The 112,587-nt window shown below is 72.1% G+C and carries 105 protein-coding genes and 6 pseudogenes (1 of these 111 only partly in view); 69 read left to right on the top strand and 42 right to left on the bottom strand.

Going from position 1 to position 112,587, the window contains the following annotated elements; genetic code table 11:
* Together AQJ11_RS35125 and AQJ11_RS35120 are read left to right on the top strand one after the other, a co-directional pair.
* On the top strand, positions 1–255 hold the 3' portion of the coding sequence (locus AQJ11_RS35125) for an NADP-dependent oxidoreductase (RefSeq protein ID WP_058084991.1). 675 nt of this gene lie to the left of the window's left edge; 255 of the gene's 930 nt are visible here — the last part of the coding sequence; its start codon lies beyond the left edge, outside the window; the stop codon is at positions 253–255.
* A 32-nt stretch (positions 256–287) separates the two neighbouring features.
* Entirely contained in the window at positions 288–656 is a 369-nt protein-coding gene (locus AQJ11_RS35120; protein WP_058084990.1) for a nuclear transport factor 2 family protein, read from the top strand.
* Positions 657–960: 304 nt separating this feature from the next.
* Here AQJ11_RS35120 and AQJ11_RS35115 read toward each other — a convergent pair whose 3' ends face one another.
* On the bottom strand, positions 961–1,425 hold the full coding sequence (locus tag AQJ11_RS35115; RefSeq protein WP_014669486.1) for a nuclear transport factor 2-like protein: 465 nt from the start codon (positions 1,423–1,425) through the stop codon (positions 961–963).
* 177 nt (positions 1,426–1,602) lie between these two features.
* Here AQJ11_RS35115 and AQJ11_RS35110 point away from each other — a divergent pair, with 177 nt between their 5' ends.
* The 4 genes from AQJ11_RS35110 to AQJ11_RS35095 all read left to right on the top strand — a co-directional run bounded on the left by AQJ11_RS35110 (position 1,603) and on the right by AQJ11_RS35095 (position 4,863).
* Positions 1,603–2,448: an MBL fold metallo-hydrolase gene (locus AQJ11_RS35110; RefSeq protein ID WP_014669485.1), complete on the top strand. Its 846-nt coding sequence runs from the start codon at positions 1,603–1,605 to the stop codon at positions 2,446–2,448.
* A gap of 18 nt (positions 2,449–2,466) precedes the next feature.
* Positions 2,467–3,177 carry a flavin reductase family protein gene (locus tag AQJ11_RS35105; protein WP_058084988.1) on the top strand — a complete coding sequence of 237 codons (711 nt, stop codon included), beginning with the start codon at positions 2,467–2,469 and terminating at the stop codon, positions 3,175–3,177.
* Between the two features lie 41 nt (positions 3,178–3,218).
* Positions 3,219–4,121 carry an alpha/beta hydrolase gene (locus tag AQJ11_RS35100; RefSeq protein ID WP_059266007.1) on the top strand — a complete coding sequence of 301 codons (903 nt, stop codon included), beginning with the start codon at positions 3,219–3,221 and terminating at the stop codon, positions 4,119–4,121.
* Between the two features lie 121 nt (positions 4,122–4,242).
* Entirely contained in the window at positions 4,243–4,863 is a 621-nt protein-coding gene (locus AQJ11_RS35095) for a CGNR zinc finger domain-containing protein (protein WP_014669482.1), read from the top strand.
* A gap of 86 nt (positions 4,864–4,949) precedes the next feature.
* Here the strand turns inward: AQJ11_RS35095 and AQJ11_RS35090 are convergent, their stop codons facing one another.
* From AQJ11_RS35090 to AQJ11_RS35080, 4 genes and pseudogenes are all read right to left on the bottom strand, one after another.
* Positions 4,950–7,673 (bottom strand): AAA family ATPase, encoded by a 2,724-nt coding sequence (locus AQJ11_RS35090; protein WP_059266006.1) that lies wholly within the window; start codon positions 7,671–7,673, stop codon positions 4,950–4,952.
* Between the two features lie 130 nt (positions 7,674–7,803).
* Complete coding sequence (locus AQJ11_RS35085) at positions 7,804–8,637, bottom strand: alpha/beta fold hydrolase (protein ID WP_014669480.1); 834 nt, start codon at positions 8,635–8,637, stop codon at positions 7,804–7,806.
* Positions 8,638–8,863: 226 nt separating this feature from the next.
* A pseudogene (locus AQJ11_RS48640) lies at positions 8,864–8,977 on the bottom strand (leucine zipper domain-containing protein); the annotation flags it as partial.
* Between the two features lie 116 nt (positions 8,978–9,093).
* On the bottom strand, positions 9,094–9,450 hold the full coding sequence (locus AQJ11_RS35080) for a winged helix-turn-helix transcriptional regulator (protein WP_014669479.1): 357 nt from the start codon (positions 9,448–9,450) through the stop codon (positions 9,094–9,096).
* A gap of 138 nt (positions 9,451–9,588) precedes the next feature.
* Here AQJ11_RS35080 and AQJ11_RS35075 point away from each other — a divergent pair, with 138 nt between their 5' ends.
* The 4 genes from AQJ11_RS35075 (at position 9,589) to AQJ11_RS35060 (ending at position 14,461) form a co-directional block, all read left to right on the top strand.
* A complete protein-coding gene (locus AQJ11_RS35075; protein ID WP_014669478.1) occupies positions 9,589–10,620 on the top strand; it encodes a zinc-binding alcohol dehydrogenase family protein in 1,032 nt (343 codons plus the stop codon).
* Positions 10,621–11,445: 825 nt separating this feature from the next.
* A complete protein-coding gene (locus AQJ11_RS35070) occupies positions 11,446–12,315 on the top strand; it encodes an aldo/keto reductase (RefSeq protein WP_058084984.1) in 870 nt (289 codons plus the stop codon).
* 176 nt (positions 12,316–12,491) lie between these two features.
* On the top strand, positions 12,492–13,103 hold the full coding sequence (locus AQJ11_RS35065; RefSeq protein ID WP_059265941.1) for a flavodoxin family protein: 612 nt from the start codon (positions 12,492–12,494) through the stop codon (positions 13,101–13,103).
* A gap of 68 nt (positions 13,104–13,171) precedes the next feature.
* Entirely contained in the window at positions 13,172–14,461 is a 1,290-nt protein-coding gene (locus AQJ11_RS35060) for an MFS transporter (RefSeq protein ID WP_244218510.1), read from the top strand.
* A gap of 429 nt (positions 14,462–14,890) precedes the next feature.
* Here the strand turns inward: AQJ11_RS35060 and AQJ11_RS35055 are convergent, their stop codons facing one another.
* Positions 14,891–15,418 carry a YbhB/YbcL family Raf kinase inhibitor-like protein gene (locus AQJ11_RS35055; RefSeq protein WP_059265940.1) on the bottom strand — a complete coding sequence of 176 codons (528 nt, stop codon included), beginning with the start codon at positions 15,416–15,418 and terminating at the stop codon, positions 14,891–14,893.
* Between the two features lie 223 nt (positions 15,419–15,641).
* The gene (locus AQJ11_RS35050; protein ID WP_059265939.1) at positions 15,642–17,081 is read right to left on the bottom strand and encodes an aldehyde dehydrogenase; all 1,440 of its coding nucleotides are present in this window, start codon (positions 17,079–17,081) and stop codon (positions 15,642–15,644) included.
* 218 nt (positions 17,082–17,299) lie between these two features.
* Here AQJ11_RS35050 and AQJ11_RS35045 point away from each other — a divergent pair, with 218 nt between their 5' ends.
* A complete protein-coding gene (locus AQJ11_RS35045) occupies positions 17,300–20,020 on the top strand; it encodes a helix-turn-helix transcriptional regulator (RefSeq protein ID WP_244218509.1) in 2,721 nt (906 codons plus the stop codon).
* Positions 20,021–20,092: 72 nt separating this feature from the next.
* Here AQJ11_RS35045 and AQJ11_RS35040 read toward each other — a convergent pair whose 3' ends face one another.
* Both AQJ11_RS35040 and AQJ11_RS35035 read right to left on the bottom strand, forming a co-directional pair.
* The gene (locus tag AQJ11_RS35040) at positions 20,093–20,815 is read right to left on the bottom strand and encodes an SDR family oxidoreductase (RefSeq protein WP_014669471.1); all 723 of its coding nucleotides are present in this window, start codon (positions 20,813–20,815) and stop codon (positions 20,093–20,095) included.
* Positions 20,816–21,002: 187 nt separating this feature from the next.
* The gene (locus AQJ11_RS35035; RefSeq protein WP_059265937.1) at positions 21,003–21,929 is read right to left on the bottom strand and encodes a LysR family transcriptional regulator; all 927 of its coding nucleotides are present in this window, start codon (positions 21,927–21,929) and stop codon (positions 21,003–21,005) included.
* Positions 21,930–22,103: 174 nt separating this feature from the next.
* On the opposite strand from AQJ11_RS35035, the gene AQJ11_RS35030 reads away from it, so the two are divergent.
* The 5 genes from AQJ11_RS35030 (at position 22,104) to AQJ11_RS35010 (ending at position 25,880) form a co-directional block, all read left to right on the top strand.
* A complete protein-coding gene (locus tag AQJ11_RS35030) occupies positions 22,104–22,907 on the top strand; it encodes a glycine betaine ABC transporter substrate-binding protein (RefSeq protein WP_059265936.1) in 804 nt (267 codons plus the stop codon).
* 82 nt (positions 22,908–22,989) lie between these two features.
* Complete coding sequence (locus AQJ11_RS35025; RefSeq protein WP_058084976.1) at positions 22,990–24,015, top strand: zinc-binding alcohol dehydrogenase family protein; 1,026 nt, start codon at positions 22,990–22,992, stop codon at positions 24,013–24,015.
* Between the two features lie 202 nt (positions 24,016–24,217).
* On the top strand, positions 24,218–24,529 hold the full coding sequence (locus tag AQJ11_RS35020) for a putative quinol monooxygenase (RefSeq protein WP_059265935.1): 312 nt from the start codon (positions 24,218–24,220) through the stop codon (positions 24,527–24,529).
* 110 nt (positions 24,530–24,639) lie between these two features.
* Complete coding sequence (locus tag AQJ11_RS35015; protein ID WP_014669466.1) at positions 24,640–25,110, top strand: hypothetical protein; 471 nt, start codon at positions 24,640–24,642, stop codon at positions 25,108–25,110.
* 140 nt (positions 25,111–25,250) lie between these two features.
* Complete coding sequence (locus AQJ11_RS35010) at positions 25,251–25,880, top strand: cysteine hydrolase family protein (RefSeq protein ID WP_059265934.1); 630 nt, start codon at positions 25,251–25,253, stop codon at positions 25,878–25,880.
* A 39-nt stretch (positions 25,881–25,919) separates the two neighbouring features.
* Here the strand turns inward: AQJ11_RS35010 and AQJ11_RS35005 are convergent, their stop codons facing one another.
* A complete protein-coding gene (locus AQJ11_RS35005) occupies positions 25,920–26,375 on the bottom strand; it encodes an ATP-binding protein (RefSeq protein ID WP_244218508.1) in 456 nt (151 codons plus the stop codon).
* Positions 26,376–26,656: 281 nt separating this feature from the next.
* Here AQJ11_RS35005 and AQJ11_RS35000 point away from each other — a divergent pair, with 281 nt between their 5' ends.
* Positions 26,657–27,508 carry an MBL fold metallo-hydrolase gene (locus AQJ11_RS35000; protein ID WP_059265932.1) on the top strand — a complete coding sequence of 284 codons (852 nt, stop codon included), beginning with the start codon at positions 26,657–26,659 and terminating at the stop codon, positions 27,506–27,508.
* A gap of 123 nt (positions 27,509–27,631) precedes the next feature.
* Here AQJ11_RS35000 and AQJ11_RS34995 read toward each other — a convergent pair whose 3' ends face one another.
* The 3 genes from AQJ11_RS34995 to AQJ11_RS34985 all read right to left on the bottom strand — a co-directional run bounded on the left by AQJ11_RS34995 (position 27,632) and on the right by AQJ11_RS34985 (position 30,261).
* Complete coding sequence (locus AQJ11_RS34995) at positions 27,632–28,018, bottom strand: nuclear transport factor 2 family protein (RefSeq protein ID WP_059265931.1); 387 nt, start codon at positions 28,016–28,018, stop codon at positions 27,632–27,634.
* A gap of 22 nt (positions 28,019–28,040) precedes the next feature.
* Positions 28,041–29,459 carry an FAD-dependent oxidoreductase gene (locus AQJ11_RS34990; RefSeq protein ID WP_059265930.1) on the bottom strand — a complete coding sequence of 473 codons (1,419 nt, stop codon included), beginning with the start codon at positions 29,457–29,459 and terminating at the stop codon, positions 28,041–28,043.
* Positions 29,460–29,541: 82 nt separating this feature from the next.
* Complete coding sequence (locus AQJ11_RS34985) at positions 29,542–30,261, bottom strand: hypothetical protein (protein ID WP_059265929.1); 720 nt, start codon at positions 30,259–30,261, stop codon at positions 29,542–29,544.
* Between the two features lie 407 nt (positions 30,262–30,668).
* Between AQJ11_RS34985 and AQJ11_RS34980 the strand changes: the two genes are divergently transcribed.
* From AQJ11_RS34980 to AQJ11_RS34930, 11 genes are all read left to right on the top strand, one after another.
* Positions 30,669–32,165: an FAD-dependent monooxygenase gene (locus AQJ11_RS34980; RefSeq protein ID WP_059265928.1), complete on the top strand. Its 1,497-nt coding sequence runs from the start codon at positions 30,669–30,671 to the stop codon at positions 32,163–32,165.
* Between the two features lie 124 nt (positions 32,166–32,289).
* Complete coding sequence (gene rpmG / locus AQJ11_RS34975) at positions 32,290–32,454, top strand: 50S ribosomal protein L33 (protein ID WP_014669330.1); 165 nt, start codon at positions 32,290–32,292, stop codon at positions 32,452–32,454.
* A gap of 54 nt (positions 32,455–32,508) precedes the next feature.
* Entirely contained in the window at positions 32,509–32,769 is a 261-nt protein-coding gene (locus tag AQJ11_RS34970; RefSeq protein WP_014669331.1) for a type B 50S ribosomal protein L31, read from the top strand.
* Positions 32,770–32,990: 221 nt separating this feature from the next.
* Positions 32,991–33,326 carry an SH3-like domain-containing protein gene (locus tag AQJ11_RS52225; RefSeq protein ID WP_059265927.1) on the top strand — a complete coding sequence of 112 codons (336 nt, stop codon included), beginning with the start codon at positions 32,991–32,993 and terminating at the stop codon, positions 33,324–33,326.
* Entirely contained in the window at positions 33,323–33,631 is a 309-nt protein-coding gene (locus AQJ11_RS52220; protein WP_058084966.1) for an SH3-like domain-containing protein, read from the top strand. Before AQJ11_RS52225 ends, AQJ11_RS52220 begins: the two co-directional genes overlap by 4 nt.
* Before the next feature lie 4 nt (positions 33,632–33,635).
* A complete protein-coding gene (nthA, locus tag AQJ11_RS34955) occupies positions 33,636–34,316 on the top strand; it encodes a nitrile hydratase subunit alpha (protein ID WP_059265926.1) in 681 nt (226 codons plus the stop codon).
* Positions 34,313–35,230: an MIP/aquaporin family protein gene (locus AQJ11_RS34950; RefSeq protein ID WP_059265925.1), complete on the top strand. Its 918-nt coding sequence runs from the start codon at positions 34,313–34,315 to the stop codon at positions 35,228–35,230. The genes nthA and AQJ11_RS34950 overlap by 4 nt, the downstream gene beginning before the upstream one ends.
* Before the next feature lie 4 nt (positions 35,231–35,234).
* Complete coding sequence (locus tag AQJ11_RS34945; protein ID WP_059265924.1) at positions 35,235–35,624, top strand: hypothetical protein; 390 nt, start codon at positions 35,235–35,237, stop codon at positions 35,622–35,624.
* Positions 35,611–36,729: a HoxN/HupN/NixA family nickel/cobalt transporter gene (locus AQJ11_RS34940; RefSeq protein WP_059265923.1), complete on the top strand. Its 1,119-nt coding sequence runs from the start codon at positions 35,611–35,613 to the stop codon at positions 36,727–36,729. Before AQJ11_RS34945 ends, AQJ11_RS34940 begins: the two co-directional genes overlap by 14 nt.
* A 388-nt stretch (positions 36,730–37,117) precedes the next feature.
* On the top strand, positions 37,118–37,363 hold the full coding sequence (locus AQJ11_RS51650; RefSeq protein WP_244218507.1) for a hypothetical protein: 246 nt from the start codon (positions 37,118–37,120) through the stop codon (positions 37,361–37,363).
* Positions 37,364–37,592: 229 nt separating this feature from the next.
* Positions 37,593–38,315: a dienelactone hydrolase family protein gene (locus tag AQJ11_RS34930; protein WP_059265922.1), complete on the top strand. Its 723-nt coding sequence runs from the start codon at positions 37,593–37,595 to the stop codon at positions 38,313–38,315.
* A 117-nt stretch (positions 38,316–38,432) separates the two neighbouring features.
* Here AQJ11_RS34930 and AQJ11_RS52520 read toward each other — a convergent pair whose 3' ends face one another.
* Together AQJ11_RS52520 and AQJ11_RS52515 are read right to left on the bottom strand one after the other, a co-directional pair.
* Positions 38,433–38,729, bottom strand: a complete 297-nt coding sequence (locus tag AQJ11_RS52520) for an AMP-binding enzyme (protein ID WP_341846310.1) — start codon at positions 38,727–38,729, stop codon at positions 38,433–38,435.
* Positions 38,730–38,900: 171 nt separating this feature from the next.
* A pseudogene (locus tag AQJ11_RS52515) lies at positions 38,901–39,841 on the bottom strand (AMP-binding protein); the annotation flags it as partial.
* Between the two features lie 491 nt (positions 39,842–40,332).
* Between AQJ11_RS52515 and hpnD the strand changes: the two are divergent.
* Positions 40,333–41,169, top strand: coding sequence for a presqualene diphosphate synthase HpnD (hpnD, locus tag AQJ11_RS34920; protein ID WP_107120920.1), 837 nt, complete (start codon positions 40,333–40,335; stop codon positions 41,167–41,169).
* 41 nt (positions 41,170–41,210) lie between these two features.
* Here hpnD and AQJ11_RS34915 read toward each other — a convergent pair.
* A pseudogene (locus tag AQJ11_RS34915) lies at positions 41,211–41,468 on the bottom strand (DUF885 family protein); the annotation flags it as partial.
* Between AQJ11_RS34915 and AQJ11_RS52215 the strand changes: the two are divergent.
* The gene (locus AQJ11_RS52215) at positions 41,428–41,559 is read left to right on the top strand and encodes a hypothetical protein (protein ID WP_279616967.1); all 132 of its coding nucleotides are present in this window, start codon (positions 41,428–41,430) and stop codon (positions 41,557–41,559) included. The pseudogene AQJ11_RS34915 and the gene AQJ11_RS52215 sit on opposite strands and share 41 nt — an antisense overlap.
* Positions 41,556–42,413 carry a GNAT family N-acetyltransferase gene (locus tag AQJ11_RS34910; protein ID WP_059265920.1) on the top strand — a complete coding sequence of 286 codons (858 nt, stop codon included), beginning with the start codon at positions 41,556–41,558 and terminating at the stop codon, positions 42,411–42,413. Before AQJ11_RS52215 ends, AQJ11_RS34910 begins: the two co-directional genes overlap by 4 nt.
* A gap of 57 nt (positions 42,414–42,470) precedes the next feature.
* On the opposite strand, the gene AQJ11_RS34905 is transcribed toward AQJ11_RS34910, so the two are convergent.
* The 3 genes from AQJ11_RS34905 to AQJ11_RS34895 all read right to left on the bottom strand — a co-directional run bounded on the left by AQJ11_RS34905 (position 42,471) and on the right by AQJ11_RS34895 (position 44,811).
* Positions 42,471–43,115: a TetR/AcrR family transcriptional regulator gene (locus AQJ11_RS34905; protein WP_059265919.1), complete on the bottom strand. Its 645-nt coding sequence runs from the start codon at positions 43,113–43,115 to the stop codon at positions 42,471–42,473.
* 58 nt (positions 43,116–43,173) lie between these two features.
* Positions 43,174–43,491, bottom strand: a complete 318-nt coding sequence (locus AQJ11_RS34900; RefSeq protein WP_059265918.1) for a MoaF-related domain-containing protein — start codon at positions 43,489–43,491, stop codon at positions 43,174–43,176.
* A 69-nt stretch (positions 43,492–43,560) separates the two neighbouring features.
* A complete protein-coding gene (locus AQJ11_RS34895; RefSeq protein WP_059265917.1) occupies positions 43,561–44,811 on the bottom strand; it encodes a cytochrome P450 family protein in 1,251 nt (416 codons plus the stop codon).
* Between the two features lie 1,017 nt (positions 44,812–45,828).
* Here AQJ11_RS34895 and AQJ11_RS34890 point away from each other — a divergent pair.
* The 7 genes from AQJ11_RS34890 (at position 45,829) to AQJ11_RS34860 (ending at position 56,985) form a co-directional block, all read left to right on the top strand.
* On the top strand, positions 45,829–48,753 hold the full coding sequence (locus AQJ11_RS34890; protein ID WP_059265916.1) for an AfsR/SARP family transcriptional regulator: 2,925 nt from the start codon (positions 45,829–45,831) through the stop codon (positions 48,751–48,753).
* Positions 48,754–49,027: 274 nt separating this feature from the next.
* Entirely contained in the window at positions 49,028–49,864 is an 837-nt protein-coding gene (locus AQJ11_RS34885) for an alpha/beta fold hydrolase (RefSeq protein ID WP_058084954.1), read from the top strand.
* Between the two features lie 458 nt (positions 49,865–50,322).
* Positions 50,323–53,139, top strand: a complete 2,817-nt coding sequence (locus AQJ11_RS34880; protein ID WP_244218506.1) for a LuxR family transcriptional regulator — start codon at positions 50,323–50,325, stop codon at positions 53,137–53,139.
* On the top strand, positions 53,136–53,876 hold the full coding sequence (locus tag AQJ11_RS34875) for a helix-turn-helix transcriptional regulator (protein ID WP_058084953.1): 741 nt from the start codon (positions 53,136–53,138) through the stop codon (positions 53,874–53,876). Before AQJ11_RS34880 ends, AQJ11_RS34875 begins: the two co-directional genes overlap by 4 nt.
* Positions 53,873–54,238, top strand: a complete 366-nt coding sequence (locus AQJ11_RS34870; protein ID WP_059265915.1) for a helix-turn-helix transcriptional regulator — start codon at positions 53,873–53,875, stop codon at positions 54,236–54,238. The genes AQJ11_RS34875 and AQJ11_RS34870 overlap by 4 nt, the downstream gene beginning before the upstream one ends.
* Before the next feature lie 155 nt (positions 54,239–54,393).
* Positions 54,394–56,700, top strand: coding sequence for a molybdopterin-dependent oxidoreductase (locus AQJ11_RS34865; protein WP_059265914.1), 2,307 nt, complete (start codon positions 54,394–54,396; stop codon positions 56,698–56,700).
* 27 nt (positions 56,701–56,727) lie between these two features.
* Entirely contained in the window at positions 56,728–56,985 is a 258-nt protein-coding gene (locus tag AQJ11_RS34860) for an alpha/beta fold hydrolase (RefSeq protein WP_279616966.1), read from the top strand.
* Positions 56,986–57,141: 156 nt separating this feature from the next.
* Here the strand turns inward: AQJ11_RS34860 and AQJ11_RS52210 are convergent, their stop codons facing one another.
* Both AQJ11_RS52210 and AQJ11_RS34855 read right to left on the bottom strand, forming a co-directional pair.
* A complete protein-coding gene (locus AQJ11_RS52210; RefSeq protein ID WP_014669435.1) occupies positions 57,142–57,276 on the bottom strand; it encodes a hypothetical protein in 135 nt (44 codons plus the stop codon).
* A gap of 173 nt (positions 57,277–57,449) precedes the next feature.
* A complete protein-coding gene (locus AQJ11_RS34855) occupies positions 57,450–57,926 on the bottom strand; it encodes a VOC family protein (RefSeq protein WP_059265912.1) in 477 nt (158 codons plus the stop codon).
* Positions 57,927–58,096: 170 nt separating this feature from the next.
* Here AQJ11_RS34855 and AQJ11_RS34850 point away from each other — a divergent pair, with 170 nt between their 5' ends.
* Together AQJ11_RS34850 and AQJ11_RS50085 are read left to right on the top strand one after the other, a co-directional pair.
* A complete protein-coding gene (locus AQJ11_RS34850; RefSeq protein ID WP_059265911.1) occupies positions 58,097–59,779 on the top strand; it encodes an FAD-dependent oxidoreductase in 1,683 nt (560 codons plus the stop codon).
* 13 nt (positions 59,780–59,792) lie between these two features.
* Positions 59,793–59,963: a hypothetical protein gene (locus AQJ11_RS50085; RefSeq protein ID WP_167360894.1), complete on the top strand. Its 171-nt coding sequence runs from the start codon at positions 59,793–59,795 to the stop codon at positions 59,961–59,963.
* Between the two features lie 51 nt (positions 59,964–60,014).
* Here the strand turns inward: AQJ11_RS50085 and AQJ11_RS34845 are convergent, their stop codons facing one another.
* The 4 genes and pseudogenes from AQJ11_RS34845 to AQJ11_RS34830 all read right to left on the bottom strand — a co-directional run.
* Positions 60,015–62,735 carry an ATP-binding protein gene (locus AQJ11_RS34845; RefSeq protein WP_244218505.1) on the bottom strand — a complete coding sequence of 907 codons (2,721 nt, stop codon included), beginning with the start codon at positions 62,733–62,735 and terminating at the stop codon, positions 60,015–60,017.
* 111 nt (positions 62,736–62,846) lie between these two features.
* On the bottom strand, positions 62,847–63,692 hold the full coding sequence (locus AQJ11_RS34840; RefSeq protein WP_014669429.1) for an alpha/beta fold hydrolase: 846 nt from the start codon (positions 63,690–63,692) through the stop codon (positions 62,847–62,849).
* Positions 63,693–63,827: 135 nt separating this feature from the next.
* Positions 63,828–64,286 (bottom strand): SsgA family sporulation/cell division regulator, encoded by a 459-nt coding sequence (locus AQJ11_RS34835; RefSeq protein ID WP_014669428.1) that lies wholly within the window; start codon positions 64,284–64,286, stop codon positions 63,828–63,830.
* Positions 64,287–64,290: 4 nt separating this feature from the next.
* A pseudogene (locus AQJ11_RS34830) lies at positions 64,291–64,587 on the bottom strand (WhiB family transcriptional regulator); the annotation flags it as partial.
* Between the two features lie 467 nt (positions 64,588–65,054).
* Here AQJ11_RS34830 and AQJ11_RS34825 point away from each other — a divergent pair.
* The 4 genes from AQJ11_RS34825 to AQJ11_RS34810 all read left to right on the top strand — a co-directional run bounded on the left by AQJ11_RS34825 (position 65,055) and on the right by AQJ11_RS34810 (position 71,018).
* Positions 65,055–66,041 (top strand): LysR family transcriptional regulator, encoded by a 987-nt coding sequence (locus AQJ11_RS34825; RefSeq protein ID WP_059265909.1) that lies wholly within the window; start codon positions 65,055–65,057, stop codon positions 66,039–66,041.
* Positions 66,042–66,286: 245 nt separating this feature from the next.
* On the top strand, positions 66,287–69,184 hold the full coding sequence (locus tag AQJ11_RS34820) for an ATP-binding protein (protein ID WP_059265908.1): 2,898 nt from the start codon (positions 66,287–66,289) through the stop codon (positions 69,182–69,184).
* A gap of 157 nt (positions 69,185–69,341) precedes the next feature.
* A complete protein-coding gene (locus tag AQJ11_RS34815) occupies positions 69,342–70,607 on the top strand; it encodes a flavin-dependent oxidoreductase (RefSeq protein ID WP_208616693.1) in 1,266 nt (421 codons plus the stop codon).
* A gap of 162 nt (positions 70,608–70,769) precedes the next feature.
* Positions 70,770–71,018, top strand: coding sequence for a DUF2630 family protein (locus tag AQJ11_RS34810; protein ID WP_059265906.1), 249 nt, complete (start codon positions 70,770–70,772; stop codon positions 71,016–71,018).
* A gap of 189 nt (positions 71,019–71,207) precedes the next feature.
* Here the strand turns inward: AQJ11_RS34810 and AQJ11_RS34805 are convergent, their stop codons facing one another.
* Positions 71,208–72,596 (bottom strand): dihydrolipoyl dehydrogenase family protein, encoded by a 1,389-nt coding sequence (locus AQJ11_RS34805; RefSeq protein ID WP_059265905.1) that lies wholly within the window; start codon positions 72,594–72,596, stop codon positions 71,208–71,210.
* Positions 72,597–73,047: 451 nt separating this feature from the next.
* Here AQJ11_RS34805 and AQJ11_RS34800 point away from each other — a divergent pair, with 451 nt between their 5' ends.
* The 6 genes from AQJ11_RS34800 (at position 73,048) to AQJ11_RS34775 (ending at position 80,293) form a co-directional block, all read left to right on the top strand.
* Positions 73,048–75,057 carry an AfsR/SARP family transcriptional regulator gene (locus tag AQJ11_RS34800; protein WP_059265904.1) on the top strand — a complete coding sequence of 670 codons (2,010 nt, stop codon included), beginning with the start codon at positions 73,048–73,050 and terminating at the stop codon, positions 75,055–75,057.
* Positions 75,058–75,670: 613 nt separating this feature from the next.
* On the top strand, positions 75,671–76,681 hold the full coding sequence (locus AQJ11_RS34795) for a LysR family transcriptional regulator (RefSeq protein WP_059265903.1): 1,011 nt from the start codon (positions 75,671–75,673) through the stop codon (positions 76,679–76,681).
* A 359-nt stretch (positions 76,682–77,040) separates the two neighbouring features.
* Entirely contained in the window at positions 77,041–77,883 is an 843-nt protein-coding gene (locus tag AQJ11_RS34790; RefSeq protein ID WP_059265902.1) for an alpha/beta fold hydrolase, read from the top strand.
* Between the two features lie 27 nt (positions 77,884–77,910).
* On the top strand, positions 77,911–78,630 hold the full coding sequence (locus AQJ11_RS34785) for a hypothetical protein (RefSeq protein ID WP_059265901.1): 720 nt from the start codon (positions 77,911–77,913) through the stop codon (positions 78,628–78,630).
* Positions 78,631–78,799: 169 nt separating this feature from the next.
* Positions 78,800–79,822, top strand: a complete 1,023-nt coding sequence (locus tag AQJ11_RS34780; RefSeq protein ID WP_059265900.1) for a zinc-binding alcohol dehydrogenase family protein — start codon at positions 78,800–78,802, stop codon at positions 79,820–79,822.
* Positions 79,823–80,008: 186 nt separating this feature from the next.
* Positions 80,009–80,293, top strand: coding sequence for a hypothetical protein (locus AQJ11_RS34775; protein WP_014669416.1), 285 nt, complete (start codon positions 80,009–80,011; stop codon positions 80,291–80,293).
* Between the two features lie 62 nt (positions 80,294–80,355).
* Here the strand turns inward: AQJ11_RS34775 and AQJ11_RS34770 are convergent, their stop codons facing one another.
* Positions 80,356–81,027, bottom strand: coding sequence for an enoyl-CoA hydratase/isomerase family protein (locus tag AQJ11_RS34770; protein ID WP_059265899.1), 672 nt, complete (start codon positions 81,025–81,027; stop codon positions 80,356–80,358).
* Between the two features lie 140 nt (positions 81,028–81,167).
* On the opposite strand from AQJ11_RS34770, the gene AQJ11_RS34765 reads away from it, so the two are divergent.
* Positions 81,168–81,908: an enoyl-CoA hydratase/isomerase family protein gene (locus AQJ11_RS34765; protein WP_059265898.1), complete on the top strand. Its 741-nt coding sequence runs from the start codon at positions 81,168–81,170 to the stop codon at positions 81,906–81,908.
* A 7-nt stretch (positions 81,909–81,915) separates the two neighbouring features.
* Here AQJ11_RS34765 and AQJ11_RS34760 read toward each other — a convergent pair whose 3' ends face one another.
* Positions 81,916–82,866, bottom strand: a complete 951-nt coding sequence (locus tag AQJ11_RS34760; protein ID WP_059265897.1) for a beta-ketoacyl-ACP synthase III — start codon at positions 82,864–82,866, stop codon at positions 81,916–81,918.
* Positions 82,867–82,971: 105 nt separating this feature from the next.
* On the opposite strand from AQJ11_RS34760, the gene AQJ11_RS34755 reads away from it, so the two are divergent.
* Both AQJ11_RS34755 and AQJ11_RS34750 read left to right on the top strand, forming a co-directional pair.
* Positions 82,972–83,571 carry a TetR/AcrR family transcriptional regulator gene (locus tag AQJ11_RS34755; RefSeq protein WP_244218504.1) on the top strand — a complete coding sequence of 200 codons (600 nt, stop codon included), beginning with the start codon at positions 82,972–82,974 and terminating at the stop codon, positions 83,569–83,571.
* 169 nt (positions 83,572–83,740) lie between these two features.
* Positions 83,741–84,586 carry a phosphotransferase enzyme family protein gene (locus AQJ11_RS34750; RefSeq protein ID WP_059266003.1) on the top strand — a complete coding sequence of 282 codons (846 nt, stop codon included), beginning with the start codon at positions 83,741–83,743 and terminating at the stop codon, positions 84,584–84,586.
* 7 nt (positions 84,587–84,593) lie between these two features.
* Here the strand turns inward: AQJ11_RS34750 and AQJ11_RS53100 are convergent.
* A pseudogene (locus AQJ11_RS53100) lies at positions 84,594–84,821 on the bottom strand (transposase); the annotation flags it as partial.
* 252 nt (positions 84,822–85,073) lie between these two features.
* Between AQJ11_RS53100 and AQJ11_RS34745 the strand changes: the two are divergent.
* From AQJ11_RS34745 to AQJ11_RS34735, 3 genes are all read left to right on the top strand, one after another.
* The gene (locus AQJ11_RS34745) at positions 85,074–85,550 is read left to right on the top strand and encodes a hypothetical protein (RefSeq protein ID WP_244218503.1); all 477 of its coding nucleotides are present in this window, start codon (positions 85,074–85,076) and stop codon (positions 85,548–85,550) included.
* 29 nt (positions 85,551–85,579) lie between these two features.
* Positions 85,580–86,662 (top strand): LLM class flavin-dependent oxidoreductase, encoded by a 1,083-nt coding sequence (locus tag AQJ11_RS34740; RefSeq protein WP_059265895.1) that lies wholly within the window; start codon positions 85,580–85,582, stop codon positions 86,660–86,662.
* A gap of 70 nt (positions 86,663–86,732) precedes the next feature.
* Positions 86,733–87,401, top strand: a complete 669-nt coding sequence (locus AQJ11_RS34735) for a TetR/AcrR family transcriptional regulator (RefSeq protein ID WP_014669408.1) — start codon at positions 86,733–86,735, stop codon at positions 87,399–87,401.
* A 130-nt stretch (positions 87,402–87,531) separates the two neighbouring features.
* Here the strand turns inward: AQJ11_RS34735 and AQJ11_RS34730 are convergent, their stop codons facing one another.
* Positions 87,532–88,164: an isochorismatase family protein gene (locus AQJ11_RS34730; protein WP_059265894.1), complete on the bottom strand. Its 633-nt coding sequence runs from the start codon at positions 88,162–88,164 to the stop codon at positions 87,532–87,534.
* A 180-nt stretch (positions 88,165–88,344) separates the two neighbouring features.
* On the opposite strand from AQJ11_RS34730, the gene AQJ11_RS34725 reads away from it, so the two are divergent.
* On the top strand, positions 88,345–88,836 hold the full coding sequence (locus AQJ11_RS34725) for a MarR family winged helix-turn-helix transcriptional regulator (protein WP_059265893.1): 492 nt from the start codon (positions 88,345–88,347) through the stop codon (positions 88,834–88,836).
* A gap of 34 nt (positions 88,837–88,870) precedes the next feature.
* Here the strand turns inward: AQJ11_RS34725 and lpdA are convergent, their stop codons facing one another.
* The 3 genes from lpdA to AQJ11_RS34710 form a co-directional block, all read right to left on the bottom strand.
* Positions 88,871–90,271, bottom strand: coding sequence for a dihydrolipoyl dehydrogenase (gene lpdA / locus AQJ11_RS34720; protein WP_059265892.1), 1,401 nt, complete (start codon positions 90,269–90,271; stop codon positions 88,871–88,873).
* A gap of 220 nt (positions 90,272–90,491) precedes the next feature.
* Positions 90,492–91,358, bottom strand: a complete 867-nt coding sequence (locus AQJ11_RS34715) for an alpha/beta fold hydrolase (RefSeq protein WP_059265891.1) — start codon at positions 91,356–91,358, stop codon at positions 90,492–90,494.
* Between the two features lie 186 nt (positions 91,359–91,544).
* Positions 91,545–92,372, bottom strand: coding sequence for an enoyl-CoA hydratase/isomerase family protein (locus tag AQJ11_RS34710; protein WP_078611578.1), 828 nt, complete (start codon positions 92,370–92,372; stop codon positions 91,545–91,547).
* Between the two features lie 308 nt (positions 92,373–92,680).
* On the opposite strand from AQJ11_RS34710, the gene AQJ11_RS34705 reads away from it, so the two are divergent.
* Positions 92,681–93,304, top strand: coding sequence for a GNAT family N-acetyltransferase (locus AQJ11_RS34705; protein WP_244218502.1), 624 nt, complete (start codon positions 92,681–92,683; stop codon positions 93,302–93,304).
* A 107-nt stretch (positions 93,305–93,411) separates the two neighbouring features.
* Here the strand turns inward: AQJ11_RS34705 and AQJ11_RS34700 are convergent, their stop codons facing one another.
* On the bottom strand, positions 93,412–93,651 hold the full coding sequence (locus tag AQJ11_RS34700; protein WP_059265889.1) for a hypothetical protein: 240 nt from the start codon (positions 93,649–93,651) through the stop codon (positions 93,412–93,414).
* Positions 93,652–93,934: 283 nt separating this feature from the next.
* Between AQJ11_RS34700 and AQJ11_RS34695 the strand changes: the two genes are divergently transcribed.
* Positions 93,935–94,519 (top strand): RNA polymerase sigma factor, encoded by a 585-nt coding sequence (locus tag AQJ11_RS34695; RefSeq protein WP_244218501.1) that lies wholly within the window; start codon positions 93,935–93,937, stop codon positions 94,517–94,519.
* Between the two features lie 7 nt (positions 94,520–94,526).
* Here the strand turns inward: AQJ11_RS34695 and AQJ11_RS51645 are convergent, their stop codons facing one another.
* From AQJ11_RS51645 to AQJ11_RS34680, 4 genes and pseudogenes are all read right to left on the bottom strand, one after another.
* Entirely contained in the window at positions 94,527–94,733 is a 207-nt protein-coding gene (locus AQJ11_RS51645) for a hypothetical protein (protein WP_059265888.1), read from the bottom strand.
* A 120-nt stretch (positions 94,734–94,853) separates the two neighbouring features.
* Positions 94,854–95,048, bottom strand: a pseudogene (locus AQJ11_RS52865) (LysR substrate-binding domain-containing protein); the annotation flags it as partial.
* Between the two features lie 240 nt (positions 95,049–95,288).
* Positions 95,289–96,125, bottom strand: coding sequence for an alpha/beta fold hydrolase (locus AQJ11_RS34685; protein ID WP_059265887.1), 837 nt, complete (start codon positions 96,123–96,125; stop codon positions 95,289–95,291).
* 83 nt (positions 96,126–96,208) lie between these two features.
* The gene (locus tag AQJ11_RS34680; RefSeq protein ID WP_244218500.1) at positions 96,209–97,228 is read right to left on the bottom strand and encodes an alcohol dehydrogenase catalytic domain-containing protein; all 1,020 of its coding nucleotides are present in this window, start codon (positions 97,226–97,228) and stop codon (positions 96,209–96,211) included.
* Between the two features lie 639 nt (positions 97,229–97,867).
* On the opposite strand from AQJ11_RS34680, the gene AQJ11_RS34675 reads away from it, so the two are divergent.
* Positions 97,868–98,437, top strand: coding sequence for a TetR/AcrR family transcriptional regulator (locus tag AQJ11_RS34675; protein ID WP_014669395.1), 570 nt, complete (start codon positions 97,868–97,870; stop codon positions 98,435–98,437).
* Positions 98,438–98,576: 139 nt separating this feature from the next.
* Here the strand turns inward: AQJ11_RS34675 and AQJ11_RS34670 are convergent, their stop codons facing one another.
* Positions 98,577–99,149, bottom strand: coding sequence for a TetR/AcrR family transcriptional regulator (locus AQJ11_RS34670; RefSeq protein ID WP_041664795.1), 573 nt, complete (start codon positions 99,147–99,149; stop codon positions 98,577–98,579).
* A gap of 165 nt (positions 99,150–99,314) precedes the next feature.
* On the opposite strand from AQJ11_RS34670, the gene AQJ11_RS34665 reads away from it, so the two are divergent.
* The 7 genes from AQJ11_RS34665 (at position 99,315) to AQJ11_RS34635 (ending at position 105,275) form a co-directional block, all read left to right on the top strand.
* Complete coding sequence (locus tag AQJ11_RS34665) at positions 99,315–99,815, top strand: cupin domain-containing protein (protein WP_059265886.1); 501 nt, start codon at positions 99,315–99,317, stop codon at positions 99,813–99,815.
* 144 nt (positions 99,816–99,959) lie between these two features.
* Positions 99,960–100,394: a universal stress protein gene (locus AQJ11_RS34660; RefSeq protein WP_059265885.1), complete on the top strand. Its 435-nt coding sequence runs from the start codon at positions 99,960–99,962 to the stop codon at positions 100,392–100,394.
* Between the two features lie 272 nt (positions 100,395–100,666).
* A complete protein-coding gene (locus tag AQJ11_RS34655; protein ID WP_041664794.1) occupies positions 100,667–101,368 on the top strand; it encodes an SDR family oxidoreductase in 702 nt (233 codons plus the stop codon).
* A gap of 133 nt (positions 101,369–101,501) precedes the next feature.
* Positions 101,502–102,791 carry an FAD-binding oxidoreductase gene (locus tag AQJ11_RS34650; protein WP_059265884.1) on the top strand — a complete coding sequence of 430 codons (1,290 nt, stop codon included), beginning with the start codon at positions 101,502–101,504 and terminating at the stop codon, positions 102,789–102,791.
* A gap of 251 nt (positions 102,792–103,042) precedes the next feature.
* A complete protein-coding gene (locus AQJ11_RS34645; protein WP_244218499.1) occupies positions 103,043–104,383 on the top strand; it encodes an MFS transporter in 1,341 nt (446 codons plus the stop codon).
* Positions 104,384–104,432: 49 nt separating this feature from the next.
* Positions 104,433–105,014, top strand: a complete 582-nt coding sequence (locus tag AQJ11_RS34640) for a TetR/AcrR family transcriptional regulator (RefSeq protein WP_244218498.1) — start codon at positions 104,433–104,435, stop codon at positions 105,012–105,014.
* A 33-nt stretch (positions 105,015–105,047) separates the two neighbouring features.
* The gene (locus AQJ11_RS34635; RefSeq protein WP_059265882.1) at positions 105,048–105,275 is read left to right on the top strand and encodes a hypothetical protein; all 228 of its coding nucleotides are present in this window, start codon (positions 105,048–105,050) and stop codon (positions 105,273–105,275) included.
* A gap of 46 nt (positions 105,276–105,321) precedes the next feature.
* On the opposite strand, the gene AQJ11_RS34630 is transcribed toward AQJ11_RS34635, so the two are convergent.
* Together AQJ11_RS34630 and AQJ11_RS34625 are read right to left on the bottom strand one after the other, a co-directional pair.
* Positions 105,322–107,988, bottom strand: a complete 2,667-nt coding sequence (locus AQJ11_RS34630; RefSeq protein ID WP_059265881.1) for a WD40/YVTN/BNR-like repeat-containing protein — start codon at positions 107,986–107,988, stop codon at positions 105,322–105,324.
* 590 nt (positions 107,989–108,578) lie between these two features.
* Positions 108,579–110,042: a DHA2 family efflux MFS transporter permease subunit gene (locus AQJ11_RS34625; protein WP_059265998.1), complete on the bottom strand. Its 1,464-nt coding sequence runs from the start codon at positions 110,040–110,042 to the stop codon at positions 108,579–108,581.
* Between the two features lie 91 nt (positions 110,043–110,133).
* On the opposite strand from AQJ11_RS34625, the gene AQJ11_RS34620 reads away from it, so the two are divergent.
* Entirely contained in the window at positions 110,134–110,565 is a 432-nt protein-coding gene (locus tag AQJ11_RS34620; protein WP_014669384.1) for a MarR family winged helix-turn-helix transcriptional regulator, read from the top strand.
* 294 nt (positions 110,566–110,859) lie between these two features.
* Here the strand turns inward: AQJ11_RS34620 and AQJ11_RS34615 are convergent, their stop codons facing one another.
* Positions 110,860–111,615 (bottom strand): helix-turn-helix domain-containing protein, encoded by a 756-nt coding sequence (locus tag AQJ11_RS34615; RefSeq protein ID WP_059265880.1) that lies wholly within the window; start codon positions 111,613–111,615, stop codon positions 110,860–110,862.
* Between the two features lie 235 nt (positions 111,616–111,850).
* Between AQJ11_RS34615 and AQJ11_RS34610 the strand changes: the two genes are divergently transcribed.
* Positions 111,851–112,516 (top strand): DUF4097 family beta strand repeat-containing protein, encoded by a 666-nt coding sequence (locus AQJ11_RS34610; RefSeq protein WP_014669382.1) that lies wholly within the window; start codon positions 111,851–111,853, stop codon positions 112,514–112,516.
* Positions 112,517–112,587 lie beyond the last annotated feature (71 nt).

Raw genomic sequence — 112,587 nt, 5'->3', positions numbered from 1 at the left:
TCGCTCGACCTGCTCGACGACCCCGGACGGCTGGCCTCCGTCGTCGACCCGGAAGCCGCCGCCAAGGGCGGGCACTACGTATGGGTGCGGCCGGACCGGGCCGATCTCACCGCCCTGGCCGCCCTGGCCGACGACGGCCGGCTGACCGTCCATCTCGACCGCGTACTGCCCCTCCACGAGGCCGCGGAAGCGTGGCGCATCAGCCAGGGCGGTCACACCAGGGGAAAGCTCGTCCTGTCGGTCCCCGGGCGCTGAACGGCCCCGGCCCCTGTGCGAAGGAGCACGTCATGACCACACCCACCCCATCGGATCACCGTCGTCCGCAGGAGGTGTTCGCCGACCACGGTGCGCGTCTGGGGTCGGGAGATCTCGACCGCGTCGCCGCCAATTACGCCGAGGACGCCGTGTTCATCACACCGTCCGGCACCCTGCACGGCCGCGAAGGGGTCAAAGAGGCGATCGGCAAGCTGCTGGCCGATCTCCCGGATGCCGACTGGGACCTGAAGCCGCAGTTCGCGGGCGACGTACTGTTCCTCGAATGGTCCGCGGCCAGCCCGGCCGGGCGCCGCGTGGAAGACGGCGTCGACACCTTCGTCTTCCGCGACGGGCTCATCCAGGCGCAGACCGTCCGCTACACGCTGCTCGCTGATCGCTGAACGGCCCGGGAGCCGGTTACTGACCAGCGGTCCGGCGGCACCACGGACGGGCCGTACGGACATGGTGATGCCGTCAGCGAAAGAGCCGGCCGGCCGGTGGATGCCGGGGAACCGTCGGTCACGTGGTCCCCGGCGCGGTCGCCGCTCTCGTCCGTGCCGCACACCTCAGTCCACGGCCCGCCTACCTCTGCGCCGGCGTCACGGGAGAACCGGCCGCCGACGGCGCCGGGCCACGGGGCGACCGCGCAGGAGATGAAGGTCCCCGGACTCGGCATCAGCTCCCGGGCGGCCCTGCGCGACGCGCTCACCTCCCCGCGTCAGGCACGGGCTGGTGGAACACACCATCCTCGATCCTGCCCTTCAGCAGGCGTCCGAGCTCGGCGGAGAAGGTCAGCAGCCCGGTCAGCGGCCGGTGCTGGATGACGGCGCGGGTGATCCTGCCCGCGCCGTCGCGCACGAGGATGGTGGAGCCCAGCAGCTCGGTGCCGCCGAAGGCCGTTGCCTCCCACTCCAGGTAGGTGCGGTCGCCGTCGCGTGTCTCGTGGGTGAAGACGAGGGACTCGTACACCTTGCTCGCGGTCGCCATGACCAGAGCGACCTTCTCCCGTCCCCGGACCGGCCGGCGCAGTACGGACGCTTCCAGCAGGACGTCGGCGGCGAAGGCCTCGGCGAAGCCGTCCTCCTCCTGGGCGGCGAACGCCCGTGTCCACGAGCCGCCCTCCACTCCGGGTGCCGTGATCGCGTTCCGCGCCCCAGCCGTGCCACTCATCTCCCAGCCTCCTGACCTCGGGCTTGCCCACCCCTGTCGACGGACAGAGCCGAACCCGTTTCTCGTCTGGTGATCCTGCCAGTTGTCATGGCCGAAGGCGATAGCGAGAAAGAGTCAAAGGGTCTACGGTTATTACGACCGAGTTCTTCCGCGGTCCGACGAGAGGACGTACGCGCCATGAGTTCACGTCTGCACTACGAGGTGCTGGTCACGCCGGGCGCACCGCGGGCCGGGGCGAAGACCCTGCCGACGGGGGAGCCGATCGTGTCCTCCCCGGTGTCCACCGTCCTCGTGTACGGCGAGGAGGAGGCCGTGCTGATCGATCCGCCGTTCCTGGACTTCCAGATCGCGCAGGTGCGCGACTGGGTGGCCGCCTCGGGCAAGCGCGTGCGGTACGTCTTCTCCACCCACGGCCACGGCGATCACTGGTTCGGCACCGCGGCGCTGCTCCCCGGCTTCCCCGGGGCGCGGGTCCACGCGACGCCGGGAACGATCGAGGTCATGCACCAGCAGGCCGTCCAGGGGCGGGCGCGGATGTGGGACCTCGACTTCCCCGGCATGATCCCGCCGTCGCCGGTGCTGGCCGAGCCCGTCCCCGAGGAGGGGTTGCTGCTGGAGGGGGAGGAGCTGCGCGTCATCGACGTGGGTCACACGGACACGGACGCGACGTCCGTGCTGCACGTGCCCTCGATCGGCCTGGTGGTGGCGGGCGACGCCGTGTACAACGGCGTGCACCAGTACGTCCTCGAAGGCGCGGACGGCGGACTGCGGTCCTGGCTGTCGGCACTGGACACCATCGAAGGGCTCGCGCCCGCACATGTGGTCGCCGGCCACAAGAACGCGGAACTGCCCGACGACCCGGCCGCGATCGCGAGCACCCGGTCGTACCTGCGCGATGTCGTCCGGCTCCTGGAGCAGAAGCCGGACGCCCGTGACTTCTACGAGGAGATGCTGCGGCTGCACCCGGACCGCCTCAACCCAGGCCCGGTCTGGTACGGAGCCCTGGGACTGCTCGGTTCCTGAGCCGGAGAGGACGCATCCATGGACATCGACTCCCGCACGCTGGACGCGAAGTCGGCGTACAAGCTGCTGATCGGCAGCATCATTCCCCGGCCCATCGCATGGATCAGCACGCTGTCGGCGGATGGGGTGGGCAACCTGGCGCCCGTCTCGTTCTTCACCTGCGTCGGCCGCAAGCCGCCCAAGGTCTCCCTGTCCCTGCAGTCCAAGTCCGACGGCGTGACGCTCAAGGACAGCTTCCGCAACATCCGTGACACGGGGGAATTCGTCACGAACCTCGCGACACTGCCGCAGGTCCTGCCCATGCACCGCAGCGCTGCCGAGTTCGAGCCGGACGTGGACGAGTTCGACGCGGTGGACGTGGAGAAGGAGCCGTCCGCGCTCGTCGCTCCGCCACGTGTCAAGGGCGCGCCCATCGCCCTCGAATGCACGGTCGACCGGATCTTCTCCTCGCCCGACGGCCTCGACCACGTGGTGTGGGGCGAGGTGGTGAACTTCCACGTGCGTGACGACATCCACGTCAACGGACGCATCGACTTCGGCGCCCTCGCGCCCGTCGGGCGTCTGGCGGCCGAGTACACCGTGGTGGACAACGCCTTCGTCCCCCCGCTGGCCGAGGAGGTCCTGAGGGAGCGGTCGGGGCGCCGGATGAGGCGGATCGACGGCAGGGGCGAAGAGTACTCGGCCGTGGAGAGCGCCGGCTGGTCGCCTTCGGGAGCGGTTGCCGAATGAGTGCGGTGTCGCCGGCGGAAGACGAACGGAACGGAGACGACATGCCCCGGCAGCGGACCGTGTCCGTCCCCGCCGAGGGCGGGATCTCGCTGGACGGCGTCCTGTACGTGCCCGAGGGCGAGGGGCCGCACCCGGCGGTCACGATGGCGCACGGCTTCGGGGGCACCTTCGAACAGGGCCTGCGCCCCTTCGCCGAGCTCTTCGCGGCCCGCGGGTTCGCCGTCCTGCTCCACGACCACCGCGGCTTCGGCCGGAGCGGCGGAGAGCCGCGGCACGACGTCGACCCGTGGCGGCAGATCGCCGACTGGCGCCGGGTCATCAGCTTCCTGGAGGCCCAGCCCGAAGTGGACGGCGAGCGCATCGGCCTGTGGGGGACCAGTTACGCCGGCGGCCACGCGCTGGTGCTCGGCGCCACCGACCGGAGGCTCAGGGCGGTGGTGGCGCAGGTTCCGACCATCAGCGGTTACGAGCAGGGACTGCGCCGCGTCCCTCCTGACGAGGTCGCGGCCGTGGAGGAGGTCTTCGCCGAGGACGAGCGCGCGCAGGCGAGGGGGGACGCGCCGCGGCGGCAGAAGATCGTGAGCGACGACCCGGACGAGCCCGCCTCGTACCACATGCCGGACGCCGTCGGCTTCTACCTGGCGGAACGGCCCGGGAACGTGTGGCGCAACGAGATCACCGTGCGCTCCAACCGGGCGGCGCGCATGTACGAACCCGGTGTCTGGGCGCCCCGGGTGTCGCCCACGCCCCTCCTCATGGTCGTGGCCGGGAAGGACACCGTGACGCTCACCGACCAGGCGCTCGCGGCCTACGAACGCGCGCTGGAACCCAAGCGGCTCGTCCTCGTCCCGGGTGGTCACTTCGACGCCTACACCAGAGGGTTCGACCTCGCGGGCGGCGCCGCCGCGGACTGGTTCGAGACACATCTCAAGCACGTCCCGTGAGGACCGGGAAGCCGGCTGCGACGGCTGTCGGCGAGCCGGTACAGTCTGGGCGGATTTCCCGGAAGAGGGGTGCGGGTGACGGCCGGCCGTCACCCGCGGTGCGAGGAGACGGTTGATTCCCATGGAAGCCATCTGGCAGGCGACCGAGCGGTACGGCCTCGCGTCGGCTCCCGGTGCCCTGGCCCTGGTCCAGGACCTGCTGAACACCGTGTCCGCCGGCCGCCCGCGCGAGGCCGACCTGCTGGCGGACGTGTCCCTCGCCCAGGGCTGGCTGGACGCGGCCCGGGACGCCTGGACGGCCACCACGGGCCGAGCGGTCCCCGAGGTGCGCCTGGAGGAAGAGGACGTCGTCCGGCTGCGCGATGTGCGGCGGGCGGTGCGCGACAGCATGACGCCGCCGGGCGGGAGCACGGAGCGGCCCGGTGAGGACTCCCCTGTCCCGGTGCTGGAGACGGCGACTGTCGCGCTGGAGTTCGCCGCCGACGGAACGGTCACCGCCGCACCGCGCGGCGGAGGCTCCGGATATCTCGTCGCGATGCTGCTCCTGGCCCTGTGGCAGGCCCAGTCGGACGGGGAGCGACGGCGCCTGAAGCTGTGCCGCAACCCGCGGTGCTCCGTCGCCTTCTACGACCGTTCCCGCAACAACAGCGGGGTCTGGCACGACGTGCGCACCTGCGGCAACGCGGCGAACCTGCGCGCCTTCCGGGCACGGGCGAGCACCACCGGCGCCGACCGGACCTGACGCCGTCGGACCGCCCGGCGCGCCCGGTCCCGCCGCCCGGAGCCGAACCGGGCCCGGCCTCCTGCGCGCCGCCCGTCGCCGGGCGGTCACCGCGCTTGCCGTTGGTCGAGTGCGGCCAGGGCGTCACGCAGCGCCGCGCGGGAGGTGATGCCGAGTTTCGGGAAGACCCGGTACAGGTGGGCCCCGGCCGTGCGCGGGGAGATGTTGAGCCTGCGTCCGATCTCCTTGTTCGACAGCCCGCCGGCCGCCAGTTCGGCGATCCGGCGTTCCTGCGCGCTCATCGGCACGGCCGCCCCGCCCTCCGGTACCGGGACACCGACGCCGGCGGCGCGCAGCTCTTCGCGCGCCCGCTTCGCCCACAACGGCGCCTTGAGACGGTGCTCGAACAGGTCCAGGGCCACGCCGAGGTGGACGCGGGAAGCGGTGTAGTCCCGGCGCCGGCGCAACCATTCGCCGTAGAGGAGACGGAGCCGTGCGTACTCATAGGCCCACAGGGACGCGTCCGGTACGGCGAGCGCGGCCTCGTAGAGCTCTCCGGCGTCCTCGTCCGCCGCGGCGACCGCGGCGGCCACCGCGAGGATGATCTCGTGGTGCGGCGATATGGCACCGAGACGGGCTTGCCGGCCTGCCTCGACGTGGGCCCGCGCGTCGGCGGTCCGCCCGGTGCGCACCGCCGACTCCACCAGGTCGAGGAAGACCCGCTGCACGTGCGGGTAGTAGGCGGGGAGCTGACCGGGCGGGGTCAGCGACACCGCCTGCTGGTAGGCCTCTTCGAAGTCGCCGCGGCCCATGGCGGTGGTGACGCGGGTTTCGGCGACCGCCGCCAGCAGCAGCCGGACCCTTCTCGGCCCCGCCCACGCGGTGATGGCGTCGCCGTGCCTGCGCAGCGCCTCCTCGTCACCCCGTCCGGCGGCCACGGAGGCCAGTCCGTAGGTGAACATCATGTGGGTGAAGTTGTATTCGTGCTCCGCGGCATCGCCGGTTCCCTCGGTGGCGATGACCAGGGTGGTGTCCCAGTCACCCCTCATGAACGCGTCGTGGGCGCGGGCGAGCAGCACGAACCGCTGGCTGTCGTAGGCCGCCTGGCCCACGAAGTCCCGCCACACGTTGTCGTAGTAGCTGAAGGCGTCGAGGTACAGAGCGGTGTAGATCAGCCAGTTGACCCGCCAGAACGGTGTGTGCGGTGACAGCGCGGCCGTCGCACGGTCGAGCCGTTCCCGCACGTCATGCGCCGTGCGTGCCGGATCGGCGACGCAGTCGAAACACATGCGCGCGATGTCTGACACCCGGTCAAGCACCCGCTCCACGGGGGGCCACAGGTCCGGACGGTTCGCCCACACGGCCGAGTTGAGCAGTACGTAGAAGGCGTCGTCGTAGGCGGCCAGATCGTCGGGACGGGTGCTGTAGGGCGCCTCGTTCAGCGCGGGCAGCAACGTGTGGAACACCGCGTCGACGTCGCCGTCCCGGTGGAACAGCACGTAGGCGGCGGCAGCCGCGCCTCGCAGGGTTTCCGCCGACCCGGCGGTGACCAGTTCGCTGGCCGTCGCCAGCTGACCGCTGACGCCGGCGGCGAACGCCGCTTCGTCCAGCCGCCGGGCCCGAGCCTTCCCGTCGGGGCTGAGCTCGGCCGCCCGGCGGAAGGCCGCCGCGGCCTCGGTGGCACCGCCGCGGGCCAGAGCCCGCTGGGCGGCCCGGGTGAGCTCCAGCGCGACCGCTTCGTCGGGGCCCTCCGCGGCGTGGGCCAGGTGCCAGGCACGACGTTCGGACGTGTCGTCCATGACCGCGGCCAGGGCCCGGTGCGCGGCCTTGCGCCGCCCGCTCGGCGACATGTGCACCAGGCAGGACCGTGCCATGGGGTGGCGGAAGGACACACGGTCCTCCATGTGGTCGATCCGCAGCAGTCCGCTGCGCTCGCCGTCCTCAAGGAGGGTGTCGTCCCACGGTTCGCCGGCGGCGCGCAGCGCCGCCCGGATCTGCCGCACATTGCCCCTGCGCTGCCCGTCCAGCGCGACCAGCAGCAGGAAGAAGCGCGTGGCCGGGGTGAGGAGCAGCACCCGGTCGGCGAACACGCTCTCCAGGCGTGAGCTGAGCGGAAGGTTGGCCGGGAGCGGCTCACGGCCCTGGCGTTGTGCCGGCTTGAGTTGTTCCGGCAGCTCTATCAGCGCCAGCGGGTTTCCCTCGGCCTCGTCGAGGATCCGCTGCCGGGCGGACTCCGCGAGGCCGGGATGGCTCCGTTCGAGCAACATCCGCGCGTCCTGGGGCTTGAGCGGGGGCACGGCGAGCACAGGCAGCCCGGTGGGGTCGACGAAGCCGCTCCACCCACTGCGGGCCGCCATGACGAACGCGACCCGGCAGCCGCCCAGTCGGCGGGCCACGAACATCAGGACCTCGGCGCTGGACCGGTCGATCCAGTGGACGTCGTCCACCACGACGCACAGGGGCTCTCTTCCGGCCGCCGCCTGCAACAGAGCCAGGGCCGCCGCGGAGATCGCGAAGCGGCCGGGTGCGGAGCCCTGGCGGATGGACAGCGCCTGTTCCAGCACTCCGGCCTGGAAGGCGGGGATGCCGGGCAACTGGTCCAGCAGCGGGTACAGGAGCTGGTGCAGGGCGGAGAAGGCGAGGTCCTCTTCCGCCTCCACACCGACCACCCGCAGCACGTGCGCTCCGTTGGCCCGTGCGGCGGTCGCCACGGCGTCCAGCAGCACGGTCTTCCCGACCCCCGGGTCGCCCAGCAGCAGCAGCGCCTCGCCCTCGGCCTTCCCCGCGTCCAGGACCGCTTCGAGAGCACGCAGTTCGGACGTGCGACCCACCAGCGACACAACTCCTCCAACGCCGGCGCGCCACGTGCGCTCCGCCGGCAGGGGAATCCTCGCAAACCGGGGGCCGCGCACGCATCGGTCACCTGACTGGTTTCGAGCACGGAGCCCGGTGACGGAGCGCTCAGCGCAGGAACGCCAGCACGTCCCGCGCGAACTCGGTGTGGTGCTGGAAGAGGAAACCGTGACCCGAGTCCGGGTAGGTCTTCAGCCGGGCGTCCGGCAGCAGCCCCGCCAGCAGGCGGGACGTCGCCGGCGGCACCACCAGGTCGCTGTCGCCCCCGGCCACGAACACGGGGTTGCCGATGGCCACGAGCCGTGGGAGGGCCGCGTGGTCGGGGACGCCCCACTCGACCACGGCCTCGTACTGTGCCGCTCGGGCCGCCGCGGTGACCGGGAGGTCCCTGCCTCGCTCGCGTTCCATGTAACGGCCGACGAACTCCAGGCCGCCGCGCTGGCTCGTCGCGGTGTGGTGGAAGAAGACGTAGAGGTAGTCCTGGATGCCGAGCCGCTCGGAACTGACGTGGTCCAGTACGTCGTCCGGGTAACCGTGGATGCCGGGGCCGCCCCTGGGGGCGGTGGCGGCGAGCACCAGGCGGCGGACCGTGCGAGGGCGGAGCAGGGCCAGCTCCTGTGCGGTGAAGCCGCCCATCGAATACCCCAGCACGTCCGCCTGCGGCAGCCCGAGCGCCGTCAGGAAGGCGAGCGTGTCCACGGCCAGGTCCCGGACGGTGCGGCACGCCTGACCGGTGCTGAGGCCCACTCCCGCGTTGTCGAAGGTGATGACGTCGCGTTCGGCGGCCAGGGCATCGACGAGCGCCGGGTCCCAGCTGTCCAGCGTGCCCCGGAAGTGCTGGAGCAGCAGGAGCGGCGGGGAGCCGGTGGGGCCGCAGCGGCGGTACGCGTACCGCACGCCGTTGGCCGCATCGACCACCTGGTTGGGGGCGTCGACGTACATGGGGTTCCTCATCATGGGGTGCGAAGACCACGGACGCCGTCGAGTCTGCCGCCCTGAGCCGTCGTCGCCATAGGGCATTTGACCGTAGGCCGCCCGGCGCCGGCATCGGCATCGGCATCGGCGGGGAGGGCCCCGCGTGCCGCACCGAAGGCGCGGGGACCGCCGGACGGGCCCGCCCCCTATGCCCTGTCGTCGAACTCCCGTCTGCCGCGCGACGCCATGCGCGGCGGACGGGAGTCTGGCGGGGGCTGTGGTGGGGGCGGCTGGAGCGATCACGCATCCCGGTCGCGCCCAGTTGCCGGTAGCGGCTCGCCCAGCGGGTGGCGGTGGTGTGGCTGACAGACACGAGGGCCTCCTGGCGGTCGGTGCAGACTTCGCAATCCACACCGAACCCAGAAGGCCCTCACCTCTTCAAGCACCCAGCACGCATGTCACCAACGTCCCGGGACAGCACGCCTAGGCGATCTCGTCGACGTGGTCCTCCACCCAGGTCCGCAGCTGGGCGAGCGGCTGGGCCACGCTGCGGCCCAGGTCCGTGAGCGCGTATTCCACGTGCAGGGGCACCGCGGGGTAGATGGTCCGGTCCACGAACCCCTTCTCCTCCAGGCGGCGGAGCGTGGAGGTGAGCACCTTGGGGCTGACGCCCTCCAGGCGCCGCTGTAGCGCCCCGAAGCGCTGCGGTCCCTCCTCCATCGCCCCGATCGCCAGCGCCGACCACTTGTTGGCCAGCAGGTCCAGCACCTCGCGGCAGGGGCACTGGGCCGCGTAGACGTCGTGGTGGTCGTGTCGTTCGGATGCGCATGTCGTCGCCAACGGTCGCGTCCCTCCGCTCGTGGATCGGCCTCTACCAGGTCACTTCCCAAAGGGAAGTAGGTTCCGTTGAAAGTTACTACCTCCCCCGGGCTACGTTATCGCCGCAGCCAGCCCCTACGGCACCAACAGGAGCGAGAGATGAGTGAGATCCCCACCACCATGCCGGCGGTCGCCTACCGCAAGAGCCTTCCCGTGGACGACACGGAGAGCCTGGTCGACGTCACGCTGCCGGTGCCGCGGCCCGGCTCCCGCGACCTGCTCGTACGGGTGGAGGCCGTCGCGGTCAACCCGGTGGACTACAAGGTGCGGCAGAACAACGACCCGGGCGGCGAGCCCAAGGTCCTCGGGTGGGACGCCGCGGGTACGGTCGTCGCCGTCGGCGACGAGGTGGAGGCGTTCGAGGTCGGCGACGAGGTCTTCTACGCCGGAGCCATCGACCGGCCCGGTGCCAACGCCCTCTTCCACACCGTGGACGAGCGCATCGTCGGCCACAAGCCGGCCACCCTCTCCTTCGCCGAGGCGGCGGCCCTGCCGCTGACGTCGCTCACCGCGTGGGAGGGCCTCTTCGAGCACCTCGGCCTGCGCGAGGGCGCCCTGGAGAAGACCGGCACCCTGCTGGTCACCGCCGCCGCGGGCGGTGTCGGTGCCATGGTGGCCCAGCTGGCGCGCGCCCTGACCAGCCTGACGGTGATCGGTACCGCCTCCCGCCCGGAGACCGCCGAGTTCGCCCGCCGCATGGGGGTGTCCCATGTCGTCGATCACCGCAGGCCCCTGCCCCCGCAGGTGGCCGAGGTGGCACCGGGCGGGGTGGACTTCGTCTTCAGCACCGCCGGCACGGACCGGAACCTCGCCGCCTACGCGGACATCCTCAAGCCGCTCGGACGGCTCGTCGCCATCGACGACTTCGGCCCCGTCGAGATCGGCGTGCTCAAGTCCAAGAGCATTTCGTTCCACTGGGAGTTCATGTTCACCCGCTCGCTCCACCAGACGCCCGACCAGGCGGTGCAGCGGCACATCCTCGACCAGGTCGCCCGCCTGGTCGACGCGGGAATCCTCACCACCACCGCCACCACCGACCTCGGCACGATCAACGCCGAGCACCTGCGCGAGGCGCACCGCGTCCTGGAATCGGGCAAGGCCATCGGCAAGATCACGATGACCGGCTTCTGAGCACGATCCCGCACGGCCGGCCCACCGGGCTCCGTCTGGGCGGAACGGCAACGGGGTCGTCCGGCAGAGCGGCCGGCGGGCGCCGTCCCCAGCGGCACAGCGGCCGGGCGTCGTCCCGGCGCCGCAGCGGTCGGGCGTCGTCCCGGCGCCGCAGCGGTCGGGCGTCGTCCCGGCGCAGTGGGCGTGTGGCGGTAGCCGACCGGTGCGCAGGCGCCGCCAGACGGCGGTGCGACGCGCCCGGCCCACGACGGGGGACGGGCGCCGCGGCCGGCACGCACGGCCGGGCAGCGGGGTCCGAACGGACCCCACTAAGTCTCCACAAACGGCGGCCATGCTGGTCGGGCCGGCAGCGAGAGGCCCGACCACCGGGTCGGCCACGCGACCGGCGGACCGCTCGGACGAGCCCGTGACCCGTCGGCGCACCCATCCAGTCCCCGCCACCGTCACGGTCCGCCAAGGAGACGTGATGGCCCCAGTGACGTACCGGACCGCCCCCACCCGGGTCACCGACGCGGACGGCGGTGACCGTCACACCGAGGTACGCACCGAGGACAGCGGGACGGCGACGCGTTCCGCCGACCGGACGGCACTTCCACGGCAGCGTCGCCACCCCCGGCGCCGACCGGACGCCGCGCGTGGACCGCTCCGGGCTGCTCCGCAGGCGCGACCCGGCGTCGTGATCGCCGGTGGGACGCCGGCCGCGCACGCGCCGCCGCGGGTTCCGTCGCCGGCGCGGTGACGCCACACATACAGACAACGCGGCGCCTCCAGGGTGCCGGGGGCCGCCCCGATCGCGGGCGGCCCGGACGAGAAAGGCAGCGGGACATGGACACCATCTCAGCGGAGTCATCCGGGTCGTTCGCCCTCGGCGGTGAGTTCGTGGTCAACCGACTCGGTTACGGGACCATGCAGTTGACGGGTCCCGGAGTGTGGGGCCCCTTCCCCGACCCGGACAGGGGTGTGCGTGTCCTGCGCCGCGCCGTGGAGCTGGGCGTGACCCTGTTCGACACCGCCGACTCCTACGGACCCGAGACGGCCGAGGAGCTCCTGCGCGAGGCGCTGCACCCGTACCCGGAGAACCTGGTCATCGCCACCAAGGCCGGGTTCACCCGGCCCGGCCCCGGCGAGTGGCGGATGAACGGCCGGCCCGACCACCTGCGCCGGCAGGCGGAGTCCAGCCTGCGCAGGCTGGGTCTGGAGCGCATTCCGCTGTTCCAGCTTCACCGCGTCGACCCCTCGGTGCCCTTCGAGGACCAGATCGGGACCCTGAGGGAACTGCGCGACGAGGGCAAGATCGCCCATGTCGGGCTCTCCGAGGTCGGCGTCGAGGAACTGGAGCGGGCCCGCGCCATCGTGCCCGTCGCCTCCGTGCAGAACCTGTACAACCTCGCCCAGCGCGACTCCGAGGCCGTCCTGGAGTACGCCGAGGCGAACGGCATCGCGTTCCTGCCGTGGTTCCCGCTGGCCACCGGGCAGCTCGCCCGGCCGGGCGGTCCGCTCGCCCGTGTCGCCGCCCGGCTGGGTGCCTCACCCTCCCAGGTGGCGCTGGCCTGGCTGCTGCACCGCTCGCCCGTCGTCCTGCCGATCCCCGGCACGTCGTCGGTCGAGCACCTGGAGGAGAACGTGGCGGCTGCCGCGCTGAAGCTGACGCAGGCCGACTACGAGGCCCTGGGCAACCCGTTCGCCCGGGGCTGAGAGCCCCCACCCGAAGCCGGCGCCCGCGGAACCGCGCCGCGCGGCTTCGCCATGCGAACAGGCCGACCGGCCGGTTCCTCACGACGCGTCACCGTCGAACGACGTGACGCCCTTCCCAGGGGTGGGAGGCACGCGGCCTCCCTCTCCCCCGAGCACTCACTTGCACAGGAGCTTCCATGTCCGAATCGTCCTCCGCCCGCCCGTCCGTCGCCGTCGCCTACCACTCCGGCTACGGACACACGGCCGTGCTCGCCGAAGCGGTCCGCCGCGGGGCCGAGCAGGCCGGCGCCGACGTGGTCTTCGTGGACGTGACCGCCGTGTCCGACGAACAGTGGCAGGGGCTGGACCACGCCGACGCGATCGTCTTCGGATCGCCCACCTACATGGGCGGCGCCTCGGCCGGCTTCCACGCCTTCGCCGAAGCGACCAGTGGCCGCTGGGCCGAGGGGCGGTGGGCGGACAAGCTGGCGGCGGGATTCACCAACTCGGCCTCCAAGAGCGGCGACAAGAACAACACCCTCGCGTTCTTCGCCGCCTTCGCCGCCCAGCACCGGATGCTCTGGGTCAGCCTGGGCCTTGCTCCGGGCTGGAACTCCACCAGCGCCTCCGAACACGACCTGAACCGCCTCGGCTTCTGGAGCGGAGCGGGCGCGCAGACGCCGATGGACGGCGGGACGGACACCGTCCACGGCGCGGACATCGCCACGGCCGAGCACCTGGGCGCGCGCGTGGCCCGGCAGGCGGCTGTGATCAGCGCCGGACGCCGGGCGCTCGCCGCCGCGGTCTGAGCGCCGGTGTGACCTCGCGGGTCGGCACCCGCCCGACCCGTCCGGAACGAGCGGCCCGAGGAGACGCCGTGAAGCTGTCTTCAGTCCCTTCCTCACACCAGACCCCGGCGTCCTCCTCGGACCCGGCTCCGCCCTCCGGGCGCGGCCGGCCGCTGGCCACCGCCGGCGTGGTGATCGCCTCGATCGCCGTCGCCTTCGGAGCCGGCGCCGGCAGCCCGCTCTTCGTGCTCTACCAGCGCGAGTGGGGCTTTCCCGCCTGGCAGCTCACCACGGCGTTCACCGTGTACGCGGTGACGCTGCTGGCCACCCTGCTCGTGGCCGGTTCCGTATCGGACCACATCGGCCGCCGGCCGGTGCTGGTCGGCGCCATGCTCCTGTTGCTGGTCACCAGCGCGCTGTTCCTGGCCGCCGACGGCATCGGCTGGATCATCGCCGCGCGGGCCGTGCAGGGCATGGCCACGGGAGCGGCCACCAGTACGTTCACGGCGGCGATCATCGAGCTCGCCGCCCCGCGGCACCGGCCGGTCATGACGGTGCTGACCAGCGCCGCGCCGGTGGGCGGACTGGCCCTCGGAGCCCTCTTCGCGGGCGTCGCCGTCCAGTACAGCACCCACCCGACGGCCGTCGTGTTCCTCGGCCTGACGGTGGTCCTCCTCTACGGCATCGCCTCCGTGCTGGCCGCCCCGGAGACGGCGGACCGGCACCCCGGTGTGCTGGCCTCGCTGCGCCCGAGGCTGAGCGTCGCCCGGACGGCCCGCGGATGGTTCTGGTCCCTGGCCCCCCTGGTCGCCGCCGGCTGGATGTTCTCCGGCCTCTTCCTCGGCCTGGCGCCGTCCTTCGACGCGTCGGTCTTCGGCATCCGCGACGCGGCGGTGAACGGTGCGATCGTCGCCGTCCAGCCGATGGCGGCGGCGGTGGCGGGCATCGGCTTCGGCCGGCTGTCCGCCGGGCGGGCCACTCGCATCGGCGCGCTCCTGGTGTTCGCCGGCGCCGTCCTGACGGTCACCGGCGTCGTGACCGCCAGGCTGCCGCTCGTCGTGGTCGGCGCGCTGCTGGGCGGCTCCGGGCAGGGTGCGGCGTTCGGCTCCTCGCTGCGCATACTGGGCCCGCTCGCGGACAACGCGAGCCGGGGCGGCCTCTTCGCCGCGGTCTACCTCGTCGCCTACACGGCGTACGGCGCGCCGGTCCTCGTAGCGGGCATCGCCAGCGACTTCGTACCGCTGACCGCCACCGTCGCCGTCTACGGCCTGGTCGTGGCCCTTCTCGCCGCGAGCGCGATGCTCTCGCTGGCCCTGCGGTCACGCCGACGACCGCGCGCGGCTCGCCCAGGGGGTCTGACAGGCCGCGGGCACGTGTGAGCGTGTCCGACACGTGCGCGGGCGGCGGGCGTACGCAGGGCCGCCGGCAAGGGCTCCGACCGCCACCGGGCCCACGGTCGAGGGAACGCACGACGGGCCGGAGCACGGCTGACCGGCTCACCGGCCGGCGTGGCCATCGTCCCGCTCGACCTGCTGGAGGGCGCCACCCGACGCGCCGCGCCGACGACCGCCGACGGCTCCGGCCACCAAGCACCGTGACGCGCTGGGCGCGCCGGATGCCCCCTCCCGTGGCGCCCGTTCACCGACCGGGCCGGGCGGGTGGGGCGCGCCGAAGGGCGGACCCGGGCCACGGGGTCCGCGTCATGGTGCCTCGGCGGCGGTCACGGGCTCGGCGGACACCTCACCGGCCGCGACGGGAAGCGTCGCGGCCGGTGAGGTGTCGGTGCTCCCGTCGGCCTGGGAGGGACTTCAGTCGACGGAGAAGCGGGCGGTGACGACCGCCCGGGCCAGCGTGTGGCCCGAGAGGTTGAAGCCGAGGAACGCCGGCGGAACGCCGTGGTCGAGGCCCAGGGTCTCCACGTCCACGGCGTGTACGGCGATGTAGTAGGTGTGTTCGCCGCTGCCGGCGGGCGGGGCGGCTCCCACGTACCGCTTCAGGCCGGCGTCGTTGGCGAGCTGCCAGGCCTTCTCCGGCAGCCCGGCGCCCGACTCGTCGCCGGCCCCGGCGGGCAGTTCGCCGACCGTGGCCGGGATGTCGGCGACGGCCCAGTGCCAGAAACCGCTGCCGGTCGGGGCGCTGGGGTCGTAGACGGTGACGGCGAAACTCCGGGTCTCCTCGGGGAAGCCCGACCAGCTCAGCTGGGGCGAGGTGTCGGTGCCGCCGGCGCCGAAGACACCGCTCGCCTGAGGAAGCGCGAGCCTTCCGCCGTCGGTGAAGTCGGTACTGGTGAGCGTGAAGGAGGGAACTTCCGCGATGAGGTCGTACGGGGTGGACATGCGATTCCTCTCGGTGTGCGCGGTGACCCGGAGGGTGGGCACGCGCTCCGGCCCGGCCGGCCGGCGTCGGACGTGTGTCGCGGTCGCCGCGACTGACCTCCATCGTCGTGAGCGGACCGGGAGCGGTGATCCGTCGATTGACTGACGCGGACGGAGAGGTGACGTATGCGGCCTTCGCAGGCGTTCGCACGCCGGAGGAGGTGGGGGTCGCGGTGGGAGGGGATCAGACCGCGACCGTCTTGTACTCGACGTACTGGGTCAGGCCGGTCGCGCCGAACTCCCTGCCGATGCCGCTGCTCTTGAACCCTCCGAAGGGGGCGTCGAAGGAGAACGGCGCGCCGTTGACGGAGAAGGTGCCGGTGCGGATGCGCCGGGCGATCTCCAGGGCGCGGCCCTCGTCGGCCGTCCACACGCCGCCGCCGAGGCCGTACGGGGAGTCGTTGGCGATGCGGACCGCGTGGTCGTCGTCGTCGAACGGGATGACCACGAGCACCGGGCCGAAGATCTCCTCCTGTGCGATGCGCATGGAGTTGTCGACGTCGGCGAAGAGGGTGGGGGTGACGTAGTAGCCGTCCTCCAGACCGGCGGGGACCTCGGGGCCGCCGGTGACGAGCCGGGCGCCCTCGCGGATTCCCGTCTCGATGTACGACCGCACGCGCTCCTGCTGGTCCGCCCTGACCATCGGCCCGATGAAGGTGGCGGGGTCGGAGGGATCGCCGACGGTCAGCGACTCGACGAGGTCCTTCAGCCTGGCCACGGCCTCGTCGTAGCGGCTGCGGTGCACGAGGATCCGAGTGTGCGCGACGCAGGCTTCGGCGTTGTTGGCGAAGGAGAGGAACTTCAGGCCCTCCGCCATGGCGTCGAGGTCGGCGTCCTCCAGCACGACGGCGGCGGACTTGCCGCCGAGCTCCAGGCTCACCCGCTTGAGCTGCCGGCCGGCGATGGCCGCGATGGTGCGTCCGGCGCCCGTCGAACCGGTGAACGCGATCTTGTCGATGCCGGGGTGGGAGATGAGGTACTCGCTGGTGGCGCGGTCGGCCGGCAGGATGCTGACCACGCCCTCCGGCACGCCCGCTGCGGTGAGGATCTCCCCCAGCAGCAGCGTGACGAGGGCGTTCTCGGGCGATGTCTTGAGCACGACGGTGCAGCCCGCCAGGAGGGCGGGGACGATCTTGACGAGCGCGGACTGGTGCGGGGCGTTCCAGGGGATGACGGCCGCTACGACACCGACCGGTTCGCGGCGTACCAGGACGCGGCCCGGGGTGCCGTCGGTCCGCGGCAGTTCCTCCTCCCACGGCAGGACGGCCGCGGCACGCAGGAAGGCGTCGGTCTGCTGGGGCAGGGCGGCGGCGGTCCAGCCGGTGAACCAGCGCGCGCTGCCGTTCTCGGCGGTGGTGAGGTCCGCGATCTCCTCGGTGCGCTTGGCGTAGAGGTCGTTGAAGCGGGCGATGACGTTCTGGCGTTCGGCCGGGGACAGGCGCGGCCAGGGACCTTCGTCGAAGGCCTTGCGGGCGGCGTCGACGGCGAGGTCCACATCGGGCTTCGTGGCCTCGGCGGCCAGCCCGACCAGGGACCGGTCGTGCGGGGAGCGGACCTCCAGCAGGTCCTTCTTGGCGGGCTCGGTCCAGCGTCCGCCGATGTACAGCTTGTCGTAAGTGATCACTGAGAGTCCTTCTCGCGAGACTGTCGCCGGTAGGCGGGAACATTAAGAGAACAGCGTTCTCTTAGTCAAGAGAACGGTGTTTCGTTAAGTTTGATTCCCGCGGCGGATGCCCGTCCGACCTGGGCATGTACATGCCGCCATGGCTGAAAAGTGCCGTATAGTACGGTTGATCGACTTGCGGCGAGCGCATGTCGCAACACATCGGTACGGGTGGATACGTGATTGGGCGGGAAACCGAGTTCGAGCAGTTGACCGCCCTCGTCGATGCCGCGCGGGAGGGCCACGGCGCCTCGGCGCTCGTGCACGGGGAAGCGGGTATCGGGAAGAGCAGGCTGGCGTCCGCGGTCGTCGAAGCCGCGTCCTCAGCAGGCTTCGCGGTTCTCTCCTGCCATGGCATCCGTGACGCCGGCGCGGCCGGTTTCGAGGGGCTGCACGAACTGCTGCTGCCCCTGCTCGACCGTATCGACGCTCTGCCGCCGCGCCAGCGCATGGCCCTCAAGGTGGCGTTCGGGGCGGAGGGGGAACCGGCGGACCGGTTCATCACCGGGCTCGCCGCCTTCGGGCTGCTGGAGGAAGCCGCGGCACGAGGCCCCCTCGTGCTGCTGGTCGAGGACCTGCACTGGCTCGACCGGTCGACGGCCGACGTCGTCGCCTTCCTCGCGGCCCGCATGAGCGTCATGCCGGCACTGCTCCTGGCCACCAGCCGGACCGACCGCGTCTACCCCGACCGCAAACTGCACTTCAAGCACCACGTGTATGTGACCCCGCTCGGGCACGAGGACGCGCTGAAGCTGGTCGCCCTGCACGCGCCCGCGCTGACGCTGCCGCAACGCCGCCGTCTGGTCGAGCGCGCGCTGGGCAACCCGCTCGCCCTGACCGAATGGTCGGCCAACCCGTCCTGGGTCGAAGGGTCGCCTTCCGCCCACGGGGGCCGGGTTCCGATGGGCAGGCGGCTGGAGGACTCGTTCCTGGCCGAGGTCGCCCTGTTGCCGCCGGCGACGCAGCAGGCCCTCCTCGTCGCCGCCGCGGCGGAGGACGCGAGCAGCTACGAAGTGCTCGCGGCGGCCCGCAACCTGGGCCTGGAGCAAGGCGATTTCGCGCCGGCCGAGAAGTTCGGACTGCTCACCCTCACCCGTGGCACGTACAAGTTCCGGCACCCGTTGGTGGGTTCGGCCGTGTACGACAACGCCGACTTCGGCGCGCGGGCGCGCGTGCACACCGAGCTGGCGGCGGTCGTCGTCGATGCCGCACGCGCCGTCCAGCACCGGGCCGCGGCGGTCGCCGGCTGGGACGAGGACGTCGCCGCCGAACTCGAAGCACTCGCCGTGACGGCCGGCCGGCGGGGTGCGCGGAGCGAAGCCGCCGCCGCCTGGCGACGCGCGGCGACGCTGACCCCGGTCGCGGCGGACCGGGCGCGACGCACGGTGATGGCAGCGGAGATGGCCCGGCAGGCGGGCTCGACGGCGGACGCCGTCGCGCTGCTCACCGAGGCGAAACCGATCGTCGAGGACGAAGCGTCGACGGTGCAGTTCGCTCGTACCGAATGGATGCTCGCCGGCACCAGCTCGACACTCCTGGGGCGCGGCGGCGACGAACTCGTCGCGATGTCGCGCAGACTCAGCGATCCGGCCGACCGGATCGAGGTCCTCACCTGGGCCGCGGTGCGCAGCTACCTCCGCCAGGACACCTCTTCGGACCTCGCGGCAGCCGTCGCGGACGAGCTGCGGCGAGCCGACGCCGCCACCGGGCCGCAGCAGGTGCTCCGGGGCATCGGCCTGGCCCTGGTCAGCCCGGCGGACCGGATCAGCTCCGTCGAGAAGGCGCTGTCGTTCATGCAGCGGGAGGCCCGCGAGGCGTACGCGACACTGCTGAACTGCCTCGCGTTCGCCGTCGAGGACACCCACGACCTCCCCCTCGCCGACCGCGTCTGGGGCGCCGGGGTCGACATGTTCCACCAGGCGGCACGGGCCGGCGACGTGGCGGTGGCCCTCTCCGGACGCAGCACCGTCCGCGTGACCGCCAACACGATCGCCGCCGGCCTCACCGACGCGGAACTCGCACTGCGCCTCAGCTACGACCTGGATCTGCCGGTGGTCGGGGCCCTGGCCGCCGCGAACATCGCACGCGCACGTGCGTGGCGCGGCGAACACGAGCCGGCGACCGCCGCCCTGAACACCTGTGCCGAACTGTCCGGGCCCACCCCGGCCCCCCGGGTGGCGGCGGTGGCGTCCTGGGCGTCCGCCCAGGTGGCGGCGAACGAGGGCCGCGCCGACGAGGCGGTCGCCCACTTGCTGGCATGCGTCGAGCACCCGCCCATCGGCGTGTGGGCGGGCGGCGACATCGCCGACACGGCCGTGCGAGCCGGCCGGCCGGAGCTGGTGGGAGGCTGGCTCGACATGGCTACGGCCGCCCTCGCGTCCGGCGACTCCGGCCATCTCGCGATGCTCGTCGAACGGTCGCGGGCCCTGCTGGCGCGGGGCAGCGAGGCACGCGGTCACTTCGAGCGGGCGATAGAACGCGGTGAGGGAACCACCGCGTTCCTCGACCTGGCCAAGACCCGGTTGTTCTTCGGCGAGTGGCTGCGCCGGGAACGCCGCATCGTGGAGGCGCGCAGCCACCTGTCCGCGGCGCTGCACGTCTTCGAGTCACACCACGCGGCACCGCTCGTCCGGCGGACGGCACGGGAGCTGGGCGCCGCCGGCAGTGATGTGCAGCGACCCCAACCAGGCCCGGCCCTCGACGCCGGCACCGTGCTCACCGCGCAGGAACTGCACGTCGCCCGGCTGGCCGCCCAGGGGTACACGAACAGGCAGATCGCCGACCAGCTGTACCTCTCCCACCGCACTGTCGGAGCGCATCTGTACAAGGTCTACGCGAAGTTGCAGATCAACCGGCGCTCGCAGCTCGCCGCCGCCCTCGCGTCCGACACGCTCGACTGACGCGCGGCACGGCCCACGACCGCCGGGGCCCCAGGTACGGCCGGGGCACCGGCCGCCCCGCGGGTGCCGGCTCTACGCCAGGCGTGCGCCGCCGTCGACGTGCAGCACCGTTCCGGTGACGTACGGGTTGTCCATGGCGAAGAGCACCGCCTTGACGACGTCGTCCGCGGTGCCGACGCGCCGTGCGGGGTTGGTGTCGGCGATCCGCCGGAGGAATCCCGGCTTGGCGTCACCGAGCTTGTCCCAGGCGCCGCTGTCGACGATGCCGGGGGACACGGCGTTCACGCGCAGCGGGGCGATCTCGACGGCCAGGGCCTGGACGAGGAAGGCCAGGGCGCCGTTGGTGGTCGCCATGACCGTGCGCTCGGGCGCCGGGCGCCAGGCGGCCACCCCGGAGAAGAAGGTGAAGGAACCGCCCTCGCGTGCCTGGCCGGCCAGGTGCTTGGCCAGGAACAGCGGACCGATCACCTTCGCCGCGAAGGCCCGCCGGACGTCGGCCGGGTCGAGTGCGGCCAGCGGCCCGTTGGCGGGCACCGCCGCCGTCGACACCAGGTGGTCGAAGGGGCCGGTCTCGTCCGCCAACCGCGCGGCGGACGCGTCGTCGGTGATGTCGAACTCCACGGTGCGCCACGGGCCGGTCAGTTCACCGGCCGTCTCCTTCAGCTTGCCGAGGTCCGGTCCGGCGAGGACCAGTTCGGCGCCCTCGGCCGAGGCCGTGCGTGCGAGCTGCCGTCCGATCGCGGAGCCGGCTCCGATGACGACGATGCGCTGTCCGGAACGTTCCTGCGTGGTCACGTGGATCTCCTTGGGTGAAGCGCCGTGGCGCGGCCGATGGGGCACGGCCGTCACTCTTCTCCCCCGCACACCGATGAGGCCAATGATTGTTTTCGTCGCTCCCCATAAGCTGCGTTCATGGCGTTGCCTTCACGCCGTTCCGTTCACGACGTGCCCTTCACGGCGCACGGACAGCTCACCGTCCGCGCTACCGGCTTCCCCCCTTGCGCAGGCGTCCGGCGACGTGCGCGGGCATCAGCGGGGCGTGTTCCCCGAGGGTCTCCAGGAAGGACGAGGTGACCGGGTCCGGGCTGGTACGGGTGTATCCGGTCAGCTGCCGGCGCAGGGGCGGGTCGGGACGCAGGAACGCGCCGGCGAAATGCGGCGGGATGCTGTTGGCGGGCACGAGCGTGGGCCCGAGCCCGGCCGCCGCGTACCCGATGGCCGACGCGGCCTGCTCGGTGCGCACCGCGACCCGGGGCCGGAAACCGGCGGCGCCGCAGGCCCGTTCGAGGATGTCGGAGAGGCCGCTGTCGGGGGTGAAGTGCACCCACTCCCGCTCGGCGAGGTCGGACAGCCGGACGTCCGGCGCGCGGTCGGAGAGCGCCACCGGGTCGTCGGACCCGGTGACGACCAGGAACTCCTCGGCGCCGATGTGCCGGGCGGTGCCCTCCCAGTCCTCCGGCAGCGGTCCCACGGCGACGTCGGCCTGGCCCGCGGCCATGGCCTGCGCCAGCTCGTCGCTCCGCCGGTGTTCGAACAACCGGATGCGCACGCCGGGGTGCTTGCGGCGCCACAGTCCCAGGACGGGGGGCAGCACGCCGGAGCTGACCGAGTAGAGCGTGGCCAGGTGCAGTTCCCCGGTGGACACGCCGGCGGCGCGGCGGGCGGAGACGGTGGCCCGGCCGGCCTCGGCCAGCGCGGCGCGGGCGTGGGGCAGCATCGACCGGCCGGCCGGGGTGAGCCGCACGCCGCGCGGCAGCCGTTCCAGCAACGGCCCGCCGACCTCCCGCTCCAGCGCCTGGAACTGGTGGGAGAGTCCGGGCTGGGTGACGTTGAGGCTTTCCGCGGCGCGGGTGAACGACCCCTCGTCCACGATGGCCACCAGGTACTCCAGCTGTCGCAATGTCGCCATGCTCTCAGCTTATAGAAAGAATGCCAAAGAGTTCTTGGACTTATGACCGGCTGCCGGAGCACGATGAGCGTGTGCCGGGGGAGCGGACGGCCCGAAGGGGTCGGAAGACTCCGGACACCCGGTCGTACATGGCGGAGTTTCCGCAGCTCAGGCCCCTATGTCCAAGGAGTCATCATGTCCACCCGCCGCTCGGATCCGACCATCACCGTGGGCAACGTCGCCCTGTCGTTCCACCGTGCCGCCGCCGCGGTCACGCGCCGCGTCCTGGAGGCCCACGGGCACCGGGTGGACAGCGTGGAGGCACCGCACGAGCAGTTGTTCCGGCTCCAGGAGGAGGGCGGCATCGACGTCCTGGTCTCCGCGTGGCTGCCCTCCAGCCACGACACGTATCTCTCCCGCTACCGGGACCGGGTCCGGGTGCTGACGCCGCACTACCGGCCGTACTGCGTGTGGGCGGTGCCGCCCTACGTCCCCGAGGACGAGGTGCGGGAGGTCGCCGACCTGACGCGGCGGGAGGTGGCCGAGCGGATGACGAAGGCCGTCGACGGCATCAACCCGGGCGCCGGCATCAGCCGCTTCTCCGCCCGGATGGTGCACGCGTACGGTCTGGACGAGCTCGGCTACACCTTCACCCCGGGCACCGAGTCGGGATTCCTGTCCCGGGTGGAGCGCGGCATCGCCGCACGGGAGTGGTTCGTCGTCCCGCTGTGGCGCCCGCAGTACCTCAACCGCCTCTACGGCCTGCGCCCCCTTCAGGAGCCCAAGGGTTTGCTGGGCAGCGTGGACGACGCCAGTCCGGTCGTCCGGCTCGACGCGCTGGACCACCTGCACCCCGACGCGGTCGCCCGGCTGGACAGCCTGCACCTGGGCAACGACGGTGTCGAGGAGATCGACGCCCTGATCAATGTGGACGGCCTCACACCGTTGCGGGCCGCCGACCGCTACCTCGCCAAGCACGGCCACACCCTGACGGCGTGACCCGCCCGGCGACGACGCGGCGGCACGCCCGTACACGACGACTTACCCGTTCGAGCAGCACACGGAAAGCGAAGATCCTCCCATGAACAAGACCACCATGCGGGCCGTCGGCTACCGCGAGAGCCTCCCCGTCAGCGACCCGCGGAGCCTGGTCGACGTGGAACTGCCCGTCCCCGAGCCCGGCCCGCACGACCTGCTGGTGAAGGTCGAGGCCGTGGCGGTCAACCCCGTCGACTACAAGATCCGGCAGAGCAACGACCCGGGCGGTGTGACCAAGGTGCTCGGCTGGGACGCGGCGGGCACTGTGGTCGCGGTCGGCGAGAAGGTCGAGACGTTCAAGGCGGGCGACGAGGTGTACTACGCCGGCGCTCTGGACCGGGCCGGCGCCAACGCCGAGTACCACACGGTCGACGAGCGCATCGTGGCCCTCAAGCCCGCCACGTTGTCCTTCACACAGGCCGCGGCCCTGCCGCTGACCTCGCTGACCGCCTGGGAGGGGCTGTTCGAGCACCTCGGCCTGGAGAACGGCGGACTGAACCAGGACGGCGCCCTGCTGATCACCGCCGCGGCCGGGGGCGTCGGTTCCATCACGGCCCAGCTGGCCCGCGCCCTGACCAGTCTGACCGTCATCGGCACCGCCTCCCGGCCGGAGACCGTCGAGTTCGCCACCCGCATGGGTGTGCGGCACATCGTGGACCACCGCGAGCCGCTGGCCCCCCAGATCGCCGAGGTGGCCCCGGACGGCCTGACACACGTGTTCAGCACCGCCAACACCGACGGCAACCTCGGCGCCTACGCGGAAGCCCTGCGACCCTTCGGCAGGATCGTCGCCATCGACGACTTCGACTCCCTGCCCATCGGCGTACTGAAGGCCAAGAGCATCTCCTACCACTGGGAGTTCATGTTCACCCGCTCCCTGTTCCAGACTCCCGACCAGGACCGGCAGCGGCACATCCTGACCCAGATCGCCCGCCTGGTGGACGCGGGCATCATCACCACCACCGCCGTGAAGGACCTCGGCAGGATCGACGCGGCGAACCTCCGCGAGGCGCACCGCGTCATGGAGTCCGGCACCGCCATCGGCAAGATCACCCTCACCGGCTTCTGAGCCGCCCCCGCACACCGGCCGCGCAACACTGCCCCCAGGCGCCCATTACCTGCGTTCACGGGCATCGGCGACCGGAATCACGTGTCCGGCCGGCCCGCGGTGAGGACAGTTGTTCCGGACCGCGGCCGGCCATGCGCGGCCCGCGCGGACGCGCACGGCCGCTTCCGGCCCCAGGGCCACCCGACGACTTACGGAGAACGCCATGACCCACCCCGAGAACGGACCCGTCGTCCTCATCGCGCGCATGCAGGCGCGCCCCGGCAAGGAGCAGGAACTGCGGGACGCGCTGCCCGCTCTGGTGGCCGCCACCCGGCAGGAGGACGGTTGCCTCACCTACGTGCCGCACCAGGGCCTGGACGACCCCGGGCTGCTGGTGATGCACGAGGTGTGGCAGAGCGAGGAGCATCTGCGCGCCCACTCGGACAGCGACCACCTGCGGCGGTTCGCGGAGCTCGCGAAGACGCTGACGGTGGGGGGCGTCCGGATCGAGCGGCTGACCGAGCTGGCCGTGTAGCGGGGGCGTCCGGGCCGGCTCACCGGGCCGGGATCGGGTCCCGAACCGCGGGGCGCTAGCGTTGCTCACCGTTCGCGCCCCGCCCGGGGCGCACCGAGGTTGGGACCCCGATGTTCACCAGTGTTCTTCTGATCGAGCAGCAGCTGTCGGCGGCGGACGTCAAGTTCGTCACCACGCTCCACGACGACGAGACGTTCTTCGTCGTCCTCATGCAGCCACGGGGCTCCGAGAACCGGCTGCTGCGCGCTCTGGACGACATCGCGCTCGGTGAACTGGAGCAGGCTGTCCACGAAGGCGGGGAGCCGGAGGGCGAGGAAGCACGGGAGCAGGCCGCCCTGGCACTGGAGCACTCGGTCCAGAGCCTGCGGGCGGCCGGCAGCGAGTGTGTCGGGCAACTGGTCGGCGGCCACCCCCTGACCCTGCTGCGATCGGTGGTCGAGCAGACGCATGCCGACGAGGTGATCGTCCTGACCGCACCGCATCTCGTGGAGGAACTCCTCCACCTCGACTGGGCCGGCCGGGCCCGTCACACGGTGGGCGTTCCCGTACTGAAGCTGTACGCACGCGACGACGAGAGGTGACGAGCCGCGCGCACACCTGCCCGCGCGTCAGTCGGACGACCGATGCCTGGACGCGTCACCGGTGACATGCTCCGAACGGCTCGGCCCCCACCCGGGCCGGCGCGCACCACGGCGGTGCGGCGGAGGAAAGGAAATCCACCATGACCAGCGCGTCCACGGCTTCGGCACCGATCGGTCTCGTTCTCATCGACACGGTCAACGAGATCTTCTCCGAGGAGGGGAAGGGATATCCCGGCTTCAAGGCCGAGTTCGAGCGGATCGGCACCCTGGGCAACCTGCGCCGCCTGCTCGCCGGGTTCCGGGACAACGGCTGTCCCGCGTTCTTCTCGCCGATGTCGTACACCGACGAGGAGTACGCGAACTGGCGGCACAAGTCCGGCATCCACCACATGATGTTCGACAACCGCATGTTCGAGGCGGGTAGTTGGGGTGCCGAGTTCCACCCCGACCTCACACCCGGTCCGAACGACGTGACCATCGCCCCGCACAAGAACCTCGATGTCTTCGCGACGACCGATCTCGACATCCAGTTGAAGCGGCGTGGTGTCGAACACGTCGTCGTGGCCGGCATGATCGGCACGATGTGCGTGGAATCGACGGCGCGCAGCGCCATGGAACGCGGATACCGGGTGACCCTGGTCCCGGACGCCACGGCCCCCGACGGCGGACCGGACTCCTACGAGCAGATGCTGCGGCGCTACGCGCTGATCGCGCACGAGGTGCTGACCACCGACGAACTGCTGGCGACGCGACCGTTCCACAGCCGCTGACCCGGTGCGCCGGGGCCGTCGCCGTGGCGGGACCAGCGGTCAGTCCGCCTCCGGCTCCCTGCCGCCGGTCCGGAAGACGGCGGTGACGGCCTTGCCTTCGAGCGCCGGACGGGTGTGCCAGGAGTCGGCGAGGGCAGCGACGAGGTGCAGGCCCCGGCCGGACTCGGCCAGCGGGTCCGCCTCGGCCACGCGCGGCCAGCTCGTCGTCCCGCCCTTGTCGAAGACCGTCAGCAAGGTGGCGTTCCGGTCGTGGTGGAGCATCAGGCCCCGGACACCGGCCGTGTGGGCGGCCGCGTTCGCCACCAGCTCGGTGACGACGAGGAGCGCGTCCGGCAGCCTCGCTCCGAGGAACTCCGAGCAGGTGTTGCGTACCGCCTCCCGAGCCCGCTGCTCCGCCCGGCCGGAGCCGGCGAGGCTGATCACCCGACAGGCGCCCGCGGAGGGCCGCGCCTCCATCGGCACGCCTTCCCGGTCAGGGCTGAGTGTTCTGTTCACGATCGGTGTCCTCCCACGCAAGAACCGCTGTTCAGGCCAACCGATGTGCCGAGTTGGATATTCCAACTAACGGATCGGCCACGTGAGTTGTCCGACGGGCGGGACGGTCGCGCGCGTTGAGGCAGAAGGGTTGCCCCAACGGCTCGCCCCGTCTCCCCGTCCGCCGTTTCCGAGCCCGGCGGCAGCAGGATGAGGGGTGGCGGGTCGTGGGCGACCCGCGAGGAGGGGAACGCGGCAGCGCCCGTTCCCCTCCACCCGCGACCCATGCGAGAGGAACAACGATGGCGTCCTTGGCCCATGCCGTACACGTCAGTCCGATGCAGCCGCTGGCGCCGACCGCCCTGCCTCCCCGGCCGGACGGCGGCCCGCTGCTGTGGTCCCCGCTGACCACGACCCTCGTCTACGGCCCCCGCGAAGCCGTCCTGGTGGACCCGGGGCTGACCACGGAGCAGGGGGCCGCCGTAGCGAAGTGGGCCGCCGGTTTCGACCGTACGATCACCGGCGTCTACGTCACGCACGCGCACGGCGACCACTGGTACGCGACGGCGCCCGTGCGGGAGCGGTTCCCGGAGCTGAAGGTGTGGGCCACGGCCGAGACGGTCGCGGAGATGGAGCGGACCACCCCCGGCGGCCGGCCGGCCCCGTTCTGGGGAGCGGCGTTCCCCGGCCTGATCGGCGAGACCCCGCTCATCGCCGAGGCCGTCCCGGAAGGCGGCCTCCAGGTGGACGGGCAGCCGCTCGTCCCCCATGCCGCCGGGCACACCGACACCGATCACACGACGTTCCTGCACGTGCCGTCCCTGGACCTGGTCGTCGGCGGCGACGTCATCTACAACCAGGTGCACCAGTACCTCTCCGAGGCCGGCGCCCACGGCATCGACAGCTGGCTCGGCGCGATCGACGCCGTGGCCGCCCTCAACCCGACCACCGTCGTGGCCGGGCACAAGAATCCCGAGCGTGACGATCCGGCGTCCGTCATCGACGAGACCCGCGCCTACCTGCGTGCGGCCACGGAGGTCTTCGCCGCCGCCGGCAGCCGGGCGGAGTACTTCGAGGCGATGACACAGAGGTTCCCGGCGTGGCTGAACCCGAGCATCGCGTGGCTGACCGCGGTGGGGCGCTGGGCCGAGTGAGCAAGGTGTGAGGCATGCGACGGGGCCGTGCCGCCGGTGGCGACCGGCGCCGGGGGCGGCCCCTCGCCCCGGCGGACCGGCGTCCGAGGCTCTTGCCGGCGCCCTCCGGCCGAGAGAAGCGGCCTAACGTCGGACGGAGGGGGGAACGGTGTACGTGTTCACCAGGGAGACGATCAGTCCCCCCTCGTCCAGTTCGGCGGTCTCGACACCCGCGACGACGCCGAGGCGTCCGTCGGGAGTGCGGAACGAGGCCGCCCACTCGGCCCGCAGCGTGCCGTCCGGGTCGACCGTGGTCTGCCACAGGTGCCGGGAATCGGCGAACATCGTGATGAACCGACGGTAGAAGCCGAGGATCGCCGGGAAGCCCGTCACCGGCGTTCCGGCGATGTCGACCGTGGCATCCGGGGCGAAGATGTTCGCCAGTTCTGTTTCCAGGATCGCCGGATCCGTCACGACTCGGTCGGCCAGGCCGACGTAGCGGTCGAGAACGGTGGTGGGCGGTGTGGACATCTGCTCTCCCTTTCCCGAGCGCTCAGGTCGCGGGCCCGTACTCGCGGTCGAACTCCTCCTCCGGCACCCCGTTGGCCCGGGCCGCACGTCGTACGAGGTCGGGCGCGAGCAGTGTCGCCGGATGCGCGAGCATGAAGCTGACGTCGCGGAATGCCTCGACCACCCGGCTGTCGTGCACCGCCGCGGCCATGACGTGCCGCATCGCCCAGGCGGTGCGCCGCTGTGGGGCGGTGTCCGGGCGCCCGGCCAGGCCCAAGCGCGCGGCGTCCGCGGTCGCCGACGTCTGCCACGCGGCGGCGGCCACCACGTGTTGCAGGGCGAAGAAGTGCCGGGCGGGGGCGTCGAGGTCCGGCGCACCGCGCAGGTACTCCGACAGGCAGGACGCGTGCAACATCGCGGAACTCATGCCCTGGCCGTAGACGGGGTTGAACGACGCCACCGCCTCCCCGGTCACCACCAGACGGGCGGGGAAGCGATCGAGGGCCTCGAAGTGGCGCCAGCGGTTGTCGGGGTGCCGGAAGGGTACGGGTCCACCGGTCGGCCGGCCCTTCACGGCTTCCCGGTAGACCGGTGGCAGTCCGGCGCACCTGGCCCGGAAGCCCTCGACGTCCGACACCTGCGGATCGTCGCCGTAGGAGGCGAGCATCACGGCCCATCGCCGGTCCTCGACGGCGTTCACCGCGGCCCCGGCGAACCGCTCGGACCCGGACCGCGGGCCGTAGCGCGTGATGCCGCTGAGCGGGCCGGTCCAGTCGGGTGAGCGCTCGAAATGAGCCGTGACGTAACGGACGTCGACGTCGAGCCGTTCCATCCGCGGCCGGGGCCACTCCCCCGCCTGAAGCCAGTCGGCCATCCGGCTGCCGCGCCCGGTGGCGTCCACGAAGAAGTCGCCGGCCCGGACGGCCTCGCCCGTGCCGGTCGAATACCGCACCGCCGCGACGCGTTGACCGTCGTAGACCAGGCCCGTGGCGCGGCCGGTGACCGGCTCGACGTTCGGCAGGCCGAGGGTGCGCTCGCGTATCAGTCCTTCGAGGAAGGGCCGGGTGCAGATGAGGAAGCCCACGTTGGGCGTGCCGACCTGCTGGACCCCGTCCACGTACGACACGCTCCGGTCCGGGCCCGGCAGCACCGCTCCCCGGGCCTCGGCCTGGCGCGTGGCTCCGGGATACCACCGCTCCAACTGCCGCAACCCGCCGGGCATCAGGGTGTGGACCTGGGAGCCCTGCGGCACACCGGGGCGTGGGGCGCTGCCCGTGTCCCCTTCCCCCGCATCGGGGTCGATCACGACGACGCGCTCCGCGTGGTCGGAGAGGACCCTGGCGGCGAACAGTCCCCCGATTCCCGCGCCCAGTACATGCACGGTGCCGAACAGGACGGGGGTCTCCGCGGGCGCCCCGGCGGCACTGAGGCGCTGGAACACGGCGATGGGTGAGGGTGGCACGCTCTTCTCCAGGTCGGTCGGGGGCTCCGCGTCGACGTACGTATCACCGGCGGGACGGGTCGCCGACTCGCCGGACCGGTGCTCACTCGAAGCGGTAGTCGGACAGGTCGACGGAGACGATCAGCGGCTCCGGCGCCGGGGTGTTGTCCGGCTGACGCGGGTAGATCCGCAGCTTGGACGGCAGCGTGATCCCCTGGACCTGCACCGGGTCGATGAGGTAGCGGGCCGCGGGGTTGCTGCCCTGGATGTCCACCTCGTAGTCGTGCCGGACGAGAAGTCCGCTCCCGTCGAAGTAGTACGTCTGGACCGCGCTGTGCGTCGCGATGGTGTCCGGGAAGACGACCCGCAGGCGCCGCCACTCCTCACCGTTCTCCTGCCACGGCTCGATCTCCTCGCTCGTCACGCCCGGCTGTTTGAGGAGGAAGGGCGACGTGAGGTAGGTCCACATCGTGTACCCGCTGAAGTACGCGACCTGCGCGTCGCTCCAGGGCGTCTCCATCTCATAGCCCGCGAACGACGTGCGGGGCTCGTCCAGTTCCTCGACCACCGCGCCGTCCGGGGTCTCGATCGTGACCCGGTCCGGTGTGAACACGGAGTGGTTCCGGGTCGGCGCGAACGGCCAGTGGGACACCCGCTCACGTGTGAGGTCGACCCGCACATGGCAGTCCTCCAGGACTGTGGGCTTGCCCTTGAGGCCCCACAGGACACCGCCCTGGTGCAGCCTGGCGGTCAGCGAGGAGAAACGGCTGAACCGCTCCAGCCCGCCATGCGCCTCGATGGCCAGTTCGACGAGATCACTCATGCTCGTACTCCTCGTGGTTGCTGTCGCCCGGGTGGGGTTGCCCGCCCCACTGTGCGGGGGCCCGTCGGCGTCGGCATCCGCTACATGACTTAGTGGTTCGCGTTCGGAGGTCCTTCGGGGGTTGGTCATGTAGCTGGCGCGGCGGAGGTTTCTTCCTGGTGATCGACAGTGTGCCGGTCGAGTCCGGCCAGCGGGTCGTCCGCCAGGTCCGCACGGTGTCCAGGTGCAGTCCCGTCTCGCGATGTGCGCGCGCACCCGGGCTTGGCAAACATGCGCAGCACGCAACCTTGGCGACCCGGGCGCCTTAATAACCAACTGGTCATTACGGCGGGAGAGTCGTATCCTTCTAATGACCGCATGGTCATTAGAGCCCGGCGGCGCATCTACTCGTCAGGAGATGAGACGGCATGTCCGAAGACAGGGAGCCCGCGCGTCACCAGGTGGTCATCGTCGGCGGCGGCCCCGTCGGCCTGTGGACCGCTCACGAACTGGCCCTCGCGGGCGTACGTCCCCTCGTCCTGGAGCAGGGCGAGCACCGCAGCCCGCATTCCAAGGCCCTGGGCGTGCATCCCCGCACGATCGAGGTACTGGCGATGCGCGGTCGCCACGAGGAGATCCTGGCAGGCGGCCGGCCCATGCCGGCGTGGCATTTCGGCATGCTGGACAACCGCCTGGACTTCCGGGAGCTGCCCACACCCTTCCCCTTCATGCTGGCCTTCCCGCAGTCGGCCACCGAGGAGCTGCTGGAGCGGTACGCGGTCGAGTCGGGCGCGGAAGTCCGGCGGGGTCACGAGGTGGTCTCCCTGACCCAGGACGACACGGCCGTCACCCTCCAGGTCCGGGGCCCCGCCGGCACCTACGAGGTGACCGCCCGGTACGTCGTCGGCGCCGACGGCACCCGCAGCACCGTGCGCCGCCAAGCGGGCATCGGCTTCCCGGGCACCGAGACCTCCGCCTACGGATACCTCGGCGAGGTCGTGCTGGACAGTCCGCCGCCCGCCGGGTTCCAGGCCCTTAACGAGGCCGGGCGCCTCCTGGTGGTGCCGCTGCCGCACGGCAGGTACCGCGTCACCGGGTACGACCCGCTCCACCAGCACCGCGATCCGCTCACACTGGACGAACTCCGGGACGCCGCACGGCGCATCGCCGGCACCGACTTCGGCATGCGCGACCCGTCGTGGCTGACCCGGTTCGGCAACGCGACGCGCCTTGCCGCCTCCTACCGCACCGGCCGGGTGCTGCTGGCCGGGGACGCCGCGCACAGCCACTTCCCCGCGGGCGGGGTCGGTCTCAACGTCGGGCTCCAGGACGCCATGAACCTCGGCTGGAAGCTCGCCGCCGTCGCACAGGGCAGGGCCGGCTCGGAGCTGCTCGACACCTACCACTTCGAACGGCACGCGGTGGGCGAGGAACTCGCGGAGCACACGCTGGCGCAGAGCGCGCTGATCACCGGCCTCACCCCGGACGTCACCGCGCTGCGGTCCCTGCTGAGCGACGCGATCGCCGAGGCGCCGGACTTCTCCAGGATGCTCGCCGGCAAGCTGTCGGGACTCGACACGGCCTACCCGCCGGCCGACGCGGACGCCCATCCCCTCACCGGCGTCCGGGCCTACGACCCCGAGGGCGAGGGCATCCTCCCGCTGCTGCACGACGGCCGTCCGGTGCTGCTGGCCATGGGTGACGCCCCGGTCCCGGGAGAGGTGGCCGAACGGGCGGCGACGGCCGGCGTCTCGGTCCACCGCAGCCGGCTCTCCACCACCGGCGGGGACCACTGGGCCGGCGTGAGCGCAGCACTGCTGCGGCCCGACGGACACGTGTGGTGGGCGACGGAACAGCCCGCCGCCACCGCCGGCTTCGCCGGTGAGACGGTCAAGGCCCTGGACACCCTGCCCGCGCGGTTCTGAGGCGGTCGGGGCCCGCCGGGGGAGGTGGTGAGGGGCGGGAATGCGCCACGGGGTGGTGGTGTTGAGGGAACTGTCTGACATGTTCGAGTCAACGGGCTCGGGCGGTTGGCGGAAGGAGTCCCTCATGGCACGCAGCACCACACGCCCCGTCGTCAAGCTGAAGTCGACGGCCGGCACCGGTGTCACCTACGTGACCCGCAAGAACCGTCTGAACGACCCCGACCGGCTGGTCCTGCGCAAGTACGACCCGGTGGCCGGCGCGCACGTTCTCTTCCGCGAGGAGCGCTGAATCCCCTCGCACCCCGACCCCGAAGAACGCACTCCCTGCGAGGAGGAACACCCCATGAGGAACGGCATCCACCCCGTCTCCCGCCCCGTCGTCTTCCGTGACCGCGCGGCAGGCTTCCAGCTGCTCACCCGCTCCACCATCGACACGGAGCGGACGGTCGAGTGGGAGGACGGCAGCACATACCCGGTCGTCGACGTGGAGATCTCGTCGGCGAGCCACCCGTTCTACACCGGCACCTCGCGCGTCGTGGACACCGCGGGCCGCGTGGAACGCTTCCAGCGGCGCTACGGCCGCACCACCGCCGACCGCCACTGACGCCCCGCCTCCACGGCCCGGCACCGCACCCGCGGTGCCGGGCCGTTCCCGTGCCCGCGCGTACGCCTGCCCGAAGCGGCGACCACGCGGCGCGAACCCGTCAGTCGTTTGACCGATGCCCCGATTCGGCCACCGCCGCAGGCTCACTCCAGGTGTTTGTAACGGACACGTGAACGGGGCCTCGCGCCGAGCCCCTCGCGTGCGAGCGTCCAAGGAGAGCAGTGGCCACCAAACGCGACATGGTCGTGCGCCCCGCGCACGACCTCGGCGGACTGCCGGCCGGGCCGGTCGTCCAGTCGGACCACGAGATGACCCCCTTCGAGAAGAGCTGCCACGCGCTGCTCAACGTCCTCGCCGAGCACAAGCTCGTCAACACGGAGGAGAAGCGCCGCGGGGTGGAGGACCTCGGTGCGCAGCTCGTCGGTGAACTCACCTACTACGAGAGGTGGGCCGTCTCGGCGTCCAAGGTGCTGATCGAGAAGGGCGTCATCACCTCGGAGGAACTGGGCGCCAAGATGAACGAGATCCGGGCCCGGCTGGCGGAGGCCGCCGCGTGAGCGCCCGCTTCGCCAAGGACCAGAAGGTGCGCATCGCCGACCGCGACGCACCCGGACACGTACGGACCCCGGTCTACGTCCGCGGCAAGGAGGGCCGGATCGAGCGCGTCCTCCCCCGCTTCCTCAATCCGGAGCGCGAGGCGTACGGCGTCAACGAGGGCACCGACGTGCGGCTGTACCGGGTCCGCATCGAGCAGTCCGCCCTCTGGCCCGACTACGACGGGGCCGCGGACGACGTCCTCGAACTGGAGATATACGAGCACTGGCTGGAGCCGGTCGACCACTCCCCCACCCAAGGAGCCTGACCCCGTGACGACCACGCACGACCCCGCGAACGGCATCGTCGACCACGGCGACCACACGCACGGCGGCCCCGGTGCCGCGGACCCGCACGCACCCATCGAGAACACCGCCGGGGAACCGGACTACTTCGACGTCCTCCAGCAGGCCATCCGTGAACTGCTCGTGGAGAAGGGCCTGATCTCCGCCGACGAGGTGCGCGCCATGGTGGAGACGCTCGACGCGCACCGGCCCGCGCTCGGCTCCGCGCTGGTCGCCCGGGCGTGGACCGACCCGGCCTTCAAGGAACGCCTCCTCGCCGACGGCACCGCCGCCATCGAGGAGTTCGGCATCGACAACTACGACGGCACCCGGCTGATCGTGCTGGAGCAGACGCCCGACGTGCACAACCTGGTCGTGTGCACCCTCTGCTCGTGCTACCCGCGCCCGGTCCTGGGCCTGCCGCCGGACTGGTACAAGAGCCGCCCCTACCGTGCCCGTGCCGTGCGTGAACCGCGCGCCCTGCTGCGGGAGTTCGGCACCGAGGTACCGGACGGGGTGACCATCCGCGTCCACGACAGCAACGCGAACATGCGCTACCTGGTGCTGCCGATGCGTCCCGCCGGGACCGAGGGCATGAGCGAGGAGGAACTCGCCTCCCTCGTCACCCGGGACACCATGATCGGCGTCACCACGCCCCGGCTGCCGTGACCGGGGCCCTGCCGGGGCCGGGCGCGGCGGCGGACACCCCGGTTCCGCACGCCGCGCCCGGCGGCGAACCGTACGAGCCGCCGCGGGGCCTGGAGACACAGGCCGCCGGTGCGCGGTGGGTGGTGCTCGGCCGTCCGGTGTCGTCGTACCTCGCGGAGGCGCTGGGCTCGGCCTGGCTGGTCCTGGCCGCTCTCACCGCCGTCTCCTTCACGATGCGGGCCGACGGGAGATACCTGTCCTCGTGGCCGCTGACCGCACGCCTGGCCGTGGTGGGACTCGCGGTCGGCGGCAGTGTCGCGGCGTTCTCCCTCACCCCGCCGGGCAAGGAGTCCGGTGCCCATCTCAACCCGGCGATCAGCCTCTTCATGACCCTCCGGGGCGTGCTGGGCGTCACCGATCTGGTCGCCTACAGCGCCTTCCAGCTCGGTGGTTCGGTACTCGGGGTGCTCGCCGCCCGCGGGATCTGGGGCGAGAGGGTCACCGCGGTCCACGACGGGCTGATCCAGCCCGGTCCCGGCTGGGACGACCCCGTCGTCGTGGTGCTCGGCGAGTCGCTGAGCACCGCCGTCCTGCTGTGGGTGCTGGCGGCCATGACAGCCAGGCCCCGGCCGCGGTCGACGCCGTGGGTGGTCGGCGCCGTCATCTGGGCGCTGATCACCACGACCGGTTCCCGGACGGGTGCCGGCTTCAATCCGGCGCGCAACTTCGGACCGCACGTCGTCTCGGGTGACTACCACCTGTTCTGGGCCTACATGTCGGCGCCCCTGGCCGGAGCCCTGGTGGCCGCGGCGGCGCTGACCCTGTTCGGGCCGGGCACGGCCTGGACCAACAAGGTGTGCTGTGAGCGCGACATCCACCGCTACCACCAGTTCCGGCCGCGTCCGCGGCACCGTCTCACCTCTTCCCCCCGGTGATCCCATGTCCCACCCCATGAACGGCGCGGACAGCGAGGACGTGCGCCGGCAGGCCCGGTCCGTGGTCGCCGCGCTGGGCCTCGACGGCACCCCGCTGGCGCCCGGCCTGGTCTTCTCCCTGCTGCGCGCGGGATTCGGCGTGCAGACCGAGGCGCTGACCGGCGGAGTGGAGGTCCGCGCCTGCCCGGAGCACTACGGGCCCGGGTCCCTCCTGATCAGCTGGGCCCCGCACGAGGCGGCGTACACACCACTCGACCCACGCGTCACCCAGGTGGAGGGCATCATGACCGACGCCCTGCTGAACACCGTACGGGCGCTGGGGTTCACCGCGGAGCGCCTCGGCGTGTCCTACTCGGTGCTGGTGCGGGTCAGGAGTGCCGATGCTCCGAGCTGACGTGACGGGCAGGTTCGTCAGGGAGCACCGGAGCACGGTCGCCCTGGTCTCGGTCATCGTCGTCACGACCGTGTGCGCCTTCGCGGTGCTCGCCTGTGCGGTGCCCGCGCACCGGTTCTCGGTCGGCACACAGGTCTTCGGCACGGGGCTGGGCGTCACGGCGTACGTGCTCGGCGCCCGGCACGCCTTCGACGCCGACCACATCGCCGCGATCGACACCACCACCCGCCGGTTCCTGGCCGAGGGGCGGCCGTCGGCCGACCTGGGCTTCTGGTTCGCCCTGGGACATTCCTCGGTCGTCGTCGCGCTGAGCCTGCTGACAGCCGTCGGCGCCCGACTGGCGACCCGGCTGACCGACGACTCGTCCGCCGCCCACCGCATCCTGTCCGTGCTCGGTACGTCCGTCTCGGGGGTGTTCCTGTGCCTGGTGGGCGTGCTCAACCTGCTGGCGCTGCGCCGCATCGCCGCCGTCTACCGGTCGGCGCGCGGAGGGGCGTACGACGAGGAGCGGCTGGAGCAGGTCCTCGACGAGCGGGGGCTGTTCTCCCGCCTGCTGCGCCGTCTCACCTCGTCGACGACACGTCCCTGGCACATGTTCCCCCTCGGCCTGCTCTTCGGGCTCGGCTTCGACACCGCCACCGAGGTGTCGCTGCTCGTCCTGTCGGGTGCCGGTGCCACCTCGGGCGTCCCGTGGTACGCGCTGATGCTCCTGCCGCTGCTCTTCACGTGCGGCATGAGTCTCTTCGACACCCTCGACGGCGCCTTCATGTCCGCCGCGTACCGGTGGGCCTTCGTCCATCCGCTGCGGCGCATCCACTACAACCTCACCACCACCGGCCTGTCGGCCGCGGCGGCGCTGCTGGTCGGAGCCGTGAACCTGATGACGTTGCTGCGCAGCAGGGTGCCCGCGGTGGAGCGGGCCGTGCCCTGGCCGGCCGGCGTTGACCTCGACGGTGTCGGCTACCTGATCGGCGGTCTCTTCCTCGCGGCCTGGATCGGCTCCTTCCTCTACTGGAGGGCCGCCGGCCGGTCCGGCGGCCTGACGTTGCCTGACAGGTCACCGGATACCGGCCATGAGGGCAGGTCGGCTGCGTCGGTCTTGTGAGCCGGCGCCGGGAGCTGCCACGCTCGTGGGGCCGGTCCGGGCGCGCCCGCCGTGGACCGGCGGGCGGAGTGGCCGGTCCGGCGTGTCCCCGGATGCCGGGCCGGCCGCCCGCGGCGCTCCGCACCCGAGGCTTCCGGCCCGGACAGCCGAGCGCTGAGGCCGCCTACTGTGCGGCATCCCGTGAGTTCCCCGGGCCCGGTGAGGGCCCACAGTGACCTTCTGCCATTCTGCTTGCCATGTCCGCACGCGATCGAAGGCTGCCCCGGCACCGTGCCTGGCCCCTGACCACCACCGACATCGAGGAGGGTCTCGGCCCGTACATGGCCCGGGTCACGGACCTGCGGTTCCTCACCGGACATGACAGCGGGACCATCGTCCTGGGAGCAGCGTGGATCGCTCCCGCAACTACGGCCGCGGCATCCACTCGGACGTGGTCGGCTTCCGCGTGGAAGTCCACCCCGTCGATGCCACTGAACGTGCTGCCACCCGCGCTGTTCTCCGAGCGCAGGCGCTCCCGCAACTCCACGAATGGATCACGCGGGCGATCGCCGCCGACGAGACCTGGCAACTGACTCCCCACCAGCACTACTGGCGGCTCGCCGACGGCCACCTCACTCACCGCGACGAAGCCTGAGTCCGGGTCCGGACGACGCGCGCACCCGTTGACCTCGCTGATGCGGAGCCTCTGCGAAAATCGCGTTGGCGGGCCACGGCGGGCGTTGCTAGCCTTCCGGAGGCCGTGCGAGAGAGCCAGGAGGTGGTACCCGTGAACGTATCGACATGGGTGCTCCCCTCCGGGGTCACGGTCGGGCGGTAGATCGTCCGGGAGCGCCGTTTCACGCGCACTCCCGAAAGGCACGACCGTGCACGTCACTTCCGAACAGCGCCTCGACGACGGCGTCGTAGAGCGCGCATTCCTCCTCGGCGAGATCCCCGGCACCCTGTGGACGCCCGGATCCGCACCGGCCCCGCTGGTCCTGATGGCCCACAACAACGGCCTGCCCAAGGCGGACCCCCGGCTCGTGGCCCGGGCCCGGTACACCGCGGCACGCGGCTACGCGGTGGCCACCATCGACGCCGCCGGGTGCGGTGACCGTCCCCGTTCCGCCGCCGCCGAGCAGGCCCGTGCCGACCTCCGGCGGGCGATGCGGGCCGGCGAGCCGACCGAAGAGATCCTGGAGTCCCTCGTCGGCCCGTTGGTCGAGAACGCGGTCCCGGAATGGCGGACCACGCTGGACGCCCTCCTCGAACTGCCCGAGATCTGCGGTCCGGTCGGGTACTCCGGAGGCTGGGCCGCCCTCGGCATCCGGCTGGCGGTGGCCGAGCCGCGCATCGCGGCCGCAGGCCTCTTCGCCGGCGGGTACGTGCCCCGAGCCCAGCGCGAGGAGGCCCGGCAGGTCACCATCCCGCTGCTGTTCCTGCTGCAATGGGACGACGAGGGGAACCCCCGGCAACGGGCCCTGGACCTGTTCGACGCCTTCGGCAGCGAGGAGAAGACACTGCACGCCAATCCGGGCGGGCACACCGGCACCCCGTGGTTCGAACTGGAGGACGGCTGCCGGTTCCTGGACCGGCACCTGAAGTGAGGCCGGGCCGTCCGGTGGGCGGCAGACGGTAGGCGGTGCCGGCCGGGATGCCGTCGTCGAGGAGGCCGGCCCTCCTCGACGACGGCATCCTGGCCACCGGTGCGAGGGCCGTACGGGTCATCGGGGGAGCTGGATCTCCCGCTTCAGGATCTTGCCGGTGGATCCCTTCGGCAGGGAGGGGAGGAACCAGATCTCCCGGGGGTACTTGTACGGGGCGACACGCGCCTTCACGAAGGAGCGCACTTCCTCCTCCGTGACCCGGGCGTCCGGCACGAGGACGACGGCCGCGGCGACCTCCTCGCCGAGGGACGCGTGCGGGACGCCGACCACGGCCGCCTCCAGGATGTCCGGGTGTTGGTAGAGCACGTCCTCCACCTCCCGCGGGTAGACGTTGTACCCACCCCGGATGATCATGTCCTTCTTCCGGTCGACGATGAAGAAGTAACCGTCGTCGTCCTGCCGGGCCAGGTCGCCGCTGCGGAACCACCCGTCCGGGATCGCCTCGGCCGTGTCCTCGGGCCGGTTCCAGTACCCGGCCATGACGTTGTGGCCCCGGATGGCGATCTCACCGACCTCGCCGGCCGGCACGTCGTGTCCGGCCTCGTCCACCAGACGCACCTCGACCCCTGGATCGGGGTGCCGGTCGAGCCGGCCTTGCGCGGCCGGTCGAGGTGGTTGAAGGTGGCCACCGGTGAGGTCTCCGACAGACCGTAGCCCTCCCCCACCGCGCAGCCGAAGCGCTTCTCGAATCCGTGCAGCACCTCGGTCGGCAGGGGGGCTCCGCCCGAGACACACACCCTCAGTGCACCCGCCTCGGGGCCGGTGGTGACCGGGGGCTCGTGCAGCAGCGCGTTGTACATCGTGGGCACGGCGACGAAGATGGTCACCCCGAACTCGCCCAGCATGGACAGGACTGGGGCCGCGTCGAAGCGGGGTACGAGCACGAGGCAGGCGCCCCGGCGGACCGCCGAGTTCATGCTGCCGGTCTGGCCGAACGCGTGGAAGAGCGGCAGGCACGCCATCATGACGTCCTGGTCGGTGATCCGGACGACGTGGTCGGCCAGGATCTCGGCGTTCCGGCCCAGGTTGCCGTGGGTCAGCGCGGCGCCCTTCGGCGTCCCGGTCGTCCCGGAGGTGTACAGGAGCGCGGCGAGGTCACCGTCGTCCCGGGGCGACGGCGTCGCGATCGGTGCCTGTTCACCGGCCGGCGTCGGCACCGCGCCGACCGCGGTCACCGGCACACCCGTCTCGGCCGCTGCTGCCGCCGCCGCCTCCTGTGCGACGTCCTCGTACACGAACAGGCGGGCCGCACCCGAGTCGGTCAGGCAGTGCCGGATCTCCCGCTCCTTGAGCAGCGGGTTCATCGGGACGACGACTCCGCCGGCGCGCAGGATGCCGTAGTAGAGCGCCACGAACGCCGGGACGTTGGGCAGCATCACGCACACCCGGTCACCGTCCGCCAGTCCTTCCGCCCGGAGCGTCCCCGCGACCCGGGAGGCAGCGGTGTCCAGCTCCGCGTACGTCATCACGATGTCGCCGAACCGGAGTGCGGGGTGATCGGGGTGGAGCCGCGCCGTCGTCGACAGGTTCTCCGCGATGTTCGGCATATGTCCTCCTGCTCAACGGCCCGGTGGCAACCCGGCGTCGGTGTCCGTGAGTTCGGCGGGGCACGGCGAGCACTGCACGGCCGCCACACATGTACTCGGAGCAACATAGCAGTGGTCCACAGACACATGCCGTGCTGTCCGGGGCGGCACGCGTGTGCGCCGTACCGCACCGGGGCGGTTCACTTCCCCCGCAACGGCGAGCCGAACGGGACGACTTGCTTCACCTCTGGTCCCTCGCGGACCGGTGCCTTCGGCGATTGCCCTACTCTGGCATACCGCGTCCGGCAGCTCCGGTGATGAGCGCTCGGGCCCCTCCTTCAGCGGAAGAGTTGATCAGCGTGGCTGTGTTCCATGACCACTCCCGTGCCCGGACGGACGATGTGCGGGCGGCATACCGGCATTGCGAGGAAGTGACGCGCAACGAGGCGAAGAACTTCAGTTACGGTCTCCGGCTGTTGCCGGGCCCCAAGCGGCGTGCCATGTCGGCGATCTACGCGTTGGCGCGCCGGGTGGACGACATAGGCGACGGTGACCTGGAGACACGGCGCAAGACGGAACTGCTCGGGCGCGTCGGCTCGATGGTGGACGGGCTGATATCGGGGCACGCCGGTCCCGAGGACGCGGATGACCCGGTCCGCCTGGCGCTCGCGGACGCGGCCCGGCGCTTCCCGATCCCCTTGGAGGCGTTCCACGAACTGATCGCCGGCGTCACGATGGACGTCGAGCAGAGGGATTACAAGAGCTTCGCCGACCTCCTCTCCTACTGCCGGTGTGTCGCCGGCTCCATCGGGAGACTGTCGCTCGGGGTCTTCGGTTGCGCGGACCCCGACCGGGGACGGGAGTACGCCGACACCCTGGGACTGGCGTTGCAGATCACCAACATTCTCCGGGACGTCCGCGAGGACGCCGCCATGGGCAGACGCTATCTGCCCGCCGAGGACGTCGAACACTTCGCCTGTGACAAGGCCGATTTCACGACGGGTTCCGTCCCCGCCGACGCGGAGTTCGACGGTCTCGTCAGGTTCGAGGCGGGCAGGGCGCGTGCGTTGTTCGAGGAGGGCTTCCGGTTGCTGCCGCTGCTCGACCGTCGCAGCCGGGCGTGCGTCGGCGCGATGGCGGGCATCTACCGGGGACTGCTCGACATCATCGAGAGGGAGCCCGCGGCCGTGCTGGCCGGCCGGGTCTCCCTGAGCACGGAGCAGAAGTCACGGTTGGCGCTCGCGGCCCTGCTGGGACGTGTGCGCTGACGTTCGCCGTGACAGGAGAGCCGGCCGGCGGCGTACGGTGATCAGCGCCGTGCGAGTTCGTCCACCAGGTCGTCCAGGCCCAGGGAGCCCTGCGACAGGGCCGCCGCCGTGTGCCGGGCCCTGAGCTCGAAGGAGCCGCCGTTGCGCTCGCGGGCCTTCTCCCGGCCCGGCAGCCAGGCCCGCTCGCCGAGCTTGCAGCCGAGCGCCTGGCCGGGCAGCGACAGATAGCGGGTGAACTCGCTCTCCGTGAACTTATGCATGCCGATGCCGACGATGACCCGGGCGGCCCGCGTCATCTGGAACGGCCACTTGGGGCAGGCCGAGGAGGCGGACGTGTCCGCCGCCGTGCTGCGATTCGTACACGACCAGAAGAAGGAGAACCAGCGATGAGGACCACCCTGCCGATCGGCCTGGGCGAGCGGACCGAGATCGAGGCCTACGCGGACTTCGTGACCGGCGCGCCGCCGTCCCTGCGCGACGCGCTGGGCATCGCCTCCCGGCGGTTCGGCCCGGTGCTCGCGGTGGCGGTCCGGGAGAACCCCAGCCGCTTCTTCGACCGGGCCGGCGGGTTCGGTGCGGAGCAGCCGGTCACGGCGGACGCCGTCGCGGAGGTGTGCGACTTCTACCGTGAACAGGGGGTCGCGCAGGGCTCGTTGATGATCGCTCCCGCGGTGTTGCCGCGGGACTGGGCCGCGACCGCCGCACGGTTCGGCCTCACCGAGGGGAATCGTTTCGTCAAGGTGGGGTGCGACACGGAGAGCGCGCTGGCCGCCGCCGACGGTGTCGCGGCGCTCGAACCCGGTCTGCGTGTCGGCCCGGTCCAGCCCGAGCAGGCGCACGAGTGGGCCACGGTCATGATGACCACCTTCGGTTTCACCAAGCCGGCCGCCCTGATCGACATGGCCGCGTCGTGCGTCGGCAGGCCCGGCTGGCGGCAGTACGCCGTCTGGGAGGACGAGCGGATCATCGCGGTCGCGAGCGTCTTCCTGAACGGTGAATGCGCCGACATGTTCGGCGCCGCGACCCTGCCGGAAGGGCGCCGTCGCGGCGCCCAGTCCGCACTGCTCACCGTCCGCGCACGGGCCGCCCGGGAGGCGGGCTGCCGATGGCTCGTCGCCGAGACCGGCGCGGAGGGCCCCGGCGACCACAACACATCCCTGCACAACATGCTGCGCGCCGGTTTCGAGCGGCTGTACGAACGGGTCACCTGGGTCTGGCACGCCGGGGCCACCTCGGCCCCGTGACGTCCAGGGCGGCTCTGGCGCACGTGTCCGTGCCCGCCACGGTGCTTCCGTCAGCCGTCAGCCGTCACCGTCCCCGGCCCCCTGCCCGGCGGGCGCGTCCCCGGTGCCGGAGCTCCCGTGGAGCAGGGCTTCGAGGGAGGCGGTGAGGTCCGCGGTCAGTTCTTCCGCGCTCATCTCCGCCAGGGCTCCGGCGCGTACGACGTACCGGCTGAACGTGACACCGACCAGCAAGGCCGCGACGAACGGCAGCCGGTGCCGCAGGTCGTGCTCGTCCAGGAGCCGGCGGTACACCTCGTCGGTGCGTTCCTGCATGGCCACGTACAGGGCGGCGGCGCTCCCGGTGTCGTCGGCGGCGCTGCGCAGCAGCGCCACGAACGTGTCGTTGCCGTCGGCGCTCTCCATGCGGTGCACGTAGCCACGGGCGATGCGGGCCGCGAGTGGCTCCCGGGTGTCCTCGGCCAGGGCGTCGATGTCCCGGGTGCCCGGGACAGCCGCGAGGAACAGGCTCTCCTTGCTGCCGAAATGGCGCAGCACCGAGCCGTGGGTGACGCCGGCGCGCCGGGCGATGTCCCGCAGGGTGGCCCGGTGGTAGCCGCGCTCGGCGAAGGCCTGTGAGGCGGCCTCCAGAATGGCCCGCCGGTGCAGTTCCGGGTTGCGCGTACGGCGGGGCGGCGCGGGCGGGTCGGTGTCGGGTGCGGCCATGGGCCGAGCCTACCGTCGCGGTCTTCCCCGTCACCGTCGCCGGCCGCTCCCCGCCGGTTCAGGGCAGTTCCGTGAGGGTCCCGAGGCGGGCGAGCGGTGGGCTGCCGGGCAGCTCGATGCGTGAGTGCACCCGCCCGCGTTCGAAGTCCTCCAGGTGGAGAACCCTGGTACCGCGCCGCTCCCGCCAGGATGTGAGGTAGACGTGCGGACGGACCTCGGCCACCGTGGTGGTCACGGTTTCGGTGTGCCCGTCCGGCAGAACGCCCCCTCCGTCGACGACGGTGAGGGCCATCGTCGCATCGGCGACGTAGTGCATCACGAAGGTGAGGATGCCGAGGTCCACGAAGTAGCGGTGGCCGTTCTGCCGGTGTGACATGTCGCGCCCTTCAGCAACGTTCGCGTCGATACGGCCGACCCTTCCTCCTTTCCGCCGCCCGGGCATCCGTCATCCGACCGAAGCGCCGCGGCCGGTCCGTCCCGGTCGGTCCGCCGTGCGGACCGGGAGCGCGAGCAGGCCACGCGAGCGCATGGAGGGGCGCCGGCGCAGGTCCTGCGGGGGGACGGCGAGGGAGAGGCCGGGGAAGCGGTCGAAGAGCGCGGTGAGCGCGATGCCCGTCTCCATCCGGGCCAGCGGAGCGCCGAGGCAGTAGTGGATGCCGTGTCCCAGTGCCAGGTGGCCGGTGGCATCACGGCCGAGGTCCAGCCGGTCGGGGTCGGTGAAGCGGCGCGGGTCGCGGTGCGCGGCGGCGAGCGACAGCAGGACCGTCTCGCCGGCCGGGACGGTGGCCCCGCCGATGACGATGTCCTCGGTGGGGAAGCGGCGGATCGCCAGGGGCACCGGACCGTCGTAGCGCGCCAGTTCCTCGACCGCCCGGTCCAGCAGGCCGGCATCGGCCCGCAGCGCCGCCAACTGGTCCGGGTGGGCGAGCAGTGCCGCGACCGCGTTGCCGATCAGGTGCACCGTGTTCTCGTACCCCGCGACGAGGATGAGGAAGGCCAGCGACATCAGCTCGTCCTCGCTGAGCCGGTCCTCCTCGTCGCGCACGGCGATCAGGGCGGACAGCAGATCGTCGGCCGGACGGGTCCGCTTGTCGGCGATCAGCCGGGTGAAGAAGGACAGCAGCCGGCCGACGGCCTCCCTGGCCCGTTCCGGCCGCGTCGGGTCGGGTGCGACCAGGGCGTCGGTCCAGGCACGGAAGTCGGGGCGCTGGGCCTGGGGCACGCCGAGGAGATCGCAGATGACGGTGATCGGCAGCGGGGCGGCGTAGGACGGGATCAGATCGGCCTCGTCCTGTCCCGCCAGGGAGTCGAGCAGCCGGTCCGCGGCGCGCCGGATCGGCACCCGGAGCCCTTCGACGTGCCGGGGGGTGAACACCTTGGTCACCATGCGCCGGATACGTGTGTGATCCGGCGGGTCCATGTTCAGGAGGTTGGCGTCCAGCGCGGGCGGCAGGGCCATGCCCCGGTAGCCGCCCGGCGTCGCGTTGCGCTTGTCCAGGGACAGCCGGGGATCGGCGAGCGCCCGGCGGACGTCGTCGTAGCGTGTGACCAGCCAGGCGGGAAGGCCGTCCGTGCCGGTGATCCGGTGGACCGGTCCCTCCTCACGCAGCCGGCCGTAGACGGCGTAGGGGTCCTGGAACAGCTCAGCGGAATCAACGACGGGTTCCGAAGGAGAAGTTGGGTCGGGGTTGCTCATTCCGACAGCTAAGCAGACAGGGTGACCGGGTGCGCCGAGCACCCTTCGCGGACGGGCGGATTCCCGGCCCGGTGCGGATGTCGGGAGCGCGTCCGCAGGGGACGGCTGTGGCACGGGACGGCTGTTGAGGGCCTCCGGGTGCGGCACGGGACGGCCCGGACGCAGGGGCTCGCCGGCTGTCGCGGACAGCGCGACCCGTCCGGCCGTGGTGAGCCGTGGTGAGTCTCCGCACCCCTGCCGGCCGCCGCCCCGCCGTGGCGGCTGGACGTCCTGGGCAGCGGCCCTCGCCCCTTGAGACGCCGTCGGCGCTTCGAGAGGCGGATCGGCCTCGGCGGCAACGCCAGCGTCGGGCCGTGCACGCCCTCCCCCACGGATCCGGTGCGTGCGCAGTCTCGCCGCTCTTCGTGCGGGCTCTGGGCATCCTGAGGACCGCTCGGCCCGATCGGGCAGCGTTGCGGCCTTGTCGCGCACCCCGCGCACCCCGCGTACCCCGCCCACCCCACAGCCCACCGGCCTGCCTGCCTGCGGACGGGGGGCGACCGGTCTGTCCGGTTCGGGAGATTCACCCGGAAGCGGCAGGTGAGACCGGTTTGACAGAATGAAAATGACCGACCATATTGAAGTGGTGCGCCGCACACCGAGCGTTCATCGACGGGGCTTGGGGGGAGTGCCGTGATCAAGCGGTCCAGCCGAGCCCACCCGCACGAATCCGGCCGCCGGGAGATCCCCTCGTGGCCGGCCGGCCGGTACGCGTACGGGGACGGGGGCACCGGCACCCCCTCGGTTGTCATCCGTCGGCGTAGCCCGGAACCGGCGGAGGCGGAAGCCCAGCGCGACGCTCGGCATGTTCCCTCGACCCCACAGCCCGCCCCGCTGACGTTTCCCACAACGTCTCGGCGAACGACCTACGAGCAGCACACAGAAGACACGAGCCGACCACGACCGGGCCGGCGCCACTGAACGGTGCGGGAAGCGGTGGCCGGAGAACGGAGTCGGGGCGGCGAGGAGAGAGGCACGATGACAGGGTTGTCGCGCGAGTCAGCTGATCACGCCATCCAGTTCTCCGTCCTGGGACCGGTGCGGGTCTGGCGGGGCGGCGGCGAGCTGCTGCTCGGCCCGAAGCAGCAGCGCCTCATCCTCGCCGTGCTCCTGGCGCGTGCCGGGCGGCCCGTCTCGATGCACGAGTTCGTCGACCTGCTGTGGGACGGTGATCCGCCGTCGAGTGCGACCAACGCGGTGCACCGGTACGTCGGAGCACTGCGCCGGCTCCTGGAACCGGGCCTGCCCGCCAGGTCGCCCGGCCGGTGGCTCGCCCGGCAGGCGGGCGGGTACCTGCTGCGCGTCGATGCCGACTGCCTCGACCTGCTGAACTTCCGGGCCCTGGTCGACCAGGCGCGGCAGGCGGACGCGGCGGGCGACCCGACGGGCTCCGTGGGTCTGTTCACCACCGCTCTGGACCTGTGGCAGGGGCGGTGCGCGGCGGATCTGGAACCGGTCAGCAGCACCCGTCCCGCCTTCGTCATGCTGGAGCACGAATACGTGTCGGTGGTGTGCGAGGCAGCGGACACGGCGCTGCGCTGCCGTCGTGCCGAGGCGGTGCTGTTGCCGTTGCGGCGGGCCGCGGAGCGCAATCCGCTGGACGAGGCGCTGCTGGCGCGCCTGCTGCTCGTGCTCGCTTCGGACGGCAAGCAGGCCGAGGCCCTTGCGATGTACGAGGAGATCCGGCTGCGGCTGGCGGAGGAGCTGAGTGTGGACCCCGGCGCGGAGCTGCGGGCCGCTCACGAGCGGATTCTGCGGCACCGCTTCGACGCCGGCGCGCCCGCGGAGGCGGAGGAGGACGAAGGAGCCGCCTACGGCCCACCGGTTCCGGCCGGTTCCATGCCGTCCCCCGCACCCTCGCCGAGGACGGCGCGGCCGGCCCAGTTGCCTCCGGGCCTGCCGGGATTCACGGGACGTGAGGACGCGCTCGCGCAGGCCCGAGCCCTGGCCGCACGGGGTGGCGGTGCGTTGCGGGTGCTGGCCGTCGACGGCATCCCCGGCATCGGCAAGACCGCTCTGGCCGTGCACTTCGCCCACCAGGTCGCCTCCGACTTCCCCGACGGACAGCTCTACGCCGACCTGCGCGGCTTCGCCCCCGACGGCAAACCCGCCGACCCCGCCGACATCCTCCAGGGCTTCCTCGACGCCCTGGGCGTCGCCCCCCAGCGCATCCCCACCTCGCCCGACACCCGCTCCGCGCTCTACCGCAGCGTCCTGGCCGACCGCCGGGTACTCGTCGTCCTCGACAACGCACGCGACCTGGCCCAGATCAGACCGCTGCTGCCCGGCACCGGCAACTGCATGGTCATCGTCACCAGCCGCAGCCGCCTGACCGCACTGGCCGCCGCCCACGGAGCACACCTGCTCACCCTGGACGTCCCCTCCCCCGCCGAAGCGACCAACGCGTTTCTCGAACGCGTCCGCACCAGCCGCCCCGACGCCACCGCCCGCGAGGTCCGCCCGCTCGTCGAACGCTGCGGCCGCCTCCCCCTCGCCGTCGCCATCGTCGCCGCCCGAGCCGCCGCATACCCCGAGCGCACCCTCCACGACATCGACCTCGAACTGTCCACCACCGACCACAGCCTGGACGGCTTCAGCGACGACAACCTCGACAACGACGTACGAGGCGTCTTCTCCTGGTCCTACCGCACACTCGGCCCCCAGGCCGCACACCTCTTCCGGCTGCTCCCTCTGCACCCCGGACCCGACGTCACCGCCGCCGCACTCGCCAGCATGGCCGGCATCAGCCCGCACGAAGCGGTCCAGGCCATGGGCGAACTCGTACGGGCCAGACTGCTGACCGTGCGCGCACGCAACCGTTACCGGGCCCACGACCTGATCCTCGCGTACGCCGCCGAACTGGCCGCCCAGTACGAGCGGGACCGTCCGGCCGTCCGGTCCCGCATGTACGACCACTACCGCCAGACCGCGCACGCCGCGAACCTCCTGCTGCGGCCCGGACCTCAGCCGGCCGCCCCCGCGGCGCCCCTGCCGTCCGTGACCCCGGAGCCGCTGGCTGACACCGCCACGGCGACAGCCTGGTACACACGGGAGCGGGCGGTACTGCGTTCGGTGGTGGAGGCCGCCGCCGCACACGGCGACAGCCGGATGGCGTGGGAACTCGCCGTGACCTTGCAGATGTGCCAGCAGCGCATGGGGTGGTGGCACGACTGGGCCGCCACCATGCGGGCCGCCCTGGCAGCGGCCCGCAAGGCCGAGGACGCGGAGGGCATGGCGCGGACCCACCACGGTCTGGCCGGCGCCCTGCACTCCCTCGGTGACCTGCCCGGTGCGCTGCGCCACCTGGAACGGGCGCGTCGCCGCTTCGAACAACTGCGCTCCACCACCGACTTGGCACACGTCCTGGGGAACATCGGCGTCGTGTACAGCTCCCGGGAGGACCATGTCCGGGCCCTGCGTCATATGGAGGCGGCCCTGGATCTGCTGTGCGGACCCGAGCCACGCCATCTCAGGGCCGCAACCCTTTCGGACACCGCCATGACGCGTGTGAAACTCGGTGATCCGGAGGGGGCCCTGCGGCTCGCGCGCACCGCTGTCGTGATGTTCCGCGACTTGCGTGACCTCAACGGGGAGGGACTGACCCTGACGATCATCGGGCAGGTGTTCCGCCGGCGACGCGACTACGCCCGGTCGGCCTCGTACTACGAACGGGGCATCGAACTGATGCGGCTGGCCGGCAACCGGGGGAACGTGGCGGAGGAGCTGATGGCACTCGGCGACGTGCGGCTCGACGCCCGGGACGTTGCGGGAGCCCGGCGGGCCTGGACCGACGCCCTCAGGAGCCTGGACGATCCGGAACTGCCGCTGGCGGCCCGGGCCAGGGAGAAACTCGCGCTGCTGGACACGGTCGAGGAGCAGCGGGAAGCGGCATCGGTCATTTGACTACCCGGAGGTTCCCGGGCCGTGCCGGGCCCGCCGCCGGCGGCCCCGGTGACGCGTCGACGGACCGGAGTACGTCCTCGTCGGCGGGAAACACCCGGAGCACCGCGAGGGGCTGACCATGTATGCCTACCTGCCGCGCGGGCCGCGATGCGGGCCGGGGCCCAAGAGATAAGTCGTTAGACAGATTCGGCCATGCCCGCTGTCGGGGGACGGTGAGTGCGTCGCCGGCGGTGCGGGACCCTCGCACCGCCCCCACACCCGAAAGGACACCACCATGCCCTACATCACCGTCGGCCGGGAGAACACCACCGACATCGACCTGTACTACGAGGACCACGGCACCGGCCGCCCGGTCGTCCTCATCCACGGCTTCCCCCTCGACGGACACTCCTGGGAAAAGCAGACCACCGCCCTCCTCCACGCCGGCTACCGCGTCATCACCTACGACCGCCGCGGCTTCGGCCAGTCCAGCCAGCCCACCACCGGCTACGACTACGACACCTTCGCCGCCGACCTCAACACCCTCCTGGAAACCCTCGACCTCCACGGCGTCACCCTCGTCGGCTTCTCCATGGGCACCGGAGAAGTCGGCCGCTACCTCGGCACCTACGGCTCCGCCCGCATCGCCAAGGCCGCCTTCCTCGCCTCCCTCGAACCCTTCCTCCTCAAAACCGACGACAACCCCACCGGCGCCGGCGACCACGCCTTCTTCCAGAACATCTCCGACACCGCCAAGAACGACCGCTACGCCTACTACACCGACTTCTACCGCGACTTCTACAACCTCGACGAAAACCTCGGCACCCGCATCAGCGAAGAAGCCGTCCGCAACAGCTGGAACGTCGCCACCAACGGCAGCGCCCACGCCGCCTGGGCCGCCCCCCTCACCTGGCCCACCGACTTCCGCAACGACATCCCCAAGATCGACGTCCCCGCCCTCATCCTCCACGGCACCGCCGACAACATCCTCCCCATCGACTCCACCGCCCGCCCCTTCCACAAGGCCCTCCCCCACGCCGACTACGTCGAGATCGACGGCGCCCCCCACGGCCTGCTCTGGACCCACGCCGAAGAAGTCAACAACGCCCTCCTCACCTTCCTCGCCAAGTAGTCACCGCCGATGCCACGGTGGTCCACTCCGCGATCCGGCGGTGCGGGCCACCCGGGCACAGCGCCACGTCGTCCGGAGGCGGCGCGGGCGGACGGGGCACACCTGCCTGGTCTGTCGTCGACCACGTCGAATGACAGATGTCAAGGACGCCACATGTGTCTAGGTTGGAACGGTCTCGCTGCCCGGGCCCCCGATCCGCCCGGTCGTGCGGGCCCGTGGGCGGCCCGCGGCCTCGGTGCCGGACGGGAAGGCCATCGAACGAACCGGAGATGCGGCATGAAGCCGGACATCCACCTCTGCGGCGCCGTGAGCGCGCCCCCGTTCCGCGACGGCGGTGCGGCACGCCACGGAGAGGACTGCCCGTTCCCGCCCGCCGGCGGCGAGGGGCCCGCGCCGACCCGTGTGCCGGCTGTCCCCCGTCGACGGCGGGCCTCCGAGCCGAAGGCGGGAACGAGCCGATGACGACCACTTCTCCCCCGTACCGGGGCGCGCGGGCCGGCACGGCTCCGCGTTCCTCGGGGTCGGGCAGCGCCCGGCCCGCCGAGCCGGTCGGCAGGGGCGGTGACCTCGACACCTGCCGGCGCGCCCTCGGCCGGGCCGCGCAGGGCCGGGGTGCCGCGGTGGTGGTGCGGGGCGAGGCCGGAACGGGCAAGAGCACGCTTCTGGGGAGCGTCGCGGACCGGGCGGCCGGCAGCGGGTGGCGGGTCCTGCGCGTGTCGGGCCGCGACACACGCGCCAGGGGCGCCTTCGGCGCGTTCGAACCCCTGGCCGATGAACTGCTCGCGCTGGCCGTCGGACTGCCGGACCTGCTGCGCACGGCTCTGCGGAGGGCACTGGCGGGAGACGCGGCCCCGGACGCGCTGTCCACGTACGCGGCGCTGAGGCAGGTGCTGGCGTCCGCGGCACAGCGCGGTCCCGTCCTGCTGGTCGTCGACGACTGCCATCTGCTCGACACCGCCTCGGCCCGCGCCGTCACGTTCGTCACCAACCGTCTGCCGGGCACGGCCGTCGCCGTACTGGCGGCCACGGCGGACGATGTCCGCGACCCCTTCGACGGGTGCGAGATCACGGAGGTCTCGCTGACCGGTCTGGACCAGCACCGGGCCGGGCGCCTGCTGACGGCCCGTCACCAGGACCTCGCCGCGGTGGTGCGCGCCGCGGTGATCTCGGCCGCGCAGGGCAATCCGCTGGCGCTGCTCAGCCTTTCCGACGCGCTGACCCCGGCGCAGCGCGACGGCGGTACGCCCCTTCCCGACCCCCTGCCGGCGGGCCCGCTGCTGGACGGCAGGCTGGGCGGACTGTTCCGGTCGCTGCCGCTTCCCACCCGCGATCTCCTGGCCCTCCTCGCCCTGACCGAGGCGGGCATGAGCACGGTGGATCTCACGCACGCGGCGGAGCGGCTCGGCACGGGGCTGGACGCCCTCGACCCGGCGGAGAAGGCGGGGCTCGTCCGCGGTGACCGCACGGTGCGCTTCACGCGCCGCTTCTTCCGGGCTCTGGCGTACTCCACGGCGTCACCGGCCGCGCGACGGCGGGCCCACACCGCGTGGACGAACCTCGGCCTGGCACGGTGGGCGTCGGCGGGCGGCGGAGCGCATGCCGCCCGGGGCACCGACGGGGACGCGTCCTTCGACCGGTTCGCCCGGGCGGCGGCGGCCCGGGGCCAGTGGAGCGCCGCCCTGCGCGCGTGGCAGCGGGCCGCCGACGCCGGCTCGGACCCGGCGGGCCGTTCCCGCGGGTACGCGGCGGCGGCGACCATGGCCCTGCGCTGTGGCCGCCCAGGGCTGGCGATGGCGTTGAGTCGTCAGGCGCAAGGAGCCCGGGAGCCGGCGCTGGCCCGCACCGTCAGCATGGTCCAGGCGAGCGCGGGGTTCGACACCGCCTTCACCGCCGACACGAACCGGGCCTCCCTCTCCGCTGCCCTGACGCACGGCCAGGTGCTGGGGTGCGACGGGCGTGACTGGGCCGCCTTCCAGTTGGCCCTGCTCGGCTCGCTGACCCACCGGCCCGGACCGGCACGCCAGGCACTGGACTGGCTGGGCGCGCAGCCGGTGCCCAGCGCGGCGCTGCGCACGGCCGTACTCGCCCACCTGGACCCGGTGGGCCGGCTCCATGAGATCAGGTCGGGTCTGGCCGAGGCCACCGGTCCCCTGGCCGCGGGGGTCGCCCGCTCGAACGCGCGGGAACTGACCTGGCTGGCGGACGCGGCGTGGCGCATCGACGACCTCGCGCTCAGCGAACACCTGACGGCGACCGCCCTGCGACGCGGCAGGCCCGAGGACCGTACCCATCTCTCCCATGCCTCCGCCCTCCGGGTCGCGCTGATGGTGGCGGCCGGGCGGTGGTCGGAGGTGCGCGCCGTGGTGCCGGCGCTGCTGCGGGAGGCCGAGCGCGAGGGCCTGACCCGGTACGGCGTCTCGCTCAAGGCCCAACTGCTCCTGGCCTACGCCTTCCAGGGGCGCGCCGAGCAGGCGGGCGAACTGCTGGCGGACGTCCGCCGGTGGGCCCGTGCGTACGACTCCCCCCACCATGGCCAGATCGCGTCCTACGCCGCGTACCTGCTCGCCGAGTCCGGCGCCGTCACGGCCGGCGGCGGGAGCCACGCACCGCTGCCGCCCGGTCCGGTGAGCGACGTGATGGCGCGCCATGCCTACGTGGACACCGTACGCGCCGCCCTGGCCCGCGGCCGGACGGCACTGGCCCGAGCCCAGGCCGCGCGTGCGTCGCTGCATGGTCTCGAAGGGTTCTCGGCGGACATGCGGCTCGCGGTCCGTCACGCCCGGGCGCTCCTGGCCGCCCACGACGGCCGGGACGACACGGGGCAGCTGTTCCGCGCCGCCGCCGAGGCGGCCACGGCCGCCTCCCGGCCCTTCGCCCGTGGCAGGCTCGCCCTGGACCACGGGATGTGGTTGAAGCGGCAACGGGAGATGGCCGGGGCGCGCAGTCAACTGCGGTTCGCCCACGACCTGTTCACCCGGCTGGGAGCCGCGCCCTGGCAGGAGTCCGCGCGTGCCGAACTGCGGGCGGTGGGGGTGCGCCTCCCCGGTCCGGGCTCTATCGCGCAGGCGGACCCCGGGCGGCCCGCCCTGACCGCACACGAACTGCGCATCGTCCGGATGGCCGCCCGCGGGCTGTCCAACCAGGAGATCGCGGACCAGCTGGCCATCTCGCCACGGACGGTGGCTTCCCATCTGTACAAGGTGTTTCCGCGGCTGGGCATCAGCTCCCGCCGGGAACTCGACCGCGCATTGCAGGAACTCGGTGATCACACATGACACGAAGTGCCGTCAAGGCACCGCTGCGGGAGCGTCCGGGTCCGGCCGGCCGGTTCCGTCTGACGTCCGTGCCGGACGCGCCGGCGATGAGGGCCCTGGGAGGCGGCGAGGACCGGGACGTCCTGCCGGTGACGCTCACCCTGACGGCGAGCGACGTGCTCACGGAGGAGGGCGCTCAGGCCTACCTCCGGGGGGCGTCGGGTGTGCGGGTGGTGCCCTGGGAGGACCGGCACGGTGCCGACGTCGCCCTGGTGCTGACGCACAAGGTCTCCCTGGCGACGCTCACACGTGTCGAGGAGGTCGCGGGGGCGGCCCAGGGGCGGGGAGTGCCGGTGCTGCTGGTGGTGGACTCGATCAGCGAACGGCACCTGCTGTACGCGGTCGACCGCGGTGTGGTGGGTGTGCTGCTGCGCGGCGAGGTCGGTTACGCCGACATCGTGCGGGCGAGCCGCAGGGCCCTGCAAGGGGAGTCGCCGCTGCCGCCCACCCTGGTGCGCGCCCTGGTCGAGCGGCTGCGCTCGCTGCCGGGGCACCAGCCGGGCTCGTCCGACCTGTCCGCGCGGGAGGTGGACGTCCTGCGGCTGCTGGCCGAGGGGTTGAGCACCGCGGAGGTGGCCGGACGCCTCAACTACTCGGAACGCACGATCAAGAACGTGCTGCACGACGTCATCACCCGGCTGGGCCTGCGCAACCGGACGCAGGCGGTGGCCTACGCCATCCGCAACGGCGCACTGTGAGAGCGGTACCGGGGGCCGATGGCCGCCGAGGCACGCCGCCGAACGCGGCGCGGCCCCGTCTCCAGCGGGCCCGGGAGCTGTTCGGCGCGCTCGGCGCGACCGCGTGGGAGCGGCGCGCGGCCTCCGAGCTGCTGGCCGCGGGCGAGGCGGTGGACACGTCCCGCCCCGCGTGGGCCGAGAGGTACGACCTGACGCCCCGCGAGGCCGAGGTGACCCGCCTCGCGGCCGAGGGGCTGTCGAACCAGCGGATCGGCTGGCAGCTGGGAATGAGCCATCGCACGGTCGCGAGCCATCTGTCACGTGTCTTCGCCAAGACGGGTGTGAGCTCGCGCAAGCACCTGCCCGCGGCACTCCGCGCCTGACGCGCGCGGGAACACGTCACATCGCCACCTTGACAGGCAAGGTTCGATGAAGAAACCTTGAGCTCCGGAAAGTGTACCCCCAGGCACCTGGGCGTCGCCGCTCCCCGAGCGGGCCGTGATCCGGTGCGGGGCCGTCGCGGAAGCGGGAAACACGTATGACCGACTGGCACAAGACAGCGTGCAGCCTCTGTTACGTCAACTGCGGTCTTGAGGTCGCGATCGACCAGCGCGCGATCACCCGGGTCCGCGGCGACAAGGAGAACCCGCGCACCCGGGGGTACCTCTGCCAGAAGCCGCAGCGGCTGACGTGGTACGGCGACCACCCGGACCGTCTGACCACCCCGCTGCGCCGCCGCCCCGACGGCGGCCACGAGCCCGTGGACTGGGACACCGCGCTGACCGAGATCGCCGGGCGCCTGCGGGACATCCGGGACACCACCGGGCCAGGAGGCCCCGGCGCCCTCGCCTACGTCGGCGGCGGCGGTCAGGGCAACCACTCCGGTGGCGCGTACGGGAACGCGCTGATGAGCTGGATGAACTCCACGCGGTTCTTCGGCGCCCTGTCGCAGGAGAAGACCGGGGACTTCTGGGTCAACGGCAAACTGTTCGGGGGGCAGGTCTGCCACACGTCCGAGGGCGTCGAGGAGTGCGACCTGCTGGTGGCGATCGGCTGCAACCCCTGGCAGGCACACGGTTTCAACCGTGCCCGCACCGAGGTGAACGGCATCAAGAACGACCCCGGCCGGAAGATGATCGTCATCGATCCGCGCCGTACCGAGACGGCGGACATGGCCGACGTCCACCTGCCGTTGCGGCCCGGAACCGACGCCTACCTGCTGGGCGCGATCCTCGCCCTGGTCGTGCGGCGCGGGGGCGCGGACGAGGCGTTCCTGCGGGACCACACCGAGGGCTACGAAGAGGTCGCCGACGCCCTGCTGCGCATCCCCGTCGCCGAGTGGATCGCCCACGCCGAGGTGGAGTGGTCGGACGTGGAGCGGGCCGTGGAGCTGATCCTGGCCGCGCGGGCGATGACCGTCCGCGTCGAACTGGGTGTCCAGCAGGGGCGCAACTCCACGCTCAACAGCTACCTGGAGAAGCTGCTGTACCTGGTCACCGGGCACTTCGGCCGGCCGGGCACCAACGCCCTGCACTCCTGGCTGATCCCGCTGTGGAAGGAGTCCCACGGGGAGCGCTCGCAGATCACCGGGTTCGAGTACATCGGCGGGTACCTGCCCATGAACACCCTGGCCGAGGAGGTCCTCGCCGACCATCCGCACCGGGCCCGTGCCGTCTGGGTGGACTCGTCCAACCCGGCCAACACCGCGGCGGACACGGCGTCCGTCGAGCGGGCCCTCGCGGAGTGCGAACTGTCGGTGGTCGTCGACATCGCCTACACGGAGACGGCGGCGCTGGCCGAGTACGTCCTGCCCGCGGCCTCGCAGCACGAGAAGTGGGAGTGGGCGTTCTTCGACTTCGAGTGGCCGACGAACTACTTCCAGCTCCGTCGGCCGCTGTTCGCCCCGCTGCCGGGCACCCTGGTGGAGGCCGAGATCTACACCCGGCTCCTGGAGAAGCTCGGCGCCCTGCCGGACCGGGCGGAGCTCGACCGGCTCACGGAGCTGGCCCGCACCGACCGGCCGAACCTGCTGCGGCACGCCGCCGCCACCCTGCGCAAGGCTCCGGGCATCGCCCCCGCGCTGCTGTACCGCACGCTGGGCCGAACACTGCCCGAGGGCGCGGCCTCCGCGGCGGTCCTGTGGCCCGGCTGCCACACGGCCGCGCGCCGGCTGGGGCCCGCCGTCCAACGGGCGCTGGGCACCGAGGCGTCCGGGACCGCGCTCGGCGAGGAACTCTTCGACCGCGTCCTGCGGTCACCGAGTGGTCTCGCCTTCAGCGAGCACCGGTACGACGAGGTGTGGAGCCTGATGCGCAGCGAACGCGTCACGCTCGCCGTGCCGGAACTGCTCGCCTGGCTCACGTCCCTGGACCCGGCCGCCGACCGCCGTGACCCCGACTTCCCGCTGTCCCTGGTCAACGGTCAGCGCCGCAGCCACAACGCCAACCAGATCCTGCGGCCGCCCGCGTGGCGCAAGAGCGACCCGGACGGCGCGCTGCGCGCCCGCTCCGAGGACCTGTCCGCCGCCGGTGTCGCCCCGGGCGACTGGGTGGCCGTGGTGTCGAGGACCGGCCGCCTGGTCGCGCGGGCCGAGGCCGACGAGACGCTGCGGGCCGGGCAGGTGGCCCTGCCGCACGGTTTCGGGATGTCGGTCCCCGACGGCCGCGGTGGGCGTGTCACCCATGGCCCGCGGATCAACCTGCTCACCGACGCCGCCGACCGCGACCCGATCGCCGGCACACCGCACCACAAGGACATGCCGGTACGACTGGAGCGGCCGACGCCCGAGGAACGGGAGACCGCCCAGCGGGACAGCGACCGCGTGCACGCGCTGATGCGCACCTGACCGGCGGCGGAGACGGCGGCCCCGAGCATGGCACTGGTCCCAACTTCCGCGCCTGGGGAGCGAGTCCGGAAACACCGGCATACGCTGCACCTCATGGACCTGCGGGGCCGGAACGAGACAGACGGCGGCCCCCACGCGACGGCGTACCGGCGGGAGGAACTCGGCGAGGACGTCGTAGCACTGGCCGGGGCGCTCGGCACTCGACCGCACCTGGCCGGCCACTCCATGGGCGGCCGGATCGCCCGGGGCGCCGCGCTCGCCGCCCCTCGGCGTTCGCGTCCCTGACGCTGCCGTCCCCGGGGCCGAAGCCGCTCACCGGGGCGCTCACCACGATGACGATGGAGCAAGTGGGGCAGGTCATGCGACACCTGCGTCCCGAGCGGGCCGTGTCGTCCGGCGCCGAGGAGCGGCGCGCGCTGGCTGCGCACCAGCCGCACCCCACTACTGGCCACCGGACGGAACCTGCTGGACGAACCCGACCGGACCGCGGAGCCGGCCGGGCTGAGCGGGCTCGCGGTGCGCGTGCTGCACGGCGAGCAGGGAGGACACCTGGGCGCCGTCCCTGCTCGCCGACACGGCACGTCGGCTGGGCCCGGCACACCGTCCTGGCGGACACCGGGCACTCGCCGCACGTGGAGCGCCCCCGGGCGACGGCGCGGGCGATGGCGGGCTTCCGGGACGGCGTACCGGTCACGGCGCCACCGCGGTGAGCGAGGCGCTACCCCGCTCGCCGGTGACCCCGCCGCCGGTCAGGCGTCCGTGGGCGGCACGGTGTCGGGGCGCAGCCAGGGGGACGCGAAGTCCACGTCCTCGTGGCCCAGTCCGTGGGGTTCGTCGGTGTAGAACCGCAGCCGGACACCGTCGGGGTCGGGGACCACCAGGAGGTGGCCGACCAGGGCGACGATGACCGGTGAGTGCGGCACGCCGAGCGTGTCGAGGTGACGGATCCAGCCGTCGAGTTCCGCCCGGCCCGTCACCGTGAAGGTCAGCGGGTCGAAGCCGGCCAGCCGTCCGGCGGTCGCCGGGTCGAGACGCAGTTCCACGGGCACGTCCACACCGGGGACGTCGAGGATGACGGCGAACAGCTCCCCGTCCTGGGTGACGTGGTCGAACTCCTCAAGGCGGCGCGCGCCCAGGACGGAGCCGTACCAGGCGATGCTCCGCTCCAGATCGGACACGGGAATCTTGATGTGGTGCAGGCCCCGTACCACGGGTCGGGCGGACATACGGAACACACTCCTCGGATCTGCGTACGCCACTGCGACGGGCACCACCGAACATACTCCTCGTACATGTGGAACCGTTCGTGCACCCGAACTGTCCTCGCGTGCACATGTGCGCCGCGGGAGTCCCCCACGCGAGGCGATCCGTGGCCGCCCGGTGGCATTCTTCGGGCATGGCAACCTCATTCCCCGAGATCGGTGATCGTCCCGACGATCTCGCCACCGCCGCCGAAGTGCGCCTGGACGACGGTCAGCTCGCCCGGGCCACCCGGTACGCGACCTGCGAGGAGGTCCGGGCGGGGGACGTCCTCTACCAGGTGGAGGACGATTCGGTCGACCTCTTCCTGTGCGGGACGGCGACGCTGGAGGCGATCATTCCGTCCTCGGAGGGCGGTGACGGGCACCTCTTCATGACGCACGGCCCCGGCCAGTTCGCCGGCGAACTCAACCTGCTCACCGGGCAGCGGCGCGGGCTGACCGTACGCGTCGCGACCGGCGGCACGGTCCACCGGGTGCGGCCGGCGGCCTTCCGCCGGCTGATGGCCCAGGAGACCGAACTCTCCGACCTGCTCCTGCGCGCGATCCTCGCCCGGCGCCGGCTGCTGCGCCAGGCGACGGAGCAGACGCTGCGGATCGTCGGCGACTCCGGCTCGGCGGCGGGCCTGGCCATGCGCACCTTCCTGGACCGTCAGGGCGTGCCCCACCGGTGGCTGGACAGCGACTCCCCGCAGGGCGCGGACGCGCTGCGCTCGTCCGGTCTCAGCGAGGAGGACCTGCCCGCGGCACTGACCTCACGCGAGGCGACGCCCCGTGTGACGCCAGGCGTGCTGAGCCAGCAGCTCAACCTCGCCTACCGCCGCACCGGACGCGGCTCGGCCGACCTCACCGTCGTGGGAGCCGGGCCGGCGGGGCTGGCGGCCGCGGTGTACGGCGCCTCCGAGGGCCTTCAGACGGTGCTGCTGGACGGAGTGGCCGTCGGCGGCCAGGCCGCCACGAGCGCGCGTATCGAGAACTACCTCGGTTTCCCCTTCGGGCTCAGCGGAGCCGATCTGACCGCGCGTGCCGCCGTGCAGGCGCTGAAATTCGGTGTGCACCTCGCCAGTCCGTGCGGTGTCGTCGGACTGAGCACCGAGGGCCCCGACCACGTCGTGACCCTGACGGACGGAACCCGCGTCGAGACGCGGGCGGTGATCATCGCCACCGGAGCGGAGTACCGGGCGCTCCCCCTCGACGGCTGGGCGGAACTGACCGGCTGCGGCATCTACTACGCGGCCACCGACCTGGAGGCCCAGGCGGTGGCCGGCCGGCCGGTCGCGGTGGTCGGCGGCGCCAACTCCGCGGGACAGGCCGCCCTGCACCTGGCCCGGTACGCCTCCGAGGTCACCCTGGTGGTACGGGGACCCGATCTCGGCGCTCGCATGTCCGCGTACCTCGTGGAACGCATCCTGAACGATCCGCGGATCACGGTGCTCACCGGCACCGAGGTGACGGCGCTGCACGGCAGGCCCCACCTGGACGGTGTGTCCCTGACCACCCGGGCCGAGGGCACCGGGGCACGCCGTATCGCGTGCACAGGCCTGTTCTGCTTCATCGGGGCCCGGCCGGCGACGACATGGCTCAGTGGAGTGGTCCTGGACTCGGACGGGTTCGTGCCGACGGACCGGCAGTTGCCGGCGGGGGACCTCGGACCCCGCTGGAAGGAACTGGGGCGTGAGCCGCTGCCGTACGAGACCAGCGTGCCCGGCGTGTTCGCGGCCGGTGACGTGCGTCTGGCCTCGATGAAGCGTGTCGCCGCCGCCGTCGGTGACGGCGCCAGCGCCGTCCGTTCGGTCCACCAGTACCTCGCGACGATCTGAGACGGAAACGTTCATGAGCAAGCGACCGCGCGACGGCGACATCGTCCACATCGGCGCCGCGGAGCGCCTGCGGCTCGCGTACGGCACACCGGTCCTGACGCACGAGCGGGAAGTCCGCCTGACCCGCACCGCCGCACCGGACGACTGCGCCCCGGCGTGGTGGCGCAGTGCGTGCAGCGCGTAGTGCCGCCGGGACTCGACCGTTCCGGGTCCGGGACCACCGGCGGCACGGCCGTCACGTGCCGCCGGCCTCGTCGAAGGCCTTGAGCGCGTCGCGCAGGGCGGCGCGGGAGGTGATGCCCAGCTTGGGGAACACCCGGTAGAGGTGGGCGCCGGCGGTGCGGGGCGAGATGTTGAGCTGCCGGCCGATCTCCTTGTTGGACAGGCCGCTCGCCGCGAGTTCCGCGATACGACGCTCCTGCGCGCTCATCTTCACGCCGGTCCTGGCGTCGGCGATCCCGACGCCCACGCCGGCCGCGCGGAGCTCGTCCCGCGCGCGCTGCGCCCAGAGCGGAGCCTTCAACTGCTGCTCGAACAGTTCCAGTGCCAGGCTCAGCTGGACGCGCGCGGCCGTGTACTCCCGGCGCCGGCGGAGCCACTCTCCGTACCAGAGCCGGACCCGGGCGTGATCGAAGGGCCACAGGGAGGCGTCCGGCACCGCGAGGGCCGCCTCGTACAGCGCGCCCGCCTCCTCGTCGGGCGCGGCGACGGCGGCAGCCGCGGCGAGGATGAGCTCGTGGTGCGGCGAGATGGCGTCCAGACGCGCCTTCCGGCCCGCCTCGACGTGTGCGCGGGCCGCCCCGGTCCGGCCGGTGCGCATCGCCGACTCCACCAGGTCCAGGAACACGCGCGAGAAGTGCGGGAAGTGCGAGGGCAGTTCTCCCGGCGGGGTCAGCGTGGAGGTCAGCAGGTAGGCCTCCTCGAAGTCCCCGCGGCCGACCGCGGCGCGGGCCCAGGTCTCGTTCACCGTGGACATCAGCAGTTGCATGCGTCGCGGCTGGGCCCACGCGGTGATCGTGTCGCAGTGGCGGCGCAGCGCTTCCTCGTCCCCGCGGCCGGACGCGACCATGGCCAGTCCGTACGTGAAGATGATGTGGATGAGGTGGTACTCGTGCTCGGTGGCGTCCGCGAAGCCCTGGGACGCGATCGCCTGGACCTTGTCCCACTCACCCCGCATGAACGCCTCGTGGGTCCTGGCCACCACGCCGAAGCGCAGGCTGTCGTACGCGCTGTGCCCGACGGCCTCCCGCCACACGCCGTCGTAGTAGGTGAAGCAGTCAAGGTACATGGCCGTGTAGATCAGCCAGTTGACGCGCCACAGGGGCGTCTCGGGAGACAGCGCGGCCGTCGCCCTGTCCAGCCGCTCCCGCACGTCATGAGCGGTCCGCGCCGGATCGGCGACGCAGTCGAAGCACATGCGCGCGGGCTCGGAGATCTGGTCGAGCGCGCGGTACACGGGTGGCCACAGTTCCGCACGGCCTCCCCACACCGCCGCGTTGAGCAGGACGTAGAACGCGTCGTCGAACGCGTCCACGTCCGTCGGGGCGGTGCTCGCGCGCGCCGCCTCCATGGCAGAGGGCAGGATGCGGTAGACCGCGTCGATGTCTCCCTCCCGGTGGAACTGCACGTAGCCGGCGGCCGCCGCGCCGCGCAGTGATTCCGTGGTCTGGCCGGCCAGTTCGTGAGCCGTGCCCAGGAGGCCGGCGATACCGGCGGCGAACGCGGCCTGCTCCAGGCGGCGGACGCGTTCGGTGGGGTCCTGGCTGAGTTCGGCGGCTCGGCGGTACGCCGTGGCGGCCTCCGCGGCGCCGCCACGGGCCATGGCCCGCTCCGCGGCGCGGGTGAGTTCGACGGCGACCGCCTCGTCGGGGTCGTCCGCCGCGTGGGCGAGGTGCAGGGCGCGCCGCTCCGGCTCCGTCTTCAGGACCTCGGCGAGGGCCCGGTGCGCGGCCCTGCGGCGTCCGGCCGGGGACATGTGCACCACACAGGAGCGGACCAGGGGATGCCGGAAGGTGACCTGCTCCGCGACGTGGTCGACGCGGACCAGTCCGGTGCGCTCGCCCGTCTCCAGCAGGCCGTCGTCCCACTCCTCGCTCCCTACGCCGAAGGCCGCCCGGATGTCCCCCAGATTGCCGGGGCGCTCTCCGTCCAGGGCCGTCAGCAGCAGGGCGAACCGTGTCACGGAGCCGAGCCGCCGGACGCGGTCGGCGAACACGCTCTCCAGCCGGCTGTTCAGCGGCAGGTTCGCCGGCAGGGCTTCGACACCGTCCCGCTGGGCGTCGGTGAGCTGGCTCGGCAGCTCCACCAGGGCGAGCGGGTTGCCTTCGGACTCGTCCAGCAGGCGCCGCCTGGTCGTCTCGGCCAGCCCCGGGTGACTGCTGTCGAGCAGCACCAGCGCGTCGGGGACGGGCAGCGGACCCACGTCGATCACCCGCAGGCCCGTGGGGTCGAGGAAGCCGTGCGCTCCGCTGCGCGCGGCCATGACGAAGGCCGCGCGGCAACTGCTGAGCCTGCGGGTGATGAACGTCAGCACCTCGGCGCTGGAGCGGTCGATCCAGTGCACGTCGTCCACCACCACGCACAGTGGCCGCAGCTTGGACGCGGCCTGGAGGAGCGCCAGCGCCGCCGCCGAGATGGCGAAGCGTCCCGGCGCCGAGCCCTCGCGGATGGAGAGCGCCTGTTCCAGCACAACGCTCTGGAAGGCCGGGAGCCCCGCGAGGTGGTCGAACAGCGGATAGAGGAGCTGGTGCAGCGCGGAGAACGCGAGTTCCTGTTCGCTCTCGACCCCGACGACCTGGAGCACGCGCAGCCCGCCCGCCCGGGCCTGGGCGGTCGCGGCGTCCAGCAGCGCGGTCTTCCCCACCCCGGGGTCGCCCTGCAACAGCAGCGCCGCTCCTTCTCTCTCCGCCTCGACCAGCAGTGCTTCCAGGGCATGCAACTCGGACGTACGGCCCACCAGCGACAACGTTCCTCCCACGCCGGAGGGCGGTTGCCCCTGCCGGCGCTCATATGGTGGCTGCCGGCGGGCGGGGGACGCATCTGTCGGTCGACTGGTATCGGCCGGGTTTCAGGGCGCTTCGGCCAGGAAGGCCAGCACGTCCCGCGCGACCTCCTCGTGGTGCTGGAACAGGAAGCCGTGGCCGGAGTCGGGGTACGTTCTCACCCGTGCGTCGGGCAGCAGGCCCGCGAGCAGACGGGACGCGCCGGGCGGGATGACGAAGTCGTTGTCCCCGTGCACCACGAGCGCGGGTTGCCTGATCGCGGAGAGCCTTCGCAGGGCGCCGTGTTCCGGGACGCCCCACTCGGTCATCGCCTGGTACTGCGCCTGCCTGGCCGCTCGGCCGGCCGGCAGGTCCCGGTCGTGCTCCCGCTCGATGTACCTGCCCAGGAACTCCAGCCCGCTGCGCTGACTGGACTCGGTGTGGTTGAAGAAGGCATACAGGTAGTCCTCCAGGCTCGGCTGGTCGACGTCCGCGCGGGCGAAGACGTCGTCCGGCCGGCCGGGGACGCCCGGGCCGCCGCGCGGGGCGGTGGCCGCCAGCACCAGGCGGCGGACGGCGGCGGGGCGCAGCAGGGCCAGTTCCTGGGCCGTGTAACCCCCCATCGAGAATCCCAGCAGGTCCGCCTGCCGTACCCCGATGGCGGTCATGAAGGCCAGGGTGTCCACGGCCGTCTCCGCGATGGTGCGGGGAGTGCGGCCGGTGCTCAGGCCGACCCCGGCGTTGTCGAAGGCGATCACGTCGCGTTCCGTCGCCAGGGCGTTGACCAGTGCCGGGTCCCAGCTGTCCAGGGTGCCGCGGAAGTGGTGGAGCATGAGCAGCGGCGGCTGTGAGCCGGAGGGGCCGCAGCGCCGATAGGCGTATCTGACGCCGTTGGCGGCGTCGACGACGTGGTTCGGTGCGTCGGTGTACATGTCGGGTCCTTCGCCGGGGTCCTGCTTCCCGCTCGGATGGGAGCAACGCATGCCGTCGAGTGTGACCACGGGCCGGGTCCGGGGCATCGGGCATTTGACCATGCGGGAAGGCGTGACCGGAACGAGATCCCGGGTTCAGACGGGCGGCAGCAGGCTCTCGGTGAGGGTGGCCCAGTCCAGGAGCGCGCCCTCGCTGCCGGAGGGGACCATGGCATAGGTGTCTTCCAGCCATCGGCGCAGCACGGTCAGGTCGGCCGCGAACGTCGCGTGCCCGTGCGGGCTCTCCAGCCTCAGGTGGAGCGACGGCCGCCCGCCCGGCCCCGTGGAGGGCCACACCTTGCAGTCGCCCTCACCGCTGAGCCGGTCGGTGCCGGCGCTCAGCAGGTCCCGGCCGACCACCCAGGTCACGCGGGTCTCCGCGGTCACGAGGAGGTCCATGCGCACCGCGAACGGGTCGTCGACGCTGTAGCCGAACCGGCAGTCGATGCCGGCGTGTCCCGGGGGCACCGGCCGGAACTGGAGGGTGGTGAGGAGTTCGAGGGTGCCCAGGGGGTTGCCGTGGGCGCGATCGGAAGGGTGTGCGTGCTCGGTCATCTGGTCAGCGTCCTCTCTGTCGGTCTCGGGTCCGGTTCGACGGCGGCGGCTCCGGGGGCACGCGCCGAAGTGCCGCGCGGGCCGCGCGTGTCCTGATGGCCCGCCGTTCCTGCTCGCTGAGGCCGCCCCATACGCCCGCCTCCTCGTGGTGGTCGAGGGCCCAGGCCCGGCACGTGCGGACGACCGGGCATCGCCGGCAGACGGCCTTGGCCTCCTCGATCTGCCCGAGCGCCGGTCCTGCCTCGCCGACCGGGAAGAACAGCTCCGGGTCCTCGAACCGGCACATCGCGTACCGCTGCCAGGCCGCAGAGGTCCCCCCGGACCGCGCCCACCGGTCCGGAGCCGGAAGGGCGCGCCGGCTCCCGGGGCCGGGCGGACCCCACGACGGGAGTGCCGTAGGGGCGGGCCACGACCGTGCCCCGTCGAACGCGTCCATCGCCACCTCCGCGACGAGCCTGTGTTTCCCACCAGCCTTTCGGACCGGCGCGTGGCGGGCATCCGTCGTGTGACTGACCGCTTGGCGCAGAGCGATGCCCTGGCGTGCGCCGGGTGCCGGCACCAATGCCCGGAAGGCGGGACGTACGGACGTCCCGTGACCCGGACGTCGGCGTGCCGCCCTCTGGGAAGGCACAGTCAGTCGACTGATGGATCGCGGGGTGAGGGCTCCTAACCTGAACGAGGCCGCGGCCACTGACCGTTCGACGGCCGCCCGTGCGCGTATCCGTGCCCCAAGTGGTTCCGTACACAACAGACCGAGGCAGGTCGGAAGTGACAGACTCCTCCCCCGTCACCCTGGCGGATCTCCAGGTGACGCGTTCCGAGCCCGACATCGACCTACGACTGCTGCGGGCGTTCCTGGCCGTCGCCGGGGAAGGTCACTTCGGTCGGGCCGCGGACCGTCTCATGGTCGCGCAGTCGGCGTTGAGCAGGCAGGTGCAGCAACTCGAACGCCTGCTGGGGGCGACCCTGTTCACCCGCACGTCCCGGGGCGCCCGGCTGACCGGTGTGGGACGGCTCATACTGCCGCACGCCGAACAGGCCGTCGCCCAGAACCGCCGCCTCGTCCGCATGGCGAGATCGGCGGCAGGTCGGTACGGAGCGCGCACGTTGACGATCTCCGCTCCCCTGCCCAGTCCTCCCGGCGGCCTGCTGGCCGAGGCGGTGCGTCATTTCCGTGCCACGCACCCGGACGTGCAGGTCTCGGTCGTGGGACTGGACGACGGAGATGTCGCCGCCGCACTGCGGGACGGCCGCATCGACGCGGCTCTCACCTGGGGCGGGGACCCGTACGCCGATCACGGGCAGGTACTGCTCGAAGAGGGCGCCAGCGCACTCGTGAGCCGGCACCACGCCTGGGCCGGGGCGGCGGAGATGCCCCTGGCCGCGCTGACCGAGGACCCGTTCCTCTTCCCGGTGCGAGAACGCGGGCACTGCTGGGACTCGCTGAACGAGCTGGCCGCCGCCGCACAGGTTCGGCTGACTCCCGTGCCCACGGCCCCCTCCGCCGTTTTGGACCTGGTGGCGGCGGGCCTGGGGGTGTCCGTGGTACCGGCGTCCTTCGGCTTCGCCGGCTACACGGACGTGGCCTTCGTACCGCTGCCCGGTCTGCACCACCGGATGAGCGTCGTGCGGCACGGCGGTGACGGCTCCGCCGTCGCCGAGGCCTTCGTGGCGTCCTGCCGGTCCGCGGCGGCCGGGCTGAGCGCCGCGCACCCCGGGATCTGGAGACAACCCGCAGTGTTCCGGCCACGTTGACGGGAGCCCGGGTTTGCGCCGACGCGGGACATCGCGGATCGTGTCCACGGCAGGGCGGCGGCGGTCCGCGCGGACGGGTTGTGGAATGAATCTGGAATGCACCCCCTCTTTCTGCGGAAATTCTTGATTTTCTCTGGAAGGGCCGTTTCCGGAGCGTTGTTGACTTCCCGACGAAAAGGAAGAACCCGGACCCTCGGGTATTCCGTGATAGCTTCCGAACAATTGTGAGGAGCCGGGGAGGAACAATGATCCGTGGACGCGTGGAAGAGGACCCACTGGACGGGATCATCGGGCGCGAGCCGGAGATATCGCGTGTCCTGCGAGGCCTTTTCCCGAATCGGGCCGAGGACGCGGGCGCCCTCCTCCTCGTCGGTGAGCCCGGCATGGGCAAGACCGCACTGCTGCACGCCGTGGCCGCGGAGGCGGGCCAACGCGGGACCGTCCTCCGCTGCGCGGGCAGCCAGGCCGAGCGAACGCTCGCGTACGGCGCCCTGCACCAGTTGCTGAGACCCGTCCTGAACCACCTGCCCGAGCTGCCGGCTCCGCAGGGCGCCGCCCTCTCCCGCGCCCTCGGCATGCGGCACGCGGCTGCCCGTACCGCCGACGCGGAAGGCGGTGACGAGCGGCTGCTCGTCGGACTCGCGTCCCTGAACCTGCTGCTGGCGTCGGCGAGCCACCGCCCGGTCACGATCTTCGTGGACGACCTCCAGTGGCTGGACGACGCCTCCCTGGAGACCCTGCTGTTCGTCGCGCGACGCACAGCCGGCGAACCGGTGGGTCTGCTGGCGGCGGTACGCGGCGACGGCGTGTCCGGACCCGGGTGGCCCGACTTCGAGCCGGTGCCGCTCGGTCCCTTGTCCGGGGAAGCGGCCGGACGCCTGCTGGACGCGCAGCCCGTGGTTCCCCGGGGCCGCGTGCGCGGGCAGGTGCTGCGGCTGGCGGCGGGGAATCCGCTGGCCCTTATGGAGTTGGCGCGGGATGCCGAGGAGCGGGGATTCCCGGGGTGGGACACGGCGGTGGGGGCGGGATTCTCGCTGCCGGCCCGGCTGGAGAAGGCGTTCGCGGAACGGTTGGACGGATTGCCGGAGGCCACACGCCGGGTGCTGTTGTTCGCGGCGGCCGCGGACGGACCGGACATGAGGGCGGCGCTGTCGGCGGCGGCGTCGGTGCCGGGTGGCGCGGCCGAGGCGTGGGCGGCCGCGGAGGACGCGGGACTGGTGCGTCTGGTGAGCGGGAGGGTCGAGTTCCGGCAGCCGCTCATGCGGTCCGCGGTGTACGCGACCGCGTCGTTCGCGGAGCGTCGCGAGGTGCATCTGCGGCTGGCCGACGGGCTGGACGGAGATCCCGACCGGCGGGCCTGGCACCGGGCCGCGGCGTCCCTGGCGCCGGACGAGTCCGTCGCGGGCGCGCTGGTGGAGACGGCGGACCGGGCACGTCGGCGGGGCGGCTACCGCGTGGCGGCCGCGGCGTTGGAGCGCGCGGCACAGTTGAGCGAACGGGGATGGTCGCGGGCGCGGCGGCTGCTGGACGCGTCCGATCTCGCCGTGCACGCGGGCGAGCCGTGGTGGGTCGAGGCGCTGACGGGCGAGGTGGCCGCGGCGACGGACGACCCCGGGATGCTGGCCGAGGCGGCGTTGCGGAGAGGCTGGGCGCTGGCGGCGACCGGCCGGCAGAAGGCCGCGCTCTCCCAACTGCTGCCGCTGGCCGCCGACATGATGGACGCCTCACCGGTGACGGCGCTGGACGCGGTCAGTCACAGCGCGGTGGTGCTGTACTGCAGCGGTGACGAGGTCTTCCGCCGCCAGGCGCAGGAGTTGCTGGCACGTGTCCCGGGCGAGGTGGGCAGCGCGTACGAACAGGTGTGGGCACGCGCCTGCTGCGATCCCTTCGGCGACCGTCGCGGTGCGCTGGCGGCACTGCATCGCGCCGCGGCCGAGGCGGACGGCGTGCCCGGACGGCTGAGCGTGCTGGGCGGCGCGGCGTGGATCCTGGACGAGACGGCGCTCGGGGTGCGGTTGCTGAGTGCGGTGATGGAACGTCTCCGGACGGTGACGACCGCGGGCTCCAGCGCCATGGTGGGACAGACGCTGGCGCTGGCACAGTTCGACGCCGGTGCCTGGGAGGCGGCGTGCGAGTCCGCTGAGGACGCGCGGCGGGTGGCGGAGGAGAACGGGCTGGAGGCGGCGGCCTGGGTGGCCGTGTACGTCAGCGCGATGGTGCTGGCCCTGCGCGGGGAGGACGCCCGGGGGCTGATGGCGCGGGCCGTGCGGGGGCTCGACATGTCGGAGAGCCGGGCGCTGGGTGTGCGCATGGCGATGGTGCGTGCGGCGGTGGCCGCCGCCGAGGGTGACCACGCGCTGGAGTTCGAGTTGTTGCGGGGGCTGTTCACGGCGGGGCCCGACCCGCGGCCGGTGCACTACCACTGCTCCCTCTACGGCGTGGGGGACCTGGCGGCCGCTGCCGTCCGGGTGGGGCGGCCGGAAGAAGCGGTCGAGGCGGTCGACGCGGTCGAGCGGTGGGTCGGCGAGGGGATGTCGCCGCGGCTGCGGCTGATCGTCGGACGGGCGCGGGCGTTGCTGTGCGAGGGGGAGGAGGCGGAGGAGCTGTTCCGTACGGTCGTGGGGGACCCGGTCGGAGAGCAGTGGCCGTTCGAGCGGGCGGTGGTGTCGCTGGAGTTCGGTGAGTGGCTGCGCCGCAGGCGCCGGATGAGCGAGGCGCGGGCCGAACTGGCGCGGGCGCTGACGGTGTTCGAGCGGCTCAAGGCGCATCCGTGGGTGGAGCGGACGGCCGGGGAGCTGCGCGCCTGCGGGGTACCCGTGCGGGACGCGGAGGGGCATCCGGGGTCGGTGGAGCGCCTGACCCCTCAGCAGTTGCAGATCGCGCGGCTGGCGGCGGCGGGGCTCACCAATCGGCAGATCGGCGAGCGGCTGCTGCTGTCCGCCCGGACCGTGGGCTTCCACCTGTACCAGGCGTTCCCCAAGCTGGGGGTCAGCAGCCGGACACAGCTCCGCGACGCGCTCAGCCGCGCCCAGAGCCCGCGGGAGGGGACACCGGACCACGCGTCCGGCACCGTGAGCAGGCCGGCTGCGCGCCCCGTCGCCGGTCCCGACGAGACCCCGTCACGGCTGGTGAGCCGGCGGTAGTGCGCACATGTGAAGGCGGCCGGCGCCACGGTGACACGTGTGCGTCTGCGGAACAAGTGACCGGGCACTGACCGGACTTGGGCTCGGCTATGATCGCGCACATGCACTCCACCGACGCAACCCCGCCCTCACACCTGTCCGAGCCGGGACCGGCCCGATGAGAATCAGCGTCGTGGGTGGGGGCATAGCCGGCCTGACCTGCGCCCTGAGCCTGCACGCCGCCGGGTTCCGGCCGCGGGTCCGGGAGGCGGCGCGGACCATCGAGGCCGTCGGCGTGGGGATCAACCTGCTGCCGCACGCCGTCCGGGAACTCGCCGAACTCGGCCTGGCCGACGAACTCGCCGCCATCGCGCTGCCCCCGCGGCGGCTGAGCTACCACGACCGGACCGGCGCACCCGTGTGGGAGGAGCCGCTCGGACGCGCGGCCGGTTACGCCTGGCCGCAGTACTCCGTGCACCGGGGGCGGCTGCACATGATGCTGCTGGCGGCGGTGCGCGAGCGCCTGGGGCCGGACGCCGTCCGCACCGGCCTGCTGTTCCAGCGCTTCGAGGAGACGGCCGGCGGCATCCGGACCCGCTTCCTGGACCGGACGAGCGGTGAGCCGACGACGGAGGACGCCGACCTGTTGATCGGTTCCGACGGCATCGACTCCGCCGTCCGCGCCCAGCTGTACCCCGGTGAAGGGCCCTCCCACTGGAACGGCGTCCACATGTGGCGCGGGATCGCGCGGTTCCCGCACATCCTCGACGGCCGTTCGATCGTGGTGGCCGGCGGCACACCCGGCGAGAAGTTCGTCGCCTATCCGATCGACGATCCGGCGACCGAGGGCGGCGAAGCCCTGATGAACTGGGTGCTGGAGGTGCGGCACGCACGCTCCGCCGACGCGCTGGACCGCTCGAACCGCCGCATCACCCCGGCCGAGGCCCGCGCCGGCCTGGCGGACTGGAGCCTGCCCTGGATCGACCTGGAGGCGCTGGCCGAGCGGTCCTCGGCTGTCTTCGAGTACCCCATGCTCGACCGGGACCCGTTGCCGCGGTGGAGCTTCGGACGGGTCACCCTGCTCGGCGACGCCGCACACCCGATGTTCCCGATGGGCATGAACGGCGGGTCCCAGTCCATCGTCGACGGCCGGGTGCTCGCCTGGTGCCTGGCCCGGGAGAGCGACCCCGACGCCGCGCTGCGCCGCTACGACGAGATGCGCCGCCCGCTGGTCAACGCGATCGTGCTGGGCAACCGGGAGCTGGGACCGGAGGCGATCATCGCACGCGCCGCGGAGCACGGGGGTCCCCTGCCCGCCGACGAGGCCGAGAAGATCGCACGTGGCTACAAGGAGCTGACCCAGGCGGAGGTGGCCCAGGTCAACGGCCATGCGTCATGGACGGTCCCGGGTCACCTCACCGACGGCTTCCGGCCGAGCCGGTAAGTCGATCGACGGATCACCCAGGACGGGGGGAAGGGAAGAATCGGGGTCGAGGCGTCCCGTTGCCGCGTCGGGCCCGCGTCAGGTGACGTTCGTCGTCACCCGGCCGCGTCCGACGCGCCACGGCCAGGCCGCACAACCCCCGATGAACCAGGAGACACACCCATGGGAACCGACCAGCGCATCCTGCACCGGATCACCGAGATGGCGGACGAGGAACGCAGACTCCGGGACGCCCTCGCCACGGCCGGCGCGGACCGCGCCGTGGAGCGCGACCGACTCGGCGCGCTCGAACGGGAGTTGGACCAGTGCTGGGACCTGCTGCGGCAGCGGCGGGCCAGGGCCGAGTTCGGCGAGGACCCCGACGGGGCCCACGTGCGGCCGCAGTCCCAGGTGGAGAACTACCAGTCCTGACCGGGCCGTGGCACACGGCGGGACGCGCGAGGCCGGCGCGGACCGCGCGGTGTATCCGGAAGTTGGGTCGCTTGAGTCCCTGATGCCCCGTCCGGACGCCTGTGACGTGCACGATTGCCGGGCACGCCGACAGCGACCGAAGAGTTCCGGTCGCTGCCGGCGAGGCGAGGCCGGGAGCGGCGCGGCTGCTCAGTCCACCCAGGAGGCGAACAGCGCGTTAAGTCCCTCCGCCATGGTCGGGTGCGCGATCATCCCGTCCCGCAGACGGGTGAACGGCATCTCGGCCCACATGGCCGTCTGCACCACGGACAGCACCTCCGCCGATTCCGGGCCGAGCAGGGCGGCACCGAGGATCTGCTCGGTGTCCCGGTCGACGACCGCCTTCCACAGCCCCCGCGTGTCCCGCAGTGTGCGCGCCCTCGGGATGGCCTTGACCGGCAGTTTCGCGACCCTGATGGGACGGCCCGTGGCGCGGGCCTGCTCCTCGGTGAGGCCGACGCGGGCGAGTTCCGGGTCGGTGAACAGGTTCCAGGGCACCAGCCGGCCGGCCGTACTGCGGGCACCGCCGGCGATGTTGGCCTTGACGATGCGGTAGTCGTCCAGCGACACGTGGGTGAACTGCGGGCTGCCGGCCACGTCGCCCACCGCCCAGGTGTGCGGGGCGTCGGTCGCGAGCCGGTCGTCCACCCGTACGAACCCGCGGTCGTCGGTCCGCACCCCCGCCGCCTCCAGGCCGAGGTCGCGCGTGACGGGGTCCCGGCCGGTCGCCGCGAGGATGTCGTCGGCGGTCAGGGTCCGCCCGTCCTCCAGCAGCACCCGCACCGTCTGCCGCTCCCGGACCACTTCCTTCACCGTGACGTCGGCGATGAGTTCGACGCCGTCCTCCCGGAGGTATTCCGCCAGGGCCGTGGCGATGTCCCGGTCCTCGCTCCGCAGCAGGTGGGGGCCGCGTTCCAGGACCGTCACCCGGCTGCCGAACGCGGCGAACATGTGGGCGAACTCCAGTCCCACGTAACCGCCGCCGAGGACCAGGAGCCGGTCCGGGACACGGCGCAGGTCCATGATGCTCTCGCTGGTCAGCGGCTCCGCCTCGGCGAGTCCGGGGATGGCCGCGATGTGCGGCGTCGTCCCCGTGTTGATCACCACGTCGGTGCCGCGTACGACCCGGCGGCCTCCGTCGTTGAGGTGGATCTCCACCGTGCGCTCCGCCACGAAACGCGCGGTGCCCAGGACGAAGTCCATGCCGCTGTCCAGGAACTGCCGGTGGTTGAGCTCGACCATGTCGGAGACGACACCGTCCTTGTGCGCGCGCAGCAGCTCCAGGTCCACCCGGGGCGTGCCCAGCCGCAGCCCCAGCGACTCGGCGCTGCCGGCCCTGCGGGCCAGCCGGGCACTGGTCACCAGCGTCTTGGTGGGGATACAGGCGACGTTGATACAGGTGCCGCCGATCATGCCCCGCTCCACCATGACCACCCTGCCGCCGGCCCGCGCGGTGTCCATGGCGAGCGTCTTGCCGGCCTTGCCGCCACCCACCACCAGCAGGTCCACGTCTTCCACGAGTTCCTCCGCAGCGTTCATTCCCTCTCCGTCCTCCTCGGCCGTGCACAAGTGGTGGGCGGGGCGGCCGGCGCGTCACACACCGGCCGCCCGGGTCCAGGTTCGCCGCTCTGACAGGTGGACGCATCAGTCGAATGACTAGCCACACCGTGGCGCGATGCGGGAAACCCTCGCCGCCCGGCCGTGACGGGGCGCGGAACGGCGGACACCGGGGGCGGGGCGACACGCCCGCGGGACCGTCCCCGGACGCAGGTCGCGGGGTCGTCACGGGCGGTGCGGCGGCTTTGGCGGCGGGCGGCCGGGTTCCGTTCACCGCGGTGAGTCAACCGACTGATGACCGTCGAGCGGCCCGGACCTAGCGTTTCGGCGTGGCCGCCGGACGGAGCACCACCTCGATGGAGGGGTACGGCGGCGCGCAGGCGGCGGACCCGCTGCCGGAACGCCGTCCGGACGGTGAAAGGAGGACGCCTCGATGCCCGTGACACCGCGTCGACGCATCGGCGAAGAACAGAGGCCGGCACAAGCGGTGCGTTTCACACTGCTGGGTCCGGTGCGGGCCTGGCGGGCCGGGGAGGAACTCCCGCTCGGCCCGCGCCAGCAACGCCTGCTCCTCGCCGCGCTGCTGGCGGGCGCGGGACGGCCCGTCCCGCTGACGGAACTCATCGGCCTGCTGTGGGACGGCGACCCACCGGTCAGCGCGGTGAACGCGGTCCACCGGTACGTCGGCTCGCTGCGGCGGCTGCTCGAACCGGGCCTGCCGATCAGGTCGTCGGGCCGGTGGCTCGTCCGGCAGGCAGGGAGCTACCTGCTGCGTGTCGACGCGGACGGTCTGGACCTGCTCCGGTTCCGCGACCTCGTCCGGCGGGCCCGCGCCGCGACCGCCACGGGCGACCTTCCGGCGGCCGTCGACAGGTATCTGGAGGCGCTGGACCTGTGGCAGGGCCACTGCGCGGAGGACCTGGGCGCTGTCGCCTCGGTGCACCCGGCCTTCGCCATGGTGGAACACGAATACGCTCCGGTCGTGTGCGAGGCGGCCACCGCGGCCCTGCGCTGCGGCCGGGCCGGCTCCGTCCTGCTGACCGTGCGACAGGCCGCCGACCGCTGCCCGCTCGACGAGGCGCTCCAGGCGTCCCTGCTGCTCGTGCTGGCCGCGGACGGCAAGCAGGCAGAGGCGATCATGCTGTACCAGACCATCAGGGCCCGGTTGTCGGACGAACTGGGGGTCGATCCCGGGGCGGAGCTGCGGGCCGCTCACCAGAGCGTCCTGCGCGGCAGCCCGGCGGAGCCCCGGGGGCCGGCGTCCACCGGGTCCGCCGCACCGCCCGCGGCACCGCTCCCGCGCTCCCGGCCGCCGTGGATCGAGCCGGCCCAGCTACCGCCGGACCTGCCCTTCTTCACCGGACGGGAGCTTGCCCTCGACCAGGCGCTGGACACCGCGCACCGGGTCGGCGCCGGCCTGCGGGTCCTGGCCGTCGACGGCATCCCCGGGGTCGGCAAGACGGCGCTGGCGGTCCACTTCGCCCACCGCGTGGCGGGGGACTTCCCCGACGGGCAGCTCTACACGGATCTGGGCGGCTTCGCCGCACACGGCGACCCCGCGGATCCGGGCGAGGTGCTGCACGGGTTCCTGGAGGCCCTGGGCGTGGACCGGCACCGCATCCCCGCTTCCCTGGAGGCCAGGTCGGCCCTCTACCGCAGCGTCCTGTCCGGGCGTCGCGTGCTCGTGGTGCTCGACAACGCGCTCGACGCGGACCAGGTACGACCGCTGCTGCCCGGAACCTCCGAGTGCATGGTCGTGGTGACCGGCCGCAGCCGGCTGATCGGTCTGGCCGCCGCACACGGAGCACGGCTGCTCTCCCTGGACCTGCCCTCGGTGGCCGAGGCGACGGCGTGCTTCCTCCGACGTGTCGGCCCCGCGCGGACCGACGTCGGCGTGGCCGTCGTCGAGGAGATCGTGGCGCGCTGCGGCCGGCTGCCGCTCGCCCTGGCTCTCGTCGCCGCCCGCGCGGCGAGCCGCCCCGAGCAGCCGCTGACCCGGCTGGCCGCCGAACTGGCCGCCGCGCAGGGCAGCCTCGGCGGCTTCGACGAGGAGGACAGCGCGAACGCCGTACGCGGTGTCTTCTCCTGGTCCTACCGGACGCTCGGTGCCGAGGCCAAGCGGGTCTTCCGTCTGCTGCCCCGGCACCGGGCCCGCGACGTCGGCACGGCCGGCCTGGCGAGCGCGGCCGGTATCTCGCGGGACGCGGCGGCCACGGCTGTCGGGGAACTGGTGCGCGCCCGCCTGCTGGACATCCGGGGTCGTGACCGGTACGGCGCGCACGACCTGGTGCTGGCCTACGCGGCCGAGCTCCACCGTGCCGGGGAAGCGGACCGTTCGGCCGCTCCGCGGCGCTCGTACGTCCACTCCCGTCGGTCCGCGCGGCCCGTGGCGCGGCCGGTGCCCGGCCGGGCCGACGCACACCTGGAGGAATGGGCCTTCTGAACACACCTCGTGCGGCGAGGGTGTGCGGGCGGGCCGGTCGCCGTACCGCCCCGTCGGCCGTACGGCGCGGCGCGCGGCCGGAGACGGCCCACACCCGCCGGCTCACCGGCACGGGCGACGAGCCAGGGGCGCCCCCGGGGGGAGGGAGCGCCTGGCGTGAGCCCGTCTCACCGACGGGCCCGCGCGGGCCGCCACGGGCCAACCTGGTACCGCCCCGCCGACCGTACGGCGCGGCGCGCGGCCGGAGACGGCCCACACCCGCCGGCTCGCCGGCACGGGCGACGAGCCAGGGGCGCCCGGGGAGGGAGCGCCTGGCGTGAGCCCGTCTCACCGACGGGCCCGCTCGGGCCGCCACGGGCCAACCTGGTACCGTCCAGGCGGCGTTCGCCGTGGGGAAGCACCGCGGGCTCACCGGCCGTGGCAGCCTGTCCTGACGGCGCCCGGCCGGCCACGACCCCTGTTGCATGCAGAGCCTGACCGGCGCGTCCAAGACGGATTCGTCATCGGACGGTGCCGGTACGGCATGCCTTCCCGGTGCGCCGGACCCCCGCGGCGGCACAAGCACGTCGGTTGCCGAGCCCACCACGGCCCCTGTCAGAAAGAGCAGCCCGCTGTGAACACGTATGAGGCGGACGCGTTGCCGGCCGTCACCGAGCCGGACATCGACCCGAGGCTGCTGCGCGCCTTTCTCGCCGTGGCCAGGGAGGGGCACTTCGGGCATGCCGCCGCTGGCCTGGGCATCGCCCAGCCCGCACTCAGCAGGCAGGTGCGCCGGCTGGAACGTCTGCTGGGGACCGACCTGCTGGTCCGCACACCTCGGGGTGCCGAACTCACCGAGGCCGGCCGGACGGTCGTACCGGAGGCGGAACGCGCCCTGGCGTACAACCGGCGCCTCGTACGGGCCGCCCGGTCCACGGCCGACGCCGGACCCGCCCTCCTGACGGTCTCGGCCCCCATGCCCAGCCCACCGGGCGGGCTGCTCGCCGAAGCGGTACGCCGTCTGTGGTCCGGCCGCACGCGGGTGTCGGTCGTGGAGCTGCAGGACGGGCAGCAGGCGGCGGCTCTCGCCGACGGGCGGGTCGACGCCGTCCTCACCTGGGATCCACCGGTGGCGGACGGGCTGGCCTGCGAGGCACTGGTGGAGGAGCGCACCAGCGCGCTCCTGGCCCAGGGGCATCCCGGTGCCGCGACGGAGCCGATGTCGCTCGCGGCGCTGGGCGCGCAAGCCGTGCTGTTTCCGGTGCGCGAGCGCAGCCACTGCTGGGCCCAGCTGGACGCCGCGGCAGCGGCCGAGGGGGTGGGCATCACCCCGGTGCCCACGGCGCCCTCGGCGGTCGCCGACCTGGTGGCGGCCGGCCTGGGGGTCTCCGCCGTACCGGGGTCGTTCCGGTTCGCCGGGTATCCGGGCGTGACGTTCGTGCCGCTGGAGCGGCTGTCCGGCACGATGAGCGTGGTCTGGCGGCGCGACGACGACTCCCGGGCCGTGGCCGGTTTCGTGGCGGCCTGTCGCGACGCCGCCCGGTCCCTGGCCGCCGCGCACGGGGACGTCTGGCGGCTCCCGGAGGCGACCGGTCCCCTCGTCCGGCGCGCGGGGAGCGGCCCGGAAGCGCCCCCCGTCGTCTGACCCGTTCCCCGCGCCGGGTCCGGCCCGCCGGGCGCCGTCCCGCCGCGGAGAGGGCCGCCCTCGGCACATCCGCCCGGTGGGGTGAACACCGGGCCGGCTGCCGCCTGCCCCCTGCCCCGTACGGCGTCCGCTGCCCACACCCCGCCCGGCCGCCCCGCACGGTCGGGCGAGGACACCCACCGTCCGGTCAAGGCACCCCACCGTCCGGTCAAGACACGCACCACAAAGTTTCCACTCCCCATTCCGCATGCTGTTCCGGAGTCAGCGCGTGGCCCGATCCGAAACGGACGGCGAGCCCGCGGAAGGCCGCCCCGGCTGCACCACCCCCAGATTCCCATCCCGTTCCGGCAGGGAGAGACATGTCCGCTGTTACCCACCACACGGCTCCTACGCAGTTCGTCGAGGCCGACGGTGTCCGCTACGCCTACCGCCGGCTCGGCTCCGGCGGCGAGGTCCCCCTCGTCATGCTCCAGCACTTCACCGGCAACCTCGACAACTGGGACCCCGCGCTCGTCGACGCACTCGCCGCCGAACGCGAGGTCATCCTGGTCGACTACCCCGGCGTCGCCTCCTCCACCGGCCCCTTCGCCACGACCATCGCGCAGATGGCACAGCAGATCATCACCTTCACCGCCGCCCTCGGCCTGGAGCGGATCGACCTGCTCGGCTTCTCCATCGGCGGCTTCGCCGCCCAGGACATCGCGCTGGTCAGGCCCCGCCTGGTCCGCCGTCTCGTCCTCGCCGGGACCGGCCCCAAGGGTGCCCCGGGCATGCACGGCTGGCGCAAGGACATCGAGACGCACGCCCGCGCCGAGGTGCCCACCGGCGAGGACCTGCTCTACATCTTCTTCGCCCACACCGAGACCAGCCAGGCCAAGGGCGTGGAGTTCCTCGGCCGGTTCACGGCCCGCACCGAGGGCCGGGACGTGCCCAGCAGCATCGCCTCGCGTGACGCCCAGTACGACGCCGTACTGAAGTGGGGCATCCCGGACCACTCCGCCTTGCAGCGCCTCACCGGCATCCAGTGCCCCACGCTCATCATCCAGGGCGACGACGACCTGATGATCCCCACGAAGAACAGCTACCTGATGGCCGGTCTGATCCCGGACGCGCAGATCCGGATCTACCCCGACGCCGCCCACGCCTCGCTGTTCCAGTACCCCGCCGAAGCCGCCAAGGACGTCAACGCCTTCCTCGGCTGATCCCCGCCCCGTCATCAGGAGAACACCATGTCCGACCTGCTCAGCACCATCTTCGACGCCTACGGCGGGCGCTCCCGTTGGGAAGAGGCCAGCCGGATCACCGCGCGCCAGTTCTTCGGCGGCGCCCTGTGGGGCATGAAGGGCCACCCCGGCGCCCTCAACGACGTCGACGTCACCGTCGACCTGCGCCGCGAGTACGTCACCCAGAAGCCGTTCTTCCACCCCGACCACCACACGGTGTTCTCCGCCGACCGCGTGGCCGTGGAGGACTCCGACGGCAACGTGGTCGAGGAACTGACCGATCCGCGGGCGTCCTTCGCCGGCCACGACCTGATGACCCCGTGGACGAGGCTCCAGCTCGCCTACTTCTCCGGCAGTGCCATGTGGACGTACCTCGCCGAGCCGCTCTCGCTGACCTACCCCGGCGTGCGGACGGAGGAGATCGGTCCGTGGACGGAGGACGGGGAGAAGTTCCGGCGCCTGCACATCACCTTCCCCGACAGCATCGCGACCCTCAGCACCGAGCAGACCGTCTACGTCGACGCACAGGGTCTGATCCGCCGGCGCGACTACAGCGTGGAGATCGCCGGCAACACCCCCGCCGCGCACTACGTCTCCGGCCACCAGGAAGTCTCCGGCCTGGTCATCCCCACCACACGGATGATCTACAGCCGCGACGCCGAGGGCCACAAGATCCCCGAGCCGCTCGTCGTCTCGGTCCGGCTCGAAAACGTCGCGGTGTCCTGACCCGCACGGCGCACCCGCGCCGCGGTGGCCCCGGCCGAGACGGGCGCCACCGCGGCGGACCGGTGCACGGCGGCGTACCCCGCACCGAGCCGCACAGCCCCGGAACCGCCCGGCCGCCCGAACGGCCTCGCCCCCACCACGACCCGTCCGACCAGGAGAACCCTGCGACATGACCACCACCATGCGCGCCGTCGCCTACCGCGCGTCCCTGCCGGTCACCGACGACGAGAGCCTCCTCGACGTCAAGCTGCCCGTGCCCGAACCCGGCCCCCGGGACCTGCTCGTCCAGGTCGAGGCCGTCGCCGTCAACCCGGTCGACCCCAAGGTCCGCAAGAACCAGGATCCGCAGGGCCGTGAGCGGGTGCTGGGCTGGGACGCCGCCGGAACGGTCGTCGCGACCGGCTCCCAAGTGGAGAACTTCAAGCCCGGTGACGAGGTGTACTACTCCGGAGCACTCGACCGGCCGGGTGCCAACTCCGAGTACCACGTCGTCGACGAGCGCATCGTCGCCCTGAAGCCGACGACGCTGACCTTCACCGAGGCGGCTTCGCTGCCACTGACCTCGCTCACCGCCTGGGAGGGCCTGTTCGAGCGGATCGGGCTGCACCACGACCTGATCGGCGAGACGGGCTCACTGCTGGTGACGGCGGCCGGCGGCGGTGTCGGAGCCGTCGTCAGCCAACTGGCCCGCGCGCTCACCGACCTGACGGTGATCGGGACGGCGTCCCGCCCGGAGACGGTCGACTTCGCCCGCCGCATGGGCGCCCACCACATCGTGGACCATCACCAGGCACTGCTGCCGCAGCTCGCCGAGGTGGCCCCGAACGGCATCGACCACGTCTTCAGCACCGCCGGGACCCACCGCAACCTGGCCGTCTACGCCGAGGCCCTCAACCCGTTCGGGCAGATCGTCGCGATCGACGACGTCGAGGACCTGCCCATCGGCCTGCTGATGCCGAAGAGCATCGGCTTCCACTGGGAGTTCATGTTCACCCGTTCCCTGTTCCGGACGGCGGACATGGACCGGCAGGGCAAGATCCTCACCCAGGTGGCGCGCCTGGTGGACGCCGGCGTCATGGTCAGCACCGCGACCAGGGACCTGGGCCCCGTCAACGCGGCGAACCTGCGGGAGGCCCACGGCATCATGGAATCCGGCACGGCCATCGGCAAGATCACCCTCACCGGCTTCTGAAACAGCCGGAGGACGGGGCGCCGCGGGCCCCGGTGCTGACGGTTCGGGCAGGAGAGTTGCACGTTGGTGCCTCGTCCACGGCGGACCCGGGTGTCATGAGGTCATATGGGGGAACGTGAGCGAAGCGGCTTCGGACACATGGGGCGTGCTTTCCGCAAGCGCCGCCGGAAAGGGACTCGTGACGACGTGAACATCGTGATCGAAGCTGGGGTGACGGCGGGCATCGCAGAGGACGGGGCGCTCACGTTGCTGTCGCCCCAGGGCGCTCCCCACTTCTACGCGCCCGAGGCCAGCGCCATGTGGATTGCCCTGCGGCAGCACGGTGGGAACGTCCGGGCCGCCGCCGCGGTGCTCGGGAGCGCCTGGAACGCCGACGTCTCGGCGGTCGGCCGGCTCCTCCGGAAGCAGGTGACCGACTGGCAGCGGGCCGGACTGGTCAAGGCGTCTCCCACCCCCGTCCACGCTTCCTGACCGGGACGGGCTGAGGCGTCAGGCACGCCTCAGCCCGGCATCGTGGGCGCCTGTGGGCCGGCTCAGCCCTGCGCGGTGCCCACGTCCCGGAGCGCGGCCAGGACTCCGGGGAACATACGAGCCTTGGTGGTACCGAGGGCGTCACCGGCCTTGGCCGCGTGCGCCGCGGCGATCTCCAGCGCTGTGCCGCGCACGGCGTCCTCGGCGACCGCGCGGTCGGCGATGTGAGCGGCTTCGGCCTCCGCACCGCCGTACCGGCGGCTGGTGAGCATGGCCTCTCGGGCGATCCGCGGGGCCAGACGGGCCTGGACCAGGGCGGCCATGCCACGGGGGAACGGCATGCCCATGCCCGCTTCGGGCAGGCACCAGTAACCGCGGTCGGCGCGCATCACGCGGAAGTCGTGCGCGAGGGAGAAGATCGCTCCGGCACCGAAGGCGTGTCCCTGTACGGCGGCCACGGTGATCACCGGCAGGCAGAGCAGGCGCGCGAAGAGGCCGTGGACGCGCACGGTGAACTCGTGGCGCTCCTCCTCATGGGCGGACAGCCGGTCCAGGTCCAGGCCGTTGCTGTAGAACCTGCCCCTCCCGGTGGTGACGAGGGCGCGCGGGCCCTCAGCCTCTTCCACCTCCTCCAGGGCGGCGTCCACGGCGGTGACCCAGTCACGGTCGACGCGGTTCTCGCCGCCACCGAGGTCGAGGACGAACACGTCGTTCTGCCGGTCGAGTACGGGCATGTCGGCTCCTTGGGAGATGACTGGTCACATGACTGATGGCGGCGCCGGGACGATCGGACAGGGTTGGTCAGGACACCAACGGCAGGACCGAGCAGGGCGCTCAGACCCTGGCCGGTCCGCACACGTATTTGGAGCGGGCTATGTCCACATGGACCTCGGACCGGTTCGGCCCCGTGGCCGTCCTGACGTTCACCAGGGAACCCGGCAACTTCATGGACTTCGCCTCCATGGTGCAACTCGGCTCCCTGCTGGAGGACTTGGGCCGGCGTACCGACGAGGTGAAGGTCGTCATGCTGACGAGCGGGCTGGACGACAGGTTCATCGACCACGCCGAGCTGTCCGATCTGGCCCGGGCGGGTGCGGGACAGGCGAGCGAGGAGGAACTCGGCTCGTGGTCGCGTGCGCTGCGCCTGCTGGAGGAGATCCCCCAGCCCACCATCGCGGCCGTCGACGGTCTGGCCTCCGGCGGGGGCAATGAGATCGCCCTGGCGTGCACCCTGCGGGTCGCTTCCCCGCGCTCCCGCTTCCAGCAGCCGGAAGTGGCCGTCGGCATCATCCCGGGTGGTGGGGGAAGTGTCCGGCTGCCCCGGCTGATCGGCCCCGGCCGCGCGGCCGAGGCGATCCTCACGGGACGGCTGGTCTTCGCCGAGGAGGCGCTGCGGGTCGGGTGGGTGAACACCGTCCTGACGGGCACCGACTTCCCGCAGGAGGCGTTGCGCTGGGCCGGGTCCATCGCCGGGAACCCGGGGCCCGCCCTGCACGCGGCGAAGCACTCCGTCGTGGCCGGTTCGCGCCTCGCGTTCGGCGAGGCGGTCACGACGGAGCGGCGCCTCTTCGGAGAACTCACCGCGGGCAACGACGCGCTCACGTCCGGGTCCTAGCCTGCGCTCAGGGTGCGGTGACGACCTGCCCCGCCCAGGACAGGCCGCCCCCGAAGGCGAAGAGCAGAACCGGTGCGCCGGGCGGCAGTTCGCCGCGTTCGACCAGCTTCGACAACGCGAGCGGGACGGACGCGGCGGAGGTGTTGCCGGAGTCGACGACGTCGCGGGCGAGCACGACGTCGTCGCGCAGGCCGAGTTGCCGGGCCAGCGACTCGATGATCCGCAGGTTGGCCTGGTGGGTGACCACGCCGGCGAGGTCGGTGGTGGCGATCCCGGCTCGCTCGCACGCTTCCCGGGCGAGTGCGGGCAACTCGCTGGTGGCCCAGCGGAAGACGGTCTGGCCTTCCTGGGCGAACCGGGGCTGCCAGGAGTCCACCAGCCGCACCGCGTCGCCCCGCGCCGGATCGGACCCCCAGGCGACCGGGCCGATGCCCCCGCCGGCCTGGTCCGTCCGGCTGACCACGGCGGCGCCGGCACCGTCACCCAGCAGGATGCAGGTGCTGCGGTCGGTCCAGTCCACGAGGTCCGACATCTTCTCGGCGCCGATGACGAGGGCGTGCCGGGCGGCGCCGGCCCGGATCGCGTGGTCGGCGCAGGCGAGGGCGGTGCAGAAGCCCGCGCAGGCGTTGTTGAGGTCGAAGCAGACGGGCGACGGGATGTCCAGGCGGGCGGCGACCTGCGCGGCGATGGACGGGCTGCGGTCGATGGCCGAGCAGGTCGCGACCGTGACCATGCCGATCTCGGCGGCGTCGAGCCCGGAGGCGACGAGCGCCTTGCCCGCCGCCGCAGCCGCCATGTCGGTGACGGACTCGTCCTCGGCCGCGATCCGGCGGGTGACGATCCCGGTGCGCTGCCGTATCCAGGCATCGCTGGTGTCGACGAGGCGTTCCATATCGGTGTTGGTCAGCACTCGGGACGGCTGGTGGTGCCCCAGGGCGACGACACGGGATGCGGGCAAGAGGCTCTCCCTCGTACGGGCTGCGCGGTGGGTCCGGCGGACCGGGTGGAATATAGCAACCGATCGGTCGGAAGCTAAATGGCGGTACGGCTACGATGGGCGGTCATGAGCCCCCGCAAGTCCGTCGCCGAGACCCAGCACACCCGGCAGCGCATCGTCGAGCGCAGTCTGGCCATCGCTTCCGTCGAGGGACTGGAGGGGCTGACCATCGGCCGGCTCGCGAACGAACTGGGCATGAGCAAGGCAGGCGTCCTCGGGCACTTCGGCACCAAGGTGAGTCTCCAACTCGCCGTCGTCGACGCCGCCGCGACCGCGTTCACCGAGGAGGTGCCGCGCCGCGTAGGGGACGTGCGGCCGGGGTTGCCGTACCTGCGCGCGGTGTGCGAGGCGTGGGTGTCATACCTGGAACGGCGATCCCTGCCCGGTGGCTGCTTCTTCACGGCGGCGGCGGCGGAGTTCGACGGCCGCAGCGGACCGGTCCACGACGCCGTCACCGCGCTGAACGCGCTGTGGCAGCGCGATCTGCGTGTGCACGTCCGGCGCGCGGTCACCGCGGGGGACCTGCCCTCGGACACCGATCCGGACCAGTTGGTGTACGAGCTGATGGGCGTCATGCTGGCCCTCAACCACTTCTTGCAGCTCCAGCACGACGAGGCCGCGCCCGCCCGCGCCCGCCGCGCATTCCGGCGGCTCCTCGGCACCTGATCAAGAGGGCCCCGCGGCGGCCCCTCCGCACCTGATCCCCTGCCGAGGGGCCCTCTCCCACGCCCGCCGCCCGCCCCCCGCCGGACCGGGGACACTGTTGGCGAATCCAGTCCGCTGAGCCGAGGCACGATCGCCGTCACGCCATCTATGCCAAGATTCGAGGGTGGAGATGACCGACGTCACGCGTGCGATCGCGACTGCGACTTCGGTCGCCGCATCGCTCGACCTGCCGGCCAACGACGCAATCGTTCTCCACAACTCGAACAAGCTGGCACTGCGGCTGACGCCATGCGACGTCTTCGCCCGTGTCGCCCCTGTGGGACAAGAGGTTGCACAGTTCGAAGTCGAGCTCGCTCAGAGGCTCGCCGAAGTCGGATGCCCGGTGTGTCCCTTGGAGCCTCGGACGGACCCGCGTGTGTACACGCGCGATGGCTTCGCAGTGACGCTGTGGACCTACTACGAGCCCGTGACCCCTCACACCTCACCAGCCGACTACGCCAAGGCGCTGGAGCGGCTGCACGCCGGCATGCGCAAGGTCGATGCGCCGAGCCCGAGGTTCACGGACCGGATCACGGAGGCGGAAGAAGTCGTCGCCGACCCGGATCGCTCGCCGGAGCTCGCCGACGCGGACCGCGTTCTCCTCAGCGGCAGGCTCGCAAGCCTGCGGCGAACGATCGACGACCGCGGCGCCGTGGAGCAGCTGCTCCACGGCGAGCCGCATCCAGGCAATGTGCTCAGCACGACGGACGGCCCGTTGTTCATCGACCTTGAGACGTGCTGCCGTGGACCCGTCGAGTTCGATCTCGCCCATGTTCCCGAGGCGGTCTGCGAGCACTATCCAAGCGTTGACCAAGGGCTGCTGGACGAGTGTCGGCAGCTCGTTATCGCGATGGTCGCCGCGTGGCGTTGGGAGCTTGGCGACCAGTTTCCGAACGGGAGGCGATTCGGAGAGGAACTCCTGCGCTTGCTCCGAGAGGGTCCTCCTTGGCCGACACTCGACACAGTTTCGCCGTGAGCTGGTGCTGTAGCCGGGCTTCGGCCAGGCCGCGATAGCGACATCGTCGCAGGCCGAAGCATCGGACGCCCCGAGAGATCGTGCCTTCGACACCGGCCCGGTCTGCGTACTGCTCTTTCCAGCCCTGGGTGTCTTCCTGGGCTCGTGCCTTGAGAACCGAGTGGTCGAACCCTCGCTTTCCCCTACTCGGGCCCGACGAAGTCCGCGTCCGAGAACAGCTCGCCCAGCTCGTCACGGATCCGTATCGCCAGGCTGCCCTCCCATGCCTGGAACGGGGCGGGATACGTTCACGGGTTTGAGGACCTGAGGACCACCGAGTGTGTCCTGACTGAAGGCACACGCCCGCACCTGCCGGCAGCGGCCGTCCACGGCGGGTATCTCATTCGCGCCAACCCGCTAAGTGGTGCACCCACACCACTTATGGTTATGCTGACCGGCACCGGGACGGCGGACGGCCGCCCGGGTCCCCTGAGAGAGGCAGACAGCCATGAGTGGCTCGCGGATCGACGAACTCGCTTTCTTCCTGGGCGTCTGGGACGCGCCGGGGCAGTTCCACGCCACCCCCTTCGGCCCGCGCAAGCCGATCGAGATGAAGGTGACCGGTTCCGGTGAACTCGCCCCGCACTATCTGCGGCTCAGCACCGAGGAGCAGCCCACCGCGGACAACCCGAGCCCGCTGCGGGCCACATACGTGTGGGGATTCGACGCCGCTTCCGACGAGTTCGTCGCGGACTGGTTCGACAGCAACGGCGGCCGGGCCCGGCAGCGGTCCTCGGGCTGGCAGGGCGACACCCTGGTGTTCGCGGGCACCATGACGATGAACGGTGCGTCCGTTCCGCTGCGCGACACCTTCACCCGGCTGGGGTCCGACACGTATCACCACATCGGCGAGATCGACCTCGGCCAGGGCTGGATACCGGTGGACGAGGAGACGGCGACCAGGCTCACCCCGTCCGCCTCCTGAACCGTGGACACCGCCCCGGAAGGAGAGGCATGAGCGCGCAGGACCCGGGGATGGACGTCGGCATCGCGTCACTGGCCGACTTCCAGCCCCGTACGGTCGACGGCCGTTCCGTGACCGCCGGCGACCGGCACGGCCGGCTGGTCGACCTCGGCGTCACCGCCGACCGGCTCGGACTCGACCACTTCGGCGTCGGCGAGCACCACAGCGAGGACTTCGCCGTCTCCTCACCGGCCGTGGTGCTGGCCGCCGTCGCGGCCCGGACCTCCCGCATCAGGCTCACCAGTTCGGTCAGCACCCTCAGCGCACTCGACCCCGTGCGGCTGTACGAGGACTTCGCCACGCTCGACCTCGTCAGCTCGGGCCGTGCGGAGATCACCGTGGGGCGCAGTGCGCACCCGGAGCCGTTCGAACTGTTCGGCGTTCCCCTGAGCCATTACGACCAGGTCTTCGCGGAGAAACTGGGACTCCTGCTGCGCGTCCGCGGTGAACCGCGGGTGACCTGGCACGGACGGTTCCGGTCCCCGCTGACCGAGGCCGCCGTCGTGCCCCGGGCACGGCAGAATCCCCTGCCGCTGTGGATCGGGGTCGGGGGAACTCCCGCCAGCGCCGAACGCGCCGGACGACTCGGGCTGCCCATGATGCTCGGGTACATCGGCGGCCCTCTGGAGCGCCTGGCCCACCTCGGCGCCGTCTACCGGGCGGCGGGCGAGGCGGAAGGGCACGGCCACCGGCTGCGCCTCGGCGTGGGGGTGCACTTCTTCAGTGCCGACGACACCGCCACCGCCCTCGACACCTACCCGTACTACCGGGATTTCCTGCGGCCCAAGCGGCCCGGGGGAAGCGGCTTCACCGTCTCACCGGAGCAGTTCCGGGCGGGCGTGGGCCCGGCCGGGCACCTCCTGATCGGCACACCCGAAAGCATCACCGAGAAGGCGACCGCCCTCTATGAGGCGGTCCGTTTCGACCGTCTCCAGGCTCTCGTGGACTGGGGCGGCCTGCCCGGCGACGCGGTCGCCTCGTCCGTCGGGCAACTGGCCACCGCGGTCGCGCCCGCACTGCGCCGGCTCGCGGTTGCGGCAGCCCGGTCGCAGCCCGGTGCGGCACGAGGATGACGGCCGTGCACGGGGACCGGGCGGACCGGACCCGTTCCCCGCCTGGCGGACAACCGTAAGCTGTCGGACCGTGCCACCCACCGACAACACCTCACCACTCCGGCAGCTCCGCGCCGACGCACAGGCCAACCGTGCCAAGATCCTCGCAGCCGCGGCCGAGCTGTACACGACGCGCGGCCTGGACGTCTCGCTCAACGAGATCGCGCGGCGTGCCGGAGTGGGCATCGCCACCCTGCAACGCAACTTCGCCGGGCGCGAGGAACTCGTCGCCGCGGTCTTCACGCCCCGGGTCCGCGCGTACGCCGACGCCGTGGACCGGGCCCTGGAAGAGCCCGATCCCTGGGCGGGCTTCCGCGGGTACGTCGAGCACGTCGCCGCTCTTCAGTGCGAGGACCAGGGACTGGCCGTCGTACTGAACACGACGTTCCCGACCTCGGCGGAACTCGAAGCCCACCGGCGCCGTGCGATGCGCGGATTCACCCGTCTGGTCCGGCGTGCCAAAGAGGCCGGGGTCCTGCGCCCCGACTTCTCCCCGCACGATCTTCCGCTGCTGCTGCTCGCCAACGCCGGCGTCGTCATGGGCAGCGGGTCCAACGCGGACAAGGCGTCCCGCCGGCTGGTCGCGTTCGTCCTGCGCGCCTGCGCCATGACGGACGACGAACCGCTGCCGCCGGGGCCGCCCGCCCGTAGCCTGCTGCGCACCCTCGACCCACCCGTGCCACCGGCTTCCCGCCGCTGACGCCACCGCTCGGCACGGACGCCACCATTCGGCACGTGGCCGGCATGGTGACCGCGGCACCGCCGACGGACGGCCGGCCGCCGGCCAGGAACCGTCCTGGCCGGCGGCCGGCGACGTTGCGGCGGCTGTCTCACGCGGCCACGGCGCCGCCGGACTGGAGGGCGCTGTAGTGCTGGAGATACATGCCGAGGGTGGGTGAGTGTTCCGCCATGAGCCCCATGAACCCTTCGACGGTCGCCAGGTTCTCATAGGTGCCCTGGAGCTCGGACGCCACGGACAGCCACGTCACCGGCACTGCTCCGGCCTGCACCAGACGCTGGACGGCCGCGTCGTGAATCTCCCGGGTCTCACCGGCGACGGCGTCGACCACGACATGGACGTCGTACCCCCGATCCAGCCCCGACATGGCGGTCTGCAACACACACCCTTCCGTCATCAGACCCGACAGCAGCAGCTTGCGGCGCCCGGTCGCGGCTACGGCGTCGGCGAAGCGCTCGGTGGCGAAGGCGTCGAAGTTGCCTCCCCTCACGACGACTTCCCTGTCGCCCAGCACCTGCTTGAGCCGGTCGAACAGCGGCCTCGAGGGAGCGGAGTCGGCTCCGTTGGTCACCACGAGAGGCAGATCGTAGATCACCGCGGTCTTCGCGAGAGCGACGGCGTTGTTGACGTGATCGGCCAGGTTGTGTGAGCGGAACAGGTTGGCGAAGCCCACAGCGTGGTCGATCATCGCGACGACGACTTCCTCGGCCTTGAGGACAGGCATGACGGTTCCCCTTCTGCTGATTGCCGATGTGCCCGTCCGACACGTGTCGACGGGCATGGGCACAACCGCCACGCTACGCACCCAGATAATCCGAGACAAGAACTTCTGACATGAGAAGATTCGAGGTGAGAAGTTTTTGTGTGGGAACGTCCGCCTTCGGAACACTGTTACGATCGGGCCATGGCACCCTCGACGTCCGCCGCGCAGACCAGCGGTGAGCATCCCTTCGCCACCGACCTCAACTGGCTGCTGCACCGGGTCGCGGCCGGTCTCGGCAGCGCACAGGACGAGGTGGCCCGCCGGCACGGCCTCGGGGTGCGCGACTACGTCGTCCTGCGCACAGTCGCCGAGGGCACGCCCACCAGCCAGCTCGCCCTCGGCAAGGACCTCGGGCTGGACAAGACCACGCTCACGGCGGTGCTCGACCGTCTGGAGGGCGCCGGTCTCGTCGTCCGGCGCCCGTCCGCGAGCGACCGGCGCACACGTGTGTGTGAGGCGACCGAGAGCGGCCGGGACCTGGCGGACCGCGCGGCGAAGGAAATCGCGCTCACCGAGCGGGAGCTGCTGGCGGCCCTGAAGCCGCAGGAGCGGCGGCTCCTGGTCACGCTGCTGCGGGACCTGGCCTTCGGACCCTTCGCCGACGCCGCGCCCGTTACCGGTTCCTGCATCTGACCTTCCGGCGGGACCACCCCGGCCGGTCGCGGCCTCACATGTTGATCATGTGGCCGGCCAGGCCGTGGACGGCCTCCTTGACCGACTCGCCGAGCGTGGGGTGCGCGTGCACGTTGCGGGCGACCTCGTGGACGGTCAGGTCCCACTGCTGGGCCAGCGTCAGCTCCGGCAGCAGTTCGGCCACTTCCCCGCCGATGAGGTGCGCGCCCAGCAGCTCGCCGTGCGTGCCGTCGCTGATGATCTTGACGAAGCCCGCGGGGTCCCCGAGGCCCTGTGCCTTGCCGTTGGCGGTGAACGGGAACTTCGCCACCCGCACGTCGAAGCCGCGCTCCCGCGCCTGCGCCTCCGTCCACCCGAAGCTCGCGATCTGGGGCTTGCAGAACGTGACGCGCGGGATCATGACGTAGTCGAGTTCCATCGTCTCCGCCCCGCCGATGGTCTCCGCCGCCACGATGCCCATCGACTCGGCGGCGTGCGCCAGCATCAGCCTGGCCGTGACGTCACCGATCGCGAAGATGTGGGGGACGTTGGTGCGCAGCCGGCCGTCCACGTCGATGGCGCCCCGTTCGGTGAGCCGTACCCCCGTGTTCTCCAGGCCGTAGCCGGTCACGTTCGGCTGGAAACCGAGGGCCTGGAGCACCTTGTCGGCTTCCAGGACCTGCTGCTGCCCGCCGCGGGTGACGGTGACCCGTACCCTGCCGGCCTCCTCCGCGATGGCGTCCACCCGCGTGGAGGTGAGCACCTCGATGCCGAGCCGCCGGTACCACCGTGCCAGCTCGGCGGAGATCCCTTCGTCCTCCAGCGGGACCGGGCGGTCCGCGAACTCCACGATGGTCACGCGGACGCCGTAGTTGTGCAGCACGTACGCGAACTCGACGCCGATCGCGCCGGCGCCCGCGATGATCACGCTGTCCGGCAGCTCCTCGGCGAGGATCTGCTCCTCGAAGGTCACCACGCGCTCGCTCAGCCGGGTGCCGGGCAGCAGCTTCGCGGTGGCGCCGGTGGCGATGACGCAGTGGTCGAAGGTGACCGTCTCCGCGTTGCCGTCGGCGCTCGTCACCCTCAGGGTGTGCGCGTCGGTGAAGTGACCGCGCCCGTCGTACTGCGTGATCTTGTTCTTCCGCATCAGGAAGTTGACGCCCTTGGCGCGGCCGTCGGCGACCTTCCGGCTCCGCCGGAACGCCTCGCCGTAGTCGAACCGCACCCGGCCGTCGACCTCGATGCCGAAGGTCTTGGCCTCGCGGGTGAAGATGTGCGCGAGTTCGGCGTTGCGCAGCAGCGCCTTGGCCGGGATGCAGCCCACGTTCAGGCACACCCCGCCCCAGTAGCGCTCCTCGACGACCGCGGTACGCAAGCCCAGTTGGGCCGACCGGACGGCGGCCGTGTATCCGCCCGGACCGGCCCCCAGGACGACGACGTCGTAGTGTGCGCCCATGGTCAGCCGGCCCTCCGGCTCGATACGGCCGACGGCACGGGGGTGACCTCGAAGGATGTCGTGTGCTCGCCGTGACGGGCGGCGGTGCCGCCGCGGGGGTGGACGTGGGGCTGGCTGCGCATGGAGGTGTTCCCGATTCTGGACGTGTGCGGTACGGATGGGTCGCGCAGGCGGGCGTGGGCCGCGTGACAAGCCCGGATCGCCCGCTGGGCGAGGGCCGTCAGCGGCCGAGGAAGGCGTTCACCTCTGCGGCGAACTCGGCCGGGTACTGGAAGAGGAACCCGTGACCGGCGTCCGGGTAGATGCTCAGCTTCGCGTTGGGCAGGTGTTCGGCCAGCAGGTAGGTGTTCTTGGTGGGGACCATCTCGTCGTTGTCGCCGTTGGCCACCAGGACCGGCTGCTGAATGGACTCCAGACGCTGCAAACGCGAGTCGTCCCGCACACCCCACGCGGAGATGGCGGTCAACTGAGCGTCACGGACGGCCAGGTCGGGCGCGGTGTCCCGCTCGGCGGTGCGCAGGCCCAGCCGCTTGAGGAACTCCACGCCCTTGGCCTGGCTGGACGCGCTCTTCTCGAAGAAGAGGGTGAGCAGGTTCGCGGCGGAGGGGGCGTCGTCGAAGGCTGCCTCACGAATGGCGCCCGCCGTGTACTGGTGGATGTCCCGGCCGCCCCGGGGCGCCGTACCGGCCAGGACCAGCCGGCGTACCTGCCACGGGCGGAAGAGGGTGATCTCCTGCGCGATGAAGCCGCCGAGGGAGAAGCCGAGCAGGTCGAAGCGGCGCAGTTCGATGGCGTCCAGGAAGGCGATCGCGTTGTGCGCCATCTCCTCGACGGTGTTCGGAGTGGCCCCGGTGGAACCGCCGACCCCGGCGAGATCCACCAGGATGACCTCCCTCTCGGAGGCGAGAGCGTCGACGAGTTCGGGATCCCAGTTGTCGAGGTTGGCGCGGAAGTGGACCAGGCAGACCACCGGCAGACCGCTCGCGTTGGGGCGGCCGAAGCGGCGGTAGCGGTAGGTGACACCGTCGGCGGCCTCGACATGGAGGTTGGGCGTCGTGATCTGGCTGTGGGTGGCTTCGGTGGCCATGGTGAGCGCCTTTCAGCACGGGTGGGCGGACTGGGGAGGTCGGGCGGGACCGCGCGGGCCGGCGTCCGGCGGCCCGGCGCGCGCCCGCCGGTGCGCGGGGCTCCGGGTACGGCCCTTGGACATGCGGTCCGCGGGTGTGTGGCTCGCAGGTATGCGTCCTGTTGCGTGGCAGCGAAGGTGTCCGGACTAGTCGCGGGGACCGAGGCGCTCGCCCATGTTCAGTTCCAGGTCGTAGATGGCCTCGGGGCTCGCCTTCGCCGACAGTTGCAGGCGCTGCTGGACGAAGTCCCGGGCGAGCAGCCCGGCGAAGCGCTGGTGGGTGGCCGCCAGATCGTCGGGGCTGTGCAGCGGGGCCTCCTCGTTGACGATCTCCTTGACCGCTCGGAGGGCGTCGGTGTCGAAGGAGGCGATCCGCCGCGCGAACCGGTCGACGACCGCGTCCAGTTCGGCGTCGGGGACGGCACGGTTGACCCAGCCGTACAGCGCGGCCGTGTCGGCGTCGTAGTCCTCACCGGAGGTGATGATCTCCAGGGCCCGGGACCGTCCGGTGAGCTGCACCAGGCGCTGGATGCCGCCGCAGCCGGGGATGATCCCCGTACCGATCTCCAGCTGGCCGAGCACGGCCTTCTCCCGGCTGGCGAACCGCACGTCGAGCGTGGTCAGGAACTCGTTGCCGATGCCACGCGCACGGCCCCGCAGGGAACCCACCGTGATGAAGGGGGCGTTGCCGAGGCGGCCGATGATGTCGAACCAGGCCGGCATGCCCTCCCCGAACTCCGCGACCCTGCCCAGGTTCAGGTGTGCCATGAAGAAGTCGGGAACGGCGCTGTCGAAGACGACCACCTTGACGTCGTCGTCCGCCTCCAGCCGGTCGACGATCTTCCCGAGAGCGGACTCCACCTCGGGCTCGTAGAGGTTCAGGGGAGGGTTGTCGAAGGTGACCCTCCAGTATCCAGGGCTCTGCTGTTCGGCACGCACAGGGGCATGCGTGGAGGAGGTTGCGGTGTTCGACATGGAGAAGTCCCGGTTCGTAGAGTGCACGCGAGAAGTGGCACACCGGCCCTGTCGCAGAAGACCGGTCGACTGACCGTGACATTACGGCCGTCGGCGTGCCGGGGGCGGGTGCCGGACGCCCATGGTGCCCGATAGGGCACACATCTCTCACTGCACCGGCCGAGGTGTCAGTCATTCCTCGCCCGCCGGCAGTCGTTCGACGGAAGCGGGCAGCTCCCTTCCGCGCTGGACTGTCCTCATATGTCGACCCCGGCGCGGACGCGGGACCTCACGCTTCGCTGCCCCTGCGCCCGATACAGGACCTCACCGTGACACCTGATGCGCTGACAGCCCCTTCCACCGGTACGGCCGGACCCGCGGGCCACCGGATCCGCACCCGTTCGGGCCGGATGACCGTGACCCGGCGAGCCGAGGCGGCGGACCTCGCGGCGGTGAACGCCATGCACGGCCGCTGTTCCCCGCAGACACTCTTCAGCCGTTACCAGACGGGGCGTTCCGCCCTGCGGGAGCACGAGTGGGCCCGTCTGACCCGGCAGGGTGTGAGCTGGGTGACGAGCCCGGTGCACCGTCCCGACGTGGTCGTAGCCACCACCCACCTGGTGCACGACGGTGCCGAAGGCCGCGGTGAGCTGGCCTTACTCGTGGAGGACGGCTGGCAGGACGTGGGGCTCGGCACGGCGCTGGCGTGTTGGACGCTGTCCCAGGCGCCGTTCTTCGGCGTCCGGGAGGCGGTGGTCGTGACGACGCGTGACAACCGCCGTATGACCGCCATCTGCACCTCGCTCGGCGCACACGTCGAGCCCGCGGAAGCCCTGGGCGGCACGCGGGACGGCACGGAAGACGGCGGTGACATCGTCCACTTCGTGCTGGCCGTGCCCGAGGAGGCCACGCCCCGGCGTGTGCGTGGCACATGCGGCCATGCTTCGGCCTGACGCAGTCCGCCGGTGTGACCGCGGCACCGTCCCCGGCCCCACGCCCGGTGTGTCATGGGCGGGGCGGCGCAAGGGCGGTGGCGCGCACGCCAGGGCGGTCGCTGAGGTCACTTGGGCGGCGAGGTCCGTACTCCGTGTGCGCGGGTGATCAGGTACTGGAGCGGTGCTTCGGCGTACGGGCCGTCACCGGCGATCAGACGGGCCGCGTGCCCACCCAGGTCCTCGGCACTGAACCAGCCGGGGTCGTCCGCCCCGATGGCCGCCCTCGGACGGGTGCGAAGGGGACCGATGACGAGTTCGTAGACCCTCGGGCCCGAGCCGTCCCGCTCGGCGGTGAGGGAACGCACCAGGGCGATTGACCGTCACCAGAGCGGACATCCCTTCAACGGCCCTCCGGAGGACCTCCCTTCCCAGCCCGCGATGCCGATCCGGCATCGCGCGATGCGAAAGTGATCCTGGACGTCCGGCGGGGCCGCTGATGGAATGTGTGCGGGCGAGCGCCTGTGCCGCCACCGATTCTCCGGGGCACGACCCGCCCCGGAGGCGGCCTCCCCCGGCCCAGGTGTCTCGCCACAGATCTGGGGCGGGGAGGCTCGCCGGCCGCGCCTGCCCGTTGGGGAATCCGCGAACATGACGACCAGCGCCCACCACGGCCCGCCGCCGGCAGCGCTCCGACGTGCCCGGATCGAAGCCCTGGTGGCCGAGCACCGAGCCGTGCTCGTCGCCCGTGCCGAGACGTGGGTGGGCGACCACGATGCGGCCGAGGACATCGCGCAGGAAGTCCTGGTCCGTGCCTGGCGGCACATCGACATGCTGCCCATCGGGCGCGACGCGGTGCGCGGTTGGCTCCTGAGGGCGGCACGCGGTCTTGTCGTCGACGGGTGGCCCGGTCCGTTCACCGGGTACGAGATCGTCACCGCCGAGAGCCGCGATGTCCCGGAGGCCGACCGCGCCGAAAGTGTGCTGGCGTCCGTGGTGGCACACGCGCTGCTGCACACCCTGAGTCACGAGCTCCGGGAAGTGCTCGTCCACACCTGCATGTACGGATTCACGGTGCGGGAGACCGCTCAACGCCTCGGCGTCCCTGCCGGAACGGTCACGTCACGCCGGTCCCGGGCACTGCGCACACTCCGTCAGCAAGAGCGCTCCCGTGCGCTTCTGGCGGGCGACTGGCCACTCCTCGGACCATCCGCCTGTCCGGCTGGGGAGACGTGAGCGCCTCCTAACGGGCCGTCCGACGGGGCGCGGACCAGATGTCCGGACGTGCACGGATCACCGAGGCGGCCGCGGCCCTGCGCGCCGCCACGAAGGCCGTCACCGCCGGTGACCGCTCCGACTGGCGCCACATCACACTGGTGCGTACCGACAGGCCCGGCAGCCGTACGAAGGACAGCGCGCGGGAGCCGTTCAGGCTCAGGGAGGCCGGCACCGCCGAGCACCCCAGTCCGCCGGGTCCCGCAGGAGGCTCCAGCAGTGCCGGCGCTCGTGGACGGGGAAGAGGAACGGTTCCTCCGCCAGGACCGACAGCGGCATGTGCCCCGGTGCTGAGCGGATGCCCGGCGGTGACCAGCCCGCAGAGCGGCTCCTCGGTCAGAGGTTCGCTGGTCAGATCCGCCGACCGGGGTTCCCCCCAGGTCAGCACGGCGTCCACGCGGTGCCCCGCCAGGGCGCCCGGCTGTTCGTCGTCGGAGACGTCGAGTACGGCGATCCGCGCGTCGCGCCGGCCGTCCCGGAAGCGCCGGATGGCTTCGGCCGGCGGCCCCGCCCGCAGGGGTGGGTGACGGGGCCGCCACGGTCACCTCCGACCGGGCCGCACCGGCGTACGCGCGGGCGGTGAGCAGCAGTCGGGCGTTCTGGGCGAGCGCGTTCTCCGCAAGTCCGCGGCGCGGTGATCGTCGACCGCGGTCATCGGCGACCTCATGGACCGGCGTGCAGGGCGAGGGGCCGCGCGGGGGCGGGACGGGCCCCCGTGCGGCGGTGCGGGTCAGGCGGACAGGAAGCGGTTGATCTCGTGGGCGAAGTCGTCGGGGTGCTGGAAGAGGAAGCCGTGCCCGGCGTCGCTGTAGAGGATCACCTTGGCGTGGGGGAGTTTCTGCGACATCGCGTAGGTGGCGTAGGCGTGGATCATCACGTCGTGGGCGCCGTTGGCGACCAGGACCGGCAGGGTCAGTTCCTCCTGCCGGTGCCAGTAGCCCTTGAAGGAGCCGATGGCACCGAGCTGGCCGCGCACCGCCTGCGGGCCGACGACCGCCTGGGAGTCCTTCAGCCGGTGCTCCAGGCGCTCAAGGGAGGCCAGGCCCGCGGCCGTCGCCTCCTTCGTCTCGGGGAAGAAGAGGTGGAGGAAGTCCTCGGCGGCGTTGACCGGCTTCGCCATGATCTGCCGGGTGCGGGCCGAGGGCGGCGGCAGGTCCGGCACACCGCCGGCCGAGCTGCCCGCCACCACCAGGTGCCGGACGATGTCGGGGGCCGCCAGTGCCACGCCCTGGGCGACCATGCCGCCCATCGACCAGCCCAGGACGTCGATGTCCGTCAGGCCGAGGGCGTGGATGAAGGCCAGGGAGCCCTCCACCATGTCCTCGATGGAGGCGGGCGCGTCGCCGGTGGACAGGTTGATGCCCCGGTTGTCGAAGACGATGACCTCGCGTTCGGCGGCCAGCGGTTCCAGGAAGGCCGGGTCCCAGTGGTCGAGGGTGCCGCGGAACCGCATGTGCATCACCAGGGGACGGCCGCCCGCCCGGCCGAACCTGCGGTAGGCGAAACGCTCCCCCTCGGGCCCCTCGACGTAACGGGTCTCGGCCGCATCGGCCGCATATGCAGACATGTTCAGGACTCCTGTTCAGAAAGGACGGCGCCCTGTCGGAGCGCCGGTCGGGCTGCGGCGAGGCGGCAGTGCGTACGCCGCCGTCAGATGCCGATGACCATGCGGAACCGTGCCTCACCGCGCAGCATCCGGTCGTAGGCCGCCTGCACGTCGGTCAGCGACGTGTGCTCCACCATCGGCGCCACGTCGTGTGCCTGGGCGAAGGCCAGGTTCTGCTCGTTCTCCGCGGCGGTTCCGGTGAGGGAGCCGGACACCTGCACCGCCTCGAAGATCAGTTGGCGGGGCGCGACACGGACCGGCTCCGGCGACACCCCCACCAGGACCAGCCGGCCCCTGCGGGCCAGGCCGGCGAGCAGCGGGCTCACGTCCCCGCCCGCCGCGGTGCCCAGCACCATCCGGGCGCCACCGAGCTTGGTCAACTCCTCCGCGGCGTCCGATGCCTTGCTGTCGACGTAGTGGTGCGCGCCCAGCCGGAGGGCCAGTTCCTCCTTGTCGGCCCCGCGTGCGATCGCGACCACGCGCAGCGCCAGGGCCCGCGCGTACTGAAGGGCCAGGTGTCCCAGGCCGCCGATGCCCTGCACGGCCACCAGATCACCGGCCACCAGGCCGCCCGGCTGCCGCACGTTGCCGACCAGGGCGTTGTACACGGTGAACCCCGCGCACAGCAGCGGCGCGACCCGGGCCGCGCTCATCTCCTCCGGCACGGCCACCAAGCCGGTCTGCCGGGCGTACATGTACTCGGCGTAACCGCCGTCGACATGCACACCCGTGTACGGCTGGTCGGTGCAGCCGACGAAGTCGCCCAGCCGGCATGCCGCGCACACCCCGCAGTGCCCGCCCAGGAAGCCCACGCCCACCCGGTCGCCCACGCTCCACCCCGTGACGCCTTCGCCCAGGGCGTCGACGCGGCCGACGACCTCGTGCCCGGGTACCCGGCCGGTCTCCCCCTCGTCGTGCGGATGCACGACGATCGAGTCGCTGTGGCAGATGCCGCACGCCTCCACCCGGATACGCACCTGACCCGGGCCGGGCGGGACCAGCTCCCGCTCGGTGGGACGCAGACCCCCGTCAGGGGCGACCTCCACTGCGCGATACGTGGTCATCAGCAACTCCATGTGAGGAAAGGCGAGTGTGCGCGGAACGCGCATGGTCCGTGTGGTCCCACCGGCCGACGGCCCCAGCCTGGCGTGCGGCAGTGGAATGTTTGTGGCCACGCTCTTGACCGCGGGCCTGCGGAGCAGGGGGCCGAGGGGGGGTGACTTGACTTTCCCAAGACGACCGGACACATTCATGGCGGGAGGAGCAAGGACCAGACCGCGAGGCCGTCCGCAGCGGAGAGTCCAGCTCAGGACGCGGAGGGGAGGAGACATGTCCGGCGGCACGTCGACGTGTCTCGCCCCGCCGCTCCTCGCTGCCCGGGCCGCAGCCGGCCGCATCTCCTGGCACAGGGCGTACGCCGCACAGCCGACGGTGGCCGAGTACGGCCGTGACCTGCGGCGAGCAGATGGTCAGCGGCGCCGCGCCGGCCGGCACCGGCCCCACCGTGACCGGTGTGAGGACGCCCGGTTCCGTGGCTGTCGCCAAAGCGGTGGCCGATGACGTCGGACCAGGTGCGTCGCGAGCCCACCCCTGACTCTGCCGCACGGCACCGTCGTCGCTCGGCCGGCCGCGACCGCCGCCCGGTTCCACTGTTTCGCGGACGCGCCGGCCGTCCCGCCACGTACCGCCGAGGAGCGGAGAACATGCCACAGATCAGTGTCCGGGAACGACTGGTCGACAACGCAGAGGACGTCTTCCGCCGCAAGGGGTTCACCGGTGCGAGCATCCAGGACGTCACCGAGGCGGCAGGTGTGCCGAAGGGGTCCTTCTACAACCACTTCCGCAGTAAGCAGGACCTCGCCGTGGAGATCGTCCTGCGCTACGCGCGTGCCACCGACCACTCGTCCCTGGAGGGTCATGGCCCCGCTCTGGAACGCCTGCGGGGACACCTGACCGCGCAGGTCGAGCGTATCCGCGGCTCCGGAATCGAGTTCGGGTGCCTGCTCGGCACGTTGGCCAGTGACGGCGCCAACGCCGGCGAGAGGGTCCGTGAGGCGGTCCGGGAGGCCCTGGACGGCTGGACGGACGCGATGACCGCCACGATCGCGGACGGTCAGGCCTCAGGCGAGATCACCAGCGCCTGGTCCGCCGCCGCCCTGGCCGCCTTCCTGCTCGACCTCTTCGAAGGCGCGGCGCTGCGGGCCAGGACAGCGGCCGATCACACGCACTTCGCGGAGGAGATGAGCATCGCCCTCGAAGCGCTGCGCCCCTGACGACCGAGACGCACGACGACGTACGCCGTACCGCAGGAGCACGGCACGGCGACGCGTGGAACGGGACGAGAACGAGACGGGGGTGGGAACGGGGACAAGCGGCGGGACCGATCGCTCCGTCACCCCAAGAACGCGGCTGTCACGCCTTGATGGCGTTGAGGGCCAGGTTGAGGGAGCGCATGGCCGCGTCCTCGTCCCGGGTCGCCTTGCCACGCAGGCCCGCGCCCTCGAACGCGTCGATCAGGAAGGCGGCGAGGTCACTCGCGGGTTCCTGGGATGTGATCTCCCCGGACCGCTGGCCCTCCTCGATCACCGGAGCCAGTACGCCGACCCACGCGGCGAGGCTGCGGCGAACGACCGTCCCGACCTCGTCGCCGACCGTGGGTCCCTCGCTCGCCATGGTCATCAGCAGGCATCCGTACTCGACGCCGGTGGAGCTGGTACGCGAGGCCTGGGCGGCGAAGTGCGCGCGCAGCCGCTCCACCGCCGAGAGGCCCTCGCCGGCGAGCATGGTCACATCCGTCCCGCGGCTGTAGCGGCGGACGATCTCGGCGGCGAGTTCCTGCTTGCTCTTGAAGTGGTTGTAGAAGGACCCCTTCGGCACACCCGCGGCATTGGTGATGTCCGCGACGCTGGCGCCATTGAAGCCCTGACGACGGAACACGGTCTCCGCGTGTTCGATCAGCTTTCCTCTGACGCTCACCTGAGGCATGGCATCAATATGGCCGGTCTGCTTGAGATTGTCAAAACCCGAAGTGCCCGCGCGGGCGCTCCGGGACATGCCGATTCGGCATGAGGCGATGACACATCCGTCTTGGACGGCCCGCTCCGCTCTCTGCTCGAATGTCACCCGAACTGAGCGGAAGCGAGGAGAGCAGTGACTTCCCTGTCCGGCAACATCACATCCCCCGTCCTGAGGGACCCCGACACCCAGGAGGCGGTGCGGTTCCTCGGCGGTCTCGTACGGATGCGGGCGCGGGCCGCCGACACCGCGGGCGCCTACGCGCTGCTGGAGCACACCGGTGAACGCGGCTACATGTCGCCGCTGCACCTGCACGAGTCCGACGAGGAAACATTTCTCATCCTGGACGGCACGCTGCGGGTGGAGGTCGGCAACGAGGTGCGGAGCGTGGGCGCGGGCGGGCTCGCGCTGCTGCCGCGCGGGCTGGCGCACGGCTTCGTCGTGACCTCCCCGACGGCCCGCTTCCTGACGCTGCACACTCCGGGCGGAGGTTTCGACGCGTTCGTGGCGGACGTGGGTGTGCCGTTCGACGGAACCGTGCCGCCGGAGGCCGGACCGGGCCCCGACCCGGAGGAGCTGACCCGGCTCGCCGCCGCGCACGGCATCCAGATCGTCGGCCCGCCGCTGCTGCCCTGACACGCTCTGAGGAGGGCGCTGTCCGCGTTGACTTCTAAGACGACCAGTCATATTGTCACACGCAGAGGTCGACCGCCCTCCTCGCCACACCGTCATCACACCGCCCGAGCCCCGGCCGCAGCGGTCGCAGAGAGGAAGAACGCCGTGTTCGAACGCATCCTGGTGGCCATCGATCCCAGTGCCGCCCGGAAGACGGCACTCCTGATGGCCGGCGAGCTGGCCCGCCCGGCGAACGCGACGGTCCACGTGCTTCACGTCGTGACGTCCATGGTCGCCGGCGACACCGTCGTGAAGCTGGAGCAGGAGGACCAGGGCGAGGCGATCCTGGAGGAGGCCCTGGCCACCCTCCGCGGCCTCGGTGTGGAGGCGGAGGGACACCTGGCGCACAGCCTGACGAACCAGGTTTCCTCCGTCATCTCCGCCGCGGCCGAGGACTTCAAGGCGGACCTGCTGGTCGTCAGCCCCCACCACCGTGGCGCGGTCGCGGCCTTCTTCAACCCCCGGGTCAGTGACGCCGTCGCGCACGCCAACGGGATCGCCGTCCTGCTGGCTCCCGAGGGGACGCTTCCCGGCCAGTAGCACCGAACGGTTCCCGGCGCTGCGTCGCAGCAGACGCCGGAAGACAGCACAGTCGAATGCGCCTTCCGGTACGGTGCCGACGATCCACTCGCCGTGCGCCTTGAGCTGCGTGTGTCCGCGACCTCACCGTGAGCACCTCACCGGCGCGGGAGCCCCACATGTGCATCGAGACGTGTACTGCGCTGAGGCCCGCGACGCACACATGTCGATATACGTGCGCGGTAACTTGACGAAACCATCAAGGACGACGCGTTTCTCCTGAGGAGTTGGACATGACATCGCTCGAAAACGCAGTGGTCCTTGTCACCGGCGGCGGCCGAGGGCTGGGGCGCGCACTGGTCGAAGAGGTGCTGGCGCGTGGCGCGGCCAAGGTGTACGCCACGGCACGGGACCCCCGCTCGGTGACCAACCCGGACGTCGTGCCGCTGGCGTTGGAGGTCACCGATCCCGCGTCGGTGGCCGCGGCGGCCGAGCAGGCGAAGGACGTCACCGTACTCGTCAACAACGCGGGCGTCTCGGTGCAGGCGTCGTTCCTGACCTCGCCGGTCGAGGACATCCGGCGCGAGTTCGAGACGAACTTCTACGGCCCCTTGCAGGTCACCCGCGCCTTCGTGCCGATCATCGAGGCCAACGGCGGCGGCCACGTCCTCAACGTCCACTCCGTCCTGTCCTGGATCGGGGTCGCCGGTTCCTACAGCGCGTCCAAGGCGGCCCTGTGGTCGCAGACGAACTCCCTGCGGCTGGAGCTGAAGCCGCGCGGCATCGGTGTGACGGGTCTGCACGTCGGGTACGTCGACACCGACATGGCGGCGGACGTCGACGCGCCCAAGTCCAGCCCGAAGGATGTCGCCGCGCTCGCCATCGGCGGAGTCGAGTCCGGAGCGTACGAGGTGCTCGCCGACGACCTGTCGCGGCGCGTCAAGGCGGGCCTGGCCGCGGACATCGAGACCCTGTACCCGCAACTCGTGAAGTGACGCGCGCGGGCCGTCGGGCCCCCCCGGGGGGGTGCCGACACGTCGGCAACGGCCGCTGACGTGCCGAGCTCCTTCGCCGACCCCGCCGCCGGCCCGTTTTCCGCCTCCTCAACCGCCCGGTGAGGCTTCCGCCATGCTCGACATCATCCGCCCCGACGACCGGCGCTACGCGGATCTGCGGCACGTCTACACCGCCACCGGCGCCCCGGCGGCGGTGGTGCGACCCCGATCGACGGCGGAGGTGGCGGAGGCGCTGGGTTTCGCCCGGGACGCGGAGGGTCCCTTGTCCATCCGCAGTGGTGGCCACGGAATCAGCAGCGTTTCCACGAATCAGCACGGCACCGTCATCGATCTGAGCCGGCTGGACACGATCGAGCGGGTCGGCACCGACAGCGATCTCGTCCGCATCGGTCCTGGGGCCCGCTGGGGCGAGGTCGCCGCGGCGCTGTATCCCTGGGGGCTGGCCATCAGTTCGGGCGACTCCGGGGACGTCGGCGTCGGCGGCCTGGCGACCGCCGGCGGCATCGGGCTGATGGGCCGGGCGCACGGACTGACCATCGACCGCGTCACAGCGGTGGAGCTGGTCACCTCGGACGGCAGCGTCCTCGCACTGGACAGTGAGCGGCACCCGGATCTCTTCTGGGCCGTGCGCGGGGCCGGGGCCAACCTGGGCATCGTCACCTCCCTGGAGTTCCGTGCCTCGCGCACACCCGTGGTCGCCCGGGCGACACTCCAGTACCGCGTGGACCGCCTCGCGCCCTTCCTGCGGGCCTGGGGAGAGACGGTGGAGGCCGCCCCCCGGGAGATCTCCGCCTTCCTCTACCTCATGGGTGGCGGGTTCGCCCTGGCGACCGTGGTCCACGCCGGGGACGATCCGGCCGTGGCCGGACGTGATCTGACTCCCTTCCTGAGCGTCGCGCCGCTGGTCGGGCGGCGTGCGGAACTCCTGCCGTACGCCGCCGTGGTGACCGCGGCACGGGCACCCCACCGGGGCCGGCAGGGCGGTCGCACACACAGCGGCCTGGCCGTCCACCTCGACGGAGAACTCAGCGAGCGGCTCGAAGGTCTGGCCCGTGCCGGGTTCGGCGAGCTGCTGCAGATCCGTTCCGTGGGCGGTGCCGTCAACGATGTGCCGGCCGATGCCACGGCCTACGCCCACCGGCACCAGAACTTCTCGATCACGGCCGTGGCGCCGTACGCGTCCCCGGAATTCGACGAGGCCTGGGCGGCGGTGCACCCTTCGCTCGACGGTCTGTACCTCAGCTTCGAGTCGGCGTTCACCCCGGAACGACTCGCCGAGGCGTATCCGGGCACGACCCTCCAACGGCTCCGCGACATCAAGAGGCGGATCGATCCCGGCAACGTGTTCCACCAGAACTTCCCCGTGGCCGGCGTTCCGGCCGACAACGGTGCGGGAGTGTGAGCTCATGGCCGCCCGCACCGTCACCCGCTGACCGCGCACAGCCCGGCCGCATGAGCCCCTGACCTCGGCCGCCCGCCCGCACAGGCCCCGCTGGGAAACCGCCCGGCGGGGCTCCGGGCTGTCCGGACCTCCTCACCCGGCACACGGCACGGCACTTCTGTGCGGCATCTCTCGTGATCCCGTGCGCCCGCGCATCAGACAGATCTGTCTAGTATGGAGTCGGTACATCTACCAGACCGAGAGTGAGAGCCATGAGAAGCACGACGCAGCGACCCGCCACCGAGGGCGCCTCGGTCAGGCGGTCCCCCACGCACGGAGCCCCGCGCCGCAGGGGCCTCGGGCCCCTCGCCTCCCTCGGGCTGCTGTCCTCGATCCTCGTGTCGCTGCTGGCCTCATCCAGTGCGCCGACCCCCCTCTACGCGCTCTACCAGGCGCGCTGGGGGTTCTCGCCCATCACCGTCACCGTCGTTTTCGGCGTCTACGCGGTGGCCGTGCTGGTCGCCCTCCTGGTCTTCGGCAAGATCTCCGACCACGTGGGCCGACGGCCGGTGCTGTTCATGGCCCTGATCGGGCAGACGGCGGCCATGGCCGCGTTCATCTCCGCCGGTGGCGTGGACGCGCTGCTGGCCGCCCGCGTCGTCCAGGGGCTGAGCACCGGGGCGGCGGTCGGCGCGCTCGGTGCCGCGATGCTCGACCTCGACGCGGGCCGGGGCGGTTTCCTCAACTCCTTCGCGCCCACGGTCGGGACCGCGAGCGGTGCCTTGGTCGCCGGGCTGATCGTGCAGTACCTGCCGGCCCCGACGCACCTGGTCTACTACGTGCTCCTCGCTGTGTTCGTCCTCCAGGCGCTGGCCCTGACCGGCTTGAACGAGACGGTCAGCCGCAAGCCGGGCGCGCTGGCCAGCATGGCCCCCGAGTTCAAGCTGCCCCGGTCCGCCCGCGCGCCGATGGCCGTCGCCGCGCCGGTGATGTTCGCGGTGTGGGCCCTGACCGGCCTGTACGGCGCGCTCGGGCCGGCCCTCGCCCGGACCCTGGTGCACTCCACCTCCGTGGTGTGGGGCGGGCTGCCCCTGTTCGTGCTCGCCGGCTCGGCCGGTCTGGCCGTCGTCCTGCTGCGCGGGACGGCGACGCAGAGCGTCATGCTGATCGGCATCGGCTCGCTGGTCACCGGCGTGGTGATCACCCTGGTGTCCATCGCCTCAGGAACCGGCGGCACCCCTTCCGTGATCGGGTTCTTCATCGGCGGCTCGATATCCGGTTTCGGCTTCGGCAGCGGGTTCCAGGGGGGTATCCGGCTGGTCATGCCGCGCGTGGAGCCGCACGAGCGAGCCGGGGTGCTGTCCCTTCTGTACGTCGTGTGCTACCTGGGGCTGGGTGTGCCGGCGGTGATCGGCGGAGTCCTGGTCGTGCACGGCGGCGGCCTGGTGCGCACGTCCCGGGAGTACGGCATCGCCGTCATCGTGCTGGCCCTCGCGGCGCTGACCGCTCTGGTGCTCAACGACCGCCGGGCGGAGCGGGTGGCAGTCGTACGCCCGGAAGCCGGCCGCGCCCCCGAGGCGGCACCCCTGGCACAGAGCACCTGCCAGGGGTGAGAAGGCGTCCGCGCTACAATAGACAGGTCTGTCTGAGAGGGTGGTGGCCATGGCGGCCAGGAGCGCGACCAAGGTGTCCGCGCGTGAGCGCTTGCTCGAAGCGGCTGACGAGCTCTTCTACCAGCAGGGCGTGCAGACGGTCGGCATCGACCGGGTCATCGAGCATGCCGGTGTGGCGAAGGCGTCCCTCTACAACACCTTCGGGAGCAAGGAAGGGCTTGTCTGCGCCTACCTGGACCAGCGCTTCGAGCGCGTGCGGAACCGGGTCACCCGGACCCTGACACGTTTCCGCACCCCCCGTGAGCAGATCCTCGGTGTGTTCGACGCGCTGGGCGAGGCGTTCACCGACCCGGAGTACAACGGGTGCGCGTTCGTCCGGGCCAGCGCCGAGACGGCCGAGGACAGTGCCATCCGCCGTACCGCCGAGAACTACCGGTCCTGGGTGCGTGAGCTGTTCACCGAACTGGCCGCCGCGTGCGGGTACGCCGAGCCGGAGGAGCTGGCCCGACAGCTCCAGTTGCTCTACGACGGTGCGGGTCAGGCCGCGCGGATGGATCGTGATCCCTCCGCCGCCACGACCGCCCGCGGTGCGGCGGCGTCCCTGCTCGACGCGGCGCCGCTCGCTCGCTGAGGTGGAGCCGCTGTTCTCCGAGCGCGTTCCCCCATGAGCCCGGCCGCTCGGTACGCCCTTCGGCGACCCGCCCGCACGGCCGTCACCGATGTGCTCACGCACAACCGGCAGTTCACGTGGATGTCCCTGCGGGCCGTCGACGATCACCTGCGGTGGGCACGTCCGCGGCCTGCTGACGGTGGAGGCACCGGCCGCCGCGTGGACCCGGCGGGCGGGTTCGTCCTCGACATGACGGTCACCCCGTACGGGCGGGAGGGGTGACCCCGGACCGCCCGGGGCCACCCCTGCCTTCACCGCGCGGAGTGCGTCAGCCGAGGTTGCGCACCTTGATGCTGTGGATGCCGCGGCCGTGGGTGGCCGCGTACAGGGTGCTGCCGTCGGGGCTCAGCTTCAGCTGGAGCACGGCGACGGCCGGGAGGCTGCCGACCCGCTGCCACGTGGTGCGGCCGGGTGCGCGGTAGACGACGCCCAGGTCGGTGGCGACGGCGAGGCCGCCGTTCGGCGTGACCACCGCGGAGTCGGCCGGCACGTCGGGCAGGTCGGCGGAGATGTCCTTCCAGGTGGTTCCTCCGTCGGTGGACTCGAAGACGTGGCCGACGCCGGCGCCGGGTCCCTCGGTCCAGTGCCGGGAGAAGCCGTTGACCGTGAGGAAGACGTGGTCGGCGTTCTCCGGGTCGACGGCGAAGCCGCTGAGGTAGCGGTTGGGGACGGTCCCTTCCACGGGCAGGGTGATGTCGTGCCAGCCCGTGCCTCCCCCGGACTTCGTCCAGGAGGTGCCCCCCGCGTTGCCGACGGAGATGCCACGGGCGAAACCCTGGTTGTTGCAGGGCCCGCACCAGGCCACGTACACCTTGCCGCCCGAGGCCGCGACGGCGGTCGCCGTGCGGCCGGGGCCGAGGTCGTACACGCTCTTCCACTCGTCGCCGCTGCGGATGGCGTAGCCGTGGGTCTGCACCCAGACGTGCCGGCCGCCGGCGATCCACGTCGAGCTGTTCTTCATGTCGGCCGCGAGCGGGGCGATGAAGCGGGCCTCACCGGTGGCGTTGTCGGCCGGGGCGACGTTGTACGAGGTGGCCTTGCCCGGGTCGGTGACCCAGCCGCCGTCGTTGACCGCGCAGTTCTGGGTCACCTGGACGGCGAGGTAGACGTACTCCTCGGCGATGTCGCAGCCGTTGGCCGGGTCGGTCAACGTGTCGCCGCCATCGCCGCCGAAGTCGGAGCCCATGACCTTGTCGTCGGCGCGCAGGACGGACTGGCCGTTGTCCTGGAGGCCGCCCGTGACCGAGACGCCGCCGTGGTCGAGGTCCCTGCCGATGCCGACCGAGTAGTACTGGAGGGTGTCGATGGTGCCGTCGTTGAGGGAGGTCCAGTCGGTGGCGTGGCCGGAGGTGTCCTGCGAGCCGTTGACCGGGCGCTTGTAGACGCCGCCGTCGTTGCCGACGTACACGAAGCTCTTGCCGTGGTAGCGGCCGATCGCGACGCCGTGCTGGTCGGAGTGGGTGGTCTGGTGGCAGTCGCCGGTCTGCTCGGCCGGGTCGATGCTCCAGCAGGAGAAGGGGAAGTTCCAGTACGGTCCCACGGTCGACCAGGTGCCGCCGCCGTCCTTGGTCTCGTAGACCTCCTCCAGGCCCGCGTAGACGTGCTCCGGGTCGCTCGGGTCGACGGTGAGGAACTGATTGTACCAGGCCTGCACGCCCGGCATGTAACCGGCGGTGGTCAGCGCGGAACCGGAGGCCGCCAGGCCCTTGTAGTCGGCGACCTTCGTCCAGGGGCCGGTCGGCGAGCCGGATTCGGAGACGAAGATGCCTTCCAGGCCGCTGTCCGGGTTGGTGGCGAGCTGCTCCGGCGACTGGTCGACGGCGTAGTAGCGCGAGCCGTCGGCGGACCGGGCGAAGGTGACGTTGCCGACGTCGTCCGCGTCGGTCGGCAGGTCGCCGAAGCCGCTGGTGACACGGGTCCAGGTGCCGTTGACCCTGGTGTAGAAGCCGTTGTACTCGTCGCCGCTGCGCCAGCCGATCGCGAGCACGACCTTGCTCGGGTCCTTCGGGTCGATCGCGATGTCGTTGGCGATGTTCTTGTACGCGGCGTCGGGGTCGTCGTCCTTCGAACCGCCCGGCAGATAGTCGGGGTTGGGCGCGTACTCCAGCTTCCAGGCGCCCTTGAGCGTCTTCGTGGAGTGGCTCCACACGCCGGCGCTGGTCGCCGCCCACACCTTCCCGCCGCCGAAGCGCAGCTCGTGGATGGTGGTGGACTCCAGTTCGTCGCCGCCGACCCGGCCGCGGGCGGAGAAGGTGCCGTCGTGCGGGTCGGACAGGACGTAGACGCCGCTGCCGAGGTAGGCATCGGCATTGGTGGCCGCCTCGCCGGTGCCCAGCCACAGCCGTCCGGCGCCGTCGAGCGCGAGCGCGCCGGTGGACTGGGACGGCAGCTTGTCGCTGATCGGCTTCCAGTGGCCGCCGCCCCGCCCGGACCGCCAGACACCGCCGCCCGCGCTGCCCGCGTACACGTACCCGTCGTCGTCGGCGGCGATCGCGGCCATCCGGCCGGTCACCTTACCCGATCCGCCGCTGGAGTTGGAGTCGATGTCCCGGTAGCGGGAGTCGTCGGAGTCGTACGGCAGGCCGGTGACGTGGCGCCAGCTTCCGCCGGTGCGGGGCAGATGCGTGAGGCTGGACCAGGCGGCGCCGTACGCGCCGGGGGCGACGATGCCGGGCGAGGTGCGGGCCTCGGCGTACTGGTCCGCCCCCTCGGCTATCTCGTCCGCCTCGTTGCCGTCCTCGTCCTCGGCCCGCGCCTGCGGGCCGAGAGGCCGTATGGATGTGCCGCGTTCGGCGGCGAGCCGGGCGAGTACGCGCGCCCCGAAGGGCTTCTCGCTCTTGCCGGACGCGGCGCCCGCGGGTGTCGCGACGAGTGCGGCGGACGCGGTGATGGCGCAGATCGTGAGCCATCGTCTCTTACGGGTCGGTGCTGACACCAGGTCCTCCCAGAACGGGTGGTCGTACAGCCGTCGAGGAGAACCCGACCACCGGGAAGGAGAGGTGTCCGGAACTTGAGAAGCCTTTGACCAGAACCTGCCACACTACGACCCCGCGTCGGCGGTTCCGCACCGTCACGGGCGCCATCGCCGACGAGCGCTTCGGCCGGGTGGTCCGGCGCGGTACGGCGAAGGCCGCCCCCGAGTACGGCCACCCGGTGCACGTGGACGCCGTCGCGGACGTGGATGTCGAAGCCCGGTGTCGGGCATGGAGAACTCGGCCGGCCGCCCGTAGCGCAGGCGGCGGTGGAGCCGCATGTCCGGGCCGGCCGGGCTGATGAACCCGCCGGCGCGGAAGCGGTAGTGGTAGCGGTACTCGCGGGCCGGTTCGGGGGCCGCGGACGTGGCGCCGTCGGCAGCACCCGAACAGACCCACGCCGTAAGCACCTTGGTCCGTCGAACGGGAGGCCGGCGGTCCGCGGTGGGACTTCGGTCCCGTTCACGTGCGGCGTGACGGGGGGCCGCGCTGTCCGACCGGCACCGCGACCCCACCGACCGGTCCGGAAACCCGTGCCGTGGCTCTCGCGTGGTCAGGAGCCGACCCGGTCGCGTCGGCGCCGGCGGACAGCGGGCCGGTCGGTCCCGGTCCCGTTGCCGCCGGCGGCGGCGCGGGCCGGGCCGTCGGGCAGGGTGAAGGTGAAGACCGCCGTCACCGCCGCGATCGCCGCGAGGGCCAGATACGCGTGCTGGTACGCGCTGACGGGTGGTGCCGCGCCGGTGTCCGGCGGGGTGCCGAGGACGAGGGCCATGGTCACCGCCGCCGGCGCGAGCGCCCCGCCGGTCTGGCGTACGACGGTGTTCAGCATGGTGGCCTGCGCGAGGTCCGTCCGGTCGACGGTGGCCAGGGAGGCGACCGTGGTCGGTATGAAGAAGCAGCCGATGGCGGCCCCGAACAGGAACATGTAGCCCCGGAAGGTCCACAGGCCGGTGTCCGCGTCGCAGGTGGCGAGGAGCACCAGCACCGCGCTGACACCGGTCAGGCCGCAGCCGACGATCAGGCGCGGACCGACCCTGGCGTACAGGACGCCGACGATCTGCACGGTCAGCAGGACGCCGAACGCCTCGGGGAAGGTGGTCAGTCCCGACTCCAGCGCCGTACGGCCCTGGGCCTGCTGGAGGAAGAGGGGGCTCAGGTACAGGGCGCCCATGATGGGGACGAGGCCGACCAGATTGATCAGGTTGGTGTCCCGGAAGAGCCGGTCGGTGAACAGCCTGAGCCGCAGCAGGGGGTGAGCGGTGTGCAGTTCGACGGCGACGGCGGCGGCCAGCAGCACCGCGCCGAGGACGAGGGAGACGAGGACGGCGGCGGAGGTCCAGCCGCGGTTGGGTCCCTCGCTGACGCCGAACATCGCGCTGCCCAGCGCCCCCGCGCTCAGCAGCAGGCCCGGCAGGTCGAACCGGCCTGGCCGGCCGCCGCGGTCACCGGCCAGGAACAGGGCGCCGAACAGCACGGCCGGCAGGCCGACCGGCAGGTTGACGTAGAAGACCCACCGCCAGGACAGGTGGTCCACCAGCAGCCCGCCCAGCACGGGGGCCGCGGCCGGGGCGATCTGCTGCGGAATGATCATGTAGCGGGAGATGCGCACCTGCTCGGCGGAGGTGAACGTGCCGAACAGCAACGCGGTGGAGGCCGGGAAGAGGACGCCTGCCGACAGCCCCTGTACGGCACGGTAGGCGACGAGCTGGCCGAGTCCCGCCGCCGCCCCGCACAGCAGCGACGAGCCGAGGAAACCGGCCAGGGCGGTCAGCAGGACGCGTTTGCCGCCGAACCGCTCGACCAGCCAGGCCGAGGCCGGTATGGCCATGGCCAGGCAGACCGGATAGACGACGACCACGCCGTCCAACGCGGCGGTGGTCAGCCGGAACTGACGGGCGATCGAGGGCAGTGCCACCGTCGTGATCGCTCCGTCGACGATCGCGATGAACGTCACGCTGACGCACACGACGGGGACGACCAGACGCTGGCTGATGCGGGCGGGCGGTGCGGACAGCACGGAGTGACGTCGGCGCATATGCTGAGCATACGCACTATGTGCTTACTCAGCATATGGCTTCCATACTGCGGGACAGGGGAGACTGGGCACCATGGCAGTGCAGGGCAGCAGCGACATCCTGGTCGACGAGCTCTACGAGACGACGCACCGGCTACGGCAGTTCGTGGAGGCCCGGTTGCGGGAGAAGGGGGCCTCCGTGGCCCGGCTGCGCGCCATGCGCATGCTGGCCTGTGCTCCGAAGCCGCTGCGGATGCGGGACCTGAGCGAGATGGCGGGCATCGCGGCCCGTACCGCCACCACGATCGTGGACAGCCTGGAGCGCGACGGACTCGTGGAGCGGGTACGCCACCCCCAGGACCGGCGCGCCTTCCTGGTGCGGCTCACCGACGAGGGGCTGCGCTGCCACCGCGAGGCGGAGGAGATCGACCGCCTCGCCCTCGCCGAGGCGACCGCCGCCCTGAGCGCGGACGACCGCGCGCGACTGCGGGCGCTGCTGGGGCGCATCCGCGACCACACCGTCTGACGGCGTCGCCCCGACCGGGTGCGCGTAGCACGTGCCCTGGAGCGGCGGCTCGCCGGGCAGTCCGGTCGCCCGGCGGGAGGGCGGAATCCCGGTGCCCGATGGCCGGTGCCGGACGCCGTGCCGGCTGCGGTGCCCGCCCTGACCGCCGGTCAGCCGTCAGCCGGTCCGCCGGTACTGCCTCTCGCTCGCGCCGGCGGTCCCGTCCCGGAGTCGCCGGTTGCGGCACCCCGCGACGCCGACAGCGCCGTTGCCCCGCCGTACCGCCCCGGCCGCCCCGCCGTACCGCCCGGACGGCTATCCGTGGTGCGGGCCGGGGCGGGTGGTGTCGTTCGGGGTGGTGGCGGGTTTGGTGTGGAGGACCTCGCGGGCCTGTTCGGCGGCGCGGGTGATGCTCTCGCTGATGAAGTCGAGAAATCGGGCGATGTTCTCCAGGCGGGTGGCGGCGGGGGTGTGGGGCCCGAGGACGGTGACGCCCCGGCGGGCGGTTTCGACGAGCCGGTCGTTGGCGCGGGCGCTGGCGATCGTCGCCTGGTAGAAGAGTTCGTCGTCGACGACGTAGCGGTCGCGGCGGCGTTCGTCGCGTTCCCGGCGGACCAGGCTCTGGCCCTCCAGGAAGGTGATCGCCTTGGAGACGGACGCCGGGCTGACCTGGAGGCGCTGGGCGAGTTCGGACGCGGTGAGGCTGCCCGCGTCGGTGGTGAACAGGCAGGTCAGCACCCGGGCCGTCATCTTGGGCAGCCCGGAGGCCATGAGGACGGTGGTGAGCGCCTCCTCGTACTCGGCCACGGCCTCCGCGTCGCGTCCGTGTGACGGGGGGACCGACTGCGGGCCCCGGGAGGAGGCGGGCCTGCGCCGGCGTGCGCGGCGTTCGGTGGCGCGGTGGGCCAGTTCGGCGCGGTAGGCGGTGGGGCCGCCGTTGCGCATCACCTCACGGGTGATCGTGGAGGTCGGACGGCCGAGGCGCCGGGCGATCTCGGCGTAGGCGAGGCCGTCGGCCAGTCCCAGCGCGATCTGCTGGCGTTCCTGCTGAGTGAGCCTGCCTCCCGGCAACGGGGCCTCCTTCGGGGTCCTCCACGGCGGTTACCGGGCCCACCATAGCGTTCAGCTCTCCCTCATTGCAATGACAGCGGATGGGTGTCGTTGCGTTACCAGTGAGGCCGTTGCAACACTTTGACACACTCTACCTGCACAAACGCAGATCAGATGCAACAGGTACGTTGTCGGGAATTGGAAAGCAACGTAGCGTTTCCGTTGTCGGAAACAAGAACGAACACGGGAGAGCACGATGCAGAAGTTCGACACCGCCGCCCCGGTCACCGCCGTCGTCGACATCCCCGCCGGCCGCGTCCAGTTCATCGCCTCGGACCGCGCCGACACCACCGTCGAGATCCGGCCCGCCGACCCGTCCAAGGGCCGCGACGCCAAGGCCGCCGAGCAGACCACCGTCACCTACGCCGACGGCGTCCTGCGGATCACGGCACCGGCCGGCGGCAACCAGCTCTTCGGTCCCTCCGGCTCCCTGGAGGTCACCGTCCAGTTGCCCGCCGGCTCCGGCGTCGAGGGCAAGGCCGCCGGCGCCGAGTTCCGGGGCGTCGGACGCCTCGGCGACGTCGCCTTCGACGGGGCGTACCGCCGGATCAAGGTCGACGAGGCCGCGAGCGTCCGCCTCACCGCGCTCGACGGCGACGTGGAGGTCGGCCGGCTGAACGGTTCGGCGGACATCAGCACGGCCAGGGGCGACATCCGGATCAGCGAGGCCGCGCACGGGACGGTCGTGCTCCGCACCCAGTCCGGCGACATCTCGGTCACCGCCGCCGACGGCGTCTCGGCGACCCTGGACGCTGAGACCGGCCGCGGTCGCGTACACAACGCCCTCAGGAACGACGGCACCGCCGCACTGGACATCCGTGCCACCACCTCCCACGGTGACATCTCCGCTCGCAGCCTCTGAGGGAGCGGCGCCAGGACCGTCCGGCCGCCGCCGGGCACGGCGGAGGGCGGCGCCCGTGCCACGGCCCGGGC

The sequence above is a fragment of the Streptomyces corchorusii genome (assembly GCF_001514055.1).
Lineage (GTDB): Bacteria > Actinomycetota > Actinomycetes > Streptomycetales > Streptomycetaceae > Streptomyces > Streptomyces olivaceoviridis.
Note: the sequence above shows the minus strand (reverse complement) of the source record. Positions and strands in the feature narration are given on the sequence as shown.

Excerpts from the sequence above, each read along its gene's own strand:
- AQJ11_RS35120 (WP_058084990.1), top strand. The coding sequence starts at position 288 with ATGACCACACCCACCCCATCGGATCACCGTCGTCCGCAGGAGGTGTTC.
- AQJ11_RS35115 (WP_014669486.1), bottom strand. The coding sequence starts at position 1,425 with ATGAGTGGCACGGCTGGGGCGCGGAACGCGATCACGGCACCCGGAGTG.
- AQJ11_RS35110 (WP_014669485.1), top strand. The coding sequence starts at position 1,603 with ATGAGTTCACGTCTGCACTACGAGGTGCTGGTCACGCCGGGCGCACCG.
- AQJ11_RS35105 (WP_058084988.1), top strand. The coding sequence starts at position 2,467 with ATGGACATCGACTCCCGCACGCTGGACGCGAAGTCGGCGTACAAGCTG.
- AQJ11_RS35100 (WP_059266007.1), top strand. The coding sequence starts at position 3,219 with ATGCCCCGGCAGCGGACCGTGTCCGTCCCCGCCGAGGGCGGGATCTCG.
- AQJ11_RS35095 (WP_014669482.1), top strand. The coding sequence starts at position 4,243 with ATGGAAGCCATCTGGCAGGCGACCGAGCGGTACGGCCTCGCGTCGGCT.
- AQJ11_RS35085 (WP_014669480.1), bottom strand. The coding sequence starts at position 8,637 with ATGTACGTCGACGCCCCCAACCAGGTGGTCGATGCGGCCAACGGCGTG.
- AQJ11_RS35075 (WP_014669478.1), top strand. The coding sequence starts at position 9,589 with ATGAGTGAGATCCCCACCACCATGCCGGCGGTCGCCTACCGCAAGAGC.
- AQJ11_RS35070 (WP_058084984.1), top strand. The coding sequence starts at position 11,446 with ATGGACACCATCTCAGCGGAGTCATCCGGGTCGTTCGCCCTCGGCGGT.
- AQJ11_RS35065 (WP_059265941.1), top strand. The coding sequence starts at position 12,492 with ATGTCCGAATCGTCCTCCGCCCGCCCGTCCGTCGCCGTCGCCTACCAC.
- AQJ11_RS35055 (WP_059265940.1), bottom strand. The coding sequence starts at position 15,418 with ATGTCCACCCCGTACGACCTCATCGCGGAAGTTCCCTCCTTCACGCTC.
- AQJ11_RS35035 (WP_059265937.1), bottom strand. The coding sequence starts at position 21,929 with ATGGCGACATTGCGACAGCTGGAGTACCTGGTGGCCATCGTGGACGAG.
- AQJ11_RS35030 (WP_059265936.1), top strand. The coding sequence starts at position 22,104 with ATGTCCACCCGCCGCTCGGATCCGACCATCACCGTGGGCAACGTCGCC.
- AQJ11_RS35025 (WP_058084976.1), top strand. The coding sequence starts at position 22,990 with ATGAACAAGACCACCATGCGGGCCGTCGGCTACCGCGAGAGCCTCCCC.
- AQJ11_RS35020 (WP_059265935.1), top strand. The coding sequence starts at position 24,218 with ATGACCCACCCCGAGAACGGACCCGTCGTCCTCATCGCGCGCATGCAG.
- AQJ11_RS35015 (WP_014669466.1), top strand. The coding sequence starts at position 24,640 with ATGTTCACCAGTGTTCTTCTGATCGAGCAGCAGCTGTCGGCGGCGGAC.
- AQJ11_RS35010 (WP_059265934.1), top strand. The coding sequence starts at position 25,251 with ATGACCAGCGCGTCCACGGCTTCGGCACCGATCGGTCTCGTTCTCATC.
- AQJ11_RS35000 (WP_059265932.1), top strand. The coding sequence starts at position 26,657 with ATGGCGTCCTTGGCCCATGCCGTACACGTCAGTCCGATGCAGCCGCTG.
- AQJ11_RS34995 (WP_059265931.1), bottom strand. The coding sequence starts at position 28,018 with ATGTCCACACCGCCCACCACCGTTCTCGACCGCTACGTCGGCCTGGCC.
- AQJ11_RS34985 (WP_059265929.1), bottom strand. The coding sequence starts at position 30,261 with ATGAGTGATCTCGTCGAACTGGCCATCGAGGCGCATGGCGGGCTGGAG.
- AQJ11_RS34980 (WP_059265928.1), top strand. The coding sequence starts at position 30,669 with ATGTCCGAAGACAGGGAGCCCGCGCGTCACCAGGTGGTCATCGTCGGC.
- rpmG (WP_014669330.1), top strand. The coding sequence starts at position 32,290 with ATGGCACGCAGCACCACACGCCCCGTCGTCAAGCTGAAGTCGACGGCC.
- AQJ11_RS34970 (WP_014669331.1), top strand. The coding sequence starts at position 32,509 with ATGAGGAACGGCATCCACCCCGTCTCCCGCCCCGTCGTCTTCCGTGAC.
- AQJ11_RS34945 (WP_059265924.1), top strand. The coding sequence starts at position 35,235 with ATGTCCCACCCCATGAACGGCGCGGACAGCGAGGACGTGCGCCGGCAG.
- AQJ11_RS34940 (WP_059265923.1), top strand. The coding sequence starts at position 35,611 with ATGCTCCGAGCTGACGTGACGGGCAGGTTCGTCAGGGAGCACCGGAGC.
- AQJ11_RS52520 (WP_341846310.1), bottom strand. The coding sequence starts at position 38,729 with ATGATCATCCGGGGTGGGTACAACGTCTACCCGCGGGAGGTGGAGGAC.
- AQJ11_RS52215 (WP_279616967.1), top strand. The coding sequence starts at position 41,428 with ATGCCGATGCCGACGATGACCCGGGCGGCCCGCGTCATCTGGAACGGC.
- AQJ11_RS34910 (WP_059265920.1), top strand. The coding sequence starts at position 41,556 with ATGAGGACCACCCTGCCGATCGGCCTGGGCGAGCGGACCGAGATCGAG.
- AQJ11_RS34905 (WP_059265919.1), bottom strand. The coding sequence starts at position 43,115 with ATGGCCGCACCCGACACCGACCCGCCCGCGCCGCCCCGCCGTACGCGC.
- AQJ11_RS34900 (WP_059265918.1), bottom strand. The coding sequence starts at position 43,491 with ATGTCACACCGGCAGAACGGCCACCGCTACTTCGTGGACCTCGGCATC.
- AQJ11_RS34895 (WP_059265917.1), bottom strand. The coding sequence starts at position 44,811 with ATGAGCAACCCCGACCCAACTTCTCCTTCGGAACCCGTCGTTGATTCC.
- AQJ11_RS34890 (WP_059265916.1), top strand. The coding sequence starts at position 45,829 with ATGACAGGGTTGTCGCGCGAGTCAGCTGATCACGCCATCCAGTTCTCC.
- AQJ11_RS34885 (WP_058084954.1), top strand. The coding sequence starts at position 49,028 with ATGCCCTACATCACCGTCGGCCGGGAGAACACCACCGACATCGACCTG.
- AQJ11_RS34880 (WP_244218506.1), top strand. The coding sequence starts at position 50,323 with ATGACGACCACTTCTCCCCCGTACCGGGGCGCGCGGGCCGGCACGGCT.
- AQJ11_RS34875 (WP_058084953.1), top strand. The coding sequence starts at position 53,136 with ATGACACGAAGTGCCGTCAAGGCACCGCTGCGGGAGCGTCCGGGTCCG.
- AQJ11_RS34865 (WP_059265914.1), top strand. The coding sequence starts at position 54,394 with ATGACCGACTGGCACAAGACAGCGTGCAGCCTCTGTTACGTCAACTGC.
- AQJ11_RS34860 (WP_279616966.1), top strand. The coding sequence starts at position 56,728 with ATGGCACTGGTCCCAACTTCCGCGCCTGGGGAGCGAGTCCGGAAACAC.
- AQJ11_RS34855 (WP_059265912.1), bottom strand. The coding sequence starts at position 57,926 with ATGTCCGCCCGACCCGTGGTACGGGGCCTGCACCACATCAAGATTCCC.
- AQJ11_RS34850 (WP_059265911.1), top strand. The coding sequence starts at position 58,097 with ATGGCAACCTCATTCCCCGAGATCGGTGATCGTCCCGACGATCTCGCC.
- AQJ11_RS50085 (WP_167360894.1), top strand. The coding sequence starts at position 59,793 with ATGAGCAAGCGACCGCGCGACGGCGACATCGTCCACATCGGCGCCGCG.
- AQJ11_RS34840 (WP_014669429.1), bottom strand. The coding sequence starts at position 63,692 with ATGTACACCGACGCACCGAACCACGTCGTCGACGCCGCCAACGGCGTC.
- AQJ11_RS34835 (WP_014669428.1), bottom strand. The coding sequence starts at position 64,286 with ATGACCGAGCACGCACACCCTTCCGATCGCGCCCACGGCAACCCCCTG.
- AQJ11_RS34820 (WP_059265908.1), top strand. The coding sequence starts at position 66,287 with ATGATCCGTGGACGCGTGGAAGAGGACCCACTGGACGGGATCATCGGG.
- AQJ11_RS34815 (WP_208616693.1), top strand. The coding sequence starts at position 69,342 with ATGAGAATCAGCGTCGTGGGTGGGGGCATAGCCGGCCTGACCTGCGCC.
- AQJ11_RS34810 (WP_059265906.1), top strand. The coding sequence starts at position 70,770 with ATGGGAACCGACCAGCGCATCCTGCACCGGATCACCGAGATGGCGGAC.
- AQJ11_RS34805 (WP_059265905.1), bottom strand. The coding sequence starts at position 72,596 with ATGAACGCTGCGGAGGAACTCGTGGAAGACGTGGACCTGCTGGTGGTG.
- AQJ11_RS34800 (WP_059265904.1), top strand. The coding sequence starts at position 73,048 with ATGCCCGTGACACCGCGTCGACGCATCGGCGAAGAACAGAGGCCGGCA.
- AQJ11_RS34790 (WP_059265902.1), top strand. The coding sequence starts at position 77,041 with ATGTCCGCTGTTACCCACCACACGGCTCCTACGCAGTTCGTCGAGGCC.
- AQJ11_RS34785 (WP_059265901.1), top strand. The coding sequence starts at position 77,911 with ATGTCCGACCTGCTCAGCACCATCTTCGACGCCTACGGCGGGCGCTCC.
- AQJ11_RS34780 (WP_059265900.1), top strand. The coding sequence starts at position 78,800 with ATGACCACCACCATGCGCGCCGTCGCCTACCGCGCGTCCCTGCCGGTC.
- AQJ11_RS34770 (WP_059265899.1), bottom strand. The coding sequence starts at position 81,027 with ATGCCCGTACTCGACCGGCAGAACGACGTGTTCGTCCTCGACCTCGGT.
- AQJ11_RS34765 (WP_059265898.1), top strand. The coding sequence starts at position 81,168 with ATGTCCACATGGACCTCGGACCGGTTCGGCCCCGTGGCCGTCCTGACG.
- AQJ11_RS34755 (WP_244218504.1), top strand. The coding sequence starts at position 82,972 with ATGAGCCCCCGCAAGTCCGTCGCCGAGACCCAGCACACCCGGCAGCGC.
- AQJ11_RS34750 (WP_059266003.1), top strand. The coding sequence starts at position 83,741 with ATGACCGACGTCACGCGTGCGATCGCGACTGCGACTTCGGTCGCCGCA.
- AQJ11_RS34745 (WP_244218503.1), top strand. The coding sequence starts at position 85,074 with ATGAGTGGCTCGCGGATCGACGAACTCGCTTTCTTCCTGGGCGTCTGG.
- AQJ11_RS34740 (WP_059265895.1), top strand. The coding sequence starts at position 85,580 with ATGAGCGCGCAGGACCCGGGGATGGACGTCGGCATCGCGTCACTGGCC.
- AQJ11_RS34730 (WP_059265894.1), bottom strand. The coding sequence starts at position 88,164 with ATGCCTGTCCTCAAGGCCGAGGAAGTCGTCGTCGCGATGATCGACCAC.
- AQJ11_RS34725 (WP_059265893.1), top strand. The coding sequence starts at position 88,345 with ATGGCACCCTCGACGTCCGCCGCGCAGACCAGCGGTGAGCATCCCTTC.
- lpdA (WP_059265892.1), bottom strand. The coding sequence starts at position 90,271 with ATGGGCGCACACTACGACGTCGTCGTCCTGGGGGCCGGTCCGGGCGGA.
- AQJ11_RS34715 (WP_059265891.1), bottom strand. The coding sequence starts at position 91,358 with ATGGCCACCGAAGCCACCCACAGCCAGATCACGACGCCCAACCTCCAT.
- AQJ11_RS34710 (WP_078611578.1), bottom strand. The coding sequence starts at position 92,372 with ATGTCGAACACCGCAACCTCCTCCACGCATGCCCCTGTGCGTGCCGAA.
- AQJ11_RS34695 (WP_244218501.1), top strand. The coding sequence starts at position 93,935 with ATGACGACCAGCGCCCACCACGGCCCGCCGCCGGCAGCGCTCCGACGT.
- AQJ11_RS34685 (WP_059265887.1), bottom strand. The coding sequence starts at position 96,125 with ATGTCTGCATATGCGGCCGATGCGGCCGAGACCCGTTACGTCGAGGGG.
- AQJ11_RS34680 (WP_244218500.1), bottom strand. The coding sequence starts at position 97,228 with ATGACCACGTATCGCGCAGTGGAGGTCGCCCCTGACGGGGGTCTGCGT.
- AQJ11_RS34675 (WP_014669395.1), top strand. The coding sequence starts at position 97,868 with ATGCCACAGATCAGTGTCCGGGAACGACTGGTCGACAACGCAGAGGAC.
- AQJ11_RS34670 (WP_041664795.1), bottom strand. The coding sequence starts at position 99,149 with ATGCCTCAGGTGAGCGTCAGAGGAAAGCTGATCGAACACGCGGAGACC.
- AQJ11_RS34655 (WP_041664794.1), top strand. The coding sequence starts at position 100,667 with ATGACATCGCTCGAAAACGCAGTGGTCCTTGTCACCGGCGGCGGCCGA.
- AQJ11_RS34650 (WP_059265884.1), top strand. The coding sequence starts at position 101,502 with ATGCTCGACATCATCCGCCCCGACGACCGGCGCTACGCGGATCTGCGG.
- AQJ11_RS34645 (WP_244218499.1), top strand. The coding sequence starts at position 103,043 with ATGAGAAGCACGACGCAGCGACCCGCCACCGAGGGCGCCTCGGTCAGG.
- AQJ11_RS34640 (WP_244218498.1), top strand. The coding sequence starts at position 104,433 with ATGGCGGCCAGGAGCGCGACCAAGGTGTCCGCGCGTGAGCGCTTGCTC.
- AQJ11_RS34635 (WP_059265882.1), top strand. The coding sequence starts at position 105,048 with ATGAGCCCGGCCGCTCGGTACGCCCTTCGGCGACCCGCCCGCACGGCC.
- AQJ11_RS34620 (WP_014669384.1), top strand. The coding sequence starts at position 110,134 with ATGGCAGTGCAGGGCAGCAGCGACATCCTGGTCGACGAGCTCTACGAG.
- AQJ11_RS34610 (WP_014669382.1), top strand. The coding sequence starts at position 111,851 with ATGCAGAAGTTCGACACCGCCGCCCCGGTCACCGCCGTCGTCGACATC.